Source organism: Bittarella sp. HCP28S3_D9, assembly GCF_052065655.1.
GTDB lineage: Bacteria > Bacillota > Clostridia > Oscillospirales > Ruminococcaceae > Bittarella > Bittarella massiliensis.
Genome location: NZ_JBQHTP010000007.1, coordinates 1 through 100,900, shown reverse-complemented (window position 1 = coordinate 100,900; position 100,900 = coordinate 1). Strand labels below are relative to the sequence as shown.

Genomic DNA, 100,900 nt, shown 5'->3' with positions numbered 1-100,900 from the left:
CCCTGATGGAGGAGCGCTACCACTTCACCTACCCGGATGCGGCCGGCCAGTCGGTGCAGGTGGAGTTGGAGGACAGAAACGGCGCCCCCATCGAGGAGATCGACCTGACCCGGGTGGGGGACTACCTGATCCGCTACATAACCACCGACGCAAACGGGAACCAGACGGTGGTGGAGCTCTCCTACCACCTCATCAGCCGGGTGCCGCCGGTGATCGTCCCGCCGGAGGACGGGGAACTGGTGGGCCCGACGCCCGCCGACCCGGACGACCCCCTGACCCCTCTGCCGGACGGGGAGGAGCCCGACCCGGAGAAGCCCTCGGCGCTGCTCTACGAGGACGAGTACACCGAGTACATCAAGGACAGCGTGCTGGACAACGCGGCGGCCCTCTCCTGGATGGAGGAGCGCTACGGAGCCAGCTCCCCGGTGGGGGCGGCGCTCACGGGGAGCGTCTCCCTCTACGACAGCAAGGGGAACTTGGTGGAGCAGATCGACCAGAGCCGGGTGGGGGACTACGTCCTCATCTACACCGCCACCGACCAGGACGGCAACCGGGTCAGCATCAAGTTGAAGTACCACCTCATCAGCAAAACGCCCCCAGTGGTGGTGCCCAGCGACCCGGACCACCCCCTGCCCGACCCCATCCCCCTGCCCGACCCAGTGCCCGGCAGCCAGAAGAAGCACTGGAACATCCGCGACTATCTGGAGGAGGAGGTCCGCTCCGGCAGCTGGAGCAAGGCCGACATCCTGCACTGGATGGCCCAGCAGTACACCGTCTCCTCCAACCAGGCGGACGGCAGCCTGACATACGATTTGCTGCTCTTTGACCAAGATGGCCGGCCCACAGAAGAAATCGACCTGACCCGCCCCGGCAGCTGCACTTTCTACTATACCGCCACCGACTCGGTGGGCAACACCACCACGGTGCAGTTGACCTACAAGCTCACCGACCGCCAAATCACCGGCCCCGTGGGCCCTGCTGACCCCGACGGCGCGGACGGTTCCGGCGGCGCGCCGAACGGAGAGGGGAGTGCCCCCTATACCGGTCTGCTGGGCGGCCGCGGTGCGGGCAACTGCTGGGTCCACTGGCTGGTCCTGCTGCTGATGGCGGCCGTGGCCGTATACACTGCCTGCCGCCGTCGCCAGACCGATGCGGATGCCGAAAAGATGGGGGACGAGCGCCCTGGTCTCCTCGGCAAAGACCTCTTTTTCTATAGCGTGGTCTCCGCCCTGACAGCCCTGCTCTACCTGTTGCGGGGCTGCGCCCTCGACGGGGTCGCCCTGCTGGCCGTGGCGGCCGCCATAGTCGCCAGCGCCATTGTTGTGTCCCGGCGAGAGGCAGAGGAAAAAAGTGAACACTAATTGAAAAGGAGCGCCTTTTAGGCGCTCCTTTTTTGCGGGCTGGGGCTTTTTTACAATGCTACGGCTCTCGGTGCGAAGGGCAAGCGAACAGGGTTTTCCCAAGACCTTCGCACCGCGTGTGGGCAGTCGCAGGGGAGGAGTGATAGTGACAAAAGGGGCTTTGTCGCTGCAAATTGACAGTACATTGGGGAAGCGGTATAGTAAAGAAGAAAGAGGATGAAGTGTTTTTGTGCTTTGTTGCGTCGCACCCCTCGTAGGTGCGTGGATTGAAATTCCATGGTGTCCTCCAAGGCCGACGCTGGTTGCCAGTCGCGCCCCGCGCAGGTGCGCGACTTGAAATCCTCCCAAAGCACACTCCCGTCACCATGGTACATGGATAAACTTTCTAAGAAGTAGTAATCACAGCGGCGAGACGGTTTGTCGCACCCTCCCGAGGCCGCGCCCTTCCAAACGGCGAGAACGCCACATTTGTGCGCAGCCCCACCATGCTGCCACCTCTTCCGCCTGAAAGCATCCTTCGAGTTTTTGCCCCGCACGAGAGGGGTTGGTACAGAGGGATTGCCCCCGCTTGCCCACCCAGCTCAAAAAGGGCAGGCCGCTTGCCTTCGCACCGTGAGCGGGTGCAGGCGCACATAAAAAGAGCCCTCCGGCCGGAGGGCTCTTTTTTTATAGCTGGGCGAAAATCCGCGCGCCCTTTGTGTTCAGCCACCCCCACATCGCCAGACAGAGGAGGACGGCGGCCGCAGTGGCCACAGCCGTGACCAAGACCATGGACAGGCGCAGGGCGAAACCGAGGCCGATGAACGCCGCGGCCAGAATGGGGGTGGTGAAGTACCCCAAAAAGGAGGCGACGGATTGCTTGATGACCGTGACCTCGCTCTGCCAGTCCAATTTGGGGAACAGGAGGTTGCAGACCAGCCCTCCCAGAGAGGTGGAGAGGGCGAAGGCCAGCGGGGTCAGGTAGAAGAGCACCCACTCGGCGGGGGAGGGGCGCAGGGCCATCCCCGCCATGGTCGAGCCGATCAGGCAGGCGGGGACGAGGACGGTGAGGTTGACCAGGGCCTTGCTGGCAAACACCTGCGAGGTGCGGACCGGCAGGGACTGCAAGATCCAGAGGTGGTTTCCCTCCAGGGAGATGGAGCAGCTGCTGACAGCCCCCATCCCCCCGACGGCGGCCATGATGAGGGGGCAGATGCCGGTGAGCATCCCGGCCAGGCCGGGAACGCCCATCATGGCCTCCAACTGGTCCTGGGGCAAAAAGAGTATCGCCCCGCAGAGCAAAATCAGCATCAGCGCTCCCATCCCGGCGTTGAAGATGTAGAGGGTGGAGGAGGTGAAGCGCCGCCACTCCTTTTTGTAGAGGGCCGAGAGGGCGGAGGACTGGCGCAGTTCGCCCAGGCGGTACTTTCCTTTGGCCGAGGTGGTGGTGAAGACGGCGTGCAGCTGCCGGTAGCAGCGCCCCACCAACAGACAAAAGAGGGCGAAGGGCAGGATGCACAGGGCCATCAGCAGAAGCCAGCTGCCCCAGTTGCCGCCGGCCACCCCCTGGGTGAACAGCCGCGCCGGCGGGTAGACGGATTCCAGCTGCAGGGCGATTTGGCTGCCGACCTGGGCCAGCTCGGTGACCTCCATTTCGGCCGCGCGGTAGCTGAGGGCGGTGGAGCCAAAGAGGACACCCACGATCAGCAGCCCATACAGGAGGATGGAGAGGATTTTGTTGCGCCCCAGCCGGGCGGCGATCAGGGCCACCGACCCGCCGAGGACCAACCCGACGACCAGCGGCAGGATGGGCATTGCCAGCAGCGCGGGCACCAGGGCCAGCCAGAACCAGAGAGAGGGGCCGGTCTGCACCGCGTAGACCACGGCGGCGGGGACGAGCAGCAGGCAGGAAAAGAGCAGGCTGCTGGAGTAGAGGATGAGCACCCGACTGGCGACGATGGTGCTCTGGGGGATGGGCAGGGCCATCTGCAGGTCGTAGTCTTGAAAGGAGAAGAGGACGCTGCCGGCCTTGTAGATGACGGTGATGAGGGAGAGGAGGGAGGCGGCCACAGCCATGACCGTCAGCACCAGCTCCGGCCGCCCCACCATGGCGGCCAGCTGTCCCATCCCCACCGAGTAGACAGCCGACATGGCCACCAGGAGGACGGCGAGAAAGGCAACCCCCACCCCCATGAGCAGCGATTTGCGCTTGGCGGCCGGGTCCTTGGCGTACAGCATCTTGCCGATGCCGAGGGATTGGAGCGCGTAGACTTTGCCGAGTAAAAACAGCTTATTCATGGTCGATCAACTCCAAAAATACGTCTTCGAGGCTGCTCTGGCCGATCACCTCGTGGGTGGGGCCACTGACGACCAGCCGCCCCTCTTTGATGATGGCGATCTTGTCGCAGAGCTTTTCTGCCACCTCCAACACGTGGGTAGAAAAGAAGATGGTGCTGCCCTGCGCGCAGAGCTCCTTCATGATCTGCTTGAGCTGAAAGGCCGCGCTGGGGTCCAGTCCCACCATCGGCTCATCTAAGACCAGCAGCTTGGGGGCGTGGATCAGGGCGGAGATGATGGCCAACTTCTGCTTCATCCCGTGGGAGTAGGAGGAGATGGGGTCGCCCAGGTTGGCGGTGAGTTCCAGCCGGTCGCCGTATTTGGCGATGCGCTGGCGGCGCAGCTCCCCCTCGACGGCAAAGACGTCGCCGACGAAGTTCAGGTACTGGATGCCGGTGAGGTGGTCGTACAGGTCGGGGTTGTCAGGGATGTAGGCGGTGACCGCCTTGCAGGCCATGGGCTCTCGCTTGACCGAGTGCCCGTCGATGAAGATGTCGCCTCCCTCAAAATCCAAGATCCCCACCGCCGCCTTGATGGTGGTAGTCTTGCCGGCGCCGTTGTGGCCGATAAAACCGTAGATCTCGCCGGCGGCCACCTCTAGGCTCAGGTCGTCGACGGCCTTTTTGCCGCCCTTGTACACCTTGGTCAAATGCTCGATTTTCAGCATGGGGGTTCCTCCTTCTCTCGTCCCTCTGGGGGAGCGGCCGACGCCTCCGCCGGCGTGATGATAAAGGTCAGTTTGCGGGCCTTGCGCCCGGGGGCGGGCCCGTTTTGCACCAGCGGGCCCAAAATTTTGCCCATCTCCACGCTCAACTGCCGCATCTCGCCGTCGGTGAGCATCAGCGTTGAGGTGGTGAGGGCGATGTCCCCCTTGGCCGGGTCGGGTGGCGGCTGCTGGGCAAAATAGCGCTCGAAATCGCCCATGATGCCCAGAAGGATGGCAAACAGTCCCTGGTGCATCTGCTCCAGCTCCTCCTCGCTGCCGTGCCACTGGGGGTTGGGGGCCAGGCGGTAAACCCTCTCCACCGAACCCCGCACCGGCCGCTCCTCGGCCACCTGCAAAAGTTCCAGCTGCGCCAGCTTTTTGATGTGCCGATAGAGGGTGGCCTTCGGCACATCGCTGAGGGCGGCGGCAATCTCGCCGCTGGTGGCGGTGGGGTGCAGGATCAGGTGCTGGATGATTCGCATCCGCACCGGGTTGAGCATGGCCTTCATGATATCCGCCGTAAACGGCAATTGGCACTCCTCCTCTCACAATTGTTATCAATAATGATAATAGTATCAAAAATGAGAAAAGTCAAGCAAAAAAGAAAAGTACTCTTGATTTGCGCCCAAAAAGCAACTGGCTTTTTGCCGCATGTCCATCCGGACGGCCGCGCGGGGAAAAAACAGGTTGACGGCAAGGGAGCCGGGAGATAAGGTAAAGGGGAAGGAACTGCCCCAAAAGGTGGGCGGCCGAGGAAAGAGGAACAACATGGGCGAGTGGTTCACCGTCGAACAGATCGAGAGAGACACCTATGCCATCAGCGAATACCGGCACTGGGAGGAGCCCCACTGCTACCTGCTGTTGGGGGCGCGGCGGGCCCTGCTCATCGACAGCGGGTTGGGGGTGGCGGACATCGGCCGGGCGGTGCGGGAGCTGACCTCGCTGCCGGTGCTGCTGGCCACCACCCACGCCCACTGGGACCACATCGGCGGCCACCACTGCTTTGCCCTTGAGGACATCGCCGTCGGTGCACAGGAGCAGGGGTGGCTCGCCGGCCACTTTCCCCTCCCCCTGTCGGCGGTCAAGGCGGAACTCCTGCGGGGGGAGACGGCGTTCCCGCCCTCCTTTGACTCGGAGCAGTACCGCCTCTACCAGGGGGGCGCGGCGATTGCCTTGAATGACGGCGACGCCATCGATCTGGGGGAGAGGGAGGTGGAGGTGCTGCACACCTCGGGTCACTCGCCGGGGCACCTCTGCTTTTACGAGCCCCGGCGGGGGACCCTCTACGCCGGCGACCTGGTCTATGCCGGCTGCCTGGACGCCTTCTACCCCACCACCGACCCCCTGGCCTTTTGGCAGTCCATCCAGCGGGTGCGTGCCCTGTCACCCCGCCGGGTGCTGCCCGGCCACCACCGCCTGGACGTCCCCGCTGAGCTGGTGGGGGAAATCGACCGGGCCTTTGCCGATCTCTGGGCAAAGGGGGAGTGCCGCCAGGGCCTGGGGGTGCGCGATTTCGGCGCCTTTCAGCTTCACCTGTAAAGTGCACCTGCGGGGCGGATAGAAGGGAGAGGGGAGCGAACCGTTCAGACTGTTCGCTCCCCTCTTCTGTTTTGGTCCTGGATAGCCGCCCCTCACCGCTTGGGCGGCGGGTAGGGGGCGGGGTTGTCGGTGCGGTCGAGCAGGTAGTCGACGCTGGTGCCGTAAAAGTCGGCCAGGCGACAGAGCACCTCCGCCGTCAGGGCAATGGTGCCGGTCTCGTACTGGGAGTAGGTGTTCTGCGCCATCCCCAGGTGCTCGGCCACCTCCCGCTGGCGGATGTCCCGGTCACAGCGGAGGTCGCGAATGTGTCTGTAAGCCATTTTGATCACCCAGTGACAGTATGTGCTATCCGAAATCGAGATATTGACTTTTATCTGAAATACAGATAACATGGGGGAAAAGTCGAAGGAGGAGATCGCATGCTTGCGTGGGTGGACCGGGAGGACAGGGCCTTGGCGGCGGAGTACGAGGCGTTTGTGGAAAGGCGAGGGAGCTTTTTTCAGTCCCTCGCCTGGGGGGAGGTCAAGGAAAACTGGCGGGCCCAGGCCCTGCTCTCCCGGGGGGAGGACGGCGGGATCCGCGCGGCGGCCCTGGCCCTGATCCGCCCCCTGCCCCTGGTGGGGGGCTCGCTGCTGTACTGTCCACGGGGCCCGGTGGGGGAGTGGAGCGACCGGGCGGTCTTGGGCGATTTGACAGAGGGCTTTGCCCGGCTGGCGGAGAGGGAGCGCGCCTGCCTGCTCAAACTCGACCCTCTGGTCGCCCCCGGCGGGCCGGAGGCAGCCCTTCTCCAGTCGGCCGGGTTTCGCCACCGGCCGGGGGAGGGGGATTACCGCACCCTGCAACCCCGGTTTGGCTATCTCCTCCCCCTGGCAGACAGGAGGGAGGAGGAGCTGCTGGCCGGTTTTTCACAGAAGTGCCGCTACAACCTGCGCCGGGCGATCAAAAAGGGGGTGGAGTGCCGGATGGGCGGGGCGGAGGAACTGGACGCCTTCTACCCCCTGCTGGAGGAGACCGGCCGCCGGGACGGCTTTGTCATCCGCCCCCCGGCCTATTTGGAGCGGCTGCTGCGGGCCTTTGGCCCCGCGCGCTGCCGCCTCTTTCTCTGCCGCTGGCAGGGGCGGCCGATCTCCGGCGCCCTGGCCCTGCGCTATGGGCAAACGGCCACCTACCTCTACGGCGCCTCGTCCGGTTGGGGGCGGGAGGCCATGCCAAACTACTTGATGCAGTGGGAGATGATCCGCTGGGCCCTGGCGGGGGGCTGCGCGGTCTACGACTTTGGGGCCGTCCCCCACTTCTTGGAGCCGGGCCACCCGGCCTACGGCATCTACCGCTTTAAAAAGGGGTTTGGCGGCCAGGTGGCCGAGTGGGCAGGGGAGTTCGACTGGGTCTATCGCCCCGTGTCCGCGGCGCTGCTGCGGGGCGGGCAGCGGGGGTTGCAGCTGGCGCAGGCGGCCCTTCGCGCCGGGCGGGAGCGGCGGGGGCGGGAATGAACCTGTCCTTCCTATATATTTACACCCTTCGCCTTGCCATTTGGGCCCGATTCTGGTATCCTGTAAAAAACCGATGGATTTGTCCCCTTTTTGAACGTTTTCTCCCTCGCCCCATAGACTGGTCTGAATCCAATAAATGGGGTGATGGTTTGCTGCAGATGATATTGTTCTCCCTCTCGGTGTGCGCCGACGCCTTTGCCGCCAGTTTTGCCTATGGGGCGGCGGGCATCCGCATTCCCCTGCGCTCGGCGCTGGTGATCGCCGGGGTGGGCAGCGGCTTTCTGGCCGCCGCCGTCTGGGGGGCGGGGCTGCTCACCGGCGCCCTCGACCCCGCCCTCTGCGCGGCGGCGGGGGCCTGGCTGTTGATTGCGCTGGGGCTCTTCTCCCTGGGGGGCGCGGCCCTGCGGGGCTGGCTGCGCCGGGGCGGGCGGGAGCGGGAGATCCGCTTTCAGGTGGCCGGGGTGCAGGTGCTGGCGGAGATCTGCCTGGACGAGACCCGGGCCGACCGGGACAACTCCCGCACCCTCAGCCCCAAAGAGGCGCTGTTGCTGGCCGTCCCCCTCTCGGCCGACTCGCTGGGGGCGGGCTTTGGCCTGGGGCTGTTTGGGGCCCGCCCGCTGGCGCTGCTGGCGGTTTCCCTGCTGCTGGGGCTGGCCCTCATCGGGGGGGCACACCGCCTGGGAAGCAAGCTGGCTGGGCGGTTTCAGGGCGGGCTCACCTGGCTGTCCGGGGCGATTTTGGTGCTGCTGGGGGCGCTTCGCCTCTGGATGTAGACCTGTCGGCAGATCGACAGGGGTTGTTCATAAAGTTGTCACTTTTTTTATCACGAGACTGTCATATTGTCCCGATAGAATGAAGGCATAGAATAGAGAAAGCCGCGGGACAAGGGTCTGGCGGAGTGGTAGGTGATCGAGATGGAAGAGAAAAAACAGGGGCGCATCAGCCGCTTTTTTGCCCTGCGCGCGCAGATGCCCGACCGCCATCCCCGCGCCGGCAGGGTGCTTCTGGCCCTCTACCCGCTCTTTATCGTGCTGGTGTGCGAACTCAACCAGAGCCAGAAGTTTGGCGATATGTTCGGGTTTTGGCTCGCCCGCCCCACCGTTCTCCTCTTTGACGTGCTGCTGGTGGGGCTCATCTACGCGGCCTTTTTGCTGCTGTTTCGGCGGGGCCACCTGGCGGTGCTGCTGACCGCTCTGCCCCTTTACATCTTCTCCTGCGTCGAGTTTTTCAAGTGCCGCACCAGCGGCAGCCACTTTGTGCTGGGGGACTTGGTGATGACCACCAACGCCTCGGACATCGCCCGGTTTGCCGACATACAGATCACCCCGGTATTGGCCCTCTGCTTTTTCTTGGTGCTGGGCTATTGGGCGGCGGTCTTCTGGCTGGGGCCCACCCTGCCGCTGGCGGGGCGGCGGCGCTTTGCCACCCTGGGCACGGTGGCCGCCGTGCTGGTCTGCTTTTTTGCCGTCCCCACCGTTTCGGCCGGGGCGATGGACCTCTTTGACATCCGGGCCGAGAGCGCCTACAACACCTTTGAGCAGAGCGACAAGTTCACCTCCAACCAGATGATTGCCAACCTGGTGGAGACTGCCCTCTCCCAAAACGAGTCCCTCGCCAAGAGGGAGAGCGCCTACCGCGCCTACCTGAACACCGCTGCCGCCAAGTCGGGCAAGGAGACCGCCGCCGCGGCGGACTACAAAAAGCCCAACGTGGTCGTCGTCCTCTCGGAGTCCTACGCCGATTTTCGCGCCCTCAAAGAGCTGGGGGTGCGGGATGAGATCTACCAGAACGCCGACCGGGTGGCGGCCGAGGGGACCAGCGGCACGGCGGCGGTGCCCACCTTTGGCGGCTACACCGTGCGCAGCGAGTTTGAGCTGCTCTTCGGCCTGCCGGTGCGCTCCCTCTACAACGCCGAGATTCCCCACAAGCTGCTCAAGGAGCGGGCCCAGGCGGCCTTCCCCCGGTACTACCAGTCCCTGGGGTACGAGACCACCTACCTGCACCCCTTTAGCGGCACCTTCTACGGGCGGGACAAAACCTACAACAACTACGGCTTTGACCGGATGCTCTTTCAGGGCGATTTGACCGTCCCCCAGAAAAATTACAAGACCTACACCGACGACGGCTGTGTCTTTGACCAGATCGAGCAGCTCATCGGCGAGAGCGATCAGCCGCAGATGGTCTTTGCCATGACCATGCAAAACCACCAGCCCTACCTGGACGAGACCAGCTCCCTCACCGAGATCGACTACTACCTGGACAAAATCCAGCACACCGACAAGGCGCTGGGCCGGTTCATCGCCGATTTGCGCGCGAGCGACGAGCCCACAATCGTCCTCTTTATGGGGGACCACTTCCCCTCCTTCACCGCGTCGGGCGACGTGTACAGCCAGCTGGGCATCGGCAGCGACAACTGCGATGTCCTCTACCAGCAGCGCTACCTGGTGTGGAGCAACTACGGCGCCGACTTGAGCGCCTTTCCCGCGGGGGAGAAGGTCTCCTCCTTCTACCTGCCCTACCTGCTGCTGAAAACCACCGGCGCCCCCCTCACTGCCGACCAAAACGCCGCCCTGGACGAGATGGAGAGCCAGCCCCTCTACGACTACCAGTTTTCCCAGGGGGACGATCTCTTTTGGGATATGCTCACCTACGACGTGGTGCTGGGGGACCAGACCATCCGTACCTTGCCCCAGGGCAGCGCCCAGTAGCGGCTTTGACAGCCTTCCTGCACCGGAGGGAAAAGGGGAGACAGTTGCAAGCAGAGAGACCCGAGCCGACGGCTCGGGTCTTTTTTGTTGCAGCTTTATCGCCCAAAGCCCCCGACCCTGCCGCGGGGGCGGTTTGCTTTGGCATGAGACCTCCCAGGAGGAAGGGTGCTGGAAGTGAAAAAAGGTGATTGGGGGGATGGATGACATGAAATGGCATCCCAGATGACCAGCTTACCGGTGACAGCGGGTGTCATACAAGTGTAGAGTTTCGACGCCCCTTGAGGGGCCCAGCCTGTATGTCGCCCTTTTCAGGCTGGTGTATACCGCCCATTTGTCTGACGGACTTGGTTTATGTATTTAATGTTTTATTTTAAATCATTATTGTATTTCAATATGATATAGGGTATACTGTGGTTGTTGGAACAGGACACGAGATGGCGTAAAGGGGGAGTGGAGAATGGTGTGTAAACAGTTAGCTCGCTGCTGCAAAATTTCTCTGACAGGGGGTTGCCTCTGTTTGGGCGCCGTCTATCTGGTGGCGGTCCCCGGGGCGGCGGCGGGTCTCCTGCGGCAGGCGCCGGAATTGGCGGACCGCTTTTGGCCCTGGCTGCTGCTGGTCGAGGCCACGGCGCTGCCCTGCATTCTGGTGGCCCTGTGGGGCTGGAAGCTGACAGGGGAGATCGGGCGGGGCAACGCCTTTTCCGGAGAGAGCGCCCGCCTGGTGAAGAGGGCCTCCACGGCCCTGCTGCTGGACGCCACCCTCTTCCTCGCCGGCAATGTCGTCTATTTTTTGCTGGGCATCAGCCACCCTGCAGTCGCCCTTTTGGCCCTATTTGTCTGTGCGGCGGCCGCGGTGTTCGGCCTGGCGGCGCGGGCCCTTGCCCAGCTGGTGGGCGAGGCCGCCCGGCTGCGGGAAGACAGCGAACTGGTGATTTGAGGTGAGGGTGTGATAGCGGTCAATTTGGATGTGGTGCTGGCGCAGCGAAAGATGACCCTGACGCAGTTGTCCCGGGAAGTCGGCGTCACTGTCGTCAACCTCTCGCTCTTAAAGACGGGAAAGGCCAAGGGGGTGCGCTTTTCCACCCTGGACAAAATCTGCCAGGCCCTGGACTGCCAGCCGGGCGACCTGCTGGAGTGGCGCCCCGACCCCCGGCCGTAAGACCGGGGAAAACCGGTGAGAGACCCGCTCGGGCATTTGCCCCGGGCGGGTTTTGTGCTACAATGGCGATACCCCCCAAAACTGCCTTTTCAGGCCGGATAGGGGAGGAGAGGAGGCGCTTTTAGATGCTGGGACTCAAGCGGGGCACGGTGCAGCTGCTGCCCTATCAGGAGAGTTGGGCCGAGGAGAGGGCGCGGGCCGCCGCCCGCCTGCAGGAGCTGTTTGGCAGCGAGGCGGCGGACGTCCGCCACGTGGGCAGCACCTCGGTCAAGGGGCTGGCGGCAAAGCCCATCATCGACCTGGCGGTGGGGATGTGGGACCTGGGTCAGGCCGAGGCCCTTTACCCCGCTCTGGCCGCGGCGGGATTTGTCCACCGCCCCCATGTGGACGAGCCGGACAGCCTCTTTTTGAGCGCCGGGGACGAGGGGGCCGACACCCGCACCCACCACGTCCACCTGGTGGAGTACGACGGCCGCCGCTGGCGGGACTACTGCTATTTTTCCGACACCCTCAACCGAGACGAGGGGAAGCGGGCGGCCTATCAGGCCCTTAAAGAGGGGCTGGCGGCCGCCAACAGCGCGGACAGGGTGGCCTACACCGAGGGGAAGGCGCAGTTCATCGAGGGGGTGCTGGCCGAAGGGCGAGCGCTGGAGGACACGGCGGTCACCTTTGCAGAGCCCCCCTCGCCGGGGGATGTCCGCTTTGCGGTGGTGGCGGCCCGGCACCGGGGGCGATGGGTCTTTTGCAAGCACCGCCGCCGCGGCACCCTGGAACTGCCCGGCGGCCACCGGGAGCCGGGGGAGACCCCGGAGCAGGCCGCCCGGCGGGAGCTGTGGGAGGAGACCGGCGCCACCGACTTTGCCCTCAAAGAGGTGGGCCCTTACGCTGTGTGCCGGGGGGAGGAGAGGCCCAGCTACGGGGTGCTCTACCGGGCGGAGATCGCCGCCCTCGGCCCCCTGCCGCCCCATGAAATCGAGCGGGTGGAACTGTGCTCCGCCGTCCCCCGGCAGATGACCTACCCCCGCATTCAGCCCGCGCTGATGAAGCGGGCGGTGGCGGACGGCCGCAGAGAGGGGTGGTTGCGGTGAAAGGCGAGCCCACACAGACACTGGTGCAGCGCCTGTGCGCAGGGGATGAAAGAGAGGGGTACGCCGCCCTGAAAGAGCTGTTGGAGCGCTCGCGGACAGGGCGGGAGGTCTACCCTTATTGGGAAGAGCTGGCCGCCCTGCTGGGCAGTGCCAACAGCTACCGGCGCACCCGCGGGGCCCTTTTGCTGCTGCAAAACGCCCGCTGGGCAGAGGAGGAGCAGCTCGAGCGCTGGATGCCCCGGCTGCTGGGGCTGCTGCAAGAGGAGGAGCGGGCCACCGCCCTGCGCCAGTACCTGCGCGCCTGGGAGGGGGCTGTGCGCGATGTCCCCGCCCTGGCAGGCCCCCTCTGCCGGGTGTTGGAGGGCCTTGATCTTGAGCGCTACGGCGAGAGCATGGCCCCGCTGCTGCAGCGGGACAGGGAGCGGCTGCTGAGCGCTCTGCAGGGGGAAGGGGATGAGGGGGATGGATAGAGCTCTCTTTGCCCGGGCCGAGGCCTTTATGGCGGCCTGCACCGACGGCGGGGTGCACGATGAGATGCACGTGCGCCGGGTGCTGGGGTACGCCCTCTCCATTGCCGGGGGGATGCCCGAGGCCGACGGGGAGATCGTGGCCCTGGCCGCCCTCCTCCACGATGTGGGCCGCCCAGAGGAGAGGGCCGACCCCGCCCTCTGCCACGCCGAGGTGGGCAGCCAAAAGGCGTTGGATTTCCTGCGGGCGGAAGGCTATCCCCCGGCACGGGCTCGCTGGGTGGCCGACTGTGTCCTCTGCCACCGCTACCGGGCTGACCGTCGGCCCGAGACGATCGAGGCCAAGATCCTCTTTGATGCCGACAAGCTGGACCAGACCGGGGCCCTGGGCGCGGCCCGGGTTATCCGCTTTGGGGGGCAGATCGGGGAGCCCCTCTACCGAGTCGGGGAAAGGGGCCGCCCCCTGCCCGGCGAAGAGGGGGAGGGCCCCTCTCTGCTGCGGGAGTACCGCCGCAAGCTGAAAGGCCTTGCCGGTCAGTTTTACACCCCTGCCGCCCAGGCGCTGGCCCGGGCCCGCCAGCCGGTGATGGACCGCTATTTTGCTGCCCTTGCCGCCGAGGCGGAGGAGAGTTGGGCGGCCGGTCAGCGCGCCCTCGCCCAGCTGCTGGGGGAGGAGTAGCGGCCACCACACCGCCGAGATGCCGCCTGGAGGGGAGGGGGGCTGTTTGACAGGAACGAACGCCGCCTCGCCCTGGCAGGCCTGCCCTTGCTCCCCGCCAGACCCGCCAGGCCCATTCGTTCCCTATTTGACAGCTCGTTTTTCCCCAACAGGTTGACAGACGGCCGAGAGGCCGCGCACCCCTTGCCCGGGCGCGCGGCCTCTTTTATCGCCAAATCTGTCTATCGCAGTTCATCGGGGATGGGGCAGCCCTGGGCGACGATCTCGTCGCGCTCCCCCTCGGTGAGGTAGCCGTAAGCCACCATAGCGCCCAGCACGGCCCGCCAGCGACCCTCCATCTGCTCGGGGTTGTCGGCAAAGTAGCTGGGGGCCTGGGGCAGGGCGGCCAGAAACGCCGCCTGGGCCACTGTCAAATCGCTGGGGTCGGTGTGGTAGTAGGCGCTGGCCGCGGCGATGCCGGTGCGCCCGTTGCCGAAATAGCTGGTGTTGCAGTAGAGCTCCAAAATCTCCTCCTTGGAGAGTTCGTGCTCCAACTTGAAGGCGAAGAAGACCTCGGTCACCTTGCGGGAAAGGCTCTGTTCCTGGGAGAGGTAGATGTTTTTGCAGACCTGCTGGGTGATGGTGCTGGCGCCCCCCACGATCCGCCCGTTCCAGAGGCTCTTCCAGAGCACCCGGCCGATGGAGATGATGTCGATCCCCCCGTGGGAGTAAAAGCGGTGGTCCTCGATGGCGACGATGGCCTTTTGAAAGTTTTCCGAGATCTCGCCGATGGGGACATACCCCTCTTCCCGGCGGAGGGCGGCCACCTTTTCGGCTACCGGCTCCGCCTCCACCCGTTTGCGGTAGTCGCCAAAGCAGGCAACGGAGAAGGCGGTCCCGGCGATGATGGCCAGGCCGAGCACAATGATTATAGCGTTTCGCAGATAGCGCAAAAACCGCTTCATCCGGCATTCCTCCCCTCTGGGGCAGCTCTGTTTGCAGGGCCGCCTGTTTTTGTTGATTTCATTATAGGGCAAAACGGTTGCCTTTTCCATGGTCCTTTATTACAATAAGCTTACAGCTTTGCCACATATCCCGTGAAGTTTGAAAGGTGGTTTTACCGTGGTCACACACATTGTCTTTTGGAATTTGAAAGAGGCACCAGAGGCCGAGCGGGCCGCCAGCGCCCGCAAGATGAAGGAACTGCTGGAGGGACTGGTGGGTCAGGTGCCCGGCCTGCTCTCGGCGGGGGTGCACCAGAACTTCACCCCCGGCGGGTACGACCTCTGCCTGGTCTCCCAACTCACCGACCGGGCAGCTCTGGAGGGGTACCAGGTCCACCCGGCTCACCTGGAGGTCAAAAAGTTTGTCCACAGCGTGGTCTGCCAGCGCGCGGCGGTGGACTACGAGGAGTGATCGCCAGACAGGAGAGAAGGCGGGCGCCCGTTGCGGGGCGCCCGCCTTTTTTGCGCGGTCATCGGGGGAGGGCGAGCTCCACCGCCCCCACGGGGCGGATGGAGAGGGATCGGCAGCAGTCGGGCCCCAGCGCCCCCTCCATGGCGCTGCAAAAGGGGGCGGCCAGCTCGTTGGGGAGCAAGACCAGGGCGGTCCCGCCAAAGCCGCCCCCGTGGACCCGGTAGGCCCCCTGCCCGGCCAGCAGCCGGTCGCAGAGGGCAAGGGCCGCCGTCAGGGGCTGGCTGCGGGGCCGAGCGGGGGAGTAGAGGTTTTGCAGGTAAAAGGCGGAGGAGCGCCCCGAGTGGCGCACCAGCTGCAAAAAGGTGCAAAAATCCCCCTGGGCAAGGGCCTGGGCCTCCTGCGCGGCCCGCCGGTCCTCCCTAAAAAAGTGGGCGGCCCGCAGGACCGGCCGCTCCCCCAGGGCCTGTGTCAGGGCGGCCCAGTTGGCGTAGAGGGCCTCTTCCTCCACCTGGCACAGCCGCTCCCGGCCAAACCAGGCGGCCACCTCCCCCATCTCCCGGGGGATGGCGGCGTAGTCCTCGGTCAAGTCGGCGTGGCTGCTTCCGGTCGCCACCAGGCAGAGCTGGTGGCCGCTGTCCTCCCAGCGGCAGGAGAGGGGGGTGACGGCGGGGCGGAGGGGGTCGGCGAAATCCAGCTGGGCGATCCCCCCCACCGCGCTGGCCACCTGGTCCATCATCCCGCAGGGCTTGCCGAAGTAGCCGCTCTCGGCCCGCTGGCCGATCGCCGCCAGTTCCAGCGGGGTGCGCCCGCCCTCAAACAGCCCGTTCAGGGCGGCGGCCACCGCCACCTCAAAGGCGGCAGAGGAGGAGAGGCCGCTGCCCGGCAATACGTCGGAGAGGGCGTAGAGCCGCGCCCCGCCCAGGGCGCAGCCCCCTTTTTGCAGCCCGGCGGCGACCCCCCGCAGCAGAGCGGCGGTGGTCCCCCTCTCCGCCGGGCGGGGGGCGAGGTCGGAAAGCGCCGCCCGGCAGGGGGAGAACCCCTCGGACACCAGTTCGATGACCTCCCCCTCGGCGGGGGCGGCGATCACCAGGGTGTCCAGGTCGACGGCGGCGCAGAGCACCCGCCCGCCCTGGTGGTCGGTGTGGTTGCCCCCCAGTTCGGTGCGCCCCGGGGCCGAGAAGAGGCGCACCGGCCCCTGCTCTCGCCACTGGGCGGCAAAGCCAGCCAGCCCCCGCGCCAGCCGCCCCCGCTGCCGCGCCGCGTGTCCGGGGGACAGCCACTCCAACTGTTCATCCAGCGCTCTGCGCTCCAGAGCCTCTTTCCACTGCGCAATGGTAGCCATTGGTCCGCCTCCTCTTGGTGCCGTTTTTTACAGTTTACGGCAGCGCGTCCCGTTTGGCAAGTCCCCCTTTTCTTTCGGCCGGTTTGCTGCTATACTAATTGGAAAAACGAGTCGAAAAGGAGCGCATCATGAAAACTTTTATGCGGGAATTCAAGGCCTTTGCCCTGCGCGGCAACGTGGTCGACATGGCGGTGGGCATCCTCATCGGCGGCGCCTTCTCGGGCATTGTCACCGCCCTGACGGCCAACTTTATCAACCCCATTTTGAACGTGGTCACCGGCAGCGCCACCTATGGCCTGGCGGACGTCGCCGGCTTTGCCTCGGCCTTTCTCTCGGCGGTCCTCAACTTTCTCTTGATCGCCCTGGTGCTCTTTTGCATCCTCAAGGCCGTCAACAAGGTCGCCTCGCTGGGGAAGCGGGAGCAGGCGCCCGAAGCGCCCCGGGAAAAGACCTGTCCCTACTGCAGGGAGAAAATCGCCATTGAAGCCACCCGCTGCCCCCACTGCACCTCGGTCTTGGAGGAGCAGCCGCAGGAGGCGGTCCTCTAAAAGAAAAAAACCCCTGCTCGCCCTTCGAGCAGGGGCTTTTTGCCGCCAAAAGGGCGATCTACACCCGCAGCATCCGATAGCCCACCCCCACGTGGGTCTGAATGTACTGGGGGGCGGAGGGGTCCTTTTCGATCTTCTTGCGCAGGGTGGCCATGAATACCCGCAGCGAGGCCACGTCGTTTTCCCAGGCGCTGCCCCACACCTCCCTCGTGATGTAGGAGTGGGTCAGCACCTTGCCCACGTTTTTGGCCAGCAGGCAGAGCAGCTTGTACTCGATGGGGGTCAGGTGGATCTCCTCGCCCCCCAGGTAGACACAGCCGGCGGCGTAGTCGATTTTGAGCTCGCCGTTTTCAAAGACGGCCCCGTCCTGGCTGCCGCCGCTGCCCCCGTGCAGCCGGCGAAAGGTGACCCGCAGCCGGGCCAGCAGCTCCTCCACCGAAAAGGGCTTGGTCAGGTAGTCGTCCGCCCCGGCGTCCAGCGCCTCGATCTTGTCGGTGTCCTCGCTGCGGGCGCTGATGACGATGATGGGGGTGTTCGACCAGCTGCGGATTTTTTGGATCACCTGAACGCCGTCGGTGTCCGGCAGCCCCAGGTCCAGAAGGATCACGTCGGGATTGTGGGAGGCGGCCTCCAGGATGGCGGCTTCCCCGGTGGGGGCGGCGTGGTGTTTGTAGTCGTGGGCCTCCAGCGTGGTGGAGATCAGGTTGCGGACGGCGGGGTCGTCCTCCACCACCAAAATCAGCGGTTTATTGTTCATGCAGCGTTACCTCCTCGATGGGCAGTGTAAAGGAAAATACGGTTCCGCGGGGGGTGTTGTCGGCCACGGCGATCTCGCCGCCGTGGGCGGTGACGATGGACTTGCAGAGGGCCAGCCCCAACCCCATGCTCCGGCGGCTGTCGGCCACCCCCGAGTTGACGGTGTAGAACATGTCGAAGATGCGCGCTTTGGCGCTGTCGGGGATGCCGTCGCCGTCGTCGGCCACCGAAATGACCGCCCACCGCCCTTTGCGGGCGGCCGAGACGGCGATGGTCGAGCCGACCGGGGTGTACTTGATGGCGTTGTCCACCAGGTTGATGAGGACCTGCACAATGAGGCGGGCATCCATCTTTGCCAGCAGGAACTCGTCGGGGAAGTGGGTCTGGATGTGGTGTTCGGCGCTCTTGCGGCTCACGTGGCGCAGCGCTTCGCCCACCACCTCCTCCACCAGTTCGGCCGTCGGGTTCAGGCGCATGGTGCCGTCCTCGATCTTGGTCACCGAGAGCAGGTTTTCCACCAGGTTGATCAGCCAGAGGGAGTCCTCGTAGATGTCGCTGTAGAGCTGCCGGCGCTGGCCCTCGTCCAGGTTTTTCTCGCTCTCCAGCAGCACGCCGGCGCTGCCGGAGATGGAGGTGAGGGGGGTGCGCAGGTCGTGGGAGATGGAGCGCAGCAGGTTGGCCCGCAGCTGTTCGTTTTTGGCCAGCACGGCCGCCGCCTCCCGCCCCCGCATGGCGTTCTCGCTCTCCAGCGCCAGGGCGCACTCCCCCAGGATGGAGAGCATGATGCTGTTTTCATAGGCGTCCAGGGGCTCGCCGTCCAGGGCGATGCCCGCCACCCCGTAGACCACCTCGTTGACCCGTACCGCCAAGTAGAGGCATTTGGCGCTGCCCAGGGTGCCGGTGCTGGCCCCGGCGCGCTTGTTGTTTTGAAAGACCCAGGCGGCCACCGCCCGCTCGTTTTCGGCGGTGAGTTCGGCCCGGGGCGCCCCGCCCTGGGCGGGGAAGGGGAGGGGTTCGCCCACCCTGCCGTCCCGGGCGGGGTAGAAGACCACGTCCCGCCGCAACAGCTTTACCAGCTGCCCGGCCACCGTGCCGATGATCGCCTCCCGGCTGTCGCAGCGCTGCAGCAGCTGGTTTGTCTCCAGCAGGGTCTTGGTGCGATAGGCGGTCTCCACCGAGCGGCGGGCCTGCTGTTTGAGCCGCCCGGCCAGGGTGCTGGTGAGAAAGGCGGCGATGAACATGATGGCGAAGGTGGCGGGGTAACCCCTGTCGTAGGCCGCCAGGGTGTAGCGCGGCACGGTGAAAAAGTAGTTGAAGGTGAGCACGCTCACCGCCGACGCGACCAGGCTGTACACCCGCTTTTTGGTGATGACCGCCGTCAGCAGCACCCCGAGGATGTAGACGGTGATGATGTTGGCCTCGGTAAAGCCCAGCCGCTCGAAGAGAAAGCCCACCGCCGTGGCCCCGGCCAGCAGGGCCGCACTCTTGAGCAGGTCGGGCCCCACCTTGCCGGCGCGGCGCTGGCGCACCCGCTTGGCGCGGTAGTACCCGGCGCTGTCGTCGGGGATGATGTGGATGTCCAGGTTGGGGGCGGCGGCAATCAGTCGGTCGGTGAGGCTGGGCCCCCGCCAGGGGTACTTGCGGCGGGTGCTGCTGCGGCCGATGACGATTTTTGACACCCCCGACACCCGGGCGAACTCGGCGATCTGAAAGGGTACGTCCTCGCCGTAGACGGTCTCCACCGAGGCCCCCAGCTGCCCCGCCAGGTGGATGTTCTCCCGCAGTTGGGCCCGGTCCTGCACGCTGAGGCTGGGGAAGTCGGGCGTCTCGACGAAGAGGGCGGTCAAACCGCCCTTGAAGGCCCCCGCCATCCGGGCGGCGGTGCGGATGCACTTGGCGTTGGAGGGGGAAGGGGAGAGGCAGACGAGGATGTGCTCGTCGGTGCAGTAGCCGCCCTCCTCGGCCAGCCGCACCCGCTCGGCCAGCCGGTTGATGCGGTCGGCACAGCGGCGCAGGGCGATCTCCCGCAGGGCCGTCAGGTTTTTCTCGTCAAAAAAGTTGACCAGTGCCCGCTGGGCCTGCTCCTCTCGGTAGATCTTTCCCGCCTGCAGCCGCTCCATCAGCTCCTGCGGCTCGATGTCCACCAGCTCCACCTGGTCGGCGCCGTCGAACACCCGGTCGGGGATGCGCTCGCGCACCGTCACCCCGGTGATGGCCGCCACCGTGTCGTAGAGGCTCTCGATGTGCTGCACATTGACGGTGGTGTAGACGTCGATGCCCGCCCCCAGCAGTTCGTCCACGTCCTGATAGCGCTTTTGGTGGCGGCAGCCGTCGGCGTTGGTGTGGGCCAGTTCGTCCACCAGCATCAGCTGGGGGCGGCGGGCGATGGCCGCGTCCAAATCGAATTCCCGCAGGGCGATGCCCCGGTGCTCCACTGCCAGGGGGGGCAGTTGTTCCAGCCCCTTTAAAAGGGCGGCGGTGGCGGGGCGGGCGTGGGGCTCCACATATCCGGCCACCACATCGACCCCCCGCCGCCGGGCCGCCTGGGCGGCTTTGAGCATGGCGTAGGTCTTGCCCACCCCGGCGGCGTAGCCGAAAAAGATTTTCAGCCGCCCCCGCTGTTTGGCCCGCTCCTCCCGCCGGATTTGGCGGAGAAAATCCTCCGGGTCCCTCCTCGTCTCCTCCAAGCGACACCCCTCCTTTTTTCCTTACGCCATTTTAACACGAAATCCCCTAAGCGCAGCATAAGGACTGCGTTTAGGGGATTAAAATTTCATTAAGATGGCCCGCCCTCTCGGCGGGGGGAAGATATGCCCGCTTTCCCTAAAGCGCGGACTGCCGCCCTGCTCGAGGCGGTGCACTTTGACGACCTGGCGCAGGCGGCAGCGCGGCCTCGGGCCTTTCCCGATTTTGCTCCGCACCGTTCGGGGCGGATGCCCTCAAACGGGAACGGGGGATTTTGGCAGTCAATGGTTTTATCCATCTCCCCCGCGTGAAGCGCGCCGTTCTGGAAAAGCGGCCCGCGCTCGGGGTTGCGGCCTGTCGTCTGCACCCCCGCGCAGGGGAGGAGCTGCCGGTCCTCTGCTCTCCGCCCTGGGGATTTTGGGCCCGCCCCCCTCGGCGGCAGGGGTCAGAGGATGCCGTCCAGGCGCAGGTTGACCTCCAGCACATTGACCCGCTCCTCGCCGAAGAGGCCCAAAAACCGGCCGTCGGTGCAATCTTTGATGATGTCGCGCACCTCGTCCTCGCTCCTGCCGGTGGCGCGGGCCAACCGGGGCACCTGGTACTCGGCTGCGGCGGGGGAGATATGAGGGTCAAGGCCGCTGCCCGAACAGGTCACCAGGTCCACCGGGATGGGGGTGTCGCCCCGCTCGGGGTCGGCCGCCCGCAGTTTTTCCACCCGCTGGGCCACCAGTTGCTCGTACTCCTCGCTGGCGGGGCTCAAGTTGGAGGGGACGGCGTAGAGCAGCGCCTTCCCGTCCTCGTCGCGGTAGGTGCTCACGTCCAGCTTCATGATGCGGCCCCACATGTGGCCCTCGTCGGTGTACTGCTGCCCCAGCAGCTCGCTGCCGTAGCGCTTGCCGTCCACCTCGATGATGCTGCCGTTTGCCTGGTGGGGAAAGAAAATTTGGGCGATGCCGGTGACGGCCAGGGTGTAGAGCACCCCGCAGACCACCGTGAACACCAGCAGGAGCATGGCTGCCCGGGGCAGGATGGACTTGATTTTTTTCACAGAAATTCCCTCCGTTTGCAGTGATTTGAAAGGGCCCGGCCGCCTATGCCAGCCCAAAGAAGACCAGCAGCAGATCGATGAGTTTGATGAAGACAAAGGGGGCGACGATGCCGCCGAGGCCGTAGATGAGCAGGTTTTGGGAGAGCAGCTTGCCGGCCGACACCTCCCGGTACTTGACCCCCTTCAGGGCCAGGGGGATCAGGGCGATGATGATGAGGGCGTTGTAGATGATGGCCGAGAGGATCGCGCTCTGGGGCGAGTGCAGCCCCATAATGTTCAGCGCCGCCAGCCCTGGGTAGAGCCCGGTGAAAAGCGCCGGGATGATGGCGAAGTACTTGGCCACGTCGTTGGCGATGGAGAAGGTGGTCAGGCTGCCCCGGGTCATCAGCAGCTGTTTGCCGATGCGCACGATGTCGATGAGCTTGGTGGGGGAGGAGTCCAGATCCACCATGTTGCCGGCCTCTTTGGCCGCCTGGGTGCCGCTGTTCATGGCCACGGCCACATCGGCCTGGGCCAGGGCGGGGGCATCGTTAGTGCCGTCGCCGGTCATGGCCACCAGGTGGCCACCGGCCTGAAAGTCGCGGATCATCTTCAGTTTCCCCTCGGGGGTGGCCTCGGCCAAAAAGTCGTCCACCCCGGCTTCGGCGGCGATGGCCGCCGCCGTGAGGGGGTTGTCGCCGGTGATCATGATGGTCTTGATCCCCATCTTGCGCAGGTCGGCAAACCGCTCTTTGACCCCTTTTTTGATGATGTCTTTGAGGTGGATGACCCCGAGGACCCGGTGGTCTTTGGCCACCACCAGGGGGGTGCCCCCCTGTTCGGAAATCTGGCGCACCACCTGTTCGCAGGCCTCGCTGTACCGGCCGCCGCCGGCGAGGACATAGGCCTTGACCGCCTCGGCGGCGCCCTTGCGGATCTCGCTGCCGCCAAAGTCGACGCCGCTCATCCGGGTCTTGGCGGTGAAGGGAATAAAGGTCATCCCCTTGTCAGAGAGGCTGCGCCCCCGCAGGCCAAAGCGCTCTTTGGCGAGCACCACCACGCTGCGCCCCTCGGGGGTCTCGTCGGCCAGGGAGGACAGCTGCGCTGCGTCGGCCAGCTCCTCCGGGGCGGTGCCGTCCACCGGGATGAAGGCGTGCGCCTGCCGGTTGCCCAGGGTGATGGTGCCGGTTTTGTCCAGCATCAGGATGTCCACGTCCCCGGCGGCCTCGATGGCCCGGCCGCTCATGGCCAGGACGTTTGCCTGGTTGAGCCGGCTCATCCCGGCAATGCCGATGGCCGAGAGGAGCGCGCCGATGGTGGTGGGCGCCAGGCAGACCAGCAGGGCCACCAGGGTGGTGACCGAGGTGGGGTTTTCGATCCCCGCCTGGTTGGCCGAGAAGAGGGAGTAGGTGTAAAGGGAGAGGGTCACCAGGATGAAGATGATGGAGAGGGCCACCAGAAAGATTTGCAGGGCGATCTCATTGGGGGTCTTTTTCCGGGCCGCCCCTTCCACCATGGCGATCATCTTGTCCAGAAAGCTCTGGCCGGGGTCGCTGGTGACCTGCACCACCATCCAGTCCGAGAGGACGGTGGTGCCCCCGGTGACGGCGCTCCGGTCGCCGCCCGCCTCGCGGATGACCGGGGCCGACTCGCCGGTGATGGCGCTCTCGTCCACCGAGGCGGCCCCCTCGATGACCTCGCCGTCGGCGGGGATGGTCTCGCCCGCCCGCACCAGCACGATGTCCCCCTTCCTCAGCTGGGACGAGGGGCACTCGCACCCCTCGTCCTTGCGCTCGGCAGAGGGGATCTTGCGGGCGCTCACCTCTCTCTTCGAGGCGCGCAGGGCGTCGGCCTGGGCCTTGCCCCGGCCCTCGGCAATGGCCTCGGCAAAGTTTGCAAACAAGACGGTGAACCAGAGGATGACGGCGATGGCCAGGGTGTAGCCCGACGGGGCGTCGCCGACGCCGAAGAGGGAGAACCCCCAGAGGGCGGTGGTCAGGGTGGCGGAGATGTAAACCAGCAGCATGACGGGGTTTTGGGCCTGCGTCCGGGGCGCCAGCTTCACAAATGAGTCCTTGACCGCCCGCAGGACCATCGCCCGGTCCATGAGGGCGCTCTTTTTTGTTTTTGTCACAGGAAAGGCCTCCTTTACGCGATGCTGCCGAAGAACTCGGCAATGGGCCCCAGGGCCAGGGCGGGGAAGAAGCTCAGGGCGCCCACCAACAGCACCACGAAGATGAGCAAAAAGACAAACATCCCATTGGTGGTGGAGAGGGTGCCCGCCGTCACCGCCAGCCTCTTCTTCTTGGCGAGGCTGCCGGCGATGGCCAGGGTACCGACGACCGGCACGAACCGGGCAAAGAGCATGACCAGCCCCAGGGAGAGGTTCAAAAAGACGGTGTTGGCGTTGAGCCCCGCAAAGGCGGAGCCGTTGTTCCCCCCTGCGGAGGAGAAGGCGTACAGCACCTCGGAAAAGCCGTGTGCCCCGGTGTTGCCAAGGCTCTCCGCCACCTGGGGGAGGGCGGCGGCGATGCCGCTGCCGATCAGGATGGCCACCGGGGTGGCCAGGCAGACCACCACCGCCCACTTCATTTCATAGGGCTCGATCTTTTTGCCCAGAAATTCGGGGGTGCGCCCCACCATCAGCCCGGCGATAAAGACGGCGAGGATGGCAAAGGCCAGCATTCCGTAAAGGCCGCAGCCGGTGCCGCCGAAGACGACCTCGCCCAGCTGCATCAGGAGCATGGGGATCATCCCCCCCAGGGGGGTGAAGCTGTCGTGCATGGCGTTGACCGAGCCGTTGGAGGCGGCGGTGGTAAAGACCGCCCAGGTGGAGGAGGTGGCGATGCCGAAGCGGGTCTCCTTGCCCTCCATGTTGCCGCCGGCCTGCTGTACGGCCGACAGGTCTACCGCCCCGCTCTGGGCCAGTTGGGGGGTGGCCATCTGCTCGTTGACGGCCACCACCGCCAGGGCGGTGACCAGGCAGAGGAACATGGCCAGGAAGATGGCGACGCCCTGCTTTTTGTTCTTCACACACCGGCCGAAGGTGAAGCAGAGGGCCGCCGGGATCAGCAGCAGCGAGATCATCTCCAGCAGGTTGGTAAAGGGGCTGGGGTTTTCCAGCGGGTGGGCCGAGTTGACCCCCATAAAGCCGCCGCCGTTGGTGCCCGACTGTTTGATGGCCACCTGGCTGGCGGCCGGCCCCATGGGCACAAACTGTTCGGTCACGATCTGGGCCCCCTCGACCGTCCGGCCGCCAAGGGTCACGGTGCCGGTTTCCAGGTCGATGTCGGCCCCCTCCAAGATCTCCCCCTCAGCGCTCACCGCCACCGGTTCCAGCAGGGAGACGGTCTGGGCGGGCTTCCAGCTCTGGATCACCCCGCCGGCCACCAGGCAGACGGCCAGCACCAGGTTCAGGGGCAGCAGGATGTGGACGGTGATGCGGGTCATGTCCACCCAGAAGCTGCCCAACCCCTCTCTCTTCACCTGGATCAGCCCGCGGATGAGGGCGAACAGGACGGCGATGCCCACCGCCGCCGAGAGGAAGTTTTGCACCGTCAGCCCCAGGGCCTGGGTCAGGTAGCTCAGGGTGCTCTCGCCGGTGTAGGACTGCCAGTTGGTGTTGGTCACGAAACTGACGGCGGTGTTAAAGGACAGGTGCCAGCCCACCCCCGGCAGGTTTTGGGGATTTCCGGGCAGCGCGCCCTGCAGCAGTTGCAGCAGAAAGAGGACAACCAGGCTGACCCCGGAAAAGAGGAGCACGCTGGCGGCGTACCGCTTCCACCCCATCTGCTCGCCGGGGTCGACCCGCATCACCCTGTAGACCGCCCGCTCGCAGGGGGTCAGGAGGCGGGACAAAAAGGTCTTTTCCCCCTTCATCACCTTGGCGATGTAGCTGCCCAGGGGGATGGCCAGGGCGACGAGCACCGCCAGGTAGAGGATGTATTGCAAAATGGTTCCCATCACTGTTTGTCACCTCTCATCAAAATTGCGACGTAGTAAATCAAAAGGATGACCGCGATCCCTCCGATCGCGGCAACAAGTATTTCCATTTTTCGATTCCCTCCTCTCCTTGTCAAAGTTTAGCGCGGAGTCCCTAAAAAGAGTGTTAGGGGCTCCGCGCGGGAAATTAAGAAAGGATTAAGACGGCTGCAGTTCCTGTCACAGACAGCCGAACAGCCAGGCGATGGGGAAGGCGATCGCCGCCGCCAGCAGAAAGACCGCCGCCAACAGCCCCAAGGGCATGGCCAGCCAGAGCAGCCCGTAGCTCAAATAGGGGTGCTGTGCCATCCAGCGGCCCAGCCGCCGGTCTAAAGAAGACTGTCTGCAAAGGGAAATTACACGGCTCATCACGGTTTCCTCCTCCTTCTGCTCTCATCATAGAGGGGCGGGCGTAAAAAGGGGGCAAGCAAACGGGGCGCGAAGATGAAATTTTCGTTAAGAGGGGCGCGCCCCCGTCCCGCCGGCCGCCCTCCCCGGGGCAGGGAGGAGGGGAGGCCGACTTGTCCCCGGGGGCAGGATTCGCCAAATCCCGCTCTCCGCTCGGGCTATCATCAGAGACAGGGGGGAATCGCCGTGACCGTTTACCTGGACGTCCTGGTGGCCATCAACGTCTTTATCAACTACCTGCTCTTGCTGGGCACCGCCTGCCTGGGGGGGATCCCCGCCGGGCGGCTGCGGATCTTGGCGGCCAGCGCCCTTTCAGGGGCCCTCTCCGCCTGCATCCTGCTGCCGGGGTTTGACAACCTCTTTTTCAAGATCGCCCTCTGTGTCCTGACGGTGGCGGTGGCCTTTCCCAACCGGTCCCTGGCCGGTTTTGGGAAGAACGCCCTCCTGTTTTTGCTGGTGAACTTTGTCTTTGCCGGGGCCATCATGGGGTTGGAGCTGGCCTTTTCCCCCAAGCGGATGGCCTATTTTAACGGGGTCTTGTACTTGGACCTGCCCATCGGCACCTTTGTCCTCTTCGCGGGCCTCTCCTACCTGCTGGTGGAGGGGGTCAGCTGGCTCTCGGGGCGGTTCTCCAGGGCCCAGTACCGGGTGCGGGTCCAAAAAGGGGGGAGGGAGACGGTCTGCACCGGTTTTGTGGACACCGGCAACACCCTTGCCGACCCCTATACCGGGGACCCGGTGGTCCTGCTCTCCCTCTCGGCGGCGGCCCCCCTTCTCACCGCCCACCAGCAGCTGTTCGTGCTCAGCTCGCAGACCAAAGACCCCGCCGGCCTCCGCCTCATCCCCTACGGCACCGCCAGCGGCAAGGCGCTGCTCCCGGCCTTTACCCCCGACCGGGTCTTGGTGGAGGACGCCCGCGGCCGGGTGCTCTGCAACACCGGCCGGGTCTGTGTGGGGGTGGTGGCCGAGCGCTTTGGCAAGGGGGAAAACGACTGTATCCTGCAAGGAGAGATCATAGGGAGGACCGACAATGGATTGGCTGCGAAGACTGTGGAAAAAATGGTTCGGCGGTAGACACGTCTACTACATCAACGGGCCGGAGGTACTGCCCCCGCCCCTGGAAAAGAGCCGCGAGGCGGAGGTGTTTGACCAGCTGGAGCGGGGGGAGGAGAGCGCCAAGGAGACCCTCATTGTCCACAACCTGCGGCTGGTGGTCTACATCGCCAAGAAATTTGAGTCCACCGGGGTGGGGGTGGAGGACCTGATCTCCATCGGTACCATCGGCCTCATCAAAGCGGTGAACACCTTTCAGCCCCAAAAGAAGATCAAGCTGGCCACCTACGCCTCCCGCTGCATCGAAAACGAGATCCTCATGTACCTGCGCAAGGCCTCCAACAAGCACCAGGACCTGAGCATCGACGAGCCGCTGAATGTGGATTGGGACGGCAACGAGCTGCTCCTCTCCGACATCCTCGGCACCGAGCCCGACAGCGTGGGCAAGGGCATCGAAAAGGACGCCGAGCGCACCCTCTTGCAGCAGGCGGTGGCCCGCCTGGCCCCCCGGGAGCGGATCATCATGGAGATGCGCTTTGGCCTGGGGGGGCAAAAGGAGCACACCCAAAAGGAGGTGGCCGAGCTCATCGGCATCTCCCAGTCCTACATCTCCCGGCTGGAAAAGCGGATCATCAAGCGGCTGCGCAAGGATCTGGAGGCCGCCATCTGACCCGCCTGCACATACATAAAACAGCACCCCAACAGAAAGCGCGGGGGGGGGCCCCCCATACGTGGGGCCCCCCCCCCCCCCCCCCCCCCCCCCCCCCCCCCCCCCCCGCTTCCTCTTTTTCTCTGCCCGCCATCAGGGGCGGGCGTCCAGCAGCCCCTCCAGCGCCCGGCAGAAGTCTTCATCCTGCTGGGCGGTGCGCTTTTTGGGGCCCTTGGTGCGGCCGCCCGCCCGGCGGATCTTTCTCCCCAGGTGGCGGCTCATCAGCAGCCCGTCTAAGTTTTCGTCGGTGTAGACCAGCCCGTTTTGGTTGAGCGCCCGCGCCCGTTTGGCCAGGGCCATGGCGGCCACCCCGTAGTCCTGGGTGACGGCGATATCCCCCGGCGCCAGGTCGCCCACCAGGGCGTAGTCGGCGGCGTCGGCCCCCTGGGAGACCACCTTCACCTCGCACCCCTCGCCCGGCGCAAACTGGTGGGCGGTGTCGCAGTAGAGGGTGACGGCCACCCCCCGCTCCCGGCAGAGGGCGAGGGCCAGCCGGGTCACCGGGCAGGCGTCTGCATCGATGCGCACGCGCATGGAAATCCGCTCCTTTTCGTATATGTTGATGAGAGACAATGGGTACCGGCGGCGGGGGAGAGGCGCGTCTTTTCCGCATAACCGGTCGAAGTAGGGAAAGGATAGGGTTGACAAATGAACAAAACTATACTAAACTGGTATAAAAAGAAGAAAACTAAGGAGGTCAAACGAACCATGACGCTGGAACACCTGAATGAAAGCAATTTTGAAACCGCCGTCAAGGGCAGCGGCAAGCCGGTGCTGGTGGACTTTTTCGCCACCTGGTGCGGCCCCTGCAAGATGCTGGGCCCGGTGCTCGAAGAGCTGGCCGGCGAGATGGAGGGGCAGGCCGACTTTTACAAGCTGGACATCGACGAGGCGCCCGACATCGCCAACCGCTTTGGGGTGATGAGCGTCCCCACCCTGATCCTCTTTCAGGACGGGCAGGAGATCAAGCGCACCCTGGGCTTTCAGCCCAAAAGCAAGCTCAAGGCCCTGTTTGACTAGTCTGTCCCGGTGAGCAAAAAAGGAACGGAGAGATCCGTTCCTTTTTTTGTGGCTGCAGAGGGGTGCGGTCACTCCGCCATCCCCAGGCCGACCTGATCGGCCACTTCCTTCATCCCCTCCAGGGCCTCGGCCATCACCCAGTCCAGCTCTTTCCCCAGCAGTTCACAGCCGCCGCGGATCACGTCCCGGTTGCAGCCGGCGGCGAATTTTTTGTCCTTGAACTTCTTTTTCAGGCTCTTGAGCTCCATGTCCATCACGCTCTTGCTGGGGCGCACCAGGGCCGCGGCGTTGATGATGCCGGTGAGCTCGTCCACCGTGTAGAGGGTCTTCTCCATCTCGCTCTCGGGCGCGACGTCGCAGCAGAGGCCGTACCCGTGGGAGCAGACCGAGTGGATGACGCTGTCGTCCACCCCTTCGGCTTTCAGCAGCTCCACCGCCTTCTTGCAGTGCTCCTCGGGGTACTGGTCGTAGTCCACGTCGTGCAGCAGCCCCACGACCCCCCACAGCTCCTCGTCCGCCCCCGCGAGGCGGGCGAAATGGCGCATGGTCCCCTCCACACAGAGGGCGTGTTTGACCAAATCGGGGGAGTGGGTGTACTTGGTGAGGATGTCGTATGCCTGTTGGCGGTTTGGGATCATGAAAATCGCTCCTTTTCTCTATCGTCTCTGTCTTTATTTGCCATCTCAAACGATCAGTAGCCCAGCTGCCCCGGCAGGAAGAAGAGGTGGATGCGCTGGGGGTCCCGCTGGTAGGACTGCACCGAGAAATCGCAGCAGATGCGCCCCTCGCTGCGGCAGCGCCGCTCGCCGCAGTGGCCGGTGGCCGCACAGGGGGTGGCCAGCCCCAGGCGAACGCAGTTTTTCGGCGCGGCCACCGCCTTGACCCGCTCCACCGCCGCCTTCAGGTCGGGGACGATCTTGTTCTCCCCGGCGATGACGAGCACCTTTTTGGGTCCAAAGGCCATGGCCGCCACCCGGTTGCCGTTGCCGTCCACGTTGAAGAGCTCGCCCTGTTCGGTGACGGCGTTGGTCGAGGTGATGTACCAGTCGGCAAAGAAGGCGCGGCGCATCATCTCTCCGGCCTCCTCGGGGGTGATACCGGGGCGGGCCCGGTCGAGAAAGCGGTAGTCCCCGCAGGCCAGCAGCCGGGCCACCCCCGTCTCGGCGGCGGTCATGGTGCCGCCCATGGCCACCGTGTCGCCGGGCCGCAGGTAGTCTCGGCGCAGAAGGGCCACCAGGTCCTCCGGGCCCTCCACGAATTGGGCTTGGATGTTGTTTTTTTGCAGTGCGGCGATGGTCCTCGCCAGCTGTTCGGTCATGGCGGCCCCTCCTTTTTGGATGGGGGGCGGCAGGCGCAAAATCGCGGCCGCTCTTTGCCCCCTGATCCTCTGCTTTCCAGTATAAACACCCCCTCTTTTTTTGTAAAGCGGTTTCCCCCCTCCCCCCGCTGTCTTTTTTGCGGGAGATGTGGTATGATAGACCTGTTTTGAAAATCTCTCGACGACACAACAGGTGACACCATGGAAATCAAGTGCAACGACCTCTCCCTCTCCTTCGGCCAGTTCCCGATCTTGCAGGGGGTCAACTTTACCCTGACCGACACCTCTCGGGTGGGGATCATCGGCCAGAACGGGGCGGGCAAGTCCACCCTGCTCAAACTCATCACCGGGGAGCTGACCCCCGACGCGGGCGAGCTGTTCATCACCCGGGGCACCAGCATCGGCTTTCTCAAGCAAAACAGCGGCCTCTCGGCTGAGCGCACCATCTTCGAGGAGATGCGCTCGGTCTTTTCCCGGCTGCTTTTCTGCCAGGAGCAGATGGCAAAGCTCCAGCGGCAGATGGCCGCGGTCGACCCCGCCGGCGCCGACTACGCCCGGATGGCCGCCGACTACGCCGCCCTGAACACCGAATTCGAGGCGGGCGACGGCTACACCATCGACTACCGCATCCGCACCGTCCTCTTCGGCATGGGCTTTGGGGAGGAGGACTTCCCCAAGGAGATCTACAAGATGTCCGGCGGGGAGAAGACCCGCCTGGCCCTGGCCAAGCTGCTCCTCCTGGGTCCCCAGGTGCTGCTGCTGGACGAACCCACCAACCACCTGGACTTCACGACCCTCCTCTGGCTGGAAAACTACCTCAAGGGCTACAAGGGCTGCGTGGTGGTGGTCTCCCACGACCGCTACTTCCTCGACACCACCGTCACCGAGATCCTCGAGGTCTCCCGCCACCGGGTCAAGAGCTACAAGGGCAACTACAGCCGCTACAAACAGCTCAAGGAGGAGGAGCTCTACGCCGGTTCCCGCGCCTACGAAAAGCAGCAGAAGGTCATTGAAAAGTACGAGGATTACATCCAGAAAAACCTGGTGCGGGCCTCCACCTCCAAGATGGCCAAATCCCGCCGCAAGGCGCTGGAGAAGATGGAGGTCCTCGAAAAGCCCACCGAGGAGAAGGAGGTGGTCCGCTTCACATTCCCCTTTGACCGGCCCCCCTTTGAAAATGTCTTTTCGGTCAAGGGGGTGGATGTCTGCGTGGAGGGCAAAGCCCTCATCCGCGATGTCTCCTTCACCGTCAAGCGGGGGGAGAAGGCCTGCATCGTGGGGGAGAACGGGGCGGGAAAATCCACCTTTTTAAAGCAGGTGCTGGGAATGCTGCCCACCCTTCGGGGCAGGATACAGACAGGCGGCTTTGTGAAGATCGGCTACTTCGAGCAGGAGCAAAACCCCTTTCACCCCGGCGAGACGGTGCTGGACGCCCTGCACAACAAATACCCCGGCATGACCGAGTTGGAGCTGCGCTCCCACCTGGCGGCCTTTGCCTTTACCGGGGAGGAGATCGAAAAGCGGGTGGGCGAACTCTCCGGCGGGGAGCTGGCCAAGCTGAAATTTGCCAACCTGAGCCTGCAGCGACCCAACGTCCTAGTGCTGGACGAACCCTCCAACCACCTGGACCTCTTTGCCAAGGAGGAGCTGCAAAAGGCCCTCAAGGCGTATGAGGGGACCATCCTCATGGTCTCCCACGACCGCTATCTCCTCAACGACACCGCCGACTACATCATCGAGATGTCCCGCAGCGGGGTGGAGATCACCCCGGGCAATTTCGAGGCATACCGCGCCAAGTTGGAGGCCAGGGAGGCCGCCAGCCAGGCCCAGGAACAGGAGAAAAAGCCTGCCCCCAAGCAGGAGGCGGGGAGCTACCGCTCCAAGGAGGAGCGGCGCCGGGCCGCCCAGCGGCGGGAGGCCCTCTCCCGGGTGGAGCGGGCCATCGAGGCCTGCGAGGCGGAGATGGCCGCCCAGCAGGCGGCCCTGGCCGACCCCGACGTGCAGAGCGACTACCAGCGGCTGGCGGACATCACCGCCGCCCTGGAGGCGCTCCAGTCCAAATTGGATGGGTTGATGGAAGAATGGGAAACGCTGGAAAGCGCGCAGTAAAGGGCCGGGTCCGCACCGCGGCCCTGCTGTTGGGGGCGGTCGCCTCCTGCGTTGTGGCCATGGAGGCCACCTATTATGCCACCCGGGCAGTGGCGGGCCGGGTCGAGCGCTCGGCCCTGGGCAACCTGGTGAGCACCGCCCGCCTCTTTTTGAAGAGCGAGGTGGACCCCCGCCCCTACATTCAGGTGCTCTTTGGCAGGGGGGACACCTTGCAGCTCTTTTTTGACTACACCGACGCCCTGGGGGACTCGGCCCTGCGCGCTGAGATGCAGCCCCAGGCGGTGGCGGTGGGCTTTCTCGACATCCTCAAGGCCATCCCGGTGGAGCAGAAGATCGAGCGCATCCGCTGTGACGACGGGGCCATCACCTTCTTTTTGCCGCAGGCCGACATGGAGGAGGGGCGTGCCTACGCCGAGATCCTGGCTGGCAGCAAGGCCTTTCTTCGGGTCAAGGTCACCCCCGGCACCGGCGGGGTCTACCTGGCCTGCGAGCTGCCCTCCCTGGCGGAGGTGCCCGCCCTCGCGGGGAAATGAAGAAATACCTGAAAGCGCGCCCTCTGCGGAGAAGCAGGGGGCGCGCTTTTTGGCAATTCTAGCGCCTGCCCTCCCGATTTTGCCGGGGGTTTAAATGGCTCTCGCATAAGGCTTTCCTGAAAAGAAGGGTGCCGAAGGCGCAGAAGGAGAGGCGATTTTCGGATTGTAGACGACGCGAAATGGCATCCTGGCTTACCAGTTCAACGGTGACAGCGGGTGTCATGCAGTCCTACCATTTTGGTGTCCCTTGAGGGACTGCGCCTGCATGGCACTCCTCTCAGGCACCTGTTTTACTGGCGGTTTTGATTGCGCTGGAAACGAGGAGAGCGCGCTGGCGGAGAGAGGAGGGGCGTGCTATACTGGGGTTGGCCGAGGTGGGGCAAGCGAAGAAGACCGGCAAAATACACCGCTGTATCCCGAAAAAAGGAGCTTTTGCGGGGCGGGTGGGGACAGCGTCCGCCGGAATGGCCCCTCGCACCGGCCACCTGTGAAAAAAGGAGAAATCAGAGATGGATACAACCAATCAAACCGCCCTGCGCATGGGCTATGCCCAGGCCGACGTCACCCCGACGGGGCCGGTCATCACCATCGGCTTTGGGCGGGAGGACCAGCTCTCCCGCGGGGTGCTAAAGCCCCTCTCGGCCCAGGTCACCGTCTGGCAGCTGGGGGAGGAGCGCTGCTGTCTGGCCGCCATCGACCACATCGGCCTCGGGCTGGAGCACGCCCGGGCGCTGCGCGACGAGCTGGGGGAGGCGCTGGGCATTTCCCGGGAAAAGGTGATGCTCTGCTTTTCCCACACCCACGCTGCGCCCAACGACAGCGAGGAACCCGCCTATCTGCGCCTTCTCTGCGAGCGGGTGCTGGCAGCCGCCGCCGAGGCGGCCGGGCAGATGGCCCCCGCCCGCGCGGGGTGGGGCAACGGGCACACCTCCATCGGCGTCAACCGCCGCGCGGACAGCGCCCAACTGGACGACCGGCTGGGCGTTTTAAAGGTGACGGATCCCGCCACCGGCGAGCTCCGGCTGCTGCTGTTGCGGCTGACCGCCCACGCCAACGCCCTCAAGGGGGACAACTGGCTCATCAGCCCCGACTACTTCGGCGCGGTGCGGGAGCTGCTGGGCCGCCGGTACCGCTGCCCAGTGGTGGTCACCCAGGGGGCGTCGGGCAACGTGGCCCCCCGCTATTTCTGCTCGGATGAAACCCCGCCCGACGCCGTGGGGGACGCCTTCCAGCACTCTGCCACCGCTCTGGAGGACATGGCCCAGACCGTCCTCCGGGACGCCGAGCCGGTCATCGACCGCATCCGCCCGCAGGGGGTGGAGCGGCTGGCCATGTTTGCCCGCACGGTCGAGTTGACCGCCGAGGTCCCCAGCTGCGAGCGGGCGCTGGAAATCGCCGATGAGGCGCGGCGCTTTTGCAAAATGGACGGCACGGCCTGGCTGGCCGAGGTGCGCCGCCTCCTCGACGCCGGTGTCCGCCGGCAGGTGGAGGCGGTGGAGGTGCAGTACTTTTTGCTGGGGGAGGGCTGTCTCTGCGGGGTGCCCAACGAGGTGATGTGCGAGTTCGCCCTGCGCGCCGCCACCCAGGTGGGGAGCGAATACCTCTACTTCGGCGGCTACACCAACGGCTGCGGGGGCTACTTCCCAACAGAGGAGGAGTTTGACCTGGGCGGCTACGAGGTCTACTGGTCGCTGCTCCTCTACTTTCCCTACTTCGGGCGGGTGTTCCCCCTGCGGCGGGAATCGGCGGGCCGGCTCATCGACTTTGTGGCCGCCAACAGCCCCCTGTAAAGAAAAAGGCCCTTCACACGCCGCCGCCTCGCCCCTCTGCGGGCGGCGGGGTCGGCGCCGGATCGGCACAAAAAAATGGGAGATGCTACAAACAGTAGCATCTCCCATTTTGCAAGCTCTGTTTTGGCCTGTCAAAGCGGCACTTAGGCAGCGGTGACGGTGACGGTGTCGGTCTTGCCCTCTTTCATGCTCTTCTCCAGCTCGACCAGCAGCACCTTGATGGAGTTGGAGGAGTTGGTGGCGCCGGCGACAGCGGCCATCTTCTCGGCGGACTGCTTCTCCACGTACTGGGTGGCGATGTCCTTGTAGAACTTCTCGGGGTAGTTGCCGTTGACCGGCTCCATGGAGGCGCGGTAATCGGCATCCTGAGACTTCTTCTTCCCGGCGGCGTTTGTGGCGTCGGCGGTGCAGGCAGTGACCTTGCCGTCTTTGACGGTGACCTCGACATACTCGGTCCAGCCGTGCTCGTCGGCAGCGCTGTACTGGGCCTTGTAGGTGCCGTCTTTGTAGGCGGATTTGCCGCAACCAACAAAAACGGAGAGGGCGAGAATGGCGACCATAGCAATGGACAACACTTTCTTCATAATATTCTCCTTTTCTCCAGCGCAAAGAAACTTACCTGGTGCGCGCCGCCCCCGGACGCTGGCGTGAGGACGGACACAGACCGGAAAGCTGTGACAAAAGGCGCACCTCACCATTTATCATTCCCGGGCTAACTATTAATATACCCTATTATATCCAATTTGTCAATCGAGAGAAAGGGAGCAAATCCCCCCTTTTCTGTGCAGGTTCGACAACCCTTTTCGAGGGGGAGAGTTGACACCGCAGTTTTGGGCAATTACAATAGAGAAATCGGATGGCAAATAGACAGTTTTGCCGGAAAGGGGAGGGGTTTTGTGGAAACGGTGAAAAAGCGGACAAGGCGCTGGCCGGCGGCCGTGGCGGTGGCCGCCCTGTTGCTGGCCCTCCTCCTCTTTGGCCGCTGGTACGAGGAGGGGCGGGCCTCCTCTTCCAGCACCGACTTTTTGATGAACACCTTTGTCAGCCAGACGGTGTACGGCCCCCACAGGGAAGAGGCGATCGCCGCCGTGGTCGAGCGGCTGCGCCAGTTCGAGTCGGTCTATTCCCTCTACAAAGACGGCTCCCAAATCGAGGCCATCAACCAAAACGCGGGGATCGCGCCGGTGGAGGTGGACGCTGAGGTGTTCACCCTCATCGCCCGGGCCAAGGCCCTCTCCGAGGAGAGCGGCGGCGCCTTTGACATCACCGTGGCCCCCCTCTCCCTCCTCTGGGACATCACCGGCAAAAACCCACGCGTCCCCGCCCAGGGCGAGATCGACCAGGCCCTGGCCCTGGTGGACTACCGCGACATCCTCCTGGACGAGGAGCGGGGGACGGTGATGCTCCGCCGCCCGGGGCAGAAGCTGGATCTGGGGGCCATCGCCAAGGGGTATGCCTGCGCGGTGGCCGGGCAGGTCTACCAGCAGCAGGGGGTCGAGTCGGCGGTCCTCTCCATCGGGGGGAACGTCTACACCGTCGGCCACCAGCCGGGGGGAAAGCCCTTTGACATCGGGGTGTCCGCCCCGGTCAAGGACCGGACCGAACTCCTGGGCACCCTCCACGCCGACGGGATGGTGATCTCCACCTCCGGCGCCTACGAGCGGTATTTCGAGGTGGACGGCCAGCGCTATCACCACATTTTCGACCCCGCCACCGGCTGGCCCGCCCAGTCCGACCTGCTGTCGGTGACGGTCATCTCCGAAGACGGGGCCCTGGCCGACGCCATGTCCACCGCCCTCTTTGTGGAGGGGCTCTCCGGCGTCAAGGAGAACCTGGACCGGGAGGAGTTCTCCCTCCTCGCCGTCGACGCCACCGGCGCGGTCTACCTCTCGGACAACATCAGGGACGACTTTGCCCTCACCGACGAAAACTATCACCTGGCCGACGCGTAGCGCCCGGGGGAAAGGAGCGGCACCATGCACCAGAAAACCAGGCGGATCGCCCTGTTGGGGCTCCTCTTTGCCGTCTCCCTGGTCCTCTCCTTTTTGGAGGGGCTCATCCCGCCGCTGCCGGCCATGCCCCCCGGGGTCAAACTGGGGCTGGCCAACATCGTGGTGATGTACAGCCTGCTCTGCCTCGACTTTCGCAGCGCCCTCACCCTCACCGCCCTCAAGGGGCTCTCGGCCTTTTTGATGCGGGGGGCCATCTCCGCCTGCATGAGTTTGGCGGGCAGCCTGGTCTCGGTGCTGGCGATGGAGGGGGTCGTCCTCCTCTCCCGCGCCTTCAAAAAAAGCCGCAAGGTGGACCTATTGACCCTGGCCATGACCGGCTCCATCGGCCACAACCTGGGCCAGATCGGAATGTCGGTCCTCCTCCTCAAGACCACCGCCGCCTTTTACTACCTGCCGGTGCTGCTGGTCTCCGGCGTGGTAATGGGGGTGGTCACCGGCTCCACCCTGCGGGTGGTGATGCCCCACATCCAGCGGCTGCAGCTGTGGGGGGAGGGCAGCCGCCGACAATAGCGAATGGCCAGCGGGCCCGGCATCTGCCGGGCCCTTTTTTTGCGCGGCGATCCGCCGTGGCCCCCTTGCAGGGCAACTTGTCATACACTTAGTACAAATGTACAAAGAAACGGCCTGCTCTTTTGGCAGAAGGGGGAAAATGGAGCCCCCGTGTTGACAGCTTGTTGTCTTGATGTTATGTTTTAGATACAAGTTGACTGGGCGTCGATCGCGCCTGAAAACGGTCAAAAAACAGATGGGGAGGATATGAAAACCATGAAAAAATGGATGGCGTCGCTGCTGGCGCTGAGCGTTCTCGCGGGGTCGACGATGACCGGCTGCGGGGAGAAAAAAGAGGCGGGGAACGAGAGCTCCAGCCAGCAAAAGCACATCGAGAGCATCTGCTATGTCACCGCCAACCTGGGCGACAAGTCCATGTCCGACATCGCCAACGAGGGGCTGGTGAAGGCGGGCAAGGAGTTTGGCCTGACCTACAAGACCATTGAGTACGGCACCGACAAGGCGAAGATCGAGCCCAGCATCCTCGACGCGGCCGAGAACTACGACCTGGTGTTCCTCTCCGGCAGCGAGCGGTTGGAGTACGTGCAGAAGCACGCCGCCGAGTTCCCCGACGTCAAGTTTGTGGCCTTTGACGTCGACCCCAGCAAGGTGCCCGAGCACCCCAACGTCTACTGCATCACCTACGCCCAGAACGAGGGCGACTTCCTGGCGGCGGCCCTGGCCCAGAAGATGTCCAAAAACGGGGTCATCGGCTGGGTGGGCGGTCGGGAGGACACGGTCATCAACGACTTTTTGGTGGGCTATATCGAGGGCAGTAAGCACGCCAACCCCAGTGGCAAGGTCGCCATCTCCTTTGTGGGCGACTTCTCCAACGCCCCCAAGGCCAAAGAGCTGGCCCTGCTGCAAATCGAGCAGAGCGGCGCCAACATCATCCACCAGGTGGCCGGCGGCGCCGGGCTGGGCGTCTTTGAGGCCCTGAGCACCAAAGAGGGCACCTGGGGCATCGGCGTGGACGCCGACCAGCGCAACTTCTTTATCGAGAGCAAGCCCGAGATCGCCGACCTGATCCTGGTCTCCATGCAAAAGCGCAACGACGTGGCCATCTACGACCTGACCAAGATGACCATGAACGGCGAGACCGAGATGTATGGCACCAACGAGACCTGGGGCATTGCCCGGGGGGCCATCGGCCTCTCTGAAAACGACTTCTACAGGCAAAACACCCCCAAAGAGGTGCAGGACTACATCGCCCAGTGCAAAGAGGGCATCACCGGCGGCTCCGTCAAGGTGAAAAGCGCCTTTGGCATGGAGCAGGACGTCATCAACACCATGAAAAACGAGGTCAAAGCCTAACGGCTTGCCCCCTTCCTTTTGAAAGCCCCCTCTTTTCCAAGCGGACCGGCGTCTGGCGGCCAGTGGTCAGATGCCGGTCCGCTTTTGTCCGGCTATTTGACATTTGCCCGGGCGGGGGCTACAATCGAAAAAAAGCCGGTGTGACCGGCGGGGAGAAGGGGGAATGGGGATGGGCATCTTCTATCAGTTCTGCCTCGCCGTGTCGGCCGGGATCGTGCTGGGCTTTTTGGGAGGGGCGATCAAGGCCATCTGCCGCAAGAAAGGGTATTCCCAGCAGCAGGTGACGCAGGCCCGAAAGGTGCTGGCCCGGGCGGCCCGGGTGGCCAAATACCTCACCTTTCTCGGGCTGGCGCTGGGACTCATCTGGTGCGTTTACTTTTTGGTGCTGGGGGCGGTGTCCCCCGGGCAGGCCGAGTACGCCAACAACATGTCTGAATTGATCGTCGCCGTCCTCACCGTGGTCTCCATCGTCTTTGCCTTCCTCGAATTCCTCAAGCACGCCGACAGCTGAACGGCCGCAGGCAGAAAAAAGCCGCCCTACAAAGGGCGGCTTTTTTGGCCCGTCACGGCGGGTGCGGCGGGTCCTCCTCCGGCAGGTCGTCCAGGGCGTATTCGACGGCTTGCAGGAGGAGGGAGTTGAGGGAGACGCCGGTGCGCTTTTTGAGGGCGCAGAGCCGGTCGTAGAGGGCGGCGGGGAAGCGGGTGGTCAGGCCGATGTCGGCCCCTTTGTACCCAATTGCCCTGATTGTAAACGCCATTGCAAGACCGCTCCTTTCCTCTCGGTGTACAAGTCTACAATAGCGCAGATCGGCCCGTCGATAAAGAGTAATTTTCGTGAGTGATTTGGGCAAATACTTCAGTCCACTGGTGAAATGGTGCAAAAAATTGGTCCTCCCGTGCTTTTGTCACAGAAAAATGGAGATGTGCTTTCGGGTTTATCCCCCCGCACCGCCGCCCATACTAAGGAAAAAAACAGGGGAGGCGGTCTTTTTATGCGCCGCGTGAGGGAAAAGCGAACCAAACTGCAAAAGCGCACCCGGGTGGTGGCCCTGGTGCTGGCGGCCGTGTCGGTGCTGCTGGGGGTGCGCATCTACGCCCTCGGCCGGGACGAGGAGATCGTCTCGGCCGCCCGCAGCCAGTCCACCCGGCGGGTGGTCATCTCCCAGAACCGGGGGACCATCTTCGACTGCAACCTGCAGCGGCTCACCAACGCTGAGACCGGGTACAAGCTGGTGGTGACCAAAAACTTCGGCCAGGTCAAGTCCATTCTGCAAAAAATCGTCCCCGACGACCGGGACTACGCCCTGGAGATGGCGGCCAAGGGGAAAATCTTTTCGGTCCGCCTCACCGGGCCCCTCAACTTTTCCGGGGGCTACACCGTGCGCTACCAAAAGCCGGTGGGGGAGGGGCAGTTGGCCCCCCACATCATCGGCTACACCGATGAAAGCGGCGGCGTAGTGGGGCTGCAAAAGGCCCTCAACAGCCAGTTGGAGGAGCTGGGCGGCGAGCGCTCCCTCTCCTTTGGGGTGGATGCCACCGGCTCCCCCCTCCTCTCGGGAGAAATCACTGGCGAGTCCGACCCCGACCTCAACCGCGGCCCGGTGCTGACGCTGGACAGCCGCATCCAATCCCTCTGCGAGGAGGTGGGGAACCACTCCATCGAGTCGGGGGCCATCGTCGTTCTCGACAGCGCCTCGGGCGAGATCCGGGGCTGCGCCAGCTTCCCCGCCTACGACCCGGCCAACGTGGCCGCCAGCCTGAACGCCCCCCACTCCCCCCTGGTCAACAAGGCCTTTGAGGCCTACGCCGTGGGTTCGACCTTCAAGCTGGTCACCGCCTCCGCCGCCGTGGAGAGCGGCATCTCCCCCGACACCCGCTTTACCTGCAATGGCCAGGTGACGGTGGGGGACACCGTCTACCGCTGCCACAAGCTGCAGGGCCACGGCGAGCTGGACATGGCTGGGGCCATTGAAAAGTCCTGCAACTGCTATTTTGTCCAGCTCTCCCAGCAGATGGGGGACGAGTTCCTCCTCTCCCTGGCCAAGGACATGGGGTTTGGCAAAAAGACGGTCTTCTGTGACGGCCTCTCCGCTGCGGCCGGCAACCTGCCCACCGCCCAGCAGCTGCTGCAGGGGGACATGGAGAACTTCTCCTTCGGCCAGGGCAAACTGCTGGCCACCCCGGTGCAGTTGGCGGCCATGGTCAACGTCTTTGCCCAAAACGGCGTCTACCGGCAGCCCACCCTGCTGCGCGGCACCTACCAGGACGGCCAGCTGCGGGCCGAGGCGCCGGCCGCCGCCCGGCAGGTGATTTCAGAGAAAACCGCCGCCGCCGTCAAGGAGGCCATGCTCCAGGTGACCGAGGAGGGCGGCACCGGCACCCGCGCCAAGGTGGAGGGGCTCTCCATCGCCGGCAAGACCGCCACCGCCCAGACCGGCGTCTTTGTGGACGGGGAAGAGCAGCTCAACGCCTACTTCTCCGGCTTTTTCCCCGCGGAAAACCCCCGCTACACGGTGGTGGTCTTCTGCGAAAACGGCGGCGAGGGCAGCTTTGTGGCCGCCCCCATCTTCAAGGAACTGGCCGCGGGGCTGATGGCCCTGCAGTAGGGCCTGAAATTTTTTTAAAAAGTCCATTTCCCCCCTTGACCCTCACGCACCGTGAGGGGGTATAGTAGTCGTAGAGGGCAGCGGTCCCCGCCGCCCCCTCTGCCGGCAGAACGAACATCCACCACGACAAAAAGGGAGGGAGCACAAGCTGTGATGACCGTCAAACAGGTCGCCTCGCTGACCGGCGTCAGCGTGCGCACCCTGCAATTTTACGACGAGATCGGCCTGTTCAAACCGACCGCCACCAGCGAGGCCGGCTACCGCCTCTACGACGAGGCCGCGTTGGAGACCTTGCAGCAGATCCTGTTTTTCAAGGAGCTGGACTTCACCCTGCGGGAGATCCAGGCCATTCTGGCGGACCCCGCCTTTGACCGGGCGGCCGCCTTCGCCAAACAGCGGCAGCTCATCGAGATGAAACGGGACCGGCTCAACGGTCTGTTGGAGCTTTTGGACAGGCTGGCAAAGGGGGAGACATGGTTGGACTTTGACAAATTTGACATGAGCGAGTACTTCCGCGTGTTGGCGGAATTCAAGGAGACCCACCTGGAGAAGATCGTCGAGCGCTTCGGCAGCGTCGCGTCCTTCGACGAGATGCTCGATGAGCTGAAAGCCCACAGCGGGGACATCGCCCCGCTGGTGCTTCGGCAGTACGGCAGCATGGAGAGATACGCGGCCGCCATGAGGGAGACCTTTCAAAACTACCTGGAAAACGGCCCCTCGGTCGAGCCCTCCCAGGTGGATGAACTGGTCGCCCAGGGGGACGCCGTCGCCCACCGCATGCTGAGTGACTTGCAGGCAGACCCCGCCTCGCCCGAGGTGCAGGCGGCCGTCGCCGAGTGGGTCGCCATGGGTGAGCGCACCAGCGGCGGCGCCGACATGGGCGATGGGTACTGGCCCTTTTTGGCCGAGTGCTACCTGACAAACCCCGCCTATATCGAGGGCACCGACCGCCACTTTGGCAAAGAGGGGTGCGCCCGCTTCTTGGGCCTCGCCCTCAAAGCCTATCTCGCCAAAAAAGAATAGCGCCGCCCGGCGCAGAGAAAGAGAGCGGGCCCTGGCACACTTGGATGCCGGGGCCCGCTCTCCCTCTCTGTATAAAACCCGCCCGGAAGGGGAAACGTTCCAACAGGCGTCTTTTCAAAAAACACCCCTGGCGGATTCGGTCAAATCCAACCATTCTCTCACAAACAGTCAAAATCAGTCAGCCCTCCGCGACGGCGTTCAGCCCCTATAAGACTGGGAAAAGGGGAGGGTCGAGCAGATTTCACAAAAGCAAACAGTCATATTCGGTCAGAAACACAACAATTATTTGATTAAAAATGATTGAATATGATTGATATTGGTGATATGATGGGAGCACAGAGCGGGGGAAGCCCCGACAGAAGGGGGAGGAATGAGATGCTGACGGAAGAGCGCTACCGGGAGATCTTGCAGTGGGTGGCCCAGCGGGGCAGCGCCACGGTGGCCGAGTTGACCGCCCTGCTGGGGAGTTCGGAGTCCACCGTCCGCCGGGACCTGACCGCCCTGCACAGGATGGGCAAACTCATCAAGGTGCACGGGGGGGCCACGGCGCTGGAAAACAGCTATGTCGCCAGCGAGGACGAGGTCAGCGTCCGCCACGGGCAGAACACCGGGGAGAAGCGGCGGATCGCCGCCTATGCCGCCGGGCTCATCGGCGGGAGCGACTTCTGCTACATCGACGCGGGCACCACCACCGAAATGCTGGTGGACGCCCTGCAGGTGCGGGAGGCCGTCTACGTCACCAACGGGGTGGTGCACGCGCAAAAGCTGGCCCAAAAGGGCTGCCGCACCGTCCTCTTGGGGGGCGAGGTGCGGGCCGTGACCGACGGCATCGTCGGCGGCGAGGCGCTGGCCGCCCTGGGCCGCTACCACTTCACCAAGGGCTTTTTTGGGGCCAACGGCATCGGACTGCAGGGGGGCTTCTCCACCCCCGACCTGCGGGAGGCCCAGGTCAAGGAGGCCGCCCTCCTGCACTGCGGCGAGGCCTTTGTGCTGGCCGACCCCAGCAAGTTCGGCAAGCTCTCCTCGGTGACCTTTGCCGATTTGGGCGACGCCGCCATCGTCACCACCCGCCTCGGCGACAGGAGATATGCCGAGAAAACCACTGTTTGGGAGGTAGATACCCTGTGATTTACACCGTTACCTTCAACCCCTCGCTGGACTACACCCTCTCCCTCGAAAAGCTGGAGCTGGGCCGGGTCAACCGGGCGGCAGGCGAGACCCTCGCCGCCGGGGGCAAGGGGCTCAACGTCTCGATGGTGCTGCAAAACCTGGGCTACCCCAGCACCGCCCTGGGCTTTGTCTCCGGCTTCACCGGCGACGAGATCGAGCGCCGGCTGAAAGCCCGCCGCTGCGCCACCCGCTTTATTCGCCTGCCCGCGGGCCTCTCCCGCATCAACGTCAAGGTCCGGGCGGAGGAGGAGAGCGAGATCAACGGCCTCGGCCCCCCGATCGGGCCCGAGGCGCTGGAGGGGCTCTACGCCATCCTCGACGAGCTGGAGGAGGGCGACATCCTGGTGCTGGCCGGCAGCATCCCCGCCGCCCTGCCGGACGATATTTACCAGAACATCCTCAAGCGGCTTCAGGGCCGGGGGATCCGCGCCGCGGTGGACGCCACCGGCGACCTCCTCTGCGAGACCCTGCCCTACCGGCCCTTCCTCATCAAGCCCAACAACCACGAGCTGGGCGAGATCTTCGGCAGGCCCCTGGCGGGGGCGGAGGAGATCGCCTCCTGCGCCGAGCAGCTGCGCCGGCGGGGGGCGCAAAACGTCCTCGTCTCCATGGCGGGGGACGGCGCCATCCTGGTGAGCGAGGGGGGCGCCCGCTTTCGGGCCGCAGCCCCCCAGGGCCGGGTCAAGGGCTCGGTGGGGGCGGGGGACTCGATGGTGGCCGGGTTTTTAGCCGGCTGGCTGGCAAGCGGGGGCGACGTCAGGCGCGCCTTCGCCCTGGCCGTCGGCGCGGGCAGCGCCACCGCCTTTTCCGAGACCCTGGCCACCGGGGCCGAGGCCGAGCGCCTGGCGTCCCAGGTGCGGATCGAATCGTTTTAAGAGGGGTCGCCCCCCTTTGAGAGAGGAGTAGGGAAGATATGCGAATCACCGAATTGCTTTGCGAGCAGGGGGTCGCGCTGCACTTTCAGGCCACCGACAAGGCCCAGGCCGTCGACGAGCTGGTAGAGCGGATGGACAGTCTGGGGGTCCTTGCCGACAAGGCCGCCTATAAGGCCCAGATCCTGGCCCGCGAGGAGGAGGGGACCACCGGCATCGGCGAGGGGGTGGCCATCCCCCACGCCAAGGTGGCCGCCGTCAAGCGGGCGGCCCTGGTGGCGGCGGTCTCCCGGGACGGGGTGGATTACGACTCCCTCGACGGGGAGCCCACCCACCTGTTTTTCATGATCGCCGCCCCGGAGGAGGCCAAGAATTTCCACCTGGACCTGCTGGGCCGCCTCTCGGTCCTCCTGATGGACGAGGGGTTCCGCCAAAAGCTGATCGCCGCCCCCACCCCGGCGGAGTTTTTGCGCATCATCGACGAGGCCGACGAGGAGAAGGCGGAGGGGGAAGCCCCGTCACCCGCCCCCGCCGCCGGCTACCAGATCGTGGCGGTCACCGCCTGCCCCACCGGCATCGCCCACACCTATATGGCGGCCGAGGGGCTGGAGCAGAAGGCCGCCGAGCTGGGCGTCTCCATCAAGGTGGAGACCAACGGCTCCGGCGGGGCGAAAAACGTCCTCACCCCCGAGGAGATCGCCGGGGCCAAGGGGGTCATCGTCGCCGCCGACACCCAGGTGGCGATGGAGCGCTTTGACGGCAAGCGGGTGATGCAGACCAGGGTGGCCGACGGCATCTCCAAGCCGGGCGAACTCATCGCCGCGGTGCTGGAGGAAAAGGCCCCCCTCTATCGCGCCCAGGGCGGCGGCCAGCAGCCCTCCCGGTCCCAGGGCAGGGAGGGGGCGGGCCACGCCGTCTACAAGCACCTGATGAACGGCGTCTCCCACATGCTGCCCTTCGTCATCGGCGGCGGCATCCTCATCGCCCTGGCCTTTTTGGCCGACACTCTCCTCGCCCCCGGGGCCGACCCGGCCAACTTCGGCAAAAACTCCCAGCTCGCAAACTTCCTCAAGACGGTGGGGGAGGCGGCCTTCGGCTTCATGCTGCCCATCCTGGCGGGCTACATCGCCTCCTCCATCGCCGACCGGCCGGGGCTGGCCGTGGGCTTTGTGGGCGGCGCCCTGGCCAGCGCCGGGGGCTCGGGCTTCTTGGGGGCGCTGATCGCCGGCTTTGCCGCGGGCTACCTGGTGCTTCTCCTCAAATGGCTCTGCGACAAACTCCCCGTCTCGCTGGAGGGGCTCAAGCCGGTGCTTCTCTACCCCTTCTTCGGCATCCTCGGCATCGGCGCTGTCATCACCTTTGTGGTCAACCCGCCGGTGAGCGCCCTCAACGCCGCCATCTCAAACGGCCTCATCAACATGGGCGAGGCCAGCGGCATCCTGTTGGGGGTGGTGCTGGCCGCCATGATGGCCATCGACATGGGCGGCCCCTTCAACAAGGCGGCCTATGTCTTTGGCACCGCCTCCCTGCTGACGGCCAGCGGCGCCTCCATCTCCTCCGGGCCGATGGCGGCGGTGATGATCGGCGGCATGGTGCCCCCTCTGGCCATCGCCCTCTGCTCCACCTTCTTTAAAAACCGCTTCACCGCCAAAGAGCGCCAGTCCGGTCTCACCAACTACATCATGGGGCTCTCCTTCATCACCGAGGGGGCCATCCCCTTTGCGGCGGCCGACCCGCTGCGGGTCATCCCCGCCTGCGCCATCGGCTCGGCGGTGGCGGGCGGCCTGAGCATGTTCTTCGGCTGCACCCTGCCGGCCCCCCACGGCGGCATCTTCGTCATCCCGGTGGTGCACAACTGGCCCATGTACCTGCTGGCCCTGGCCATCGGCTCGGCGGTGAGCACGCTCCTGCTGGCCCTGTTAAAGAAACCCGTCGGGGAGGACTGACCCCCCGCCGACCACCCACCATCCAAACAAGGAGGAATCGATCGTGACTACATTCACCTACACCATCACCGACGCGTCCGGCATCCACGCCCGCCCCGCGGGCCTGCTAGTCAAACAGGCGGCCGGGTTCCCCTGCGCCATCACCCTGCAAAAGGGGGAGAAGACCGCCGACGCCAAGCGCATTTTCGCCGTCATGAGCCTGGCCGCCAAACAGGGCGAGACCATCACCGTCTCCTGCGACGGCGAGGGCGAGGCCGAGGCGGCAAAGGCCCTGGAGGCCTTTTTGGCGGAACATCTCTAGCGGACAGAAAGGGGCGGTCTCTGTGATTCGCATCAAAGGAAAGGGCGTCTCGGGCGGCGTCGCCATCGGGCGGCTCCACTTCTACGAAAACCGGCGCCAACAGGTGGAGCGCCGCCACGTTGCGGACGCGGCGGCCGAGCTCGCCCGGTTTGAGGCGGCGGCCCAGACGGCGGCCCAGCAGCTGGGCGCGCTGCACGACCGGGCCGTGGGCGAGGTGGGGGAGTCGGGCGCCCAGATCTTTGAGATCCACCAGATGATGCTCGAGGACCTGGACTACCGCGAGTCCATCGCCGACATCATCCAGCGCCAAAAGGTCAACGCCGAGTACGCCGTGGCCGCCACCGGGGAGAACTTCTCCCAGATGTTTTCCGAGATGGACGACGAGTACATGCGCGCCCGTGCCGCCGACGTGAAGGACGTCTCCGACCGGCTGCTGCGGGTGCTCGCCGGCCAGGGCGACGCCCTCATCGGCGGGGAGGAGCCGGTCATCGTCGCCGCCGGGGACCTGACCCCCAGCGAGACGGTGCAGCTTGACAAGGAAAAGGTGCTGGCCTTCGCCACTGCCGAGGGCTCCTCCAACTCCCACACCGCCATCCTCGCCCGGACCATGCAGATCCCCGCCGTCATCGGCCTGGGGGCAGGGCTCGACCGCCGCTACGACGGGGTCCTCTGCGCGGTGGACGGCGCCGCCGGCGAGCTGGTGGTGGACCCCGACGAGCAGACCCTGGCCGCCCTGCGCCAAAAGCAGCGGGAGGACGAGGAGGCCGAGGCGCTGCTGCAATCCCTGCGGGGGCAGGAAAACGTCACCAAGGACGGCCGGCACATCGACGTGTTTGCCAACGTGGGCAGCGTCGCCGACGTGGGGCTGGCCCTGCAGAGCGACGCCGGCGGGGTGGGGCTCTTTCGCAGCGAGTTCCTCTACCTGGAAAACAGCGATTACCCCACCGAGGGGGAGCAGTTTGCCGCCTACAAGGCCGCGGGCGAGATCCTCGCCGGGCGGCGGGTCATCATCCGCACCCTGGACATCGGCGCCGACAAGCAGATCGGCTACTTCCACCTCCCCAAAGAGGAAAACCCCGCCCTGGGGTACCGGGCCATCCGCCTCTGTCTCGACCGGGAGGAGATGTTCAAGACCCAGCTGCGGGCCATCCTCTGCGCCTCCGCCTTCGGCAACCTGGCCATCATGGTCCCCATGGTCATCTCGGTGGAGGAGGTGCGCCGGGTCAAGGCCCTCCTCGACGGGCTCAAGGCCGAACTGCGGGAACAGGGCGTCAAGTTCGACGAGGGGATCCCCCTGGGCATCATGATCGAGACCCCGGCCGCCGCCCTGATCGCCGACGAGTTGGCGCAGGAGGTCGACTTTTTCAGCATCGGCACCAACGACCTCACCCAGTACACCCTGGCCATCGACCGGCAGAACGCCCAGTTGGAGTCCCTCTACGACCCCCACCACAAGGCCATCCTGCGGCTGATCCGCCGGGTGGTGGAGAGCGCCCACCAGGCGGGCATCTGGGTGGGCGTCTGCGGGGAGCTGGGGGCCGACCTTTCCCTCACCGAGACCTTTTTGGCCCTGGGGGTCGACGAGCTCTCGGTCTCCCCGGGCCGGGTGCTGGCGGTGCGCCGGCAGGTGCGGGCCTGCGACCTCTCCCGCCGGGAGGAGATCCTCGCCGCCATCGGCCGCTAAGGGGCCGCCGAAGAGACAGAAAAAGGGCCCCCGCACCGGAACACACCGGTGCGGGGGCCCTTTTTTGCGGCGGGATGCGGTCTGTGAAAAGGGGACTATTTTGCCCCCGCTCGCCCCATACTCTACTAAAAAGCGCCGTGTCCGGCGGCGCGGGAGGGGAGAGATGGGGATGAAGCGGTTGGGAAAGGCACTGGCGGCGGCCCTGGCCTTCTGGCTGGCCCTGGCCCTCTCGGGCTGGGCCGGCCCGGCCCTGGCCCGCCGGGTGGAGAGCAGCCCCCGGCTGCTGGCCCTCTACGCCAGCGGGGGAGAGTTTGAGCAAAACCCCTATTTCAGCGAGGAGAGCCAGGCGCGCTTCGGGGTGCCCCTGGACCTGCTTTCCCCCCTGGGGCTTGCGTCGCCGGTGTCCCAGGCCGAACTCTGCCGCCAGTACGCCCAGCGGGCGGAGGAGATGGCCTACCTCCTCTGCCAAAACCAGCCCTACCTCGAGTACCTGCAGGGGGAGGGGACCGGCCTCGCCGGGTTGGCGGAGTACTGCCAGCGGGTGGCCCAGCTCCCCGACAACCTGACCTACGCCTGCCGCTACCTCCTCTTTTTGCTCTGGGTGCTCTTTTTGCACCTGCTCCTGCGCAACCGGCCCGCCCTCTATTTCGGGATGGGGCTGCTCTGCCTGCTGGCCACCGGCTTCAAGCTCTCGGGCAACCTGTTGGCGGCGGCCCTGCTGGGCAGCCCCGCCGCCCTGCACGGGGTGGCTGAAGGGGCGGTGCCGCCCCTGTTGGAGGCCATGCTCACCTTCCTCATCTTCGACATCACCCTCCTCTCCCTCGAGCAGTCCCGGCTGGGCAGAAAGCTGGCCCCCCTCTACCGGGACCTGCCGGCTTTGCAGACCCTTGTCGCCACCCTCTCCGTCGCCCCGGCCTCCCCCGCCCTCTACCGCAGCCGGGTGGAGCGGTCCCTGCCCCACTTCGCCGCCTACGCCAAACAGAATAGGAGCCGAAGGGCGAAGGCCCTTCGGCTCCAGCGGGCGGTGGAGGCCCTGGCGGGACCCCACACCAACCAGTCCTTTATCCGCGACTTGGTGCGGCTGCAGACCCTCCTTCCAAACCGCTAGACGCGACCTTTTTCATGTACCACAGGCAGAGCAGCAGGGAGAAGAGGGTGGCCAGGGGGGCGGCAAAGCCCACCGGCGTGAGGCTCCCCCTGCCGCTGCGGGAGAAGAAGAAGGAGAGGGGGATGCGCACCAGAAAGGTGGAGAGCAGGCTGTGCACCAGGGGGAAGACCGGGTGCCCGCCCCCGCTCAAAAAGGCGTTCATACAGAAGACGAAGCAGACGGCCATGCAGTCGGCGCTGTATGCCCGCAGGTAGCCGCTCCCCGCCGCCACCACCCGGGGGTCGCCGGTGAAGAGCCCCACCAGGGCTGGGGCCTGTAACTGGGCGGCCAGAAAACAGCCTGCCCCGAACACCAGCGAGAGGGCGATGGCCATCTTGAGGCAGCGCTTGGCCCGCCCCATCATCCCCGCGCCCCGGTGCTGGGCGGTCATGGCCGAGAGGGCGGCGGCAAAGGCGGTGGTGGGAAGCATGGAGAAGGCGATCAGCTTCTCCACCACCCCCACGGCGGCCGCCGCCACCAGCCCCAGCCCGTTGAGGATGGCGGTGATGATGAGGAAGGAGAGGTTGACCAGTCCCTCCTGCAGGGCGATGGGGGCCCCGGTGGCCAGCACCTGTTTGGCCGCCACCAGCTTGAAGCAGGGCGCGCCGCCCCGGTACTTGCGCACCAGCCCCCGCCCGGCCAGGTAGAACAGGGCCAGCACCAGGCTCGCCACCTGGGCGAGGACGGTCGAGACCGCGGCCCCGGCCGCCCCCTGGCGCATCACCCCCACAAAGAGCACGTCGGTGGAGACGTTGATGACACAGGCCAGGGCGATGAGCAGCAGCGGGGTGCGGGAGTCCCCCAGCCCCCGCAGGATGCCGCTGACGGCGTTGTACCCCACAATGAAGGGGATGCCCAGGGCGCAGAGAAAGAGGTACTGCCGGGTGGTGGCCAGGGCCTCGGCGGGCACCTGCATCAAGTTGCAGATGGGGTCGAGGAGGAGCAGGGTGGCGGCGCAGAGGGCCAGGGAGAGCAGCCCGAACACCCAGAAGATGGTCTTGACCGCGCTGGCCACCTCCCGCCCCCGGCGGGCGCCGTAGTACTGGCCGATGAGCACCGTCCCCCCCGCGGTCAGGCCGATGGAGAGGCCGGTGATGGTCTGCATCACCTGGCCGCCGGTGGCCACCGCGCAGACCCCCACCGAGTCGGAAAACCGCCCCACCATGAACAGGTCCGAGGCCCCGTAGCAGGCCTGCAGGATGTTTGCCAGCAAAAAGGGGAGCGAGAACCGCACCAGTGTCCCAAAGGCGCTCCCCTCCGTCAGCCGCCGTCCCTCCATTTTGATTCCCCCCAAAATTCCTGTATTTTTTCATTCCTATGCGAAGGGGGAGCGGTTCATGCGCTCCACCGGGATTTCAGCGGGCCAACAGGGCCAGGTTGAGCCCCAAGACCAACAGGGCGGCGGCCGCCACCGCCCAGGCCCAGCGGTGGAAGGAGCGGTCCATCTTTCGGCTCTCCTCCGGCCCCGGCAGCGGGGGCAGGGGGGGCAGCGCGATCTCCGCCCCCCGCCTTCCCCGGCGGCAGAGGGCGTAGAGCAGCAGCCCCAGGGCCGACCAGGCCGCCCCCGCCAGGGCGGCGAAGGGGTCTAACTGGGTCATCATCACCAGGTAGACGGCAATGCTCACCGGCGCCCCCACCCAGAGCAGGGGGGCCCGGTAGGGCCGGGTCAGGTCGGGCTTGTGCAGCCGCAGCCCGCAGGCCGCGGCGATGCCGATGACGTAGTAAAAGAGGGTCGCGAAGAGGGAGAGGGAGGCGATGTAGGCGATGGAGCCGGTGCCCACCAGCAAAACCATCAGCCCCCCGATGACGGCCACGGCCGCGGCGGGGGTGTGCCAGCGGGGGTGCAGCCTGCCGAAGACGGCGGGGGCCGCCCCGTCCCTGGCCATGGTGTAGAGGTAGCGCGCCGGGGCCGACACCCCGGCGTTGAGGGTGGAGAAGTCGCCCCCAAAGGCGATGCCCGCGCAGAGGAGCACCAGGGGGAAGCCCACCACCCCGGCCAGGCGCATCCCCTCGGCATAGGGGGCGGCCGCCGTGGCCAGCTGCCCCAGGGCGTCCCCCGGCACCAGGGCCACCAGCGCCCACTGGAACAGCCCGTTGACCGCAAAGACCAAAAACGGGGCCAGGAAGAGGGCCCGGGGCAGGTTTTTCTGGGGGTAGCGGATCTCCTCCCCCATGGCGCAGCAGGTCTCAAACCCGGCAAAACACCACCAGATGAGACAGACGCACCCCAGAAAGCCGCTGGGGGTCAGGCTGGACGGGTCGGGCACCGCCACCGTCCCGCCGCCGGTCAGGGAGGGCAGCAGGGAGAGCACCCAGACCGCCGCCACCCCCCAGAAGAAAAAGAGGAACCCGTTTTGCAGCCGCCCGGTCATCTCCACCCCCCGCACGGCCAGCAGCAAAAAGGCCGCCAGGGTGATGCAGGCCACCCACCGGTCCGAGAGGGGCAGCTCGATCCCCAGGGCCCCCAGCAGGGTGCGCAGGTAGAAGCTGAAGGCCAGGGCCTCGCCGCTGGCCACCGACACCATGGAGATGATGAAGTTCCACCCCGCCAGCATCCCAAAGGGCCGCCCCAACCCCAGGGACGCGTATTGATATGTACCCCCGGAAAAGGGGAGGGCGGCCCCCATCTCGGCGTAGAGCAGGGCGGGGTAGATGCTCACCAGCATGGCCGCCAGGGTGGCGAGGATGGTGGCGGGCCCCAGCATCCCCACCACGTTGGCCCCCACGGTGAACAGCCCCACCCCGATCACCGTTCCCACCGTCAGGGTGATGGTCTCCCGCAGCCCCAGACAGCGCCTCAGTCCGGCCTGCGCCGGGTCGCTTTTGCAGTTTTGCATGGCATTCCTTCCTCTCACAGCAATGTTTGGCCGTCCGCGCGGCCTCCGCCAGTCTACGGGAAGGTGGGAAAAAAGGTGTGCCCGGCCGCGCTCGTCAGCCCCATTGTCCCGCCGGGCGGGATGTGCTATAATCCCCTCATATCCCTTCCCCGCCCTGTGGGCGGCGAGGAGGGGGCGGGGAGGGATTGCAAAATGGTGGAAAACGGCTCCTTTGAAGACCGCCTTTTCGAGGGGGTGCGGCTGGAAGGGGAGACCCTTGCGGGGTGCACCTTTGCCGACTGCACCTTTCGCGACTGCGCCGCCGAAAACTGCCGGCTGCTGGGCTGCACCTTCTCCGGCTGCCGGTTCGAGGGGTGCCGGGTGACCAACCTGCGCAGCGAGGGGTCGGAACTCCGCGGCACCGACTGGGTCGCCTCCTCCCTGGTGGGGGTCAACTGGGGCGAACTGCTGCCCAGCGGCCGCTTTGCCGAGCCGGTCAGCAGCCTGGAGGACTGCCAGCTCAGGTACAACACCTTCACCGGGATGAGCCTGCGCCGGTTTGACTTTTCCAGCTGCGCCCTCCTGCGCTCCACCTTCGGCGAGTGCGACCTCCTCGAGAGCCGCTTTTTCGGCTGCCGGTTGGAGGGGACCGAGTTTTTTAAGTGCGACCTGCGGAGGGCGGACTTCCGCGAGGCGACGGGGTACGAGATCGACGTTCTCACCAGCCGGATGAAGGGGGCCCGCTTCTCCTTCCCCGAGGCCGTCAACCTCCTCCGCTCCCTGGAGGTCACCGTTGAGTGAGCGTCCCCGACAGGCAAAAGAGAGGGCCCCCGGACAGCGCTGCCGTCCGGGGGCCTCTTCCTTTTTTTATCGGGTCTGTTCAGGGCGGCGACGGCGCTCCTGCTCAAAGGAGAAGCCGCGCCCCCGCACCTCCCCCACCTCGCTGAGCACCATGAAGGCCTGGGGGTCGATGGCGGTCACCACCGATTTGAGCCGGGCCAGTTCCCGGTTGGAGACCACCGCCATCACCACCTGTTGGTTGGCCAGCAGGTAGCCGGTGGTGGCCGCCAGCAGGGTGGTGCCCCGCTCCAGCTGTTCCTGAATGGCCTGACTGATCTCCTGGTACTTGGGGCTGATGATCATGGCCTGGGTCTGGCTCTTGCCCAGCAGCAGCACCCGGCTCATCACCAGGGCGCTGATGAGGACTTCCAGCACCCCGAAGAGCACCTGTTCGGCGCTGGAATAGCCGATTTGGCAGAGCAGGATCACCGTGTCAAAGCTGTACATCAGCCCCGCCAGGGGCAGCCCCATCTTCTCGTGGAGGATCACCGGCGGGATGTCCATCCCCCCGGTGGAGGAGCCCACCCGCAGCACCAGGCCGACCCCCAGCCCCACCAGCAGCCCGCTGTACACTGTCTGCAGGAGGATGTTGTCGGTGAAGGAGGTCAGGGCGGGGACAGACTGAAACAGCTTGACAAATAGCGGGTAGAGCACCGAGGAGAGGAGGGTGGACAGGGCAAAGCGCCGCCCCAAAAAGGCCGCCCCCACGAAGAAGAGGACGAAGTTGAGGGCAGAGAGCGCCAACGAGATGTCCACCGGCAGCAGGTGGCTGATGAGCAGGGCCAGGCCGGTGGCCCCGCCGGAAATCAGCCCCCCGGGCACGATAAAGGCCACCACCCCCAGGGCCAAGATGGCGTTCCCCGCCACGATGAAGGGGACCTTCTTCCCCTCCTCTTTCCAGTCGATTTTCATCTCCGGTCACGTCCTTTCTCTCTAGCTTTTCCAAACAGGGCCAGTATACGCGATTTGGCCCCGTTTTTCCAGGGTGAGCGCCAAAAAAGAGGCGCTTTTCGCCGATTTTGGGTGCCCGGTCTGGGCGGGCGGGGAAAATGGCCTGAAAAAGCCGCCTTTTCCTTGACAAATGGCGGCCGGTGCGTGTACAATCATCTTTGTGAAAGACGCTGAAGAGGAAGGCTGTGCGCCTCCCCACCCAGAGAGGGGCCCCTGTGCTGAAAGGGCCCTTGGGCGGGGCGCATGGCTGCCGCCTTGGAGTTTCGCCGGGAGGACCGGCGGCGGGCCCGGCCCCGTTACGGCCGCAAAGAGGCGGGGGCCTTTACGCCCTGCGCAATTTGGGTGGTACCGCGGAAACTGACAGCTTTCGTCCCAGAGTGGGGGCGGGGCTGTTTTTTTGTACGCCGCAACCGCCGGCTAAGGGCAGACCCCTTTGGCGCAACCAACGAGAAAAGAGGAGCGAGTCGATCGTGAAATGGACTGGACTGAATCAACTGCGGGAAGAGTTTCTCGCCTTTTTTGAGGAGAAGGGTCACACCCGCCTCCCCAGCGCCCCGCTGGTGCCCCAGGGGGACAACAGCCTCCTGCTCATCAACTCGGGGATGGCCCCGCTGAAAAAGTACTTCCTCGGGCAGGAGACCCCGCCCAACGTCCGGGTCACCACCTGCCAGAAGTGCATCCGCACCCCCGACATCGAGCAGGTGGGCAAGACCGCCCGCCACGGCACCTACTTTGAGATGCTGGGCAACTTCTCCTTTGGCGACTACTTCAAGAAAGAGGCCATCGCCTGGGCCTGGGAGTTCATCACCCAGCGGCTGGAGATCCCGGTGGACAAGCTCTGGGTCACCATCTACCTGGACGACGACGAGGCCTACGATATCTGGACCAAGGAGATCGGCGTGGCCCCCGAGCGGGTGGTCCGCCTGGGCAAGGAGGACAACTTCTGGGAGATCGGCGCCGGCCCCTGTGGCCCCTGCTCCGAGATCTACTTTGACCGGGGCGAGAAGTACGGCTGCGGCAGCCCCGACTGCGGCCCCGGCTGCGAGTGCGATCGCTTCATGGAGTTTTGGAACCTGGTGTTCTCCCAGTTTGTCAACGACGGCGAGGGCAACTACACCGAGATGGAGCACAAGAACATCGACACCGGCATGGGGCTCGAGCGCCTCGCCTGCCTGATGCAGGGGGTGGACAACCTCTTTGAGGTGGACACCGTCCAGAACATCATGAAGCACATCAGCAAGATCGCCGGCGTCCACTACGGCGAGGACCCCCGCACCGACGTCTCCCTGCGGGTGGTGACCGACCACATCCGCTCCACCGTCTTCATGGTTTCCGACGGGGTGGTGCCGCAAAACGAGGGCCGGGGCTACGTGCTGCGCCGGCTGCTGCGCCGGGCCGCCCGCCACGGCCGGCTGCTGGGCATCGACCGGGCCTTCCTCTACCAGGTCTGCGACACCGTCATCGACGAGAACATCGGTGCCTACCCCGAGTTGGGCGAAAAGCGGGAGTACATCAAAAAGGTCATCCAGAACGAAGAGCTCCGCTTTGAAAAGACCATCGACCAGGGGATGGAGCTGCTGAGCACCATGCTCGACCACATCAGCGCCGAGCAGATCAAGGCCGGCAAGGCCGTCCTCCCCGGGGACGAGGCCTTCAAGCTCTACGACACCTTCGGCTTCCCCATCGACCTGGTGCGGGAGATCGTGGCCGAGCGGGAGATCGGCCTGGACGAAGCGACCTTCAACGAGCTGATGGAGCAGCAGCGCCAGCGGGCCCGCGCCGCCAGGGAGCAGATGGACACCATCGCCTGGTCGGAGGACGTCACCGCCGAGCTGGACCTGCCCCGCACCGCGTTTGTGGGCTATGAAAAGCTGGACGCGGTGGCCCGCCTGGCCTGCATCATCGCAGGCGGTCAGCTGGCCGACAGCGTCACCGCCGGCGAGCAGGCCACCCTCATCTTCGACACCACCCCTTTCTATGCCGAGAGCGGCGGACAGGTGGGGGACCGGGGCGCCATCACCGGCGAGGGGGTCGCCGCCCTGGTGGAGGACTGCACCAAGTCCCCCACCGGCCAGTACCTCCACACCGTCACCGTGCAGTGCGGCACCCTCCACACCGGCGATGCCCTGCGCCTCTCGGTGGACAAGGACTACCGCGCCGCCGTGGCCCGCAACCACACCTCCGCCCACCTGCTGCAGGCCGCCCTGCGGGAGGTGCTGGGCGAGCATGTCCACCAGGCCGGCCAGCTGGTGACCAAGGACCGCGTCCGCTTTGACTTCTCCCACTTCTCCTCCATGAGCGGGCTGGAACTGGCCCAGGTGGAGGAGCTGGTCAACCGCAAGATCATGGAGGCCCTGCCCACCGACGTGCGGGAGATGCCCATTGAGGAGGCCAAGCAGCTGGGGGCCATGGCCCTCTTTGGCGAGAAGTACGGCGACACCGTCCGGGTCTGCTCGGTGGGGGATTTCTCCCGCGAGTTCTGCGGCGGCACCCACGTGAAGAACACCGGCTGCATCGGGCTGTTCAAGATCCTCTCCGAGAGCTCGGTGGCCGCCGGCGTCCGCCGGATCGAGGCCGTCACCGGCTTCGGTGTCATCCGCCAGCTCGACCGCGACCAGGAGACCATCCAGCAGGCCGCCCGGGCCCTGAAACTGCAAAACCCCGCCGACTTGGTGGAGAAGGCCGAGTCGGTGATGGGCGAGCTCAAGCGCTGCGGCAAGCAGATCGAGGAGCTGGGCAGCCAGCTGGCTGCCATCCAGATGGACAGCCTCTTCGAGCAGGCCACCGAGGTGGGGAACGTGCGACTGGTCAGCGCCTCCTTCACCGGCACCGACGCCAAGAGCCTGCGCTCGATGGGCGAGCGGGTGCGGGACAAGGCGCCGCGGATGGTGGCCGTCCTCTCCACCGTGGTCGACGGCAAGGGCACCATCTGTGTGTCCTGCGGCAAAGAGGCCGTTGAGGCCGGGGTCCACGCCGGCAACCTGGTCAAGGAGATCGCCAAACTGGCCGGGGGCAGCGGCGGCGGCCGGGCCGACAACGCCATGGCCGGCGTCAAGGAAATTTTCAAAATCGACGAGGCCATCGCCCAGGTGCCCAGCATCATCGCCCGAATGATCGCCCACTAGCGCCTTTCCCGCCCCGCCTTTGACAGGGTGCGGCGTCAGCGCTTACACAAAATCGCCCGGCGGGCGGGGGAGAGCCCCTGCCCGCCGGCAGAAGGGAGGAGTGCCCAGTGGATTGCCTTTTTTGCAAGATCGCAGGGGGGGAGATCCCCTCAAAAAAGCTCTATGAGGACGACTCGATCCTGGCCTTTTACGATGTCGACCCCCAGGCGCCGGTCCACTTTCTGGTCATCCCCAAGGCCCACATCGCCAGCTGCGACGAGCTGACCGAAGAAAACAGCGCCATTGTCGCCCACATCTTCGCCACCATCGCCAAGCTGGCGGGGGAGCTGGGGCTGAAAGACGGCTACCGCATCGTCAACAACTGCGGCAAGGATGGCGGCCAGACGGTGGGTCACCTGCACTTTCACGTGCTGGCCGGCCGCTCGCTGGCCTGGCCCCCGGGCTGATTGCCCTGCCCTCGCATATCCCTCGATTCAAAGAGCTGGACGCGTCTGCGTCCAGCTCTTTTGCGCGCTTTTCCCCCAATTCGCGGGTGCGAACCCCAAGTGCACATCCATTTGCCGGGAGGTTCGCACTGTAGAATGCCGGCCTTTTGCGGTGGAATGGAGAAATTCGGAGAAAATAGGATTTGCATTTGACAGGATTTTGTGAAAAGAGTATCCTAAATAGGAAAGCAGCGTCTTGTTTTTGTGCTGTTTTGCGGTCGTCCCCCACGCGGGGGACGTGGATTGAAATGAGCTCTCGGAGGACGGTCAAACCGGGCTCTACCAAGTCGTCCCCCACGCGGGGGACGTGGATTGAAATTGTCCATGCTTTTCCGCCGAGATGTGAGGACGTGGTCGTCCCCCACGCGGGGGACGTGGATTGAAATTCTTCATCCTCTCCATAATCCAGCAGCTTGACCGTCGTCCCCCACGCGGGGGACGTGGATTGAAATTTGGGTGACTTCATCCCACGGCCCACTCTTGCTTGTCGTCCCCCACGCGGGGGACGTGGATTGAAATGATTATGAAAACATCAACAAAGAGATTGAAAAAGGTCGTCCCCCACGCGGGGGACGTGGATTGAAATGGAATATATGGAACAGGAGGAACAGCCATGAAAGTCGTCCCCCACGCGGGGGACGTGGATTGAAATGCATATAGTCCCGTTGACGTGTCCGCAAGGAGCGGTCGTCCCCCACGCGGGGGACGTGGATTGAAATTTTACGCCCCGGCGGGTAAAACGCCGGAAGTCATGTCGTCCTCCACGCGGGGGACGTGGATTGAAATTCCAGATTAGAGGCGACTGTCCGGCATTGCTGATGTCGTCCCCCACGCGGGGGACGTGGATTGAAATTTGTTGAAGTAGAAGCCGTATGGAGCTGTTGTCTGTCGTCCCCCACGCGGGGGGCGTGGATTGAAATTTTGAGCAGGCTCTTTGAGCGGGCCAGGGAGAATAGTCGTCCCCCACGCGGGGGGCATGGATTGAAATTATAATAGCATTTACTACCATAAAAAGGAAAACTATTGGTCGTCCCCCATGCGGGGGATGTGGATTGAACTATTTGTCCTTCTGGCGCTACACTTTTTACGGGGGTCGTCGTCCCCCCATTCGGGGACACAACCCAAAACCTCAGCGCCTGCACAGATACAGCCGCTGTGCAAACTTCCTATTCCAAAGCGCAACGCCCTACATACACCCCACAACAAAAAGGAGCTGGAACAGCATCTGCTGCTTCAGCTCCTTCTTTTACCCACTTGATTCGCCAAGCGAGGCTCAGACGATGACGTTGCGGGGCTCTCCCCGGCAGAAGGCGGCGATGTTTTCCCCCAACAGATCGACAAGGCGCTGGCGGGTCTCCAGCCCCTTCCAACCCATGTGGGGGGTGAGGACCACGTTGTCCAGGGTGTAGAGCGGGTTGTCCGGCCGGGGGGGCTCCTGCTCCAACACATCTAGTCCGGCCCCGGCGATCTGTCGGGCGGCCAGGGCCCGAATGAGGGCGGGCTCGTCGATCAAAGCCCCACGGGAGGTGTTGATGAGGAAGGCGGTCGGTTTCATCTTGGCGAGGGCCGCCTCGTCGATCAGATGTCGGGTCTGATCGGTGAGGGGACAGTGGAGGGTCACGGCATCGCTCTCCCGCAGCAGGGTGTCGAGGGGGACATACCGCACCCCCTCCTCGTCGGGCCGAGGGGTGCGGGTGTAGGCCAGTACCTCCATGTCAAAGGCGTGGGCCAGGCGGATGACCGCCCGACCGATGTGACCGGCCCCGACGACCCCCAGGGTCTTGCCGTTGAGCTCCAGGTGGTCGACCTGGAGAAACTGCTCAAAATTGCTGTGATCGCCCCGGCAGAGCATGGCCTGCTGCTTCTGCATGGAGGAAAAGAGGTTGAGCAGCAGCAAAAAGACGGTGTGCGCAACCCGCTGGGTGCTGTAGGCGGGGATGTTGCAGACGGTGATCCCCCGGGCCTTGGCGGCGGCCAGGTCGATGTTGTTGTAGCCGGTCCCCGCCTCGCAGAGGAGCTTGACCGAATCGGGGAACCGGCGGATGCTCTCGGCGGAGACGGACATCTCCTTGGTCACCACAATGTCGTATCCCTGAATGCGCTCCAGCAGCTGCCCCTCGTCGGTGGCGCCGTAGACGGTGACCTGGGAGGCGATGTGGGAGAAGTCGATTTTGCCGTCGTAGTTGATGCGGTCGGCGTTGAGGACCACAGTTTTATCCTTCACAAAAGTACCCTCTTTCTCTCTTTTTTACAGTTTGCCCCTGCCAAAACAGGCATTTCACCTCTTTGGGAGTGGGGCGGCAGGCGGCATGGGTGGGATCACCCGCCGGTGAGCAGGGCGGCCCGACAAATCTACCGCGCGGCTGCAAGCCCTTGCGGACGCAGCGGGGAGCGCCAGAGGGGAAGTGGGAAGCCCTTTCAGCTGGGTTTTGCCGCCTGCTTATCTACCCGCCCTACCCACTGCAAGGCGCGCCGCTGGGCCGCGGGCAGGATGCAGGTACTGGGTGCGCCGCAGCCCGGCAATCTCCGCAGAGCAGCCGCATTTTTGTCATTATACCACAAGCGGCCACAGACGGTACAGAGAGGAGGATAAAAGTCACGCAAAAGGAAAAAATGTACATGAAAGATGACCCTGAAACGGCCGCCAAAAACGAGAACATGAACCCTCCGTGAACGCCGTCTGAAAAGCCGGGGGAGAAAATGAATTTTCCGTGATAAAGTGCGCCCATTTCTTGACAGGCCATGGGGAAACGATTACAATTGATTCAAGCAAGGTCGGCCCAATGCTGCCTCGGGCAGGGTGCCGTCCTTTCTTCTGTGGCTTATCCACCGAGTAATCAAGAGAAATGAGTGCGATTTGTAATGAAAATTCCCTTTTCTCCCCCGGATATCAGCGAACAGGACATCGCCAATGTAGTCGACGCCCTCCGTTCGGGTTGGATCACCACCGGCCCTAAGACCAAACAGCTGGAAAAGGACCTCTCCGCCTACTGCGGCACCTCCCACACCGCCTGCCTCAACTCGGCCACCGCCGCGCTGGAACTCTCTCTGCGGGTGCTGGGCATCGGCCCGGGGGACGAGGTCATCACCTCCGCATATACCTACACGGCCTCCTGCAGCGTCATCTGCCACGTGGGTGCCACCCCGGTCCTCATCGACGTGGACGAGGGCAGCTACCACATGTCGGTCGCCAATCTGGAAAAGGCCATCACCCCGAGAACCAAGGCGGTCATTCCGGTGGACATCGGCGGGGTGCCCGCCGACTACGACGCCATCTTCTCGGTGTTGGAGCGAAAAAAAGACCTCTTCACCCCGTCTGGCGACCTGCAAAAGGCCATCGGCCGGGTGGCCGTGGTGGCGGACGCCGCCCACTCGGTAGGGGCCACCTACAAGGGCAGGCAGATCGGCTCTGTGGCCGACTTCACCTGCTTTTCCTTCCACGCGGTGAAAAACCTCACCACCGCCGAGGGGGGGAGCGCCACCTGGCTGGACTTTCCCGGCATCGACGGGGAGGAGATCTACCGCCAGTTCATGCTGCTCTCCCTGCACGGGCAGACCAAAGACGCCCTCTCCAAGAACAAGTTGGGCGCCTGGGAGTACGACATCGTCTCCCCGGCCTACAAGTGCAACATGACCGATATTTTGGCGGGCCTGGGGCAGAGCCAGTTGGAGCGCTATCCCCAGCTGTTGGCCGAGCGCCGCTCCGTGATTGCGCGCTACGACGCCGCCTTTGCCGGCAAGCTGGAGGTCATGCCCCACTACACCGGGGAATACCAGTCCTCCGGCCACCTCTATCTGACCCGGATCCCCGGCTACAGCCTGGAAAAGCGAAACGCCCTCATCGAGCGCATCGCCGAGAAGGGGGTCGCCACCAACGTCCACTACAAGCCGCTGCCGCTGTTGAGCGCCTACAAAAACCTGGGTTTTGACATTGCCGATTACCCCAACGCCTACGCCCAGTTTGTAAACGAGGTTACCCTTCCCCTGTACAGCACCCTCACCGATGAGCAGGTGGAATATGTGATTGCAGCGGTCCTGCAAAGCCTTGAGGAAGATGTATGATACCAGGGAAACTGACGGGGGCGATGGACGCCCCCATCATCCACCAATACAGGGACAGGCTGCTCAAGAAAAAGGGGAGCCTTCTCTGCAAGCGGGCCTTTGACCTGATCGTCAGCGCCCTGATGCTCATCTGCCTGTCGCCGCTGCTGCTGGTGCTGGCGGTGGTCATCAAGTGCGACTCCCGCGGGCCGGTCTTTTTTCGGCAGGAGCGGATCACCACCGGCGGCAAGCCCTTTCGCATCTTTAAGTTCCGCACCATGGTGCAGGACGCGGACAAGCTGGGCAGCGCCGTCACCGCCCCCGGCGACAGCCGGGTCACCCGGGTGGGGGACAAGCTGCGCGTCTACCGGCTGGACGAGCTGCCCCAGCTCATCAACGTCTTTTTGGGGCAGATGACCTTTGTGGGTACCCGCCCCGAGGTGCCCCAGTACGTGGACGCCTACACCGATGAGATGCGGGCCACCCTGCTGCTGCCGGCGGGGATCACCTCCAACGCCAGCATCAAGTTCAAAGACGAGCAGACCATCCTCAACCAGGCCATGGAAGAGGGCTGCAGCGACATCGACCAGGCCTATGTCACCCGGGTGCTGCCCGCCAAGATGCGCTACAACCTGGAATACCTGCAAAACTTCGGCCTCGGGGAGGATTTCAAGCTGATGTGGAAAACCGTCATGGGGGTTTTCTTTCACCAGGACTAAAACAGAGAAAAAGAGCGCGCGAACACCGTTCGCGCGCTCTTTTGTCGCCTGTCCCTCAGGCGCGGTAGAGGGTCTCGCCCTCGCGGATGGTCTCCACCACCCGGATGTCGCAGATCGCCATGGGGTCCACCTCCATGGGGTCCTGGTCGAGGATGACCAGGTTGGCCAGCTTGCCGGGGGCGATGGAGCCCTTTTCGTCCTCTTCAAAGTACTGGTAGGCGGCGTTGATGGTCACGGCCTTCAGCGCCTCCAGGGGGGAGATGCGCTCCGCTTTTCCCATGTCGGCCCCCGAGAGGCTGATGCGGTTGACCGCGCACCAGACGGTGCGGAGCATATCCGGCTCCAAGACGGGGGTGTCCTGGTGGAAGGTGAAGGGGATGCCCGCCTTTAAGGTGGAGGCGGCGGGGGAGATGCGGGTAGCCCGCTCCTGCCCCAGGTTTTTCAGGTGGGTGTTCCCCCAGAAATAGGTGTGGGCGACAAAGTAGGAGGGCATCATCCCCAGCTCCTTCATCCGGGGCACCTGGTCGCCGGGGCGGACCGTCTGGGCGTGGATCATCACCGGGCGGCAGGTGTCTTTGTCCGGCAGGGCGGCCTTGGCCGCGGCAAAGGCGTCCAGGTACTGCTGCGAGGCGGCGTCGCCGTTGCAGTGGCAGAGCAGCTGCATCCCCTCGCTCATGGCGATTTTGCAAAACCGCTCCACCTCGGCGTCCTTGTAGATGGGGTAGCCGCAGTAGCCGTCCCGCTCGCCCTCGTAGGGGGCGGAGAGCCAGGCGGTCTTGCCCTGGGGCGAGCCGTCGAGGAAGATCTTGTAGCCGCCAATTTTCAGCCGGTTGCGGTATTGGCGCAGGTACTCGGGGTTTTCCTTGGCGATGTCCGCCTCGTCCTTCAAGTCGACATAGCCCACCAGGTCCAATTTCAGGCTGCCGTGCTCGGCCAGGGTGCGCAGCAGGGTGAAGTTCTGGTGCTTGACCATCCCCTCCTGGGCGGTGGTGATGCCGTGTTTGAGATACACCTCCTGCGCCTTTTCGCAGAGGGTCAGCATCTGTGCGAAGGTGGGGGCCAGGCCGGAGGCGGAGGAGGAGAAGGCGATAAAGGCGTTTTCCTCCAGATAGCCGCTGAGCTCCCCGGTGGCGTAGTCCCGTCCAATTTTGCCGCCCTCGGGGTCGGGGGTCTGGGGGGTGTAGCCGCCCTGGTTTAGGGCGATGGTGTTGGCCACCCCCATGTGGCCCGACTGGTGGGTGATGAGCACCGGCCGGGTGGAACTGACCTGGTCGAGCACCTGCCGGGTGGGGTGGCGCCCCTCCTCGAGGCGGTTGTGGTCATAGCCAAAGCCGACGACCCACTGGCCGGGCTCCAGATCCCCGCTGGCGACGGCCTCTCGCAGCCGCTGCACGATCTGCCGGTAGCTGGTGCAGTCCCCCAGGGGGACGGCGTGCAGGGTGTTTGCCAGCATGGAGAGGTGGCTGTGGGGGTCGATGAAGGAGGGGAGGAGGGTCTTTCCCCCCAAGTCCACCCGGCGGACGCCGGCGTCGGCCAGCTGCTCCATGGCGGCGAGCGCGCCGGCCCCCAAAATGCGGCCGTCTGCCACCAAAACAGCCTCGCAGCGGCACTGGTCGCCGGGCTCCATGGTGTAGATGTGGCCGTTGTAGTAGAGCGTTTGTGACATATTGCGTTTCACCCTTCTTTTCTGTGCCGCCGGGAGGGGCGGCCGATATACAGTAGTCTAGTCTCCGGCCCGGAGAGATATGCCGGGCCGTGTTTTCTATTGTAGTGGGCGCTCTGGCGGCAGCTATGAAAAAATTGTAAATTCTGCGCGAAAAAAGGAGACGCCCCCTCTCGGCGGTCGAGAGGGGACGTCCCCGGCAGTGGCATTTGGGCGGGTGGGTCAGTCGGCAAAGACCAGGCTGTCGTCGCTCATCTCCTTGATGACGGCCAGGCTCTCCAGCCGGACGCCGGTCTGGCGCACCAGCTCCCCGCCGTCCTGAAAGCCCTTTTCGATGACGATGCCGCAGCCGGCGATGGTGGCGCCGGCCTGCTGCACCAGTTGGATGAGGCCCAACAGGGCCTGTCCGCGGGCCAAAAAGTCGTCGAGGATGAGGATGTGGTCCCCCGGGTTGACAAACTTGCTCTCCACCTGAATGTCAAAGGTGGTGCCCCGGGTGTAGGAGGTCACCTGGGCGGTGAGGATGTCCCCGTCCAGGTTCTTGGACTTGGTCTTTTTGGCAAAGATCACCGGCACGTTGCCGAAGTGACGGGCGGCGATGGCGGCGATGCCGATGCCCGACGCCTCGATGGTGAGGATCTTGCTGACCGGCACCCCCGCGAACCGGCGCGCAAACTCCGCCCCGATCTCGTCGAGAAGGGGGATGTCCATCTGGTGGTTGAGAAAGCTGTCCACCTTCAAAATGTGGCCGGGCTTGACCTTTCCGTCCTGTAAGATGCGCTGCTTCAAGAGTTCCATAGGCGTCTTTCCTCCTGCTTTCCATTTTCCAAAGTACCACCAGGATACCACGGCGGCAGGACAGAAAGAAATGGGCAAACTGCTCACAAATTTGTCGATTTTTTGGGGGCGGTCTGGCACCGTTGGCATCTGTCCCGAAAAAAAGGCGGCCGTTTGACAGCGGCGGGGCATTTCGACGGCAAACCGTTTCCGCTTTTGGGGCGGTTTTTCGCGCCTCCCCGCACAAAATGGGCAAAGTGGGCAAGGGGGAGAAAGCGCCCTGCGCGCCGATCTGCTATACTGAAAAAACAGAGAGGGGGGAGCGCCGTTGAACAGCGCGCGAAAACTGGCGGCAGAGGCGGTCGCCATCATCGAGGGGGAGCTGCAGCGCCGCATCTCGCTGGCCGAGTTGGCCGAGCGGCTGCACTACTCCCCCTACTACCTGCAGCGGGCCTTTGTGGGGGCGGTGGGGCTGCCGCCCGCCCGCTACGCCCAGCGCCGCCGGTTGACCGAGGCGGCGCTGCAGCTCTGCTACACCCGCCGGCCCCTGGCGGACATCGCCCTGGCGGCGGGGTATGAGAGCCAACAGGCCTTCACCGCCGCCTTTGCCGCCTTCTACAAGCAGCCGCCCCGCGCCTTTCGGGAGGAGGGCCGCTTTTACCCCCTGCAGCTGCGCCATCGCCCCCGGCAGCTCTGCTCTCTGCCAGAGGGGCGCGGCGGTTTGGCGCGGTGCGCCCGGCCCAAAGGGAGGACATCCCCGCCTGGACAGAGCTGGCCTTTTCCACGGTGGAGGGCTTTCCCCACCTGGAGGCGGAGGGGTTTGGCCGCGCCCTTGCGGCGGCGGTGGCGGAGGGGCGGGCCTTCCTCCTGCCCACCGGGGAGGGGGAGCTGGCGGGGGCGGTCATCCTGGGGCGCGCGCCCGGGTGGATCGATTACCTGACGGTGTCGCCCCACTGCCGGCGGCGGGGGGCGGCCCGGGCAATGCTCCGCTTTGCTGCCGCCCGCTGGCCGGGCAGCCCCCTCTACCTGACCACCTTCCGCGCGGGGGACCGGGCCGACCCGGGCTATCGGGTCGCCTTTTTGCGCCTGGGCTTTGTCGAGGGCCCCCTGCGGGTGGAATTTGGCTACCCCACCCAGCAGATGATCCTCTTTTCCCCGGAGGGGAGGCGGCGGGATGGGTAAAAAGAACGAGGGGGCCAACCCCCTGGACCGGGCCTTCGGCCCCGCCGCCCTGCTGCGCTTTGCCCTGCCCACAGTGGGGACCATGCTCTTCATGGGGCTTTACACGGTGGTGGACACCCTGTTTATCGCCCGGCTGGTGGGGACCGACGCCCTCTCGGCAGTGAACATCGTCTGCCCGGTCATCAACCTGACGGTGGGGCTGGGGACCATGCTGGCCACCGGGGGGAGCGCCCTGGTGGCGAGGGAGATGGGGGCGGGAAACGCCCTGGCCGCCCGCCGCAAGTTCACCCTGCTGGCCCTCTTCAGCGGGGCCCTCGGGGTGCTGATCGCCCTGGGAGGGCTGCTCTTTTTGCCCTCCCTCGTCCGGGGGCTGGGGGCCAGCGACCGCCTCTACCCCTACTGCCGCGACTACCTGGCCGTCATCCTCCTCTTCACCCCGGCGGGGCTGGGGCAGGTGTTCTTTCAAAACCTGCTGGTGACGGCGGGCCGCCCCGGGCTGGGGCTGGCGCTCACCCTGGGGTCGGGCTGCGCCAACGCCCTGCTGGACTGGCTCTTCATCGTCCCCGGGGAAATGGGGGTGGCGGGGGCCGCCCTCGGGACCGGGATCGGCTACGCCATCCCCGTGGCGGCCGGTCTCTGGTTTTTCGCCCGGGACGGGGGGAGCCTGCGCTTTGCCCGCGCCGGCGGCGGGTGGCAAGCGGTGGCCGAGAGCTGCCGAAACGGCTGCAGCGAGATGGTGGGCCAGCTGGCGGCGGCGGTGACCACCTTTCTCTTCAACGCCGCCATGATGGCCCGCCTGGGGGAGGAGGGGGTGGCGGCCATCACCGTCCTCATCTACTCCCAGTTCGTGCTCAGCACCCTCTACATCGGCTTCTCCATGGGGGTGGCCCCGGTCATCAGCTACCAGTATGGGCGGGGGGATCGCTCGGCCCTGGCGAGGACCACCCACCTGGCCCTGGGGGCGGTGGGGCTCTCCTCCCTGGCGGTGTTTGCCGCGGCCCTGCTGGGGGGCGGCCGGATCGCCGCCCTCTTTGCGGGGGAGGACCTGGCGGTGGCAAATTTGGCGGCGGAGGGGTTCTCCCTCTTTGCCTACTCCTTCCTCTTCTCGGGGATAAACCTCTTCTCCTCGGCCTATTTTACCGCCCTGTCGGACGGCAGGACCTCGGCCCTGCTCTCCTTTCTGCGCACCTTTGGCCTGCTGGCGCCCGCCATCCTGTACCTGCCCCGGGTCTGGGGGAGGGCGGGCATCTGGCTGGCGGTCCCCCTGGCGGAGGGGGGCGCCTTCCTCTGCTCGACATTCTGTCTCTGGCGGCAGCGCCGGCGGCTGGAGGGGGAGGGAAAGACCCCGAGCGCGCCCCGCTGACTGGCCGCCCTCACCCTTGCCCTCGTGCTCGGCGGCAGGAGGGAAGGCGCTCTCTTTGGTCGGGCCGTCGGGCGAATACAGGCGGCCTCTCCGGCCCTTTGGGGGTCAAAAGGGGCGCGCTGTCGCCCCTTCCTCCCCAGTTGGTGGGAGAAGGGCTTCTGCCGGACATCCAAAGGGCCGCGGGCCGGGCCCAATTCGCGCCGGTCAAGCTGCGGGACAAAGGCTTTGCAGACAATGCCCCGCGGACCGGCCAATGCGGCCGAGGGGCGGGCTGCAACTCTCCCCAGCGCCCTCCTCTTTGACCGGCACAAACCAAAAAACAGCAGTCCCCACCCCAGCTGGAAGAAGGGGCTTTCCGCCCCGAACAGAACAAGCGCCGCGCCATCCCCAAAATGGGGCGGCGCGGCGCTCGCGATTTTGCCGCCTATTTGACCCGGAAGTTCTTGGGCGCCCAGCGGTAGATGAGCACCAGGGCGACGGCGGTGTAGAGGACGGTGGCCCCCAGCACGATAAAGGCAAAGCCGGCGGGCTGGCTATCCAGCTTGAGACAGACAAAACAGGCGATGTAGACCACCATGTTCAGCAGGGTGTAGAAGGGGTTTTTGATGTCCAGCTCGGCGGTGTAGGGCTGGAACACGTAGTAGAGGAACAGGTGGTGCACCGAGAAGAAGACGGCCAGCATCAGCACGGTGGCGCAGTAGGAGAGCATATCCAGCGGGGCCCAGTGCAGCCCGGCCGCCAGCCCGAAGGAGAGGACGTAGAGGCAGATGCCCCCGGCGGTGATGAGGTTGAAGCCGCAGAGCCGCCGCAGCCGGATGTGGAAGTTGCGGAGGATGACCTCCTTTTGCCGGTAGAAGCCGTAACGCAGCAGGCTGATGTCGCAGTTGTAGAACATGGCGCGGCAGGCCTGGTCGCCAATGGAGAGCAGGTACATCAAAAAGACCATCAGCGGCAGGGACTGGGGGAGATATCCCCCCAGGTTGCGGGCGATTTCGGGGAAGAAGAGAAGACAGCCGAAGGAGAGAACGGCCGCCACCGCCACCACCGCCAGGCGGCGGCAGACCGGCAGGAAGAAGAGCCGCTTGTGCCGGTCGAAGAAGATGGCGTTGAGGTAGTCGTAGCCCGTCTTCCGGTCGTACTTGCCGGTCTGCAGGGCATCGCCGGCAAAGTCCTTGTCCCGCAGCTTGACCGACGCGAACTGGGCCTGGTTCGAGGCCTTTTTGGCGTCCAATTGCACCTCGCTCAAGGGCAGGGCCTGCCGGGCAAAGGCGGGGTAGTTGCGGTAGCGAAAGAGGCTGTGGGCGGCCAGCGCCCCCAGCCCCAGCAGGGCGGCCCAGAAGAGGGGGGAGGCGACCACCCGCCCCACCGGGGGAATGGCCTGCAAGAAGGGCGGCAGGTAGGCCGCCAGGGGGATGAGGATCACCAGCACCCACTGGTAGGCCATCTTCTTTTGGGTCAGCAGGCCGAAGCGGTCAAACAGCCAGAGCTGCACCCGCTCCCCCACCAGGTGGGCGGCCACCCACAGGGGGGCCAGCAGCAGCCCCCGCAGGACCCCAAAGCCGATGAGGGCTGAGAAGAGGGCGGTGGCGGGCAGCAGGTAGAGAATGTCCATCAGGTGGGAGAAGAGGCCGTTGACCGGCAGGTATTCCTGTGCGGGCATCCCCATCAACTTGACGCAGGTGTACTTGACGGCGCTGGTGTCCCCGATGGCGGTCTTGATGAGGGCGCCCCCCACAAAACTCATCATCAGCAGAAACCAGAGAAAGGCGTCCACCCGCTGCTGGGGGGTGAGGGTCTCCATCACCACCGCCGCCGGCAGCCAGATGGCCAGGCAGACGTAGAGGGCCTTGTAGAGCACTTGGGTGCAGGCCTTGAGCAAAAAGGCCACGGCGCAGACCCCGTCTTTGAGCGAGCCCTCGGCGTAGAGCCGGTCTTTGAAGAGCTTTCCCACCAGGGGCAGGCGCTGGCACCAGTAGATGAGGGTGTTGCCGGTCACCGCCGCCCCGATTTGAAAGCTCTGGCGAAGGGTGTTAATCATGGCCTTCCTCCTTCAAGAGCTCGACCACCCGGTCCTCAAACTCGCGGCTGTGGATGATGGAGGCGTCCACCGGCTCCAACTCGCCCCCGGTGAGGAGGACGATCTCGTCGCAGAGGTCGGTGGCCAGCTGCAGGATGTGGGTGGAGAAGACGATGATGTGCTCGTCCTTCATCTCCCGCAGCAGGTTTTTCATCTCCAGCGCCACCACCACGTCGAAGGAGGTGAGGGGCTCGTCCAGCAAGATCACCGGCGGCTTGGCGATGATGAAGCAGAGCATCTGCACCTTGTTCTTCATCCCGTGGGAATAGTTTTTGATGAGGCGGTGCCGGTCCTCCGGGGCAAAGCGGATCAGGTCGAAGTAGTCGTCGATCCCCATGGAGGAGTGGATCTTCTCCCGGTTGATGTCCATGAAGAACTTGACAAACTCGTACCCGGTGAGAAATTCGGGCAGGATGGGGGTGGAGAAGACGTAGCCCACGTCCCCTTCCTGCAGGGGGCGGGCCCCCGCCTCGTCCACCAGCAGTGCCTGGCCGCCGTCCGGCGGGGTCTCCCCCGACAGGCAGTTGAAGAGGGTGGTCTTGCCCGCCCCGTTTCGGCCCAGCAGGCCGTAGATCTTCCCCTTTTCAAAGGCGAAGTCGGCCCCCTTGAGGACCTGCTTCTCCCCAAAGGACTTGGTGATTCCCTGCAGTGTCAGCTGTGTCATCTGGTCTCCTCCTCCCCCAACGGGGGAAACACGGGTGTGATTTGGTTATTGTATTACTGGAATAATACAATGATACATAACTGTGATTTGTTTGTCAATCCCCTTTCTGGGCAAATCGAGGGGGGAGGAGCGCCTCTTTCTCGCCCGGCGGTCGCCGGGCGAAACCGCCTCTGCCCGGGCGGGGGAAAGCCCCCCTTTTGCAGGGGGGAGGGGATGTGGTATACTGGTCACAGAACAGCTGCTATACCGGGGATGGCTGGGCGCAGGTGCGCAAACGCCGTTTGCTCCCCGCCCTGTGGCCAAATCCCCACTGCGCGCGGTGCTGGTGGCACAACAGCCCATAAAGCGGCGATGATGCGGCCGGTGCGCAGGGCGGATGGGCGCTGGTGGCGCTTTTGCCCCACTGCGCGGGCGATGCTGCTTTGCCCTTGCGGTACCGCAAAAGGGCATCCCCCACAGCCGCAGGGGAAGTTTGACGAGGGAGAGGAGAGAGCGAGATGGAGCGGACAAACCCCTATCTGCACCTTTACGAGCGCTGCCAGCTCTGCCCCCGGCGCTGCGGGGTCGACCGGCTGGCGGGGGAGACCGGCTTTTGCGGCGCAGGGGCCACCCCCAAGATCGCCCGGGCCGCCCTCCACTACTGGGAGGAGCCCTGCCTCTCGGGCCAGGCGGGGAGCGGGGCGGTCTTTTTCTCCCACTGCACCCTGCGGTGCGTCTACTGCCAAAACGCCGACATCAGCGCCCGCCAGCAGGGGCAGGAGGTCAGCGAGGAGGAGCTGGCCCGGGTCTTTCTCCACCTGCAAGAGCAGGGGGCCCTCAACATCAACCTGGTCACCCCGGGGCACTACCTGCCCTCCATCCTCTGGGCGCTGGAACTGGCCCGGGCGCAGGGGCTCTGCCTGCCGGTGGTCTACAACACCAGCGGGTACGAGCGGGTGGAGTGCCTGCGCCTGCTGCGGGGGAAGGTGCAGGTCTACCTGCCCGACTGCAAGTACCTCTCGGCCGAGACGGCCCGCCTTTATTCGGGGGTGGAGGACTATTTTGGGGTGGCCGTGGCCGCCCTGGACGAGATGGTGGAGCAGACCGGCCCGCCCCAGCTGGACGAGCGGGGGGTGATGACCGGCGGGGTGATCGTCCGCCAGCTGCTGCTGCCCGGCCGGGTGGGGGAGGCCCAGCGGCTGACGGCAACCCTGCACGCGCGCTACGGCGACCGGGTCTACCTGAGTTTGATGAACCAGTACACCCCCATCCTCCCCCAGGTGGCCCCCTGGCCGGAACTCTGCCGCACCGTCACCCCCGACGAGTACGACCAGTGGGTGGACTATGCGGTGGACTGCGGGGTGGAAAAGGGCTTTGTGCAGGAGGGGGACACGGCGGAGGAGAGCTTCATCCCCCCCTTTGACGGCAGCGGCCTGCCCGCCTTTTTGCGGCGGGGGTAAGGGCCGCCCTGTCCCGCCAAGTTTCTCTTGTGAACGGGGGCAAAAGCTGCTATACTGGCCTTGCTAAGCAGAGTAGGGGACCGCGCGTTAAGTGCCGCTCGAACGGGGAGTTGTCGGGCGGACGAAAAGGCGACTTGCGGTGCGGTCCCCGCATCCCGCTGCTGCACGGTGAAGGGGGGACGGGTCCGTCCCGCCCCCGCAATACGTTTCCCGGCCTTGGCCGCTCTCCCCACTCGTTGGGGGGGCTGGGCTGGGGGCACTCCTTTACGCGATGTGGCAATACCGGCTTGTACGGGGCGGCGCGCTTTGGCGCACCGCCCCTTTCTGCTGTCAAGAAAGGAGTGTGTGTCCCATGCAGGAGACAACCAAGACCAAAAATCGATTTCGGCTGGCAGCGAGGGAGTTTCGGACCCTGTCCAGCCTGGCGGGGGCGTCGATGATGACCGCCCTCAACGTGGTGCTCAGCTTTTTCACCCTTCGCCTCTCCGAGCTGCTCAAGGTGGGCTTTAGCTTTCTGGCGGTGGCGGCCACCGGCTTCCTCTACGGCCCGCTGCTGGGGGCGGCCGCCGGGGGAGTTGGCGACATCATCAAATACCTCATCCACCCCGACGGGCCCTACTTCATCGGCTTCACCTTCAACGCCTGCCTCTCCGGCTTTCTCTACGGCCTCTACCTCTACAAAAAGCCGGTGAAGCTCTGGCGGGCGGTCTGCGCCAAACTCACCGTCTCCCTGGTCATCAACCTGGTGCTCAACCCCCTGTTTCTCTCCATCCTCTACGGCAAGGCCTTTGTCCTCATCTCCACCGTGCGGCTGACCAAACAGCTGGTGATGTTCCCGGTGGACACTGCCCTGCTCTACGGGATGTTGCGGCTGCTGGAACGGGTGCGGGTGCGGCAGGCGGGGGGGCCCTTTTCCCGGTAGCACAGTTGAAGCGGTTGCGTACCTCCGCATTTCAAAACCCAAAATCGAATATGCACTCTCAAACGATTGGAGAGTATAGCTCAGCCGAGAAAGTGCCTGAATGGCATCTAGGAGATCAGCAAGCCGACCCCGCTTCTCTCCGCCAAAGGAAGTCCTCGAAAACACTGTGTTTTCAAGACTTCCTTTTTTTGTGTGCCGTCCGGGCTTTGGTGTACAAACGTTGCACCCAACGCAGACATACTCTCATGTTTTGGAGTATTGTCCAATTTATATAATTAATTTTTGTGCAGTCTGCTGTTCTCTGTCTTATTTTCTGTATGCAATCCAGCCGCCTGCGCTTATATCCGCTATATCCTCCTCGCTCCATTCGGCGCGCCAGACGCCGCCGCAGTCGATGAAAATACGGGAGATCAGCTACTCCAGAAGCCTTTTGTATCCTGGAAAAGCAAGGGAATCCATTTCCGGTAGACCCCAACGCGGCTTTTTCTGCTCCGCCTTAAGCTCGTCGGAAGTTTTCTTCTACGGCACCCGGTTATCCGGGCGCGGGCTGTTCAGCCTGTTTTGTGGCTTCCCGCGCCGCCGCAAGGTTAATTGCTGCTGTGGAGGGATTGGGGACTTCCTCCATGCCAGGATCGTGCCCTGTTCCACCTCCTGATCCATTACAGAGAGGGCAGGGGAGCGTTGGGAATATCCGACGAGGGGGCCTCGGGAACGTTGGGTTTCCCCAGGCCCGTGTTATTTTTCTCGTCTGTCATTCGCTAACCTCCTTTTCGTGGCACAAAAAGACCAACACAATGGCTGGCCTTTTGGGGAGAGACCCCTTTTTCTAATGGTATAGGTATAGAGATGTCATCCGTAGTCCGTTGAATGACATAATCTTGTGGAATCTGATTGCCTTTTGTGGTGAATAATGTATAATATACTTGTATTTTGTAAGGTGGAGGATAAAATTTGTGTATAGAAGTGAAATCAGACCATCTCAAATCAAAAAATTGTTTGATAAATGTCGAAAGCTTAATTATCAAAAATATTTGAGTAAAGTCGGCTTAGTGAAGTGCAGAGCATTCGTCAACCAACAAATCACATTTGACTTTCCTGTAACTGCACTAATTGGCCCAAATGGTGGTGGAAAAACAACTATTTTAGGTGCCTGCGCTTTGATTTATAAATCCATAAGTCCCCGCCAATTTTTCACCAGAAGTCGTCAATTGGATGAGGAAATGAAAAACTGGTCTATTCAATATGATATGATTGACCGGGAAAAAAGCAAAATAGATATAGTTAAACGTACAGCTTCTTTTTCTAAAGAAAAGTGGTATAGAGATGCGGTGAGTAGACCAGTTCTATTTTTTGGTGTTTCGCGCACTCTACCCGCTGTTGAACGAAAAGATTTGTCTAAGTTTACAAATAGAAATGTGATTTTTAAGAAAGAAGAAATCCAAACATTAGGCACAGAGGCTGCTACACATATTACCAAGATATTAGGTAAAGATGTTAGCAAGTATTCTATTATAAAAACAGATAAATACGGCAATATTGCTCTCCTATCAGGGCAAACAGAAAAAGATGCATCCTATTCAGAGTTCCATTTTGGAGCAGGAGAGTCCAGCGTAATTAAAATGGTATTAGGGATTGAGCGTATTGTAGATCAGGGACTCATTTTGATAGAAGAAATTGAAAACGGACTGCATCCGTTGGCAACAGCTCGGTTGGTTGATTATTTAATTGATGTAGCCGATAGAAAAAGCGCTCAAATTATTTTCACTACACATTAGGTTTCTTTACAAAGGCATAATCATAAATCACAACAAAAACCGAGCCAACCTACATTAAAACGTCGCTTTTTTCAAGGAAAAGGCGGCGTTTTTTCATGGCCCGGTTTTGGAAAGGAGTGGTGCTGACTTTATACTAAAACGAAAGGGGGAATTTTTTTAGCTGGCCGGGCCGGGAGGTCTGGCCTTTTTTCATCTCACGAAAAAGGAGGTTAGCCAATGGCAGATGAAAAAGTAAACGTGAGCCCGGAGGAAAAGAAAGCCCCGGAAGCTCCGGCCCCGTCCGGGCCGGGCGATCCGCCTGCGCCGAAGCACACCGAGGGGCCCGCTGTCCCTGGTGGAGATCAGACGGCCCCCGCTCATGTGGAGCCCGCCATGCCGGAAAAAACGGAGGGGCCCATCAAGCCAGAGCAGTCTGTTATCCCTGGTATGGGTGAGGACACTCCCGCGCCGTCCGGCAAGGTGATCAACCTCTCGGACATCCAGGCCGCTGATAAGGGCGGTAAGGAGGCTTCTGCTCCCACCCCGGAAAAGAAAGCGCCGGAGGCGGATAAGCCGCCGAAGCGCCGGGGCCGCCCGCCGAAAGAGCAGACCGGGCCGACTGTGGAGAAAAAGTCGAAAGCGGCGGAGCCCCGCACAGGCCGCCCGTCTAAGGTTGACAAGGCGGCCCGTGAGGAGGCTCCGCCCTCTGTTCGGGACAAAGTGTCCAGAGGTAAGAAAGCCGACAAGGGCAAGGAAACGGGTTCCGGCGGTGCGCCTGCGTCTAAATCCGCTAAGACGGTAAAGCCGGGCAAGACCGCTCCCGTCAAGGAGGCGGCAGTCCCGCCGCCGGAGATCAAGCTGCCGCCCACGCCGGAGGTGCCGCCCCGCCCGGTGGAAGAGGGAAAAATCGTCTATTTGAAGATGTCGGAGCTCCATCCGTTCCATACGTTCCGGGAACACCCCTACAAGGTGCAGGACGATAAGGCGATGGACGATCTGGTGGGGACGATCAAGGAACACGGCATTATGACACCCGCCACTGTCCGCCCGGAAAAGGACGGCAAGGGCTATGAGATTATCGCGGGCCACCGCCGCCATCATGGTGGTGCGCGGGCCGGGCTGGAGGAAATGCCCTGTATCGTCCGGGAAATGACCGATCTTGAAGCTGTCCGGGAAATGCGGAACAGCAATAAACAGCGCGGCGATCCGCTCCCCAGCGAACTGGCAAAGCTCCTGGATTTGGAGGTGGAGGCCATCAAGCGCCAGGGGGCCCGCCCGAAAACGGAGAAAGAGGCTGAGGCCCTGGGTAAGCTCTCCGTGGAGATCGTGGGTAAGGATCACGACATGAACTATAAAAAGGTCATGCGGTATATCCGCCTTAATTCCCTGGTGCCGGAGCTTCTGGACAAGGTGGACACAAAGCAGATGGGCTTTATGCCTGCGGTGGAGATCTCGTATATCAGGCCGGAAAACCAGCGGCTGATTGCCGTTTCCATTGACGGGGAGCAGTCCTCCCCCTCGGTGGCCCAGGCGAAGCGGCTCCACGAGCTGGACAAGGAGGGCAAGCTCAACGGCGATGTGATTGACGGTATTTTGAGTGAAGAAAAAAAGGAGGATCGCGGTGTGATTATTTCGACTGCTGAACTGTCTAAGTATTTCGGCAAGGAGGTCACTCCTGCCAAAATGAAGGAGCAGATCATGGCCCTGCTGGACGAGTGGAAAGAGAAACAGCCGCCCGAACTGGCGAAGCCGGACAAGAAAAAGGACTTGGAGAAGTAACCGGGCCCCGCTTCTGGACACTTTGTCCAGAGGTAAGCGCCCCGCGCTTGGGATGGGCTCTGTGGTGATATATCCCCCGTCGCCGCCTCTATTCCTGCACAGCCGGGAGTGGGCCGTCAAGGGTGCAACGCACCGCCGCTCGCGGCGGCTTGCCCTTGACGGTCTGCCCCGGCTGTGCTACCTCCAGCGGCGCGGCGGGGGTATATATCCTCCAGAGCCGCCCCCTTTCCCTGGGATAGGGAAAGGGCGGGGGGATAGGGTCGAACTACCTATTATAATATCGGAGGTGTTGATGATGAAACGATCCCTTGCTTATATTACCGCCGCATGGCGCGGCGATCCTGCGGTGGACATGGAGCAGGCGGCGCATTACTGCCGCGTGGTCTACGATGCGGGCTATTCCCCCATCTGCCCCATGCTCTATCTGCCGCTGTTCCTCAATGACGCGGTGCCGGAGGAGCACAAGAACGGCATCGACATGGGCCGTGACCTGCTCCGGCGTTCCCGTGTGCTGGTGGTGTGCGGCCATACGATCACCGAGTCCATGAAAAATGATATTGCCGTGGCCCAGCGGCTGGGGATCACCGCTACCACCCTTGAGGGCATCCTGACCGTCAAGGGACAAGGCCGCCGCTGATATGGCGTCCCTGTTTGAAGCCTACATCACCAACCTGGGAAAATACAACGAGGGCGAGCTGGTCGGTGAAACCTTGAAATTTCCCACTACCACGGAGGAGGTGCAAGGACTTCTGAAGCGCATCGGCGTGGACGGGGTGCGGTACGAGGAATTTTTTATTACCAGCTTTGACGGTGATGTGCTGGGGCTCTACGACTACTTAGGCGAATATGAAAACCTGGACGAGCTCAACCATCTGGCCTGCCTGCTCTCCGAGCTGGATCAAGGCGACTTGGAAAAGTTTGAGGCGGTCATTGACAGCGGCGGGCATACTTCCAGCGTGGCCGATCTCATCAACCTCACACAAAATCTGGATTGCTTTGAATTTTATCCCGATATTGAAAATGAGGAGGATTTAGGCCGCTATTTTACGCAGGACTTGCCGATCCCGGAGGAGCTCAAAGATTACTTTGATTATGAGGCTTACGGACGGGATTTTCTAATCAATGAGGGCGGCCATTTGGCTCCTGGCGGCTATATCGTCCAAACCAGCGGTGACTTCAAGGAATTTTATCACGGGATCGAGGACATTCCCGCCGAGCACAAGGTTTTCGCGTTCCCGCAGCTCTCGGTGCGGGAACAGATGGCGGCTTACAAAGAAATTATTGACGGCTCCTCCCTGGAGGGCTATCGGAAGATCGCCAAAAAGGAGCATGAGGAGCGATAGCGGCACTTCTGGACAGTTTGTCCAGAGGTGCTTTTTTCACGGAAAGGAGGGATACGGCTGATTGATGAGGACGTTTCCAGACGTACCATAGCAGTTTCCATCAAGGCGACGAAACTCACGGGCCGGGTGCTGGCCCAGGCGTGTCTGGCGGTGGGCCGGAAGATCAAGAAAGCGCACCGGGCCCGCCAGACACCCCACGGCAAACAGACGGTGCGCCAGCTCATGGGCCACGGGGCCGCCACGAACAGCATCGAGGTGGAGTCCCCAAAGGACTTTGACCGGGTAGCCCGGAAATGGAATGTGGACTATGCTTTTTATAAGACCGGGCCGGACAAGTACCTGCTGTTTTTCAAAAGCGGGCAGGCCGACGCCATCACCGCCTGTTTTTCGGAATATTCCCGGCGCGTGATGAAGCGTTCCAAGTCCCGGCGCGTCCCGATCCGGGAACAGCTCAAACGGGCCGCCGCTGAACTGGCCCGCCAGCCGTCCTACAAGAAAGAACGTGCAAGGGAGGCGGTGCATGAGGACAGATAGTATTAAGAAATATGTGATACCCAACATCCCGTACCTGTTTATTCTGTGGGCCTGCCTAAAGCTGGGGACGGCCTACCGCCTGGCTCCCGGAGCGGACTTTGCTCACAAGCTGATGGGCCTGGGCCAGAGCATCGGCCCGGCCTTTGCCGACTTTGCGCCGGGGCTCCACCCCCTTGACTGGCTCATCGGCATTGTGGGCGCGGTGGGCTTCCGCCTGCTGATCTATATGAAAAGCAAGAACGCAAAGAAATTTAGGCGGGATGAAGAATACGGGTCGGCCCGCTGGGGCACCGAAAAAGACATCAAGCCCTTTGTCGATCCGAAGTTTGAGAGCAACGTCATTTTGACAAAGACGGAGTTTCTCACCATGAACACCCGGCCTAAAAACCCGGCCAACGCCCGCAACCTCAACTCTTGTATCATCGGCTCGTCCGGGTCAGGCAAAACCCGCTTCTGGCTCACGCCCCAGTTACTCCAGGCGCACAGCTCCTATGTGTGCGTCGATCCAAAAGGCGGGGTGCTCTCCCAGGTGGGGGCTTTCCTGCAACGCCGGGGCTATCAGGTCAAAGTGTTCAACAGCATCGACTTTTCAAAATCCATGCACTACAATCCGCTGTCCTACATCCACAATGAGGCCGACATCCTAAAGTTTGTCGATACCCTCATAGCGAACACCAAAGGCGAGGGCAAGGAGGGCGATCCGTTCTGGACAAAGGCAGAAACGCTCCTTTATTGTGCGTTGATTGCCTATATCATCTTTGAAGCTCCTGCCGAGGATCGGAACATCAATACCCTGGTGGACATGATTTCCGGCATGGACGTGAAAGAGGATGACGAGTCCTATATGAACGCGGTGGACTATATGTTCAAGGGCCTGGAAAAGCGCAAGCCGGATTGCTTTGCCGTGAAGCAGTACAAAAAATATAAGCTGGCCAGCGGCAAGACTGCGAAAAGCATTTTGATTTCCTGCGGCTCCCGGCTGGCCCCCTTTGACATCCCCCAGCTCCGGGAGATCATGAGCTATGACGAGCTGGAGCTTGACCGCATCGGGGATCGGAAAACGGCGGTTTTCTTCACCATTTCAGACACCACCCCGACTTATAACTTCATTGTTGCCCTGGCCTTTTCGCAGATGTTCAATCTTCTGTGTGAACGGGCGGACAATGTTCACGGGGGCCGCCTGCCCCATCATGTGCGGGTGCTGTGGGACGAGGCGGCCAACACGGGGCAGGTGCCCTCCCTGGAGAAGCTGGTGGCCGTGATCCGTTCCCGCGAGGTAAGTCTGTGCCTGTTCTATCAGCAGTACGCGCAGTGCAAGGCCATTTACAAAGACAACGCGGAAACGATCTTAGGCAACATGGACAGCGTGATCTTCCTGGGCGGGCGGGAAAGCTCCACTATCAAGGAAATATCCGAGAACTGGCTGGGAAAGGCCACAATTTCCATGCAGACCGAGGGCCGCTCCCGTGGGCAGTCGGAAAGCTACAACCAGAACACCCAGCGGCTGGGCCGGGAGCTGATGACCCCCAGCGAGCTGGCTACCATGCCGGGCGACAAGTGCATTTTGCAGTTGCGGGGTCTGCCCCCGTTCTTTTCGTCCAAATATGATTTGAAACAGCACCCGAACTACAAGTACACGGCTGAGGCCGATAAAAAGAAAAACGCCTTTGACCTGGATAAGCTCATCAACCGCCGCAGGAGGCCTGGGCTTAACGAGGCTTGTGAGGTGTACGAGGTAGACGTATCCGAAGCGGGGCCCGTAAGCGAGGACGAGGACATCCTCAACTACGACGACGTGGACGATCCGGATGCCTATGTATAAATCACTTCTGGACAAAGTGTCCAGAGGTCGCAACCTGCCGCCCAAACGGGCGGCTTTTTTCATGGCCGGGACAATCCCGGAGAAATGGAGGATATATGGAATTTTTTGCTTCTGCTATCACGACTTTGCAGACTCTCGTTGTTGCGCTGGGCGCTGGCCTGGGCGTGTGGGGCGTTGTCAACCTGCTGGAGGGCTACGGATCGGACAACCCTGGCTCCAAAAGCCAGGGTATGAAGCAGCTCATGGCGGGCGGCGGCATCATCCTGCTGGGCACCACCCTGATCCCTCTGCTGAGCGGCTTGTTCTAAGGTAACGGCCTATGGATTTTCTCACCGACTGGCTCACGGACTGGCTCAAAGAGCTGTTGATTGGCGGGATCATGGGGAACCTGGAGGGGCTCTTTGATTACGTCAATACCCAAGTCGGAGAGATCGCGGTACAGGTGGGGACTACCCCGGCGGCGTGGAACGCCGAGGTATTTTCCCTCATCCGCCAGCTTTCCGAAACGGTGATTTTACCGATTGCTGGGCTGGTACTGACCTTTGTTGCCACCTATGAGCTCATTCAGATGCTTTTGGAAAAGAACAATATGCACGAGTTTGACGTGGCGAATATCTACAAATGGATGTTCAAAACGGCTTGTGCTATCTTCATTCTCTCAAATACTTTTGACATTGTGATGGCCGTCTTTGACGTGTCGCAGACAGTGATTGCCCAGGCGGGCGGCCTGATACAGGGCTCCACGGACATCACGCCGGATATGATGACAGAGCTTCAAACCACCCTGGAGGGGATGGACTTAGGGCCGCTTCTCGGCCTGTGGCTCCAGTCCTCGATCATCGGCGTTACCATGTGGGCGCTGGGCATCGTCATTTTCGTTCTGGTCTATGGGAGAATGCTGGAAATATATTTGCTCACCAGTTTGGCCCCGATCCCTATGGCAACCATCTCCCACCGGGAGGTGGGCCAGATGGGGCAGAACTATCTGCGCTCCCTGTTTGCCGTTGGCTTCCAGGGGATGCTCATTCTGGTGTGCGTTGCAATCTATGCGGTGCTGATCCAGGGAATTGCCACGGGCGGAGATCCCATCGGGGCGATCTGGGGCACCGTGGGCTATACGGTTTTGCTCTGCTTCATGCTGTTCAAAACCGGGACAATAGCGCGCAGCATCTTTAGCGCGCACTAAAGAAAGGGGTGTTATATGCCGAGAAGATATGGGCCCGACGGGACGCGCCTGTGGTATGGGAAAGCGCCGGAGGACTTTAACAAGGCCGATGTTGCCCGCTTCATGGCGGAAACGGAGGCCGTTTTACAAAAGCGGGAATTGCTGGGCGGCAGGGATGACGCAAAGACGATTGCCCAGCAGTTAGCCGAGGGGCGGGCGCAGGCCGCCCGTGAGAACGCCGCCCGGCCCGCCCCGGCAAAGGGCAAGGAGGCCAGGAATGACCGATAAGGGCACCTCTGGACAAAGTGTCCAGAAGTCCCCGGAACCCCCGGAGGGGCTGTTCCTCATGGATGGCATCGAGGGCCTGCGCTCCCTGCCCCGCCATTCTGTGGATATGCTCTTGACCGATCCGCCCTACGGCACAACCCGGAACTTTTGGGATGTGCCCCTGCCGCTCCCGGAGCTGTGGGAGGCGGTGAAATGGGCGGTCAAGCCGGACGGCGCGATCCTGTTTTTCGCGCAGTGCCCCTATGACAAGGTGCTGGGGGCATCCAACCTGTCCATGCTCCGCTATGAGTGGGTGTGGTACAAAAGCCGCTCTACGGGCTTTCTCAATGCCCGCCGCGCCCCGCTGAAAAAGACGGAGAACATCCTGGTATTCTACCAGAAGCTCCCTCTTTACAACCCGCAGTTTGAACAGGGCAAGCCCTACAAGCGGAGTCTGACCAACAACGGGGACAGCCCGAACTATGGAAAATTCGTCCGTACCACGGGCGGCTCGGAGGACGGCCTGCGCTTTCCGGGGAATGTGCTCACGTTCCCCACCGTCCAGCGTACCGTCCACCCCACGCAGAAGCCGGTGGCCCTGTGCGAGTATTTCATCAAGACCTATACGCGGCCCGGCGAGCTGGTGGCGGACGTCTGCACGGGCTCCGGCACAACGGCGGTGGCCGCTCTCAATACGGGCCGCCGCTTCATCTGTTTTGAAACCGTCCCGGCCTACTATGCCGCCGCCAGTGAGCGCATCCGCGTGGCGGGCGCGGCGGTGGAGGCCGGGGAGAAAGGAGTGTAATTATCGGGAAATATTCTGTGATCTACGCCGATCCCCCCTGGCGGTATGCTCAAAAGGGCTTGCAGGGGGCGGCGGAAAAACACTACCCCACAATGGGGATTGACGAGTTATGCACGCTCCCGGTGGCGGATCTGGCGGCCCCGGACAGCGTGCTTTTTTTGTGGGCTACGTTCCCGCAGCTTGCGGAGGCCCTACGGCTGATCAAGGTGTGGGGCTTCACTTACAAGAGCGTTGCTTTCGTCTGGCTGAAGAAAAACCGCAAGTCCGAGGGCTGGTTCTACGGCCTGGGCTTCTGGACGCGGGGCAACGCGGAGATCTGCCTGCTGGCAACGCGAGGACACCCAAAGCGGCAGGCGGCAAACGTCCACCAGTTTATCATTTCCCCCATCCAGGAGCACAGCCGCAAGCCGGAGGAGGCCCGTGATAAGATCGTGGCCCTCATGGGCGACGTGCCCAGGGTGGAGCTGTTCGCCAGACAGTCCCCGCCCGGTTGGGACGTGTGGGGGAACGAGGTGGAAAGCACCATCCCGGACTTCTGGACAAAGTGTCCAGAGGTGGCCGGGCCGGAAAGGAGTGAGTAAAAATTCCCTATGTAAATGTCCCCAACGACTTATCCAAAATCAAGACCAAACTTGCCTTTAACCTGACAAAGCGCCAGCTTGTGTGCTTCGGGATTGCGGCGGCGGTGGGCATCCCGTCCTACCTGCTGGCCCGGAGCGCCATCGGCAACACGGGAGCCATGTTCCTGATGATGGGGGTGGCGCTCCCGGCGTTCCTGCTGGCGATGTACGAAAAAGACGGGCTCCCCTTTGAAAAGGTGGTGCGGAACGTCCTGCGGGCAAAGTTCCTGCGGCCTGGGGTGAGGCCCTACCAGACGGAAAATATCTATGCCCCGTTTACCCAGCGGGGCGCTGTGAGAAAGGAGGATGCGATTGCAGAACGCAAAAAGCCCAAAGCGCGGCCCCGGAAAGGCCGCTAAACGGAAAGCGGCGCTCTCCGCCCAGCAGACGATCCCCTATCTGGTGATGCACCCGGACGGGGTGTGCCAGCTCCCCGGCGGGCTCTACACAAAGACGGTGGAATATGAGGACATCAATTATTCCGTGGCAAGCACCGAGGATCAGACGGCGATTTTTGGCGGGTGGAGCTCGTTCCTCAACTACTTCGACAGCTCCCTGCCGTTCCAGCTCTCCTTTATCAACCGCCGCTCCCGTTCCCGGAGCAAGTACAAGGTAAACATTCCCCCGGCCCAGGATGACTATGACAGCATCCGGGCGGAGTTCACGGGGATGTTAAAAAGCCAGATTGCCAAAAGCAACAACGGCATCGAGCGGTCAAAATATATCACGTTCGGCCTGCCCGCCGAGGGGATCGCGGAGGCCCGCCCCCGCCTGGAACGAGTGGAGGCCGATGTGACAGGCAACCTCAAACGGCTGGGCGTCCCCTCTGTCCCGATGGACGGACAGGCGCGGCTGGCCCTGCTCCACGGCCAGATGCACCCCGGCAACCGGGAGCAGTTCCGCTTCTCCTGGCAGGACATCCCCAAAACCGGGCTTGGCACAAAGGACTATATCGCGCCGGACAGCTTCGACTTCCGGCAGTCCCGGACGTTCCGCATCGGCCAATACTGGGGCGCGGCATCCTACTTGCAGATTTTGGCGTCCGAGCTCTCCGACAAGCTCCTGGCGGAGATCCTGGAGCTGGATGCGGAAATGACGGTTACGCTCCATATTCAGACGGTGGATCAGCTCAAGGCCATTAAGACCATCAAGGGCAAGCTCTCCGACATCGGCAAAATGAAGGTGGAGGAACAGCGCAAGGCGGTGCGGGCCGGGTACGATCCCGACATCCTGCCCCCTGACCTGATTACGTTCAGCAAGGACGCGGCGGAGCTCCTGGCTGACCTGCAGTCCCGCAACGAGCGGATGTTCCTCTTGACGTTTACGGTTATCAATATCGCGCCCACCCGCCAGAGGCTGGAAAACGATGTGTTCACGGTGGGCGGTATCGCGCAGAAATACAACTGCGCTTTGAAGCGGCTTGACTGGCAACAGGAGCAGGGCTTCGTGTCCTCGCTGGCCCTGGGATATAACGAGGTGGAAATCCAGCGGGGCATGACTACCAGCTCCACGGCGATCTTTATCCCCTTTATGACCAGGGAGCTGCGGATGGCCGGGCCGTCCCTCTACTACGGCATGAACGCCCTTTCCCACAACGTCATCATGGCTGACCGCAAAAAGCTGAAATCGGCCAACGGCCTTTATCTCGGCTCCACGGGCTCCGGCAAATCATTTGCCGCAAAGCGCGAGATCATCAACGTGTTTCTTGCCATCCCCAAAGACCGCATTATCATTGTCGATCCGATGGGGGAATATGCCCCGCTGGTGCGCAGGCTGGGCGGCCAGGTGGTGGAGATTGCTCCCGGCTCCCCCAGCCATATCAACCCGATGGACATCCAGCTTGATCTGGACGATGACGAAAGCCCGCTTTCCATGAAAGCGGATTTTTTGTTGTCCCTGTGCGAGCTGGTGGTAGGCGGCAAGGACGGTTTGCAACCCATCGAAAAGACGGTGATTGACCGCTGTGTGCGGCTCATTTACCGGGACATGGCCCTGGGCCTGGGGGACGGTAAACCGCCCTTGCTCCAGGACTTGTACGAGGAGCTTCTCAAACAGCCGGAGCCGGAGGCCCGCCGGGTGGCAACCGCCCTGGAGCTCTACTGTACGGGCTCCCTTAACCTGTTTAATCACCAGACCAACGTAAAACTGACGGCGCATATTGTCTGCATCGTCCTCAAAGGGCTGGGAGAAAACCTCCGCAAGATCGCCATGCACGTTACCAACGACTTTGTAACTTCGGCAGTCAATGTGAATTTCCACAGCGGCGTTTCTACCTGGTGCTACTTTGACGAGTTCCACATCCTGCTCCGGGACGCGCTGACCGCCAGCTACTTTGTGGCGGTGTGGAAGATGCTCCGCAAAAAGGGCTGTGTGCCCTCAGCTTTAACGCAGAATGTCAAAGACCTTTTGGCCAGCCGGGAGATCGAGGCCATTCTGGACAACACCGACTTTATGATCCTGCTGTCCCAGGCCCAAAGTGACCGGGCGATTTTGGCGAAACAGCTCGGCATTTCCGAGCATCAGCTCTCCTACATCACCCACTCCAATTCCGGCGAGGGCCTGCTGTTCTATGGCGATGTGACCATCCCCTTTGTGGATCGGTTCCCCCGTGGGGAGATCTATAACCTGCTGACCACGCGCCCGGAGGACTTGAAGAATGAAGCGAAAACCGAATAAACCCGAACAAGAGCCCAGGGAGCGCCCCGGCTCCTGGGAGGAGCCCGCCGATCCCGGCGGCGCTTCTTCCGGGGGCGCTGGGGGCAGCTCCCCAGGCGGTGCCGGGACAGAGGGCACTTCTGGACAAAGTGTCCACAAGTCAAAGTTTCGGCAGAAAAGCAAGCAGGAGCAGGCTGCCGCTTCTAAGCTCCGCATGGAAAAGCGCGGGGAAAAGCTGGAGGCGACCAAAGACAAGCTGGCAAAACAGAAGCCCCCGAAAAAGCCAGGCCCCATCCGGCGGGTGGGCCGCGCCGCTGGCGGGGCCGCCCACGGTTTTGTGCATGGGAAGATTTATGAGAACGAGCAGGAAAACGTGGGCATCGAGGGGGCTCACCGCTCTGAGCTGGTGGGCGAGTCCGCCCTGCGGCATGGCTCCCGGTTTGTGAAGCGGAAAGTCCGGGAACACCCGGCAAAGGCCGTCCAGCGGGCCGAGTCCAAATATGTCAAGGCCACGGCGGACTATCACTTCCGCATGGCCGCCCAGGAGCACCCGGAAATGTCCGGCAACCCGGTTTCCCGGATGTGGCGCAAGCACCGCTTGAAAAAGCAGTACCAGAAGCGGGCGCGGGAGGCGGTCAAGACCGGGGCGGCAGGCGCGGCGAAAAAGACCGTCGCCGCCACGGAAAAGGCCGGGGCAAAGGCGGTGGGCTTTGTGAAGCGGCATCCCGTGGGGGTGGTGCTGGCCCTGGCCTGCGTTCTCCTGCTCTTTATGATGCAGTCCTGTTCGTCCTCCCTGGTGACGCTTGGCAACGCCGGGGCAGGCGCGGTGGGCGCGACTACCTACCCATCCCAGGACGAGGAAATGCTGGCGGCGGAGTCGGCTTATGTGGGGCTGGAAGCGGAGCTTGCGGACTACCTGGACAGCTACGAAAGCACCCACGACTATGACGAGTACCACTTCGACTTGGACAGCATTGAGCACGATCCCTATGTGCTGATCTCCATTCTGTCTGTGCTCCATGAGGGGGAATGGACGGTGGACGAGGTGCAGGGAACGCTGGAAACCCTCTTTGACCGCCAGTACATTCTCACCGAAGATGTGGTGGTTGAGGTGCGCTATCGGACGGAAAGCCGGACGGACAGTGAGGGCAACTCCTACGATGTGGAAGTCCCCTACAATTACTACATCTGCTATGTGACGCTGGAAAACCGCAACCTGTCCCATCTGCCCCTGGAAATGATGAACGAGGAGCAGATGTCCCGGTATTCCCTCTATATGTCTACCCTGGGAAACCGGCCTGACCTGTTCCCGGAGTCGGCCTATGTGGGGAAATACGTTACCAACCCGCCCGCCGGATATGACGTGCCGGGGGAATATCTGGACGATGAAACCTTTGCGGCCATGCTCACCGAGGCAGAGAAATACCTGGGCTATCCCTATGTGTGGGGAGGTTCCAGTCCGGCCACATCCTTTGACTGCTCCGGCTTCGTGTCCTGGGTCATCAATCACTCCGGCTGGAATGTGGGCCGCCTGGGGGCCAAGGGGCTCTATAACATCTGCACCCCTACCAGCAATCCAAAGCCCGGCGATCTGGTGTTCTTTGTCGGCACCTATGACACGGCGGGCGTATCCCACTGTGGCATCTATGTAGGGGACGGGATGATGATCCACTGTGGCGATCCCATCCAATATGCAAATCTGAATACAAGCTACTGGCAATCCCATTTCTACGCCTACGGGCGTTTACCCTGACAAGGAGGTATCTATGGCGGTAAGCAAAAGCCAGAAAATCCAGGCCGAGATTGATAAGGTCAAGGCCAAAATCAGCGAACAGCAGGCCCGGCTCAAGGAGCTGGAAAAGAACAAGCAAGAGGCCGAAAACAGCGAGATTGTAGACATCGTGCGGGGCATGAGTATTTCCCTGGAGGAGCTCCCCCTGGTGCTCCAGCGGCTCCGGGACGGCACTTCTGGACAAAGTGTCCAGAAGTCCGAGGACGGCGGAAAGGAGGAAAATTGAAGATGAAACGCTTTCGGGTGATGGCGGCGGCGCTGTGTGCCGCCGTTCTTTTATGCGGATTTAGCGTCCCGGCGTATGCCTATGCGGACGGCGGCGAGGGCGCGGACTATGGCGATCCCACCATGACCGAGGAAACCCAGGCCCCGGAGCCGGAGCCCACCATCGAACCGGGTGAGGGCTTTTCGGAGGAGGGCAACCTTGTAACCCGCGATCTGCTCTATGACGAGCACACCAACAAGCAGTTTATTACGGTGCAGACGGCGGGCGGGAACACCTTTTACATCGTCATTGACTACGACAAGCCCGTGGACGAGGAGGGCGAGCAGTATGAAACCTACTTCTTCAGCGTGGTAGACGAGGCCGATCTGCTGGCCGCAGCCGAGGCCGCCGGGGTGGAGCAGGCGGTCTGCTCCTGCTCTGAAAAATGCGCGGCGGGTGCCGTGAATACGGAGTGCGCGGTCTGCTCAGTCAATATGGAAAAATGCGTGGGCGTGGAGCCGGAGCCCGTGGAAACCGAGGAACCTGCCCCGGAGGAGGCCGAGCCGGAAACGGGCGGCAATACGGGGATGCTCCTGGCGGTGCTGGCCGTGGCCTTAGTGGGCGGCGGCGCGGCGTTCTATTTCAAGGTACTGCGCCCCAAACAGCAGAAAGCCGCCGAGCCCCAGGAGGACTATGGCGACGAGCTCCCGGACTATGACGGGCCGGACGGCTACGGGGACGAGGACGGCCCGCCCTGGGACGAGGAGGATGATGACGGAGAGGAGGCGGACAAATGAGGTTTACCGACAGCCCCTTTGAAAAAATGATGAAGCAGAAGCCCCGTCCCCAGGCCCCGGCCCCGGCGAAGCCGCCCAGGGGCTCCCGGTGCTCCGGGTGCCCCTACTGGCGGGGCATCGGCTGTGTGTCCTGCTACCGGGAACTTTTGAAAGCCCCGGCTGGCGGGAGGTGACGGCTTGGCCCGTGAACTGACACGCGAGGAAAAAAAGAAAATCCGCGCCCTGGTGGTAAAGTGGTGCGCCAACTATGACAAGGAATACGGGTGCCTGCCCCTGGAGTGCGAGTGCTATATGTTCGGGAAATGCTGGACGGGCGCATACTGCCGCTATTTCCGGGAGGCCGTCCTGCCCCTTGATCCGGCGCTGGAGGCGGCCCTCTTGACCGAGGGGCCCAGGCCGGAGTTTAAGCCCTGCCCCATCTGCGGCGGGGCCGTTGCCCCGGATCGGCGGCAGGCATACTGCTCGGCGGCCTGTGCAAAGAAGGCCCACCGCCGACAACAGCGGGAATATATGCGGAAAAAGCGGGGCTGGGGTGTTGACAATTAGGCCCCGGAAAATCCCCGGTTTACAAGGCTTTCCGTGGCCGTTTTCGGGGCAGGCCGTATGTTTCTACGGTCTGCCCCTGTTTGGCCCGGATGCTGTCAACATTTTGGAAAGGAGGCGTTTATGCGAAAGCCGGAGGAATATAAGTATTACTCCACCCAGCGGCCTGTTTCTATTGGCACATTTCCAAAAGACCATTTCAAGGCCCCGATCCGTCTGCAAAACTATGATGGCCGGCTCCCGGTAGAGGGCGGCGCGTTCCGGGCCTGGGGCGAGGTGGTATATGATACGCCGCTGACCGAGGGGGAGCTGCGGAGCTATGAGCTCCGGCCCTCCCGCAACAATCCAGACATCCGGCGGCAGATGGACGCTCAGGCCCAGGTGGTAGGAAAATGGGAGGACGCTCACCGCGTCCCGGATCAAAAGCGGCTGACCTGGTTTTACCCGGACTTCGGCAGTTATGTGGCAAAAGAATACGTCACCCCGGAGCAACTGGCCAGCTTTGCCCGTGGCGTGGAACGCCAGGAGGCGGCGCGGGCCCACAAGGAGGCCAAACGCCAGCCCCCGATTGCGGAGCAACTGAAAGCGGCCCAACGGGAGACCCAGGAGCACCGGACCCCGGACGGCCCAAAAAAGAAAGCCCCTGACCGGGGCGACAGATAGGAGGACTGTTATGGAAAAGAAGCGTGAGCAGGATTTTGCAAACCAGGAAGCTCTGCGGCTCTCCGGGGTATTTAATACGCCGATCCCCGCCCAGCCCCCGGAACGGGAAAAGGCGCTGGACAAGGTAAAGGAACCGCCCCGCGTCTGCCGGAGCCTGGAACGGGAGGAGCGGTGACAAAGAAACGCCGCCGCCCCATCCATCTCCATGTGATGGTGTCCGAGGAGGAGCTGGCGCTGATCCGGGAGCGCATGGCAGAGGCGGGCATCCGCAATATGGGGGCCTATATGCGGAAAATGGCCCTCAATGGGTATGTGCTCCATGTTGACCTGTCGCCTGTCCAGGAGCTGGTGTCGCTCCAGCGGCGGTGCTCCAACAATCTAAACCAGGTGGCGATCCAGGCGAATACCTACGGCGGAATTTACCCGGAGGAGATCACAGCCCTCCAGCGGGACTATGAAAAGCTGTGGCGGCCCCTTTCCGATCTGCTGGAAAAGCTCTCCGCCATTGTGCGGCTCTGACCTGCCGAAAAGATATACAAAGCCGCCCTGCTTTTATCCAAACCGTCTAATAGCAGGGCGGCTCAAGTAAATTTACCCATCGTCGAATAGGAACAAATAATCCCTACTATTAGGTGTTATCCGTATGCAAATCATAGGCTACAACATTCATTGCAAAACGTCGGCCCTTAATATGAGCTGAAATATTTGTAATTAAAAGCATACAAATCAGATATACAACAGATTCTACATTCCAGTAAAATACAGAGAGAACACTACAGGAAATTACATAACATATGACAATAATGATCGTTGATATGTAAAGATCCCTGCATAGAAGATAGTCCCTATTGGAAACAAATATCATGGGTATGTCGCGATAGCGATTATATATTCTATACCAATGATCGTTTTCATAGCGATATTTTTTTTGCATATCTGTTGGCATACCATCATAAATCTTTTTATATTTTTCAAGCAAATGTTCTGTTGAAAAACGCAAGTCGGTATTATTCTTTTTAAGTGTACTAAATATCGTTTCTCCGGGTAAATGCCCCCAGAAGTATAGCATTTTCATTTTTATGCTACTGCTAAATAGCGCATCCGCTAAAAAAGCGAATATATAAATAGTTGAGGATAATAAAGATATATCAACTAATTTGACAAACGCATCAATCCAAGGGATTTGAAAATTGAGAAAATCAGGTAAATCGGATAATAAGATTAGAACAAAAATATTAGCAATGATATACATTTTTTGCTCTTTATCTCGATAATCTTTAATATTATTCATTGCTTCTCGCCCTATTCTTTGATTCAATTATTATTTATTATGAGTATCAAATGAGCCAATATAATATTCATTGGCTCTGTCAGCACATCCTTCATCTGTTAAGTAACCAACTGAATAGTTGGAACTTGACACAAAAACATGCACTTTTCCAGTGTTACATTCAAAAACAATATTATGCGCAGAATTTTGAGTAATTGTATTATATCCTTTATAGTAGTCTAACATTGTAGAGTCGGCCTCACCAATGACAATAATCTTTGGGTCGATAGCAGATAACCAATTTGATGGTAGCTTTCCGCTGCTTCTGCCGTGATGAGGTGCAAACACGATGTCTGCCTTAGGCAAAGAAATTTCATCACTAATTGTATTCATAAACTCAGATTCTAAATCTCCAAACCATAAGGCAACAACACCATTTTCAAGTGAATATTTTATAATGGGAGAAATATTATTCGCGTTTCCGCCATCTTTCGCAATTTTTAGCTGTTCTTTGAATTGTGTATTTTCTGTATCTGGCCATAAAATATTTATTCCAGAACATCTTCTTTCTTCGCTATTTTGATTCATCCACTTTCGGCTACACCCTTTATAAATATAAAAAGCCTTTTTTGTATCATCTCTCAAACTGCAATAATGTTTGAAGGATTCTGAGTCATCTGTTTTCGTAGCTTCATTTTTAACACAGTAAAAATTGTAAATATGGAATCTTTCATCAAAATACTCAATCCCATGAAAATGATCTTCATCAGGGTGAGTAGAAATAAACCGCATTATCCCTTTACTTCCACCAATCTTACATATTTCGTCCATGATTTCTTCTTTTTGTTCGCTGTCCAAATTACAATCAATAATACTAAAATTATCTGACCCATGCTCAATATAGAACATATCCCCATTTCCAACAGAAAATGACTTAATGATACTCATATTTTCACCTTTCCTTGAAACATTCTTTCAGTTTTCAAATATTATGGTATAACCCCTGTTTGATACAGTAGAAAATTGTCATTTTTAGTGTATCACATCGCTTTCTCACATACAAGACTTTAAAAACTCTTATCGACAAGTTGAATTTTATAGCAATCCAAACTTCTGGACAAAGTGTCCAGAAGTGCTGGGAAAGGAGGTGCAGCTATCGCTACAACTTATATCCGGCCCTACAAGGTGGCGGCGGGAAAAACGGCTGTCCAGACGATGGAGGATCGGTTTGCCTACGGGCTTAATCCGAAAAAGCTGGGGGCCGTGTCTGCCTACCTCTGCGATCCGGCGTCGGCCCCGGCTGAGTTTCTTCTGACAAAGAGCCAGTACCAGGCGGAAACGGGCCGGGCCGTGGAGCGCGGGGCCCTGTTCTTTCAGATCCGGCAGGCGTTCCCTCCCGGCGAGGTCACGCCGGAGGAGGCAAACAAAATCGGCTATGAAACAGCCATGCGCTGGACAAAAGGCAAGTACCAGTTTTTCGTTTGTACCCATATTGACAAGGGGCATCCGCATAACCATATTTATTTCAATTCCACGGCTCAGGACTGCTCCCGGAAGTTTCATAACTTCATCGGTTCGTCTTTTGCTCTGCGGCGGCTCTCTGACCGGGTGTGCATTGAGCATGAGCTTTCTGTTGTCCAAAATCCGAAACAACACAGCAAGGGCCGCTTTCTCCATTATGGCCAGTGGATCGGGGAAAAACCACCCTCTGCAAAACAGCGGGTGCGGCTGGCTATCGTGGAGGCCCTGGGGCAACGGCCCGCTGACTTCCCGGCGTTCCTGCGGCTTATGGAGGAGTCCGGCTTTCAAGTAAAGCATGGGCGGGGCGGCGCGATCTCGTTCCTGGCCCCTGGGCAGGATCAGTACACCCGTCTGCGGGCATCCACCCTGGGCCCTGGTTTCGATCCGGATGACATCCGGGCGGTAATTGCCGGGGAGCGTCCCATCCCGGAGCTCCCGAAGGACGGCCCGGCTCCGCCCCAGCGTGTCAATCTGATTATCGACATTAGGGAGCGCATGGCCCAGGGCAAGGGGCCCGGCTATGAGCGGTGGGCCAAAGTTTACAACCTCAAACAGATGGCCGCCGCGCTCCAGTACCTCCGGGAACACGATCTGATGGATTATGACGCGCTGGCCGCCAGCACCGAGGCGACGGTGGATCGCGCCCACAAGCTGGCCGGGGAGCTGCGGGACACAGAGGCGGCCCTCTCTAAAACTTCTGAGCTCATGGGCGCGGTGGTACAGTATGCAAAGACGCGCCCTGTGTTCGACGGCTACAAGGCGGCCCGGTATTCTAAAAAGTACCTGGCCCAGCACGAGGCAGAGCTGGCTGACTACCGGGCGGCCAAAGCTACTATGAGCGATCTTTTAGGCGGGGCGAAGCTCCCGAAAATGGATGCGCTGAAAAAGGAGCGCCGGGAGCTCTCCGAAAAGAGAAAGGCCCTTTATGCGGAATACCGCAAGGCCCAGGCGGAAATGCGGCAGGCCGTGGCGGTCAAGGCGAACATTGACCATCTGCTCGGCCATACGGATGGGCGTGAAAATAAGGCCCAGGAGCGATAGCTCCGGGCCGCAGACAACCAGGGACTTCTGGACAAAGTGTCCAGAAGTCCGGCGGGTTTGGGGAGCTCCCCAACAAGCATTTTCACGGGCCTGCGGCCTGTGAAAATTTCGGAGTGTGGCCACACCCGAATTGCTTGCCGAAACGCGCAATCCCCGAAGTGGCGCGAAAAAACGGAGGCATACGCTTTTCTTACGCATCCTCCGTTTCACGGGCTTTTTGCAGTCCCTCTGCTGTGTATTTCATTACGGTTAGTTCTTTTTCGTCCATTGAATTGAGCATAACATCTATCTGCTTCCGGCAGGTGCTCTCTCCGTTGAGCTTGTCCGGGAAAAAGAATTGATCCACGGAAATTTCCAGCAGGGTGACAAGCTGGTAAAAAACATTGAGGCTTGGTTTCTGGCCCCGGTTCTCCATATACATGATGGAGCGCGGGGTGCGATCCACAAGCTGAGCCAGGTACTCCTGCGTCCAGCCTTTTGCTTCCCGTTTGCGTTTGATCTCACGGCCCAGGGCATGAAAATCAAGATGTTTGTCGTATTGGTACATTCTCATATCACCCTATATTATTCTACATTTCGGGTGAGGCTATGAGAACGAAATATAATTTGACTTAAAGTAGTATTTTATTTCATATTATTGATCGAAAAGCCTGCTTTTATATTTAGCGATCATTTGTTGTGCAACTGTGATTTCAGTTTCAACAATAAGCGCATTGTGCTGCACATTTCCGATGACATAATAGGGAATATCCTTTTCCACTTCCAATTCTTCGATTTGTCTTGTAAGCCCTTTGCTATTTTTTTTCAAATAATCAAGGCGTTCTTCCAAACACTTTATAGCTTCGTCTACTCCAATACTTTCGGCAAAAAAGCTCGCAATCATAAATGGAATAAGATCGTAATCAAAATGAGTAAGAAAAAATTTAATAGCTGTATTCCATTCTTTCGTGCCAGCATCGGTTAGCGAATAAACTGTCTTATCAGGCATATTTCCATCTTTTTGTACTCTGCCAGTGATATATTGTTTTTTTTCTAAGGATTTAAGTGTTGCATAAACTGTGGAGTCTGCAATATCATACCAATCTTTTAATTGAAAGCGCGATAGCATTTTGATAAGTTCATACGCATTAACTGGATGTTTTTGGATTATCCCCAAAATAATAGTTGCCGTTTTCGTAAGCATAGTTTTACTCCCTTGACATTAGTCTTGAATTGTAGTACTCTATATATAGAGTGCTACAACTACATATTAATTTTAGTATATCAGCAAAAGCAAGAAATGTAAAGGAGGAAAACTATGCCGCAATTAAACAAAGGCGGGAAATATGTATTTGGATGGTCAGTAATAGGAGCAGAAGGGACGATACATTTTCCGACAATGGCACTATCTGAATACAATTTGACCAGTGAACCGGAAATCATTATTTTCACTGGTAGTAAAATAACTGGCGGTTTTTGCGTCACAAATCAAAGGATGTTAGCATCTTCAAAATTAAAGCACATCATAGATGATTTGCCGGGATTGACAGGGGAACATTCAGGTAGTGCGGGCCAGTTTATTCCATATAAGGGAAGAAGCTATGCGTGGCTTCCATTATCCAAAGAAGGAACAGTGCAGCTACCCCCAAAAACGCTGAAATTTCTTAATCTTAAAGCCGGTGATCGGTTAATGTCCATTCGTAGTAGCGACATCGCTTTTACAATGGGAGCTAAAGGGCCTCTTATTGAAAAGGGAATGAATTATCCTGGACAGATAGAAGTTTTCTGACTTTTCTAAACCTTACAAGATTTACCGCCCAACGGGATAATAAAAAAACCGTTGTTTCGGCGGCTGGGTATTCATGCGCCAAAACAAAATACAGTAGCCTTACGGCGGTTTTGAAATAACAAATTTCAAGCCGCCGTTTTCTTTTCAAAAAATGAGATTACGGGGGGTGTGTTAAAGTCGCCCTTTTTTAAGGATACGGCGGTGTCCAGGAGGTATCGCCGTGTCCTTTTTCTTTTTCCATCCCCCTAACCTGTCAAAAAAAGCCCACCCGCCCAGCAGGATCAGTCCGGCGGTGGACGCGAAAATTGGCAGTACATAAATGAATTTGTCATTTCATGCGCTTGCGTGGCTTTGCGTCGCGCAGGCGCATTTTGTTTATCCGACTTCTGGACACTTTGTCCAGAGGTGCGGGGCGGCTCCCCTGGGTGCCGCTCTCCGCCAGCCCCCGTTTCGGTCACTCGTTCACCCAACACCGAAACGGAGGTTTATAATGACTACCATCAATCTGAAAGATTTTTATTATTGGTACACGCAGGATCAGTTTATCGAAGTCACCGAGGAAGTGGCCGAGGCGCTCCGGGCCAGCGTCCGCTATGAAGCGGCCTACCAGCGGCGGCTCTCCCGGCACAAGGCGCAGTATTCCCTGGACTGTGAGGACGGGATCGAATACTCCGCCTGCCTGCATGAGCCCACGCCCCAGGAAGTCCTGGAACTCAAGGAGCGGTTTATCCGGCTGTGGAACGCGCTCAATTCCCTGCCGGAGATCCAGGGCCGCCGGATCGACGCTCACATCATTCTTGGCATAAGCATCAAAGCGATTGCCGAGGCCGATGGTGTGCATGAGGAGTCCGTCCGCCAGTCTATCAAGCGGGGCCTGGAACGCATGAAAAAAACTTTTTGATTTTTGCTGTTTCCCCACTTGAAATTGATGTAAAAATGTCTTGGTTATTAGAGAGGGAAAAATAAACCTCTCCGCAACGGAACGGCGGCGGCCCTGAGCATAGCGCGGGGAGCCGGGCGGCGGGTGCGCGGTGACTTCTCTCCACGGAGAACGAGCGATAAACACCAGCGCCGCAGGTGGGCCGGGCCAACCCACGGCCACGATCCGCCATTGGACAGGCTGGCCGCCTGTCCCTCCGGGCCGCCGTTCCCCGTTGCGTGGGGATGCCGCGCCGAGCATGGTTGTCTTTGGACAGGTCAAGGAAACGGGCGCGGCACTCCCTAATTTATCAAGAAAGAGGGGAACGCTCTATGAACTATGATCCAGAACTGGCGGCCTTGCTCTCCCAGCCGTGGAGCAACGATGCCTGCCGGGGGTACGTCATCGCCGCGATGGAGCGATGCGGCTTTAAGCCGTCCGACATTGAACAGGTGATGGTCGAGCTTTACGAGGTATTCGACTATACCACTTTGCAGGAGGCCGAGGCTTACTACGAGCGGAGCCCCTACTAAGTTCCGGACACTTTGTCCAGAGGTACATATCCGGCCAAAGGCCAGCACTTTCCCGGTGCTGGCCTTTGCCATGTTTCAAGACATTCTTTGATTGTATGGGAGGGATTTTATGCAGGCACAGGTCAAATATGAAAGTGAAATCAAAACTGCTGTACTCGGAGATCGCACGATCACTGTCAAAAATCTCACCCCCGTTTTTTCCCCGCAGGAACAGGACAAGCGCAACCGCGAGATTGAGCGGCGGCTGTTTGACGTGTTCCGCAAATATGCCGGGCGGGGGTAGGCCAGAGTCATCCTTGTAGTAAGGGGGCGGCAGAGGTACAATATAATTGTAGGTTGGCTCCCGTTTAACGGAAGGGAGCTAATTATGGATAGTAGAATAGATGCAATTTATGGGCGGCAGTCGATTGACAAAAAAGACAGTATCAGCATTGAAAGTCAGTTTGAATTTTGCCGCTATGAGCTTAAAGGCGGTGAGGGTAAGGAATACAAAGACAAGGGCTACTCTGGCAAGAACATTGAGCGCCCCGACTTCCAGCGGCTTCTGCAGGACATCCGGCTGGGCCTGATTAAGCGGGTGATCGTCTATAAGCTGGATCGGATTAGCCGTTCCATCGTGGACTTTGCAAAGCTCATGGAACTGTTCAAGCAGTATGATGTGGAGTTTGTATCCTGCACAGAAAAGTTTGACACTTCCACGCCGATGGGCCGGGCGATGCTCAATATCTGCATTGTCTTTGCCCAGCTTGAACGCGAAAGCATCCAGATGCGTGTGCAGGACGCTTTCTATTCCCGGTGTACCAAAGGCTACTATATGCGGGGCCGGACGCCATACGGTTTTGATACCGAGCCCATCGTCATGGACGGGATCAAGACAAAGAAGCTGGTGGAAAATGCGGAAATGGATTTTGCCGAGCTGATGTATCAAATGTATGCGGAGCCGGGCAATTCCTACGGCGACATATCCCGGTACTTTGCCGAGAACGACATCAAGGTTTATGACAAGTCCCTAAAGCGCGGGTTTATTGCTCAACTGCTGAGAAACCCCGTCTACGTCCAGGCCGATATGGACATCTACGAATACTTCAAGGCCCAGGGCGTAAAAATCGAAAGTCCCCCGGAAATGTTCACAGGGGACAATAGCTGTTATCTCTATCAAGGGCGCGAGGGCGAGGAGCCGATCCTCGTGATTGCTCCCCACCAGGGGCGCATCCCCTCCCAGCTCTGGCTGACCGTTCAGCGCAAGCTCTCACAAAACACCACATTCCAGAATGGCCGGAAATGCCATAACACATGGCTGGCCGGGAAAATCAAGTGTGGACGTTGCGGCTATGCCCTGGCAAGTCTGAACGCCAGAAATGGTGTCACCTACCTGCGGTGCAAACAACGGGCAGACAATAAGAGTTGCGAGGGAGCTGGTACGCTGACCGCGCAAAGCATGGAGGCGTTTGTTTACGGCGAGATGGTTAAGAAGATGCGGAAATTCCACACGCTGAAAGGCGGTAAGGAACAAAGCTACAATCCGAAGCTGACCGCCGCCCGCGTTGCTCTGGCAAAGACAGAAAGCGAGATCGAGAAACTTCTGGACACTTTGTCCGGCGCTAATCCGCTTCTCCTGCAATACGCAAACACCCGCATTGAGGAACTGGATGCGGAACGGCAGAAACAGCTCCGGCTGGTCGCAGACCTCACCGCTAATTCTGTTTCCGCTTCACAGATTGATAGCATTACGGGCTATCTCGATGACTGGGAGTTCGTGAGCTTTGACGATAAGCGCAAGGTGGTTGATATACTCATATCACAGATTGACGCTACCAGTGAGAGTGTTACAATCCACTGGAAAATCTAAAACCTTTTCACTTGGCATTATGCCCTTGTAAAAAATAGTTTCTGAATATGCAACTGCATCATTACCATCGGAAGCGGTTTGGGCTGCGGTTGACGGTACAGCAATACAGGGTAAGTTGGATATTCACTCGTTAAGAAGTCTGACCGGTGAAGTTTCATCAAAATTAGTCGTTTACACGGAAGATTCCTTTTCAAAAAAATGGATGGAAGCTATTATAAGATTGGATGCACAAATTGCGTTTGATGCGGTCGAAGTGTATCCCATGGGAGGTGACGAAACTGCTGTAAAAGTCAACGAATACCATAATCTTGATCCAAGTAATAAAGTGAAATCCATTTGTATAATTGATGGTGATTCAAGGCAAGTAGAAGATCCAGATAAACTGGTATTTCGCTTGCCAGGAGAAGCTCCAGAATTACATGTTTTCGATGAAGTGTCAGACAAACTGGAAGATTGCGCTCCTATTTTGGCGGTTCGCGTTATGCGTAAATACGCTGATGCTGAAGCGGTAAAAGCAATAATCAAATCAATTAGTAATACAAATAGGGATCATCATTTGATTTTTTCTCAAATAGGAGAAAAAGTCGGCTTTGTCGCAGAAAATATAATAATTGATGCATTTTTAACTACATGGTGTGAACAATATCCTGATGAAGTGGAGCAAATTTTGAATCCAATTAAGAAGTTTTTGCCACATGTATTAGACAAAACGGATTGACCTTTACATATGTTAAGAAGCATCTTCCTGCGTATCAAAAGCGTTTCTCCGACGTCCCCTTTTGAGGTGTCATAACACGCTTATACTGGAAGAGCCCCTGAATGGCATCTAGGAGATCAGCGGGCCGGTCCCGTTTCTCTCCGCCAAAACAGCCCTGAAATCCTGTGATTTCAGGGCTGTTTCTTTGTATTGACTGTCTTTGGGAGAAGGGTCCCTCTCCGGCTTAACTGTGTTGCTTTCTCCAGCGGACTTGACAGTGCTATAAGAGGGGAGAAGGCCTGCGCCTTCCCCTTTTTTATCTCTTACCCCAGCACCTGCAGCGGCCCCTGGGCCCAGTTGCCGGCCAGGTCGCGCACCTTCAGGGTGTAGCGCCCCGGCGGCAGGGAAAAGCGGACGGCATCCTCGCCCTCCGCGTGGGGCTGGGGGGCGTAGACCTCCCCCGTGGGCGCGCAGGCGACGGGGGAGGCCCAGTCCACCCCCGAGCCGCTGTCTTGCAGGGCAATCAGGGTGTCGCTTCCCTCCCTCTCGACCCGGAGCAGGGCGGGGGCCTCGGTGTCCAGGGTGTCCACCGCCACCGAGGTGATGGACAGGCGGCTGCCGGCCGCCGCCTCCACCCGGTAGGTGCCGTTTTGCAGGGCGGTGGCCAGGTAGAGGCCGTCCCCCTGGGGGGCAAAGTCCACCGCGTTTCCCTGGGCGTCGATCAGCCGCACCCGGTCGGCGGTTCGCCCGCCCAGGTGCACGGCGATGGTGGCGGCGTTGGCCGGGGCGCTCACCTGGGCCTCTGCCGACTGGATGGCGGGGGGCAGGGCCTGCCAGACGGCGGCGGTGAGGGCGCCCACCCCCAAAACGGCGGCCGCCGCGGCCCAGCGGGACACCCGGCGGGCCGGTTGGGGGGCGCGGCTCGCCATCCGCACGGCCACCCCCAGGGGCAAAACGGTGAGCAGTCCGCTGCCCAGGGCGGTGCGGAGAGCGCCCTGCGCCTCCCGCAGCAGCCGCTGCACGGTGCTCTGGGAACAGCCCATCTCCCGGGCGGTCTCCGCCAGCTTTTTGCCCTGGTAATAGCGCAGCTGCACCGCCTGGCGCTGGCGGTCAGGCAGGCTGTCCAGGGCGGCCTGCAGCCGCCGCAGTCGGTCGCTGCGGTCGGCCTGGGCCTCGGGGCCGTTCTCCTCCGGCTCGGCCAGGGTCAGCAGGGCCTGCTCCCCTTCGGCGGGGCGCTTCTCCCGCCGCAGCACCGCCAGGCAGGCGTAGTAGGTGGTCTTGTTGAGGTAGGCCACCACCGCCTTGCCCGAGTGGATGTTCCCCATCGACCGGAAAAAGGCGAGATAGCTCTCCTGTACCGCTTCGCCGGCCAACTCCGGGTCCTTTAAAATCCCTAAAGCCCGGCTCTTTTGCAGGGGGGCGGTGGCGTCGTAGAGGGCGCGAAATGCCGCCTCGTCCCCCTGGCGGGCCGCTTCCAGCCACTGGGCAAGCTGCCCGTGCGTTGCCTTTTTCACCTGTTATTTCCCCTTTTTTCGACAAGTCGGTTTTCCCCATTGTAACAAATAAATTTTTCTTTTCAAGTTGTGACCACTTTTTCATCCATCCCTTCTCTTAGAGAAAAGAAGGGGGAGATATGCCGTCCGTTAAGCCCCGATGCGGGCCGGGAGAGGGGCGGCAGTGCCCCCGAACGCGCGACAGAAAAATAATGGAAAAAGGGGAGAGCAGACAATGAGAAAGCAAAAATGGAGGGGACTGCCCGTGCGGCTTGTGGCTTTGGGTTTGGCGGCAGCCCTCTGCCTGGGGATATCCCCTGTTTCGGCCCTGGCCGAGGGGGAGGGGGATCCTTCCGGCGACGACAGCTCCTCGGAGTTTGTGGGGAGCGACTCCTTTGAAAACTTATTTGGTTTCGCAGTAGCTAAAGATCAAAAAGCTTATACTTATCAAAACTTTCTTGCACTGGCAAACCCTCGGAAGAATGACCCCATGACTTATGGCAGTTATAATACAGACGGAAATCTGTACAGTGACTCTCAGGCATATAGTAAGGCAAATATTTCTCTACTTGCAGATTGGGAATTTGTAAGCGATTTTACTATTATTAGTTCAAATGTTTGCAACCATGCGTTTGCAGGTTTTTCAGTGGGGGGCAATTCTGTACGCATTGGAACAAGTCGAGGAAAAAATGAGATTTCTCATTTTGATGGAGGTGCTGATGCTACGGTATTACAGCGCACACCGCTGGATTTAGACAAAGACATAAAAGGAACACATGTTTTAAAAGTGACCTACAAAGCGGATGGGCGAATTCTCACAGTTAGTTATGGACATGAACCAGAGAATGCCTCGGATTTAAAGCCCACTACTTCATGTGCTCTAGGACCTCATGCAAAGGGAGATACAGGAAGCATTGCTTTTCAAGGTCAGATTGGCTGGCCCAAAAGTTCGGCAGTCCCCGAAGGCACTTCTATACAAGGAAATTTTATATCAATGAGGTACACCCACTACACGCCGCAGTTCGTGAGCACCGAGCTTTTGGATGAAGACGGGAACACCATGAGCGACGAGGAGAAGCTGGCCCTGCAGGACGGGGACGTGGTCACCGTCCGCGCCACGGTGAAGAACACCCACCCCGACGCGGGCAACGAGATCGTCTACGACCACCTGACCCTGGTGCCGGAGGACG

At 61.9% G+C, this 100,900-nt stretch carries 98 protein-coding genes, 1 CRISPR repeat array and 1 riboswitch; of the genes, 68 read left to right on the top strand and 30 right to left on the bottom strand.

Annotated elements, in window-relative coordinates:
* A partial coding sequence (locus tag ACTNAU_RS05790) for a hypothetical protein (RefSeq protein WP_441097843.1) occupies positions 1-1,361 on the top strand: 1,361 nt, incomplete at its 5' end.
* Between the two features lie 666 nt (positions 1,362-2,027).
* Here ACTNAU_RS05790 and ACTNAU_RS05785 read toward each other — a convergent pair.
* Genes ACTNAU_RS05785 through ACTNAU_RS05775 form a run of 3 tightly spaced genes read right to left on the bottom strand, consistent with a single transcriptional unit; the run spans position 2,028 to position 4,913 of the window.
* A complete protein-coding gene (locus ACTNAU_RS05785; RefSeq protein WP_441097842.1) occupies positions 2,028-3,638 on the bottom strand; it encodes a hypothetical protein in 1,611 nt (536 codons plus the stop codon).
* The gene (locus ACTNAU_RS05780; protein ID WP_185916772.1) at positions 3,631-4,344 is read right to left on the bottom strand and encodes an ABC transporter ATP-binding protein; all 714 of its coding nucleotides are present in this window, start codon (positions 4,342-4,344) and stop codon (positions 3,631-3,633) included. The genes ACTNAU_RS05785 and ACTNAU_RS05780 overlap by 8 nt, the downstream gene beginning before the upstream one ends.
* The gene (locus tag ACTNAU_RS05775) at positions 4,338-4,913 is read right to left on the bottom strand and encodes a helix-turn-helix domain-containing protein (RefSeq protein ID WP_441097841.1); all 576 of its coding nucleotides are present in this window, start codon (positions 4,911-4,913) and stop codon (positions 4,338-4,340) included. The genes ACTNAU_RS05780 and ACTNAU_RS05775 overlap by 7 nt, the downstream gene beginning before the upstream one ends.
* A 238-nt stretch (positions 4,914-5,151) precedes the next feature.
* Between ACTNAU_RS05775 and ACTNAU_RS05770 the strand changes: the two genes are divergently transcribed.
* On the top strand, positions 5,152-5,922 hold the full coding sequence (locus tag ACTNAU_RS05770) for an MBL fold metallo-hydrolase (protein WP_441097840.1): 771 nt from the start codon (positions 5,152-5,154) through the stop codon (positions 5,920-5,922).
* Between the two features lie 92 nt (positions 5,923-6,014).
* On the opposite strand, the gene ACTNAU_RS05765 is transcribed toward ACTNAU_RS05770, so the two are convergent.
* The gene (locus tag ACTNAU_RS05765) at positions 6,015-6,242 is read right to left on the bottom strand and encodes a helix-turn-helix domain-containing protein (RefSeq protein WP_185916770.1); all 228 of its coding nucleotides are present in this window, start codon (positions 6,240-6,242) and stop codon (positions 6,015-6,017) included.
* Between the two features lie 99 nt (positions 6,243-6,341).
* Between ACTNAU_RS05765 and ACTNAU_RS05760 the strand changes: the two genes are divergently transcribed.
* From ACTNAU_RS05760 to ACTNAU_RS05725, 8 genes are all read left to right on the top strand, one after another.
* Positions 6,342-7,412 (top strand): lipid II:glycine glycyltransferase FemX, encoded by a 1,071-nt coding sequence (locus ACTNAU_RS05760; protein WP_441097839.1) that lies wholly within the window; start codon positions 6,342-6,344, stop codon positions 7,410-7,412.
* Between the two features lie 158 nt (positions 7,413-7,570).
* Positions 7,571-8,185 carry a manganese efflux pump gene (locus ACTNAU_RS05755; RefSeq protein ID WP_441097838.1) on the top strand — a complete coding sequence of 205 codons (615 nt, stop codon included), beginning with the start codon at positions 7,571-7,573 and terminating at the stop codon, positions 8,183-8,185.
* Positions 8,186-8,326: 141 nt separating this feature from the next.
* Complete coding sequence (locus tag ACTNAU_RS05750) at positions 8,327-10,120, top strand: LTA synthase family protein (protein ID WP_441097847.1); 1,794 nt, start codon at positions 8,327-8,329, stop codon at positions 10,118-10,120.
* A gap of 517 nt (positions 10,121-10,637) precedes the next feature.
* Positions 10,638-11,057 (top strand): DUF2975 domain-containing protein, encoded by a 420-nt coding sequence (locus ACTNAU_RS05745; RefSeq protein ID WP_441097837.1) that lies wholly within the window; start codon positions 10,638-10,640, stop codon positions 11,055-11,057.
* Between the two features lie 9 nt (positions 11,058-11,066).
* Positions 11,067-11,279, top strand: a complete 213-nt coding sequence (locus ACTNAU_RS05740; RefSeq protein WP_441097836.1) for a helix-turn-helix domain-containing protein — start codon at positions 11,067-11,069, stop codon at positions 11,277-11,279.
* Positions 11,280-11,404: 125 nt separating this feature from the next.
* Complete coding sequence (locus tag ACTNAU_RS05735; protein ID WP_441097835.1) at positions 11,405-12,367, top strand: GrpB family protein; 963 nt, start codon at positions 11,405-11,407, stop codon at positions 12,365-12,367.
* Entirely contained in the window at positions 12,364-12,837 is a 474-nt protein-coding gene (locus ACTNAU_RS05730; protein WP_441097834.1) for a hypothetical protein, read from the top strand. The genes ACTNAU_RS05735 and ACTNAU_RS05730 overlap by 4 nt, the downstream gene beginning before the upstream one ends.
* Positions 12,830-13,513, top strand: coding sequence for an HD domain-containing protein (locus ACTNAU_RS05725; protein WP_256136386.1), 684 nt, complete (start codon positions 12,830-12,832; stop codon positions 13,511-13,513). Before ACTNAU_RS05730 ends, ACTNAU_RS05725 begins: the two co-directional genes overlap by 8 nt.
* Before the next feature lie 221 nt (positions 13,514-13,734).
* Here ACTNAU_RS05725 and ACTNAU_RS05720 read toward each other — a convergent pair whose 3' ends face one another.
* Entirely contained in the window at positions 13,735-14,457 is a 723-nt protein-coding gene (locus ACTNAU_RS05720; protein ID WP_216402300.1) for a transglycosylase domain-containing protein, read from the bottom strand.
* A gap of 157 nt (positions 14,458-14,614) precedes the next feature.
* On the opposite strand from ACTNAU_RS05720, the gene ACTNAU_RS05715 reads away from it, so the two are divergent.
* The gene (locus ACTNAU_RS05715; protein ID WP_185916761.1) at positions 14,615-14,908 is read left to right on the top strand and encodes a Dabb family protein; all 294 of its coding nucleotides are present in this window, start codon (positions 14,615-14,617) and stop codon (positions 14,906-14,908) included.
* A 58-nt stretch (positions 14,909-14,966) separates the two neighbouring features.
* Here the strand turns inward: ACTNAU_RS05715 and ACTNAU_RS05710 are convergent, their stop codons facing one another.
* A complete protein-coding gene (locus ACTNAU_RS05710; protein ID WP_441097833.1) occupies positions 14,967-16,250 on the bottom strand; it encodes a galactokinase in 1,284 nt (427 codons plus the stop codon).
* Positions 16,251-16,348: 98 nt separating this feature from the next.
* Here ACTNAU_RS05710 and mscL point away from each other — a divergent pair, with 98 nt between their 5' ends.
* Complete coding sequence (mscL, locus tag ACTNAU_RS05705) at positions 16,349-16,798, top strand: large conductance mechanosensitive channel protein MscL (RefSeq protein WP_441097832.1); 450 nt, start codon at positions 16,349-16,351, stop codon at positions 16,796-16,798.
* 58 nt (positions 16,799-16,856) lie between these two features.
* Here mscL and ACTNAU_RS05700 read toward each other — a convergent pair whose 3' ends face one another.
* From ACTNAU_RS05700 to ACTNAU_RS05675, 6 genes are all read right to left on the bottom strand, one after another.
* Positions 16,857-17,555 carry a response regulator gene (locus tag ACTNAU_RS05700; protein ID WP_021661234.1) on the bottom strand — a complete coding sequence of 233 codons (699 nt, stop codon included), beginning with the start codon at positions 17,553-17,555 and terminating at the stop codon, positions 16,857-16,859.
* A complete protein-coding gene (locus ACTNAU_RS05695) occupies positions 17,545-20,241 on the bottom strand; it encodes a DUF4118 domain-containing protein (protein ID WP_441097831.1) in 2,697 nt (898 codons plus the stop codon). The genes ACTNAU_RS05700 and ACTNAU_RS05695 overlap by 11 nt, the downstream gene beginning before the upstream one ends.
* 443 nt (positions 20,242-20,684) lie before the next feature.
* Positions 20,685-21,287 (bottom strand): potassium-transporting ATPase subunit KdpC, encoded by a 603-nt coding sequence (kdpC, locus tag ACTNAU_RS05690; protein WP_059004938.1) that lies wholly within the window; start codon positions 21,285-21,287, stop codon positions 20,685-20,687.
* 43 nt (positions 21,288-21,330) lie between these two features.
* Positions 21,331-23,400, bottom strand: coding sequence for a potassium-transporting ATPase subunit KdpB (kdpB, locus tag ACTNAU_RS05685; protein WP_441097830.1), 2,070 nt, complete (start codon positions 23,398-23,400; stop codon positions 21,331-21,333).
* A gap of 14 nt (positions 23,401-23,414) precedes the next feature.
* A complete protein-coding gene (gene kdpA / locus ACTNAU_RS05680; RefSeq protein ID WP_441097829.1) occupies positions 23,415-25,232 on the bottom strand; it encodes a potassium-transporting ATPase subunit KdpA in 1,818 nt (605 codons plus the stop codon).
* Positions 25,233-25,427: 195 nt separating this feature from the next.
* On the bottom strand, positions 25,428-25,616 hold the full coding sequence (locus ACTNAU_RS05675; protein WP_185916755.1) for a hypothetical protein: 189 nt from the start codon (positions 25,614-25,616) through the stop codon (positions 25,428-25,430).
* Positions 25,617-25,841: 225 nt separating this feature from the next.
* Here ACTNAU_RS05675 and ACTNAU_RS05670 point away from each other — a divergent pair, with 225 nt between their 5' ends.
* Together ACTNAU_RS05670 and sigE are read left to right on the top strand one after the other, a co-directional pair.
* The gene (locus ACTNAU_RS05670) at positions 25,842-26,729 is read left to right on the top strand and encodes a sigma-E processing peptidase SpoIIGA (RefSeq protein ID WP_256136393.1); all 888 of its coding nucleotides are present in this window, start codon (positions 25,842-25,844) and stop codon (positions 26,727-26,729) included.
* Entirely contained in the window at positions 26,686-27,378 is a 693-nt protein-coding gene (sigE, locus tag ACTNAU_RS05665; RefSeq protein WP_021661242.1) for an RNA polymerase sporulation sigma factor SigE, read from the top strand. The genes ACTNAU_RS05670 and sigE overlap by 44 nt, the downstream gene beginning before the upstream one ends.
* A 132-nt stretch (positions 27,379-27,510) precedes the next feature.
* On the opposite strand, the gene ACTNAU_RS05660 is transcribed toward sigE, so the two are convergent.
* Positions 27,511-27,951 (bottom strand): YaiI/YqxD family protein, encoded by a 441-nt coding sequence (locus ACTNAU_RS05660; protein ID WP_185916753.1) that lies wholly within the window; start codon positions 27,949-27,951, stop codon positions 27,511-27,513.
* Between the two features lie 174 nt (positions 27,952-28,125).
* Between ACTNAU_RS05660 and trxA the strand changes: the two genes are divergently transcribed.
* Positions 28,126-28,437: a thioredoxin gene (trxA, locus tag ACTNAU_RS05655; RefSeq protein WP_185916775.1), complete on the top strand. Its 312-nt coding sequence runs from the start codon at positions 28,126-28,128 to the stop codon at positions 28,435-28,437.
* Between the two features lie 68 nt (positions 28,438-28,505).
* On the opposite strand, the gene ACTNAU_RS05650 is transcribed toward trxA, so the two are convergent.
* Entirely contained in the window at positions 28,506-29,075 is a 570-nt protein-coding gene (locus ACTNAU_RS05650; RefSeq protein WP_256136395.1) for an HDIG domain-containing metalloprotein, read from the bottom strand.
* Positions 29,076-29,128: 53 nt separating this feature from the next.
* A complete protein-coding gene (locus tag ACTNAU_RS05645; protein ID WP_256136396.1) occupies positions 29,129-29,755 on the bottom strand; it encodes a lactate utilization protein in 627 nt (208 codons plus the stop codon).
* A gap of 201 nt (positions 29,756-29,956) precedes the next feature.
* Here ACTNAU_RS05645 and ACTNAU_RS05640 point away from each other — a divergent pair, with 201 nt between their 5' ends.
* From ACTNAU_RS05640 to ACTNAU_RS05630, 3 genes are all read left to right on the top strand, one after another.
* Positions 29,957-31,864, top strand: a complete 1,908-nt coding sequence (locus ACTNAU_RS05640) for an ABC-F family ATP-binding cassette domain-containing protein (RefSeq protein WP_441097828.1) — start codon at positions 29,957-29,959, stop codon at positions 31,862-31,864.
* Positions 31,837-32,397 (top strand): hypothetical protein, encoded by a 561-nt coding sequence (locus ACTNAU_RS05635; RefSeq protein ID WP_441097827.1) that lies wholly within the window; start codon positions 31,837-31,839, stop codon positions 32,395-32,397. The genes ACTNAU_RS05640 and ACTNAU_RS05635 overlap by 28 nt, the downstream gene beginning before the upstream one ends.
* 509 nt (positions 32,398-32,906) lie before the next feature.
* Complete coding sequence (locus ACTNAU_RS05630) at positions 32,907-34,187, top strand: alkaline ceramidase (RefSeq protein WP_441097826.1); 1,281 nt, start codon at positions 32,907-32,909, stop codon at positions 34,185-34,187.
* Between the two features lie 143 nt (positions 34,188-34,330).
* On the opposite strand, the gene ACTNAU_RS05625 is transcribed toward ACTNAU_RS05630, so the two are convergent.
* Complete coding sequence (locus ACTNAU_RS05625; RefSeq protein ID WP_185916747.1) at positions 34,331-34,771, bottom strand: FMN-binding protein; 441 nt, start codon at positions 34,769-34,771, stop codon at positions 34,331-34,333.
* A 312-nt stretch (positions 34,772-35,083) separates the two neighbouring features.
* Between ACTNAU_RS05625 and ACTNAU_RS05620 the strand changes: the two genes are divergently transcribed.
* From ACTNAU_RS05620 to ACTNAU_RS05605, 4 genes are all read left to right on the top strand, one after another.
* Positions 35,084-36,139, top strand: coding sequence for an FAD:protein FMN transferase (locus tag ACTNAU_RS05620; protein WP_441097825.1), 1,056 nt, complete (start codon positions 35,084-35,086; stop codon positions 36,137-36,139).
* Between the two features lie 24 nt (positions 36,140-36,163).
* Complete coding sequence (locus ACTNAU_RS05615) at positions 36,164-36,709, top strand: Gx transporter family protein (protein WP_441097824.1); 546 nt, start codon at positions 36,164-36,166, stop codon at positions 36,707-36,709.
* Between the two features lie 246 nt (positions 36,710-36,955).
* Positions 36,956-38,062 carry a BMP family ABC transporter substrate-binding protein gene (locus tag ACTNAU_RS05610; protein ID WP_441097823.1) on the top strand — a complete coding sequence of 369 codons (1,107 nt, stop codon included), beginning with the start codon at positions 36,956-36,958 and terminating at the stop codon, positions 38,060-38,062.
* A 169-nt stretch (positions 38,063-38,231) separates the two neighbouring features.
* The gene (locus ACTNAU_RS05605; RefSeq protein WP_441097822.1) at positions 38,232-38,573 is read left to right on the top strand and encodes a transporter; all 342 of its coding nucleotides are present in this window, start codon (positions 38,232-38,234) and stop codon (positions 38,571-38,573) included.
* Between the two features lie 52 nt (positions 38,574-38,625).
* On the opposite strand, the gene ACTNAU_RS05600 is transcribed toward ACTNAU_RS05605, so the two are convergent.
* The gene (locus tag ACTNAU_RS05600) at positions 38,626-38,820 is read right to left on the bottom strand and encodes a hypothetical protein (protein WP_256136404.1); all 195 of its coding nucleotides are present in this window, start codon (positions 38,818-38,820) and stop codon (positions 38,626-38,628) included.
* 234 nt (positions 38,821-39,054) lie between these two features.
* On the opposite strand from ACTNAU_RS05600, the gene ACTNAU_RS05595 reads away from it, so the two are divergent.
* The 8 genes from ACTNAU_RS05595 (at position 39,055) to ACTNAU_RS05560 (ending at position 48,772) form a co-directional block, all read left to right on the top strand.
* Complete coding sequence (locus ACTNAU_RS05595) at positions 39,055-40,668, top strand: peptidoglycan D,D-transpeptidase FtsI family protein (RefSeq protein WP_441097821.1); 1,614 nt, start codon at positions 39,055-39,057, stop codon at positions 40,666-40,668.
* Between the two features lie 153 nt (positions 40,669-40,821).
* A complete protein-coding gene (locus ACTNAU_RS05590; RefSeq protein WP_441097846.1) occupies positions 40,822-41,691 on the top strand; it encodes a MerR family transcriptional regulator in 870 nt (289 codons plus the stop codon).
* A gap of 375 nt (positions 41,692-42,066) precedes the next feature.
* Positions 42,067-42,819, top strand: coding sequence for a DeoR/GlpR family DNA-binding transcription regulator (locus tag ACTNAU_RS05585; protein WP_185916739.1), 753 nt, complete (start codon positions 42,067-42,069; stop codon positions 42,817-42,819).
* Positions 42,816-43,736 (top strand): 1-phosphofructokinase, encoded by a 921-nt coding sequence (pfkB, locus tag ACTNAU_RS05580; RefSeq protein WP_185916738.1) that lies wholly within the window; start codon positions 42,816-42,818, stop codon positions 43,734-43,736. The genes ACTNAU_RS05585 and pfkB overlap by 4 nt, the downstream gene beginning before the upstream one ends.
* Positions 43,737-43,774: 38 nt before the next feature.
* Complete coding sequence (locus ACTNAU_RS05575; RefSeq protein WP_441097820.1) at positions 43,775-45,679, top strand: PTS fructose transporter subunit IIABC; 1,905 nt, start codon at positions 43,775-43,777, stop codon at positions 45,677-45,679.
* Positions 45,680-45,722: 43 nt separating this feature from the next.
* Positions 45,723-45,980 carry an HPr family phosphocarrier protein gene (locus ACTNAU_RS05570; protein WP_216402321.1) on the top strand — a complete coding sequence of 86 codons (258 nt, stop codon included), beginning with the start codon at positions 45,723-45,725 and terminating at the stop codon, positions 45,978-45,980.
* A 22-nt stretch (positions 45,981-46,002) separates the two neighbouring features.
* A complete protein-coding gene (ptsP, locus tag ACTNAU_RS05565) occupies positions 46,003-47,664 on the top strand; it encodes a phosphoenolpyruvate--protein phosphotransferase (protein WP_441097819.1) in 1,662 nt (553 codons plus the stop codon).
* Positions 47,665-47,833: 169 nt separating this feature from the next.
* On the top strand, positions 47,834-48,772 hold the full coding sequence (locus tag ACTNAU_RS05560) for a hypothetical protein (RefSeq protein WP_441097818.1): 939 nt from the start codon (positions 47,834-47,836) through the stop codon (positions 48,770-48,772).
* Here ACTNAU_RS05560 and ACTNAU_RS05555 read toward each other — a convergent pair.
* Together ACTNAU_RS05555 and ACTNAU_RS05550 are read right to left on the bottom strand one after the other, a co-directional pair.
* On the bottom strand, positions 48,726-50,090 hold the full coding sequence (locus tag ACTNAU_RS05555) for an MATE family efflux transporter (protein ID WP_216402324.1): 1,365 nt from the start codon (positions 50,088-50,090) through the stop codon (positions 48,726-48,728). The two genes, ACTNAU_RS05560 and ACTNAU_RS05555, sit on opposite strands and share 47 nt — an antisense overlap.
* A 76-nt stretch (positions 50,091-50,166) precedes the next feature.
* Complete coding sequence (locus ACTNAU_RS05550) at positions 50,167-51,648, bottom strand: APC family permease (RefSeq protein ID WP_441097817.1); 1,482 nt, start codon at positions 51,646-51,648, stop codon at positions 50,167-50,169.
* Positions 51,649-51,840: 192 nt separating this feature from the next.
* Between ACTNAU_RS05550 and ACTNAU_RS05545 the strand changes: the two genes are divergently transcribed.
* Entirely contained in the window at positions 51,841-52,428 is a 588-nt protein-coding gene (locus ACTNAU_RS05545) for a pentapeptide repeat-containing protein (RefSeq protein WP_441097816.1), read from the top strand.
* A 66-nt stretch (positions 52,429-52,494) separates the two neighbouring features.
* Here the strand turns inward: ACTNAU_RS05545 and ACTNAU_RS05540 are convergent, their stop codons facing one another.
* Entirely contained in the window at positions 52,495-53,379 is an 885-nt protein-coding gene (locus ACTNAU_RS05540) for a YitT family protein (RefSeq protein WP_441097815.1), read from the bottom strand.
* Positions 53,380-53,888: 509 nt separating this feature from the next.
* On the opposite strand from ACTNAU_RS05540, the gene alaS reads away from it, so the two are divergent.
* Both alaS and ACTNAU_RS05530 read left to right on the top strand, forming a co-directional pair.
* Positions 53,889-56,543: an alanine--tRNA ligase gene (gene alaS / locus ACTNAU_RS05535; protein WP_441097814.1), complete on the top strand. Its 2,655-nt coding sequence runs from the start codon at positions 53,889-53,891 to the stop codon at positions 56,541-56,543.
* Positions 56,544-56,650: 107 nt separating this feature from the next.
* Positions 56,651-56,989 (top strand): histidine triad nucleotide-binding protein, encoded by a 339-nt coding sequence (locus tag ACTNAU_RS05530; protein WP_021658887.1) that lies wholly within the window; start codon positions 56,651-56,653, stop codon positions 56,987-56,989.
* Between the two features lie 256 nt (positions 56,990-57,245).
* Positions 57,246-58,087: a CRISPR direct-repeat array (repeat unit 33 nt; unit sequence GTCGTCCCCCACGCGGGGGACGTGGATTGAAAT).
* Between the two features lie 214 nt (positions 58,088-58,301).
* On the opposite strand, the gene ACTNAU_RS05525 is transcribed toward ACTNAU_RS05530, so the two are convergent.
* Positions 58,302-59,252, bottom strand: coding sequence for an NAD(P)-dependent oxidoreductase (locus tag ACTNAU_RS05525; protein ID WP_441097813.1), 951 nt, complete (start codon positions 59,250-59,252; stop codon positions 58,302-58,304).
* A 638-nt stretch (positions 59,253-59,890) separates the two neighbouring features.
* On the opposite strand from ACTNAU_RS05525, the gene ACTNAU_RS05520 reads away from it, so the two are divergent.
* Together ACTNAU_RS05520 and ACTNAU_RS05515 are read left to right on the top strand one after the other, a co-directional pair.
* A complete protein-coding gene (locus ACTNAU_RS05520) occupies positions 59,891-61,090 on the top strand; it encodes a DegT/DnrJ/EryC1/StrS family aminotransferase (protein ID WP_441097812.1) in 1,200 nt (399 codons plus the stop codon).
* The gene (locus ACTNAU_RS05515; RefSeq protein WP_021658894.1) at positions 61,087-61,788 is read left to right on the top strand and encodes a sugar transferase; all 702 of its coding nucleotides are present in this window, start codon (positions 61,087-61,089) and stop codon (positions 61,786-61,788) included. The genes ACTNAU_RS05520 and ACTNAU_RS05515 overlap by 4 nt, the downstream gene beginning before the upstream one ends.
* Before the next feature lie 55 nt (positions 61,789-61,843).
* On the opposite strand, the gene ACTNAU_RS05510 is transcribed toward ACTNAU_RS05515, so the two are convergent.
* Together ACTNAU_RS05510 and ACTNAU_RS05505 are read right to left on the bottom strand one after the other, a co-directional pair.
* Entirely contained in the window at positions 61,844-63,454 is a 1,611-nt protein-coding gene (locus ACTNAU_RS05510) for an amidohydrolase (protein ID WP_441097811.1), read from the bottom strand.
* 219 nt (positions 63,455-63,673) lie between these two features.
* Entirely contained in the window at positions 63,674-64,249 is a 576-nt protein-coding gene (locus ACTNAU_RS05505; protein ID WP_216402333.1) for a xanthine phosphoribosyltransferase, read from the bottom strand.
* Positions 64,250-64,556: 307 nt separating this feature from the next.
* On the opposite strand from ACTNAU_RS05505, the gene ACTNAU_RS05500 reads away from it, so the two are divergent.
* From ACTNAU_RS05500 to ACTNAU_RS05490, 3 genes are read left to right on the top strand one after another with little or no spacing between them, the layout of a single operon-like run.
* Positions 64,557-65,168, top strand: a complete 612-nt coding sequence (locus tag ACTNAU_RS05500) for a helix-turn-helix transcriptional regulator (protein WP_441097810.1) — start codon at positions 64,557-64,559, stop codon at positions 65,166-65,168.
* Positions 65,072-65,410 carry a GNAT family N-acetyltransferase gene (locus ACTNAU_RS05495; RefSeq protein WP_441097809.1) on the top strand — a complete coding sequence of 113 codons (339 nt, stop codon included), beginning with the start codon at positions 65,072-65,074 and terminating at the stop codon, positions 65,408-65,410. Before ACTNAU_RS05500 ends, ACTNAU_RS05495 begins: the two co-directional genes overlap by 97 nt.
* Entirely contained in the window at positions 65,403-66,773 is a 1,371-nt protein-coding gene (locus tag ACTNAU_RS05490) for an MATE family efflux transporter (protein WP_441097808.1), read from the top strand. Before ACTNAU_RS05495 ends, ACTNAU_RS05490 begins: the two co-directional genes overlap by 8 nt.
* 424 nt (positions 66,774-67,197) lie before the next feature.
* Here the strand turns inward: ACTNAU_RS05490 and ACTNAU_RS05485 are convergent, their stop codons facing one another.
* Entirely contained in the window at positions 67,198-68,811 is a 1,614-nt protein-coding gene (locus ACTNAU_RS05485) for a hypothetical protein (RefSeq protein WP_441097807.1), read from the bottom strand.
* Positions 68,804-69,514: an ABC transporter ATP-binding protein gene (locus ACTNAU_RS05480; RefSeq protein WP_021658901.1), complete on the bottom strand. Its 711-nt coding sequence runs from the start codon at positions 69,512-69,514 to the stop codon at positions 68,804-68,806. Before ACTNAU_RS05480 ends, ACTNAU_RS05485 begins: the two co-directional genes overlap by 8 nt.
* A 497-nt stretch (positions 69,515-70,011) precedes the next feature.
* On the opposite strand from ACTNAU_RS05480, the gene ACTNAU_RS05475 reads away from it, so the two are divergent.
* The 22 genes from ACTNAU_RS05475 to ACTNAU_RS05370 all read left to right on the top strand — a co-directional run bounded on the left by ACTNAU_RS05475 (position 70,012) and on the right by ACTNAU_RS05370 (position 89,138).
* Positions 70,012-70,953 (top strand): 4Fe-4S cluster-binding domain-containing protein, encoded by a 942-nt coding sequence (locus ACTNAU_RS05475; protein ID WP_216402336.1) that lies wholly within the window; start codon positions 70,012-70,014, stop codon positions 70,951-70,953.
* A 66-nt stretch (positions 70,954-71,019) separates the two neighbouring features.
* Positions 71,020-71,116, top strand: a riboswitch (THF riboswitch).
* A gap of 189 nt (positions 71,117-71,305) precedes the next feature.
* On the top strand, positions 71,306-71,875 hold the full coding sequence (locus ACTNAU_RS05470; RefSeq protein WP_441097806.1) for a folate family ECF transporter S component: 570 nt from the start codon (positions 71,306-71,308) through the stop codon (positions 71,873-71,875).
* 953 nt (positions 71,876-72,828) lie between these two features.
* The gene (locus tag ACTNAU_RS05465) at positions 72,829-73,650 is read left to right on the top strand and encodes an AAA family ATPase (RefSeq protein ID WP_441097805.1); all 822 of its coding nucleotides are present in this window, start codon (positions 72,829-72,831) and stop codon (positions 73,648-73,650) included.
* Positions 73,651-74,022: 372 nt separating this feature from the next.
* Positions 74,023-75,408: a ParB/RepB/Spo0J family partition protein gene (locus tag ACTNAU_RS05460; RefSeq protein WP_441097845.1), complete on the top strand. Its 1,386-nt coding sequence runs from the start codon at positions 74,023-74,025 to the stop codon at positions 75,406-75,408.
* Between the two features lie 295 nt (positions 75,409-75,703).
* On the top strand, positions 75,704-76,045 hold the full coding sequence (locus tag ACTNAU_RS05455) for a DUF7768 domain-containing protein (RefSeq protein ID WP_007488156.1): 342 nt from the start codon (positions 75,704-75,706) through the stop codon (positions 76,043-76,045).
* Position 76,046: 1 nt separating this feature from the next.
* Positions 76,047-76,751, top strand: a complete 705-nt coding sequence (locus ACTNAU_RS05450; RefSeq protein WP_441097804.1) for an antirestriction protein ArdA — start codon at positions 76,047-76,049, stop codon at positions 76,749-76,751.
* 27 nt (positions 76,752-76,778) lie between these two features.
* Positions 76,779-77,285 (top strand): PcfB family protein, encoded by a 507-nt coding sequence (locus ACTNAU_RS05445; RefSeq protein WP_441097803.1) that lies wholly within the window; start codon positions 76,779-76,781, stop codon positions 77,283-77,285.
* Positions 77,272-79,107 (top strand): VirD4-like conjugal transfer protein, CD1115 family, encoded by a 1,836-nt coding sequence (locus tag ACTNAU_RS05440; protein WP_441097802.1) that lies wholly within the window; start codon positions 77,272-77,274, stop codon positions 79,105-79,107. Before ACTNAU_RS05445 ends, ACTNAU_RS05440 begins: the two co-directional genes overlap by 14 nt.
* Positions 79,108-79,202: 95 nt before the next feature.
* Positions 79,203-79,415 carry a Maff2 family mobile element protein gene (locus ACTNAU_RS05435; RefSeq protein ID WP_055152389.1) on the top strand — a complete coding sequence of 71 codons (213 nt, stop codon included), beginning with the start codon at positions 79,203-79,205 and terminating at the stop codon, positions 79,413-79,415.
* Positions 79,416-79,426: 11 nt separating this feature from the next.
* Positions 79,427-80,293 carry a VirB6/TrbL-like conjugal transfer protein, CD1112 family gene (locus ACTNAU_RS05430; protein WP_441097801.1) on the top strand — a complete coding sequence of 289 codons (867 nt, stop codon included), beginning with the start codon at positions 79,427-79,429 and terminating at the stop codon, positions 80,291-80,293.
* Between the two features lie 15 nt (positions 80,294-80,308).
* Positions 80,309-80,560: a hypothetical protein gene (locus tag ACTNAU_RS05425; RefSeq protein ID WP_148317328.1), complete on the top strand. Its 252-nt coding sequence runs from the start codon at positions 80,309-80,311 to the stop codon at positions 80,558-80,560.
* Positions 80,550-81,344, top strand: coding sequence for a DNA-methyltransferase (locus ACTNAU_RS05420; protein WP_441097800.1), 795 nt, complete (start codon positions 80,550-80,552; stop codon positions 81,342-81,344). The genes ACTNAU_RS05425 and ACTNAU_RS05420 overlap by 11 nt, the downstream gene beginning before the upstream one ends.
* A 17-nt stretch (positions 81,345-81,361) precedes the next feature.
* The gene (locus tag ACTNAU_RS05415; RefSeq protein WP_441097799.1) at positions 81,362-81,925 is read left to right on the top strand and encodes an MT-A70 family methyltransferase; all 564 of its coding nucleotides are present in this window, start codon (positions 81,362-81,364) and stop codon (positions 81,923-81,925) included.
* A 2-nt stretch (positions 81,926-81,927) separates the two neighbouring features.
* Complete coding sequence (locus ACTNAU_RS05410) at positions 81,928-82,323, top strand: PrgI family protein (RefSeq protein ID WP_082419229.1); 396 nt, start codon at positions 81,928-81,930, stop codon at positions 82,321-82,323.
* Between the two features lie 31 nt (positions 82,324-82,354).
* Positions 82,355-84,640 carry a VirB4-like conjugal transfer ATPase, CD1110 family gene (locus tag ACTNAU_RS05405; protein WP_441097844.1) on the top strand — a complete coding sequence of 762 codons (2,286 nt, stop codon included), beginning with the start codon at positions 82,355-82,357 and terminating at the stop codon, positions 84,638-84,640.
* Entirely contained in the window at positions 84,621-86,372 is a 1,752-nt protein-coding gene (locus tag ACTNAU_RS05400; RefSeq protein WP_441097798.1) for a C40 family peptidase, read from the top strand. Before ACTNAU_RS05405 ends, ACTNAU_RS05400 begins: the two co-directional genes overlap by 20 nt.
* A 13-nt stretch (positions 86,373-86,385) precedes the next feature.
* Positions 86,386-86,637, top strand: coding sequence for a DUF4315 family protein (locus ACTNAU_RS05395; RefSeq protein WP_087232213.1), 252 nt, complete (start codon positions 86,386-86,388; stop codon positions 86,635-86,637).
* A 122-nt stretch (positions 86,638-86,759) separates the two neighbouring features.
* The gene (locus tag ACTNAU_RS05390) at positions 86,760-87,413 is read left to right on the top strand and encodes a DUF4366 domain-containing protein (RefSeq protein ID WP_441097797.1); all 654 of its coding nucleotides are present in this window, start codon (positions 86,760-86,762) and stop codon (positions 87,411-87,413) included.
* A 177-nt stretch (positions 87,414-87,590) separates the two neighbouring features.
* Positions 87,591-87,959, top strand: coding sequence for a cysteine-rich VLP domain-containing protein (locus ACTNAU_RS05385; protein WP_441097796.1), 369 nt, complete (start codon positions 87,591-87,593; stop codon positions 87,957-87,959).
* 120 nt (positions 87,960-88,079) lie between these two features.
* Positions 88,080-88,619: a hypothetical protein gene (locus ACTNAU_RS05380; RefSeq protein WP_441097795.1), complete on the top strand. Its 540-nt coding sequence runs from the start codon at positions 88,080-88,082 to the stop codon at positions 88,617-88,619.
* Between the two features lie 10 nt (positions 88,620-88,629).
* A complete protein-coding gene (locus tag ACTNAU_RS05375; RefSeq protein WP_164510431.1) occupies positions 88,630-88,794 on the top strand; it encodes a hypothetical protein in 165 nt (54 codons plus the stop codon).
* Positions 88,791-89,138 (top strand): plasmid mobilization protein, encoded by a 348-nt coding sequence (locus tag ACTNAU_RS05370; RefSeq protein ID WP_022512589.1) that lies wholly within the window; start codon positions 88,791-88,793, stop codon positions 89,136-89,138. The genes ACTNAU_RS05375 and ACTNAU_RS05370 overlap by 4 nt, the downstream gene beginning before the upstream one ends.
* 109 nt (positions 89,139-89,247) lie before the next feature.
* Here ACTNAU_RS05370 and ACTNAU_RS05365 read toward each other — a convergent pair whose 3' ends face one another.
* Positions 89,248-89,937: a hypothetical protein gene (locus tag ACTNAU_RS05365; protein WP_441097794.1), complete on the bottom strand. Its 690-nt coding sequence runs from the start codon at positions 89,935-89,937 to the stop codon at positions 89,248-89,250.
* Between the two features lie 3 nt (positions 89,938-89,940).
* On the bottom strand, positions 89,941-90,837 hold the full coding sequence (locus tag ACTNAU_RS05360; RefSeq protein WP_441097793.1) for a hypothetical protein: 897 nt from the start codon (positions 90,835-90,837) through the stop codon (positions 89,941-89,943).
* 267 nt (positions 90,838-91,104) lie between these two features.
* On the opposite strand from ACTNAU_RS05360, the gene ACTNAU_RS05355 reads away from it, so the two are divergent.
* Positions 91,105-92,451, top strand: coding sequence for a relaxase/mobilization nuclease domain-containing protein (locus ACTNAU_RS05355; RefSeq protein ID WP_441097792.1), 1,347 nt, complete (start codon positions 91,105-91,107; stop codon positions 92,449-92,451).
* A gap of 190 nt (positions 92,452-92,641) precedes the next feature.
* On the opposite strand, the gene ACTNAU_RS05350 is transcribed toward ACTNAU_RS05355, so the two are convergent.
* Together ACTNAU_RS05350 and ACTNAU_RS05345 are read right to left on the bottom strand one after the other, a co-directional pair.
* Complete coding sequence (locus ACTNAU_RS05350; RefSeq protein ID WP_430667077.1) at positions 92,642-93,004, bottom strand: helix-turn-helix domain-containing protein; 363 nt, start codon at positions 93,002-93,004, stop codon at positions 92,642-92,644.
* An 81-nt stretch (positions 93,005-93,085) separates the two neighbouring features.
* A complete protein-coding gene (locus ACTNAU_RS05345; RefSeq protein ID WP_441097791.1) occupies positions 93,086-93,634 on the bottom strand; it encodes a PadR family transcriptional regulator in 549 nt (182 codons plus the stop codon).
* Positions 93,635-93,748: 114 nt separating this feature from the next.
* Between ACTNAU_RS05345 and ACTNAU_RS05340 the strand changes: the two genes are divergently transcribed.
* The 6 genes from ACTNAU_RS05340 (at position 93,749) to ACTNAU_RS05315 (ending at position 98,238) form a co-directional block, all read left to right on the top strand.
* Positions 93,749-94,219 (top strand): hypothetical protein, encoded by a 471-nt coding sequence (locus tag ACTNAU_RS05340; protein WP_110441896.1) that lies wholly within the window; start codon positions 93,749-93,751, stop codon positions 94,217-94,219.
* Between the two features lie 490 nt (positions 94,220-94,709).
* On the top strand, positions 94,710-95,120 hold the full coding sequence (locus ACTNAU_RS05335; RefSeq protein ID WP_441097790.1) for a sigma factor-like helix-turn-helix DNA-binding protein: 411 nt from the start codon (positions 94,710-94,712) through the stop codon (positions 95,118-95,120).
* Positions 95,121-95,470: 350 nt separating this feature from the next.
* Positions 95,471-95,671: a hypothetical protein gene (locus tag ACTNAU_RS05330; RefSeq protein WP_021903912.1), complete on the top strand. Its 201-nt coding sequence runs from the start codon at positions 95,471-95,473 to the stop codon at positions 95,669-95,671.
* Positions 95,672-95,780: 109 nt separating this feature from the next.
* On the top strand, positions 95,781-95,954 hold the full coding sequence (locus ACTNAU_RS05325; protein WP_022200308.1) for a hypothetical protein: 174 nt from the start codon (positions 95,781-95,783) through the stop codon (positions 95,952-95,954).
* Between the two features lie 84 nt (positions 95,955-96,038).
* Positions 96,039-97,520: a recombinase family protein gene (locus ACTNAU_RS05320; RefSeq protein ID WP_441097789.1), complete on the top strand. Its 1,482-nt coding sequence runs from the start codon at positions 96,039-96,041 to the stop codon at positions 97,518-97,520.
* A 202-nt stretch (positions 97,521-97,722) separates the two neighbouring features.
* Positions 97,723-98,238 (top strand): hypothetical protein, encoded by a 516-nt coding sequence (locus ACTNAU_RS05315; RefSeq protein WP_441097788.1) that lies wholly within the window; start codon positions 97,723-97,725, stop codon positions 98,236-98,238.
* 302 nt (positions 98,239-98,540) lie between these two features.
* On the opposite strand, the gene ACTNAU_RS05310 is transcribed toward ACTNAU_RS05315, so the two are convergent.
* Positions 98,541-99,731, bottom strand: a complete 1,191-nt coding sequence (locus ACTNAU_RS05310) for a sigma-70 family RNA polymerase sigma factor (RefSeq protein WP_441097787.1) — start codon at positions 99,729-99,731, stop codon at positions 98,541-98,543.
* A gap of 973 nt (positions 99,732-100,704) precedes the next feature.
* Between ACTNAU_RS05310 and ACTNAU_RS05305 the strand changes: the two genes are divergently transcribed.
* The coding region (locus ACTNAU_RS05305) for a hypothetical protein (RefSeq protein ID WP_441097786.1) at positions 100,705-100,900 on the top strand (196 nt) is incomplete at its 3' end.

Bases quoted from the DNA above. Each gene is read 5' to 3' on its own strand.
- ACTNAU_RS05785 (WP_441097842.1), bottom strand. From the start codon at position 3,638: ATGAATAAGCTGTTTTTACTCGGCAAAGTCTACGCGCTCCAATCCCTC.
- ACTNAU_RS05780 (WP_185916772.1), bottom strand. From the start codon at position 4,344: ATGCTGAAAATCGAGCATTTGACCAAGGTGTACAAGGGCGGCAAAAAG.
- ACTNAU_RS05770 (WP_441097840.1), top strand. From the start codon at position 5,152: ATGGGCGAGTGGTTCACCGTCGAACAGATCGAGAGAGACACCTATGCC.
- ACTNAU_RS05765 (WP_185916770.1), bottom strand. From the start codon at position 6,242: ATGGCTTACAGACACATTCGCGACCTCCGCTGTGACCGGGACATCCGC.
- ACTNAU_RS05760 (WP_441097839.1), top strand. From the start codon at position 6,342: ATGCTTGCGTGGGTGGACCGGGAGGACAGGGCCTTGGCGGCGGAGTAC.
- ACTNAU_RS05755 (WP_441097838.1), top strand. From the start codon at position 7,571: ATGATATTGTTCTCCCTCTCGGTGTGCGCCGACGCCTTTGCCGCCAGT.
- ACTNAU_RS05750 (WP_441097847.1), top strand. From the start codon at position 8,327: ATGGAAGAGAAAAAACAGGGGCGCATCAGCCGCTTTTTTGCCCTGCGC.
- ACTNAU_RS05735 (WP_441097835.1), top strand. From the start codon at position 11,405: ATGCTGGGACTCAAGCGGGGCACGGTGCAGCTGCTGCCCTATCAGGAG.
- ACTNAU_RS05725 (WP_256136386.1), top strand. From the start codon at position 12,830: ATGGATAGAGCTCTCTTTGCCCGGGCCGAGGCCTTTATGGCGGCCTGC.
- ACTNAU_RS05720 (WP_216402300.1), bottom strand. From the start codon at position 14,457: ATGAAGCGGTTTTTGCGCTATCTGCGAAACGCTATAATCATTGTGCTC.
- ACTNAU_RS05710 (WP_441097833.1), bottom strand. From the start codon at position 16,250: ATGGCTACCATTGCGCAGTGGAAAGAGGCTCTGGAGCGCAGAGCGCTG.
- ACTNAU_RS05700 (WP_021661234.1), bottom strand. From the start codon at position 17,555: ATGAACAATAAACCGCTGATTTTGGTGGTGGAGGACGACCCCGCCGTC.
- ACTNAU_RS05675 (WP_185916755.1), bottom strand. From the start codon at position 25,616: ATGAGCCGTGTAATTTCCCTTTGCAGACAGTCTTCTTTAGACCGGCGG.
- sigE (WP_021661242.1), top strand. From the start codon at position 26,686: ATGGATTGGCTGCGAAGACTGTGGAAAAAATGGTTCGGCGGTAGACAC.
- ACTNAU_RS05660 (WP_185916753.1), bottom strand. From the start codon at position 27,951: ATGCGCGTGCGCATCGATGCAGACGCCTGCCCGGTGACCCGGCTGGCC.
- trxA (WP_185916775.1), top strand. From the start codon at position 28,126: ATGACGCTGGAACACCTGAATGAAAGCAATTTTGAAACCGCCGTCAAG.
- ACTNAU_RS05650 (WP_256136395.1), bottom strand. From the start codon at position 29,075: ATGATCCCAAACCGCCAACAGGCATACGACATCCTCACCAAGTACACC.
- ACTNAU_RS05645 (WP_256136396.1), bottom strand. From the start codon at position 29,755: ATGACCGAACAGCTGGCGAGGACCATCGCCGCACTGCAAAAAAACAAC.
- ACTNAU_RS05640 (WP_441097828.1), top strand. From the start codon at position 29,957: ATGGAAATCAAGTGCAACGACCTCTCCCTCTCCTTCGGCCAGTTCCCG.
- ACTNAU_RS05635 (WP_441097827.1), top strand. From the start codon at position 31,837: ATGGGAAACGCTGGAAAGCGCGCAGTAAAGGGCCGGGTCCGCACCGCG.
- ACTNAU_RS05630 (WP_441097826.1), top strand. From the start codon at position 32,907: ATGGATACAACCAATCAAACCGCCCTGCGCATGGGCTATGCCCAGGCC.
- ACTNAU_RS05625 (WP_185916747.1), bottom strand. From the start codon at position 34,771: ATGAAGAAAGTGTTGTCCATTGCTATGGTCGCCATTCTCGCCCTCTCC.
- ACTNAU_RS05615 (WP_441097824.1), top strand. From the start codon at position 36,164: ATGCACCAGAAAACCAGGCGGATCGCCCTGTTGGGGCTCCTCTTTGCC.
- ACTNAU_RS05610 (WP_441097823.1), top strand. From the start codon at position 36,956: ATGAAAACCATGAAAAAATGGATGGCGTCGCTGCTGGCGCTGAGCGTT.
- ACTNAU_RS05605 (WP_441097822.1), top strand. From the start codon at position 38,232: ATGGGCATCTTCTATCAGTTCTGCCTCGCCGTGTCGGCCGGGATCGTG.
- ACTNAU_RS05600 (WP_256136404.1), bottom strand. From the start codon at position 38,820: ATGGCGTTTACAATCAGGGCAATTGGGTACAAAGGGGCCGACATCGGC.
- ACTNAU_RS05595 (WP_441097821.1), top strand. From the start codon at position 39,055: ATGCGCCGCGTGAGGGAAAAGCGAACCAAACTGCAAAAGCGCACCCGG.
- ACTNAU_RS05590 (WP_441097846.1), top strand. From the start codon at position 40,822: ATGACCGTCAAACAGGTCGCCTCGCTGACCGGCGTCAGCGTGCGCACC.
- ACTNAU_RS05585 (WP_185916739.1), top strand. From the start codon at position 42,067: ATGCTGACGGAAGAGCGCTACCGGGAGATCTTGCAGTGGGTGGCCCAG.
- ACTNAU_RS05575 (WP_441097820.1), top strand. From the start codon at position 43,775: ATGCGAATCACCGAATTGCTTTGCGAGCAGGGGGTCGCGCTGCACTTT.
- ACTNAU_RS05560 (WP_441097818.1), top strand. From the start codon at position 47,834: ATGAAGCGGTTGGGAAAGGCACTGGCGGCGGCCCTGGCCTTCTGGCTG.
- ACTNAU_RS05555 (WP_216402324.1), bottom strand. From the start codon at position 50,090: ATGGAGGGACGGCGGCTGACGGAGGGGAGCGCCTTTGGGACACTGGTG.
- ACTNAU_RS05550 (WP_441097817.1), bottom strand. From the start codon at position 51,648: ATGCAAAACTGCAAAAGCGACCCGGCGCAGGCCGGACTGAGGCGCTGT.
- ACTNAU_RS05545 (WP_441097816.1), top strand. From the start codon at position 51,841: ATGGTGGAAAACGGCTCCTTTGAAGACCGCCTTTTCGAGGGGGTGCGG.
- ACTNAU_RS05540 (WP_441097815.1), bottom strand. From the start codon at position 53,379: ATGAAAATCGACTGGAAAGAGGAGGGGAAGAAGGTCCCCTTCATCGTG.
- ACTNAU_RS05520 (WP_441097812.1), top strand. From the start codon at position 59,891: ATGAAAATTCCCTTTTCTCCCCCGGATATCAGCGAACAGGACATCGCC.
- ACTNAU_RS05515 (WP_021658894.1), top strand. From the start codon at position 61,087: ATGATACCAGGGAAACTGACGGGGGCGATGGACGCCCCCATCATCCAC.
- ACTNAU_RS05510 (WP_441097811.1), bottom strand. From the start codon at position 63,454: ATGTCACAAACGCTCTACTACAACGGCCACATCTACACCATGGAGCCC.
- ACTNAU_RS05505 (WP_216402333.1), bottom strand. From the start codon at position 64,249: ATGGAACTCTTGAAGCAGCGCATCTTACAGGACGGAAAGGTCAAGCCC.
- ACTNAU_RS05490 (WP_441097808.1), top strand. From the start codon at position 65,403: ATGGGTAAAAAGAACGAGGGGGCCAACCCCCTGGACCGGGCCTTCGGC.
- ACTNAU_RS05485 (WP_441097807.1), bottom strand. From the start codon at position 68,811: ATGATTAACACCCTTCGCCAGAGCTTTCAAATCGGGGCGGCGGTGACC.
- ACTNAU_RS05480 (WP_021658901.1), bottom strand. From the start codon at position 69,514: ATGACACAGCTGACACTGCAGGGAATCACCAAGTCCTTTGGGGAGAAG.
- ACTNAU_RS05475 (WP_216402336.1), top strand. From the start codon at position 70,012: ATGGAGCGGACAAACCCCTATCTGCACCTTTACGAGCGCTGCCAGCTC.
- ACTNAU_RS05470 (WP_441097806.1), top strand. From the start codon at position 71,306: ATGCAGGAGACAACCAAGACCAAAAATCGATTTCGGCTGGCAGCGAGG.
- ACTNAU_RS05460 (WP_441097845.1), top strand. From the start codon at position 74,023: ATGCCGGAAAAAACGGAGGGGCCCATCAAGCCAGAGCAGTCTGTTATC.
- ACTNAU_RS05455 (WP_007488156.1), top strand. From the start codon at position 75,704: ATGAAACGATCCCTTGCTTATATTACCGCCGCATGGCGCGGCGATCCT.
- ACTNAU_RS05450 (WP_441097804.1), top strand. From the start codon at position 76,047: ATGGCGTCCCTGTTTGAAGCCTACATCACCAACCTGGGAAAATACAAC.
- ACTNAU_RS05440 (WP_441097802.1), top strand. From the start codon at position 77,272: ATGAGGACAGATAGTATTAAGAAATATGTGATACCCAACATCCCGTAC.
- ACTNAU_RS05435 (WP_055152389.1), top strand. From the start codon at position 79,203: ATGGAATTTTTTGCTTCTGCTATCACGACTTTGCAGACTCTCGTTGTT.
- ACTNAU_RS05430 (WP_441097801.1), top strand. From the start codon at position 79,427: ATGGATTTTCTCACCGACTGGCTCACGGACTGGCTCAAAGAGCTGTTG.
- ACTNAU_RS05425 (WP_148317328.1), top strand. From the start codon at position 80,309: ATGCCGAGAAGATATGGGCCCGACGGGACGCGCCTGTGGTATGGGAAA.
- ACTNAU_RS05420 (WP_441097800.1), top strand. From the start codon at position 80,550: ATGACCGATAAGGGCACCTCTGGACAAAGTGTCCAGAAGTCCCCGGAA.
- ACTNAU_RS05400 (WP_441097798.1), top strand. From the start codon at position 84,621: ATGAAGCGAAAACCGAATAAACCCGAACAAGAGCCCAGGGAGCGCCCC.
- ACTNAU_RS05395 (WP_087232213.1), top strand. From the start codon at position 86,386: ATGGCGGTAAGCAAAAGCCAGAAAATCCAGGCCGAGATTGATAAGGTC.
- ACTNAU_RS05390 (WP_441097797.1), top strand. From the start codon at position 86,760: ATGACCGAGGAAACCCAGGCCCCGGAGCCGGAGCCCACCATCGAACCG.
- ACTNAU_RS05380 (WP_441097795.1), top strand. From the start codon at position 88,080: ATGCGAAAGCCGGAGGAATATAAGTATTACTCCACCCAGCGGCCTGTT.
- ACTNAU_RS05375 (WP_164510431.1), top strand. From the start codon at position 88,630: ATGGAAAAGAAGCGTGAGCAGGATTTTGCAAACCAGGAAGCTCTGCGG.
- ACTNAU_RS05360 (WP_441097793.1), bottom strand. From the start codon at position 90,837: ATGAGTATCATTAAGTCATTTTCTGTTGGAAATGGGGATATGTTCTAT.
- ACTNAU_RS05355 (WP_441097792.1), top strand. From the start codon at position 91,105: ATGGAGGATCGGTTTGCCTACGGGCTTAATCCGAAAAAGCTGGGGGCC.
- ACTNAU_RS05350 (WP_430667077.1), bottom strand. From the start codon at position 93,004: ATGAGAATGTACCAATACGACAAACATCTTGATTTTCATGCCCTGGGC.
- ACTNAU_RS05345 (WP_441097791.1), bottom strand. From the start codon at position 93,634: ATGCTTACGAAAACGGCAACTATTATTTTGGGGATAATCCAAAAACAT.
- ACTNAU_RS05340 (WP_110441896.1), top strand. From the start codon at position 93,749: ATGCCGCAATTAAACAAAGGCGGGAAATATGTATTTGGATGGTCAGTA.
- ACTNAU_RS05335 (WP_441097790.1), top strand. From the start codon at position 94,710: ATGACTACCATCAATCTGAAAGATTTTTATTATTGGTACACGCAGGAT.
- ACTNAU_RS05330 (WP_021903912.1), top strand. From the start codon at position 95,471: ATGAACTATGATCCAGAACTGGCGGCCTTGCTCTCCCAGCCGTGGAGC.
- ACTNAU_RS05325 (WP_022200308.1), top strand. From the start codon at position 95,781: ATGCAGGCACAGGTCAAATATGAAAGTGAAATCAAAACTGCTGTACTC.
- ACTNAU_RS05320 (WP_441097789.1), top strand. From the start codon at position 96,039: ATGGATAGTAGAATAGATGCAATTTATGGGCGGCAGTCGATTGACAAA.
- ACTNAU_RS05315 (WP_441097788.1), top strand. From the start codon at position 97,723: ATGGAAGCTATTATAAGATTGGATGCACAAATTGCGTTTGATGCGGTC.